Raw genomic sequence first — 115343 nt, forward strand, 5'->3', positions numbered from 1 at the left:
AACAACTCCTCGCGGCTCACCCTTAAAACAGCCTTCTTTTTTTCTTCAGGAGAGGTGTACTTGTCTTCTTTTTTTGTTTCATAGCGAGGTACGGTAGCTTCTACCGGTAGAATTACTGCTTGAAATCCCTCAGCATGTCCGCATGCTTTTTCAAGGTCATCAAGGAATGCTTCCGTTTCTCCAACCGGCAAGAGTACTTTGATGAGACTTCCTGATTCACCAGATGTATCCTTCCAAAAGCCTATGACCGCATCGTTCTCAAGGATCTTTTTAAAGCTCTCTTTTTCCGATTCGGGAAGTATGATTTCAACCAGCCGTAAAGCCATTTTTATATTGTTTAACTTCCTCTAGTTAGAGGAAAATTGTAAATTAAAGATAACAAAAAACTCTTTTACTCTTTCAGAAAACCAACCTGCTTGAATGTCAGTAAAATATGATTCCATAGGAATAGGGTATAATCGTACACGAAGGGCCGACACATATCTATTGAAAAGAATTTACGAAAATTTGAGTCCTGACAGCTCAGGTTTGTACCTCGATATAGGATGTGGTACAGGAAACTATACTCACGGATTGCATCAGGCGGGATTGCGTATGGTCGGTATCGATCCTTCGGAAACGATGTTGAAAATAGCCAGTGTAGCGAATAATGATATCAGCTGGTTGTGGGGTGAGGCAGAAAATACTGGGCTGGAAAATGCCAGTGTTCATGGAGCGGTAGCAACCCTTACCATACATCACTGGCCCAACCTTGAGAGAGGTTTTTCTGAAATAAACAGGGTACTCAGGAAATCTGGCAGAATAGTAATATTTACCTCAACACCTGAGCAAATGGAAGGATATTGGTTAAACCATTATTTCCCTGTTATGATGAAAAGCTCTATAGATCAAATGCCAACCTTGTCCAAGGTTACATCTGCTCTGGAAAGTGCAGGTATCTCTTGGGTAAGTTGTGAGAAGTACAGCGTTAAGCCTGACCTGCAAGACCTGTTTTTGTATTGTGGTAAAGATAACCCTGACCTTTATTTTGATCCGGCTATCAGGCAGGGCATTTCTTCATTTTCTTCATTGGCCAATGCGGTAGAAGTAGAAGCAGGATTGAGACAGTTAAAAGATGATGTGATTTCGGGAAAAGTGAAAGAGGTTATAGAATCATTTGAGAATGATTTAGGAGACTACCTGTTTATTATGGGGCAAAAAAAAGATTAAAACCAAAAAATGAATTTATGGAAAGTGTAAAAGATATAGGTTTAACTAAGGATGTAGGTTATCAATTTGGAAAGAGGAGGACATTCGACTTATCGGTTGAAGATGTGTGGGAGTTTATGTTTTCCAAGGAAGGGTTGAGACTTTGGCTAGGCACTTTATTTGGAGATTTGGAATTAAAACAACCTTTTGAGACCCAAGAAGGTATAAGAGGAGAGTTGCGGGTTATGAAACCCTTTTCTCACATTCGTATGTCGTGGGCTAAAGAAGAATGGGAGAATACCTCAACACTTCAGGTTCGTGTATTAAAAGCTAAATATGGTGCTACTATAGTCTTTCATCAGGAAAAGCTGCAAGATAAAACTCAGAGAAAGGAAATGAAAAACTATTGGGACGAGGTAATGGAAAATATAACAGAAGCATTGAGTTGAAAATTAAGATTAATGATGAAAAAGAAGATTTTAGCCATATCAGGGAGTACCAGAAAGCAGTCTTCAAACGAAGTAATACTGAATATTATTGCTGATTGGTACGCAGATACGCTGGATATTGAGATATATGATGGAATCGGCAAGCTGCCTCATTTTAATCCCGATCAGGCAGGGGAGCATTGTCCTGACGTGGTAAAACAGTTTCAGGATAAGATCCAAAACTCTGATGGAGTGTTAATATGTACGCCGGAGTATGTATTTAGTCTTCCCGGAAGCTTGAAGAATGCTATCGAGTGGAATGTAGCTACTACCGTTTTCTCTGGTAAACCCGTGGCTACTATAGTGGCTTCGGCTTCAGGGGAAAAAGCTTTTGAAGCTTTGAATTTAATCATGACAACCCTTGAGTCTAACCTTCCTGATAGTTGCCGGCTTTTGATCAGAGGAGCCAGAGGGAAAGTAAAAGATGGACAGATCGCAGATAAAGATACAGAAGACCAGATCAAGGCGCTGATGGATTCGCTGGCAGATGTTATGGAAGCTAATGAACCGGTGTCGGTGGAGAAAGTCTAGCAGATATACGGTTTTCAAAACTATAATGAATGAAGAGCAGGACCAGGACCTTATCCTTTGTGTTGGCCTATGTACTGCTGGTAATGGTGATGTTTCTGTTGCCGGCTTTCAGTGCCAGTGATTATAGCTTAGTGCAAAACACAACCAGCCAACTGGGTGCTCAGGCCACGCCCAATGCCTGGATCATGAACATTACCTTTGTGGCGCTGGGGCTGTCTTCCATAGTGGCAGGCTGGAAATTTTTAAAAAACTACTGGATTCAACAGATAATACTCGTGGTTTTTGGATTTTCATTGGTGATGGTAGCTATTTACAGGCATGCACCAATTGATATTACGGTCGGTTATGATAATCATCAGCATAGAATACACTCTTTATTTGCATCCATTACAGGTTTTTCATTCACGGTCTTTGCCTTTTCCATGGCATTTGTGTTTAAGCATATGTACGACCGGTGGATAGCTATGTTAGTGGGTATTTTTGCAGTCTTACTTTCCATTTTAATGTTTAGCATTGCTGACTTTGCAGGCATATGGCAGCGAATGATCTTCGTTATGTCATTTGGCTGGCTTATTTATATTTTCAGTTCCAAGAGAAAGAAGAAACTGTGACGGAGGCTGACTCTTCAGTTACACCCAGGTTACGGATGTGCCAGTAAAAAGAATCTCTACAATTATCCTGTTTTTCATAAAATATGTTGTTACCTGCTGTTCAATGAAGATTCAAACTCATGATCGATAGGAGTGTAGTTGTTTAGCCGTAATGTAATGTTAGCAAATATTGAATTTAACATATCTATCCATTGTGATTCTTGCAATGTTTTACTTCTCTTCTTACACCATCCGTGCAACATGCTGATAATAACAAAATAAAACTTATTAATCTTGCTATGTGATTTGGAGTTAATTTAATGGCTCTCATGTTTTTTTGCTTTTTATTTCTTAGTACAAAAAGAATGGAGACAGTTGTTAATATGTCTTAATTATTATTTGATTATTAATAAAAATATGAGTTTAAACATCTTGTTTGGATGCGTTTAGAAGGGGGATTCGGAACTTAATTTTGCTAAATGGGCCAGTTGTGGTGGTTAATTTTATTTTGTGCCGGAATTTTAAATTTTTATATTGCACGAATGTTTAATTTATAACCTAAACCTATGAAAAGATTCTTATTAGCTCTGGCGGCAGGGCTTGTTTTATTCACATCGTGCGAAGACGAAAGCCGCGAAATCAGTCAGAAAGACATTCAGGATCAGCAAGTAAATGTTGATATGAGTGATTTTTACACTTACACTTTTGATGAAACAGATGGAAGGTCCGCATTGGGAGGCAAGTCCTGCCATACCATGAAAGTTTTGAATCAGAAGTTGGAAAATGACCCTGGTCTTCACCAAAGAATGTACAACATTGAAAGAAATGTACGTCAGTTTATAGCTGCTAAAAAGCCTGATGGAGCTGGCGGTGGTAATGGCGGCGGCTCTGGCGACGGCGGGTCAGACCCCGTTAATGACGGTCTGGGTACCATCAATATTCCAGTGTATGTACACGTTATTTACAACAGTTCTATCGAGAATATCAGCGATGCGCAGATCAATTCTCAAATGAATGTATTGAATGCTGATTTTAACAAAAGTAATAGCGACCAGAATCTGGTACCTGCTGAGTTTGCAGGTTTAATTGCTAATGTTGATATCAACTTTACTTTAGCTGGTGTTACCAGAAAATCTTCATCAAAAACTTCTTGGGGAACAAGAGATGATATGAAATATGCTTCAAGAGGTGGTGTTGATGCTGTAACTCCTGAAAGCGCTCTTAATATTTGGGTTTGCAATATCGGTGGTGGAATACTAGGATACGCTCAGTTCCCTGGCGGTGATCCTGCTACTGATGGTGTTGTTATCTCTCCTCAGTACTTCGGTACAACTGGTTATGTTTCAGTTCCTTTCGATAAAGGTAGAACCGCTACTCACGAAGTAGGACACTACTTGAACTTACGTCACATCTGGGGAGACGGAAGATGCCGTCAGGATGACTTCGTAGCAGATACTCCAAGCTCTGATGGACCTAACTACGGATGTCCTGCTTACCCTACTGTAAACTGTCAGTCTAATGACATGACAATGAACTACATGGATTATACAAATGATGCATGTATGCAAATGTTCTCAGAAGGCCAAAAGGCTCGTATGAGAGCTATTTTTGCAGCTGGTGGAGCAAGAGAAAGCTTTATACTATAAGCTAACCTATAATGTATTACAAGCCGGTTCAGTACTCTGAACCGGCTTTTTTATTTATCCTCCGTTTTGGGAGGGAATTTTTTTAACGCTTTTTTTATACCCGATCTTATTTCTGCCTGGCTAAGGTCAGGGGTTAGAGCCATCAGGCGCTCCGCATTGGATCTCCATATCATCCGGCCTTTACTTCTGTCAGCAATATCAATAATGAGCGATCCGCGCAAAAAGTAATAATAATTCTCGCCCTCATTGTAAGGGTCCCAAAAGGGAAGGTCTTCCTCATGCACCCAGGCAGCCATCGACGAGTCTTCTTTTAAGATAATATGAAAATCGAGCATTAAATCAGGCCTGTCATCCACCTGCTTAAACCCTTTGTTGGCCATTTCTATGGCTATGGTATTGGCTATGGTTTCTATAGCGGCACTATCAAATAAAAAGTGGGGCCCATCGTACGATGGGCTACAGTCGTTGAGCCAACACCAGGTTTTGTACTGTTCAAAGTCAACCCGGTGGTCATAGCTTGTATGGACTTTTACCTCGGCGCAGGCCAGCATTAACAGGCAGAGGGAAGCAGTTAAGAAGCGCATTTTTATTTTAAAGTTAGGACTTTCTTCTAATACCAGTGTATGATGGTATTTAATTTAGTTTGTGACGATTGTCTGCATTCAGGTCATATCATGGCACCATCAATATATTCGTGTATTTTTAGATATGATTTATTTGACTTAATCCCATAGAATTTATGAAAACTGTATTTCTTTTCATGGCCCTCGTATTTTATTCTCACATATCTGAAGCTCAGCAGCTTCTGGGGCTTTGGGAGATAACCCAAGTAGAAGTGGCCGATAAGGTAATGACGCCTGTTGCCAAATGGACTAACATTAAAGAGGATGGTACATATGAGTCTGGCAACGGATGGCTGCGAAATTCTGAAGGTACATGGTCATACGATGAAAAATCAGCACAGTTGTCGAACACAGAAAATATTGGAGTCCGGGAAAGGTACGATCCGTTTGTGGTGAGTTTTGAGGGAGAAGTAATGGTTTGGAAGCGTAAAGAAGATGGAATGGAGGTAGTGGTAAAACTCAGAAGAATCAGTGAGCTACCCATGTCTACAGCAGATAAGTTGCATGGTTTGTGGGACCTTCAGGAGGCAACTCAGGGAGATGAGGTCATCACCTCAACACTTGATAAGGATAATAAATATTACTTTTTCTTTAGGTGGGACAGGATTTTTGAGCAAAGAACCGAAGAGGGAAACGTGTTGACTGGTTATTGGCATATTAACGGACATAGACCTGAGATAACCTTGCTCAGTCACCAGCCTGACATACAACCAGAAAGCTGGAAGGTAGAGTTTGATCAGGGGCAGATGAAGTTGTCGGGGTTGTCTGAAAGCAATCAGGGGTTGGTTTTGGCATTTAAGAGGCTTCATGAGTTTCCTGATTGACGGGTGATTTAAAAAAAGTTGAGTTGCTTGTAATATAATCGTCAGGGCATGGTACTAACGGGGTAAATGACACAACAACAGCAAAATAATATTTTTGAAGATTGGTTAGCCCGCTACAAAGGGATGTTCTTCAAAGTAGTTCGTGTGTATGCTTTTACACCTGCGGATCAAGATGATCTTTTTCAGGAAATTGCCGTGCAAATTTGGCGATCAGTTCCCAGCTTCAGGGAAGAGTCCAGTGCCGGTACGTGGATCTATCGCATAGCGCTTAACACAGCAATGAAATGGATAAGGAAAGAGCAGAAGCACAGAGAGGGACAGCCATATGAGCACCTGGAGCACCTTTTGACTACTAATGAAAGTCTCGTTGACGATAGACTGGAGTGGTTATATGAGGAGATTGCCCATATGAATGAAGCTGACCGGGCCATAACACTGCTGTTGCTGGATGGGTTCAGCTATAAGGAAATGTCCGATATCCTGGGTATTTCGGAAAACCATATAGGTGTTAAGATCCATCGGATTAAAAAACATCTTATTACTAAATCAAAAAATTATGATCATCATGGAGTTTGAAGAAATGAAACGTATATGGGATACTCAAAATAATGAGCATGTTTATGCTATCAATGAAACTGCACTGCACAAAAAGATTATTGGCAGAAAGAAATACACCAGTGTCTCTGCAGGGCGAGCAGAATTGATCGTTATCTTTTCAAATATTCTGGCCATCGGAATAATGACCGTATCTGGTATTATGAAAGGGGAGGTCAGTGTGTTCACCTACGCATTGGGTGCGGTACTGCTGTTCATAGCTATCTTTATGACTATGAGTAGAATACGCAGAATGAGGTCGCAAGACAAGTTTGAAGCATCTATGCTGGGAGACCTCGAGCATGCCATAGCCAATGCCCGGTATCAGGTGTGGTTTTCACGAATAGCCCGGTTAGGTCTGCTCCCTATCGCTGTTATTACTTTAGTGGCTGTTTGGGATGGGGATACTTCCTGGTGGAAATGGCTTCTCATATTGGCTTTCTTTGCGGTTATGTATTTCTTATCCGGAAAAGAACGTAATTGTACCGTTCGGCAAATGAAGAAACTGGAAGCCCTTAGAGATAATCTGCAAAAGGAGAACTGATTGTAGTCTTGAAAACCTCCGTTAATTAACCTTCGGGGGTTTTTTATTATCTTTGATATATTTATGGTGCAATTACACACTTACATACTGTCAAAAGTAAACTGGTTGCTGTCATTAACCTTGATGGTTACTGCGCTCACCGGAGTTGTGAGTCTTACGGAGCGTTATGATGCACCACAACCTAAAGCCACCTCAGGCTGGGTGGCTGCCAATCATGACCAGTACAGTGCGGGTGTTTCCATATTTAAAGCCAGTCAGCTTTACACTACTGTTTGCTCTGCACCTGTTTTAATAAGCTGTTTTAAAAGCTTCCTGGCTACATACAACCGGGAAATTCTTACAAAAAAGCACTTATATAGTATACCCCCAGCCTTCTTAAAGTTGGCGTATATATTGCCTTTTAAAGCTATTCCTCAAAGCTCCGACGAGGAAGCCCCTTCACTTCGCGGATAATATCCGCCCATTCTCCTTTTTAAAATTTACTTTATACGCGAACGGATGCTGCTGGAAATTTCCACTTCCCAGCTGAGCCTTTCGCAGAGGACTCTGTGTTGTACAAGGCACCCGGTTCATAGCTGTATAGAGTAAGCCCTTTTAAAACGGAGACTACAATTCCTTTTTACGAATTGCCGTTACTGCGGCTTAATTATCATATCATGAAAAAGATCAAGCGAACTTTGAGGCTTATAGCCTTTATACTCTTTGTATTGCTGGCTGCTTTTGGTGCTGGCATAGGCGGTGCCATATTTCCCACTTACCAAAGAAGGGAAGAGCAGCCTGACATCAACATAGAAATGGTTGATAAAAAGAAAAATGAAAATGCTGAGGAGGATTCATTGTACAAGCTTTAGCCAGGCTTACTTTCTCGCAGAGGACTCGGCGTTATGAATAGTAGGTACCTATGGCGCTTAGTGAGAGGTGTAAGTAAAATCGTCCATCTGATAGCCAAAATAATCCATGTTACAGGGGTGGAGATAGCTGCACATTTGCATAGTAAATTTTTAATAACAACTAAAAGAATAAAACAATGCAAAGAATTCCAGCACTTAACCCGGAAACAACAACAGGAAAAACAAAAGAATTATTTAATGCAGTACAAGGTAAGTTGGGAGCAGTCCCCAACCTGATGCGTACTCTAGGCAACTCGGCCGCTGTACTCAATGGCTACCTGTCATTCAGTGGGGCTTTGGGAGAAAGCTCGATTGGAGCTAAACTTGGCGAGCAGATAGCCCTTACCGTTGCCAATGCCAATGGATGTGAGTATTGTAATGCTGCACACAGCTACATTGGAGAGAAGCTTGTAAAGCTTGATGCAGAGACCATAGCTGCTGCTCGTGAAGGAAGGGCCACAGATGCAAAGTCTGAAGCAGCCCTGACATTTGCCCGTACTATTTTGGAGAAGAAAGGCAATGTAAGCGATGAGGATATAGATGAGCTTAAAGATGCAGGTTATAACGATGCTGCAATAGCAGAAATCATTGCACACACGGCATTGAACATCTTCACCAACTATTTCAATAACGCAACCAAAGTAGTGGTAGACTTCCCTGAAGCTGAATTGGTTGAAACTGCCGCAGTGGTTTAAATCTCTTGTCGCAGGTTGAGCATGAGAAAACATCTCCGGAGATCATACTGCTGGTCTTCGGGGTGTTTTTATGTTCCTCCGAAAGATGTCGGTAAAATGACTTTTTAGTAAAAACAGTTTATCATTGAAGACCATTACGGCCGGAAGTACCGTATAATAGCCTATTGATTTAAATACATTTTATGGCTGCAAAATCTGCCTATACCTTAGTTAACCCGCAAAACGGAGACCTGGCATTCAAGATATTTACTTTTGAAGATGCCAGCCACTTTGACCACGTTCAAAGACTGAATTATCTGTCCATGCTATTGATCACTGAAGGCGAAGCCACCTTGAAAGCTGATTTCACCGATTATCGCGTGGAGAAAGATAACCTGCTTTGCTTCTCACCTTATCAGCCATTTATGCTGACTGAAGCCGAAGGGGTCAAGGGAGTTGCCATCAATTTTCACCCTGATTTCTTTTGTATCCATAAACACCATAAAGAAATATCGTGTAGTGGTGTCCTTTTTGGTAATATCTATGAGCCGCCGTATGTGAGCCTGCAATCTGGTGAGCGACAAAGCTTGCTTAGCCTGGTGGACCAGATGAAGGTAGAAATGAAGAATCCTGAGCTGGCTCAATATGACTTGCTGATCTCTTACCTGAAGATATTCCTGATCAATGCCTCTCGTATTAAAGTGGCCCAGCAACCCGAGGAAAAGCGCAGCCTCGAAGAAGGTACTGCACCATACATTATTCAAAGCCTTAAAGATGCTATTGAGGAGCATTTCAGAACCAGACACTCTGCCGGCGACTATGCCGAGTTGCTCAATATCTCAGGTAACGCCCTCGCAAAAGTGGTTAAATCGTACTTCAACAAAACACTCACCGGCCTGATAGCCGAAAGGATTATTATTGAAGCTAAAAGGGAGCTTTACCTCACCTCAAAGGCCATCAAGCAAATAGCCTATGAGCTGGGTTTTAATGATGAGTATTACTTCAGCCGCTTCTTTAAAAATAACGCCAACGTCTCTCCCCAGATATATCGTGATACCGTAGGCTTTGCCAAGGAAGAAGAATACTAACAGGAGTGAATGGGCAATGCCGGGTTTTATTTACGTACACCGAAAAGCGTCCCTTTTCTAAATGAATCAGACAAGGCCGCAGGGATTTCCGCTTCAGCCTGTATTACCTTGGCCTTGGCTTCCTGCACCCGGGCTGTCATTTCCTGCTCCTGAGCCACGGCCATAGCACGCTTTTCTTCAGCTTTGGCTTTAGCAATATTGAGGTCAGCCGCAGCCCTGTCAATTTGCAGCGCAGCACCAATATTCTCACCGATGTCAATATCGGCAATATCTATAGAAAGGATCTCAAAAGCAGTACCACTGTCCAGGCCATTGGCCAATACAGATTTAGAAATGCTTTCCGGGTTTTCCAGTACTTCCAGGTAGTTTTTTGCAGTACCAATGCATGAAATTATACCCTGACCTACCCGGGCTTTAATAGTTTCTTCACCGGCACCACCTACCAGTCGTTGCAGGTTGGTGCGTACCGTAACCCTGGCAATGGCAATCATCTGAATACCATCAATAGAAACACCCGTGATGGCGGGTACTATCACTACATAAGGTGTAACCGATACCTGAACAGCGTGTAATACATCGCGTCCGGCGAGGTCAATGGCAGTAGCCTGTTTAAAAGTGAGGTTTAAGTTTGCCTTGTCAGCTACAATTAGAGCCTTTATAACCGAAGGTAAATTGCCATGAGCCAAATAATGTGTTTCCAGTTGACTGGTAGTGATATTTTGTAAGCCTGCCTTGTTGGCAATAATCATTGAATTAACAATAAGCTTAGGCGGAACCTTCCTGAACCGCATAAAAACGAGATCAACCAGATTGATCCGAACTCCTGAGAAAAGGGCCGTGATCCATAAGTTGATTGGGAAAATGAAAAAGAAGAGCCACAGGCCAAATACAATGGCGGCGACTAAGAGAATGGTGGAAACTGCCATTGCGAAATCTTTGATTTAGAATATCTACGAATGTAAAGGAAGTTTTCCGGCTTTTTTAAAGTTTTGTGGTTTATTATATACCCATGACGGACTCTCTTATGCTGGCAAAATACAGTAGAGGATCAGGCCTGCCAATGCTTTTGTTCATCAGCAGGTCCGCCCTGTTTAATGCCATCCGCTGATGTCCAGTACATTGATGTGGTCAAGAAAATCTCCGCCCAGGTATAAGCTATCACCCCGTTCGTAGACTGATGAAATTTCCCCAATTACTTCCCCGAAAGGATCATGGTGGCTTTTGAGGATGGTTCCGTTTTCATCTACCTGGAGTAAAAGACCAAAAGGCAGCGGTTGCGGCTTTAAAGCCTCGGGTAAGCCCAATACAATCTTTTTAATAAAAGGGTGGGGATGGATGTTGTCCACATCATCGATCCTGCTTGAAGAAAAGGCTAACCAGAAAGTACCATTCTCCCTACGCACAATGTTATTGGCAAACCCGGGAAGGTTACTGGCAATAATCTCCCGTTTCCCTTTCTTACTTCCCTTCAGCCATACTTTGGTCAGGCGGTAAGCGCCCATCTCTACGGCAATAATTGCGCTTTCATCCTGGGTAAGCGAAATGCCATTGATGCCGAGAAAGCCTTTGGATATAGTTTCAACCGTCTTTGTTTCAGGGTCATAACAATAAATGCCACCAACCGGGCGTGCTTCAGCCATAATTTTGACCATAGCCGGTATGGAGAAAGTGTATTCGTGAGAGGTTACGGAAAAGTAGATCTTGCCGTTTTTACTGATGTCAATATCATTAGGAATTTTGAAAGGATTATTTTCTACATCATGAGAGGCAAGCAACGCTGTATTTCCCAAAGAGTCTACCGACATGATGCCTTTGCCTATAGCCGCAACGATGAGCTGGCCATCGGGTGCGAAGTGAATGGCCCCGACCCATGCAGGTAGCTTGGCAAACAGCTCCACCTGCCCGGTTTTTACATTGGTTTTTAAGATGGCTCCATCCTTATGAAATTCGCCCTTGCCAGATCGTGCACCACTGTATAAATACCCTGCTTTCCAGGCAAAGTCTTCAGGGCCGAAATATCCGCCAAGCGGAATGGTGGAGGCCGCCATTAAACTGGAATCCCTCATTAGCTTACCTGTAAATGTCGGTTTGGGAGGAGGGTTAAATGACAACGGAGCCGAGTGGCTGTTAAACAACGCACTGGCTATCAAAATAGCTAATACACCCGTTATTATAGCTGTTATTTTTAGTGTGATGATCAAATACTTGTTTCTCATTGCAGTCTGCTCGTTTATTGAAAAATGATTCAGCCACAAATGTGAGGAACACGTATAGGGTAAAAATTACCAAATGATAGGAAAACAAAAGATGTTTTGTCTATGCTTCCGCAGCCAGCTCCCTTCTTATCCGGCTGAGTGACTCCGGGGTTATCCCAAGAAAAGAGGCAATATGCTGAATGGGCGTGCGCTGTACAATACGGGCAGGGTTTGTACTTATAAACTTCAGGTACTTATCCCGGGCTTTGACATTGTGCTGTTTGAGGAACCTCTCCGAAAGACAAAGCAGGTTTTGCTCCATAAACTGTCTGGTTACTGCATTCCACACGGGTATCTGTTCGTACAACTCCTGCATTTTGTCATAACTGACAGAAGCCACAACAGTATCTTCCAGACACTGGATGTAATCGTCTGATCTCACCTGCCTGATAAAACTTACCGGAGAAGTGACAAAGCAGTTGTTTGTAGCCAAAAACGTAGTTACCTCCTTGTCATCCTGCAAATAATACACCCTGACCAGACCATCGATAATAAAGTAAAAACGCTTACTGATTTGCCCGCCTGTAAGCAAATGACCATGCTTAGCGATCTCCTGAAATTTAAATTGCTCCACTATGGTATCCAGTTCCTCTTTTTTTAAAGGGAGCATGGAAGAGATACCTTGCTTTAATGCGTTTTTGTACTGCGTTATCATGACTATTGCTTTAGGGCGGTTCAAATTTAAGGGAAGAGGCCGGGATTAAAAGCAGTACGTTTTTTTGTGCCAGCAAGTCTGTACAGTATGGTTCCCCAGATCGAGGGGATTCCTGATATTTTCAATGAATTCAGCAATAAGATGTCTTTTGGTAAAGAAAATTCAGGAATGACGAGGTTGGGTCAGGTCGGATGGCGCTGTTTTAGAAACTACTTACCTGAGAATAACCCACGTCATTCCAAAATTTTCGCAGAGCAGCGGAGAAAATATTTGGAATCCCCAACTGAAGGGCACCTCCTGAGCTTACCATGATTTACCTCAAAATTTCATGACTTTTTACTGAAAAATACCCAAGGTTGGGTATTGACTCGAATGTGGGGGTAAGCTAGATTTGGAAGGTTACAGATGTTGGGAATTAGCTTGAAAGTATTATTAATTGCGTGCATTCAAAGTAGTATTAGAAGGTATAAAAGAAATGATAATGATACTGTTGTGATAACTTTATCCAAAATAATTGAGATCGTCAAAAATATTAATTCAAATGGATTTGGAAATTCATAGTCGTATATTTGGAAATCACTAAAGAGCAATAAATTTCTTAATAATGGCTGCGGCAGATCAAATAAAAAGTTTAATTAAATCATTTGGAGATGGTGATGAAGACCGCTTTTTTGCTTCTGCTATGCAAATTGCTGCTTCTGAAGCACGAAAAGGTCATACAACATTTGCTCAGGAATTGAAGTCACTGATTGAAAAGGCGCGAAAAAATCGTTCTCTTTCTTTTCTTGATCGAAGCAAGACAATTCCAATCAATCAATCAAAACGAGATCTTCATGAATTGATTGAAATCTTTCAGCCGAAAATCAAGCTAAAGGATATGGTTCTTGCTTCATCAGTAAAAGAAGCTTTGTTGAAATTGGTTAATGAGCAGCAGAAATTGGAGATACTTCGGCAACATAATCTTATGCCAAGAAGGAAACTTTTACTGCAAGGTCCTCCTGGGTGTGGAAAAACAATGACTGCACAAGCAATTGCAGGAGAATTGGGGATTCCTGTTTTTATTGTTCGGTTGGATGGTTTAATTTCCAAATTTATGGGTGAATCAATTGCGAAGTTACGATTGATATTTGATGCAATGCCTGATCATAGAGGTGTATATTTGTTTGATGAATTTGATTCAATTGGTTCGCATAGAAACCAGGGACAAGATGTTGGCGAAATTAAACGTGTCTTAAATAGCTTCTTGATTAACATTGAAAAAGATCAAAGTAATAGCATCATTATTGCTGCCACAAATATGGTGGAGGCTTTGGATCAGGCTTTATTCAGAAGATTTGATGATATCATTAACTATCCCTTACCAAGCAAAAGTGAAATCATTGACACCATAAAGAAGAATCTTTTCGGATTCAAATTTGATGAGCGAATTAATTACCAAGTGCTAGCTAAAGAAGCGGAGGGTCTGAATTATTCTGATATTGTTAGAGCCTGTGAGGAAACTATTAAGGAGATGATTCTTCAAGGAGATAATAAGCTTAAAAAATCAGAATTAGTTTATGCCATTAAAAAACGTAATTCATAATGGCAGATAATTTCGATAAGCCTCACATAGGGAGAATCGAAGAATATGCTTCCGGTCAACAATATAAGTATCCTACTAAAATACAAGTAGATTTCCCGATTAGTCAGCGTAATCGTGCAGAACATGGGAATAGAATACTAAGAAGGCTTCAAGCGGTGCGTCGGCGTTTACAATTAGTCAAGCATACCGAACTTCCGGGAAATATTATTCGAGATGATGCGATTTATGTGACTTTTATCTCAGAATGGGGTTATCCATTGAAATTTGACCAGCTACATCAAAATACAGATCGACCGTCTTATCAAATAATTAATATTAAACAGGAAGAACATCCTGATCAGGAGAATCAATATCGCTATAGTGTTGCTCTAATGTTAACAAAGGGGGGTGTCAGTCATTTTATCAAGAAAGCTGAACAGTACTTGACTGAAAACACTAAAGACCGTGAGGGGAATATAACCGACACTCCAAAATCTAATCCTCTTATTGCAAACATTGCAAATATCAAATTAGCAACACTTGAAGCTTTTTGGTCTGATGATCCTGAGATCCCTTTTCCTAATGAAAGTGAAATAGTCTGGTGGGAAGTTTGGTTTAGGAAGACTAATAATGACAATGAAAGAATTACTAAAGTTGTAAACAATCTCGAGCAGCTAGATGCACTGATTGGTCGGTCGCAATTAGATTTTCCTGAACATTTTGTGCGATTGGTAAAGGCTTCTGCTAGTCAGCTTTCAGAATCTTTGATGCTGCTTGATAACCTTGCCGAGTTACGACATCCTCAGGAATTATCTGATTTTATTACTCAAGATGGTGTTTTAATTTTGGATAAAGAACAATGGTTAAGAGATCTTTCAGGAAGAACGGAAAATCGTTTCAATGAAAACTCTGTTCTTGTTTGTTTACTGGATAGTGGGGTAACTAACCAACATACTCTGATTAACCCATCATTACCTGATGAAAGGTTATATACATGGATAGAAGATTGGGGGAAGTATGATAGTGAACGGGGTGGTGGACATGGTACTGGAATGGCTGGTCTGGCACTATATGGAGATTTAACTCAGGTTTTCGCGAATAGTGACATTATTCAACTATACCATGGGCTTGAATCTTTTAAGATTTATAATCCGCAATCTCCTAATGACCCAGAAATATATGGTGCAATCTATGAATATGCCTGTGTTACTCCAATAGTAGACAGACCAAACCACTCCAGAGTTTTTTGCTTGTCAGTAACTAATAAGGATTTCGGATTCAAAGGTAGGCCTTCATCAAGTTCTGCTTCTATTGATAAGATTGCATTTGGGAATATTCTTAACCCCAAAGAGCCACAGTTAATCTTAGTAAGTGGGGGTAACGTGAAAATTGAAAACTCAGAAGAATTTCCAAATAAGAACTTTTATGAGTCTGTGCAGGATCCGGCGCAAGCATACAACGCTCTAACTGTTGGAAGTTATACACGTAAAGACCGAATTGATACCCAAAAATGGCCCGGATGGAACCCTTTGGCAGTTAATGGTGAAATGGCGCCTTCCAATTCAACTTCTGGAACTTGGGAGACACAGTGGCCAAATAAGCCAGACATTGTGATGGAGGGAGGGAATTTGGCATATAAGGAAAATGAAGTTGATTATAACGATACACTTCAATTATTAACTACACATAAGGATCACCGAATAAATATCTTTCAAACATTTGGAGATACAAGTGCATCAGTTGCCCTAGCATCAAAAATGGCTGCCGAATTAAAAACCGAATATCCTGATTATTGGCCGGAAACAATTAGAGGATTAATGGTTCATTCTGCAACGTGGACAGATGCTATGTTACAAAATTATAATTTGAATCTGGAAACAGATAGAAGAGCTCTTTTGAGGTCTGTGGGTTATGGTGTTCCTATATTGGAACGTGCTAAGAATAGTGCAAATAACTCGCTTACTCTTGTCTCACAGCGTTCCATTCAACCTTATAGGTTAGAAAAATCCCAGCCACGATACAATGAATATCATTTGTATGAACTCCCTTGGCCAGTAGATGTTCTGAGAGACGAAATTGGAGATAGTGATGTGACAATAAAAGTCACTTTATCTTACTATATAGAACCTAATCCAGGTAATCGTCAATATGCTTCTAATTTCCGGTATCATTCTCATGAACTGGACTTTAGACTTATTAAACCTTTAGAGTCACTTAATGAATTTAAAAGGAGAATATCGGCTGCATCTTCTGGGACAGATGAAAATGATGATGATACAGTTGATACATCTTCAGAATTATGGACTTTGAGGGAGCGTATAAGGAGTAAAGGGTCAATAAAAAAGGACTTCATAACAACTTCCGGAGTGGAATTGTCAAGAAGAAACATTTTGGCAGTTTATCCTAAAAATGGCTGGTATAGGACAAGGAAACAACTAGGAAGAGTAGCCTCGATAGTTCGGTATAGTCTTATTATCACAATAGAAACCTCCGAACTGGAAGTTGACCTCTATTCACCGGTATTTAATATGGTTCAAGCAGTTGTGCCAATTGGTTCAGTGTGATAATAATTGCTGTATATTTATATAATTTGTGATCCTTAGTTTTCGATTTGAGCAGATTCCAGTTGGTGCGACGGTTTCTCCAGTTAGATAGTTATTATACTCATCAAAATTGTCAGGAGCTGCCAAATCCGACAGCTCCAAACTAAACTTAATTCTTTACCAACCCCTCAAGCCCTTCCCATAAAATCTTAAGATTGAAAAGAGCCAATTTTTCAGTGGTATCAAGGGGCAAGTCTGTATGATACAAGGCAAAGTCATGCACCATTTTTAGAGAATCGATTAGTTCCTCTATTCCCATGAATTTGATGTTAGCCATGAATTCAACTTCTGATGAATTCAGAGGCTTGAAATCTACTGGATGATTGGCAGGATTTTCATTAAAATAAACTGATTGACCATTTGAGTGTAGCATAATAAAATGGGTTAATAAATTGAACAAAAAGAGGGCAGGTCACTGCTACACTCATCAAAGCGGTGCTTCGATAGGTCTCGGGACTTCCACCCGCATGCCTGCCCAGGATCTTTGGTTTAAACCGAATTTGTGGTATTTGCACCATGTTATAATTTGATGAATGTAGCACTACAAATATACGGAAGTGAATTAAAAGCTGTATGCTTTTTTATGCTTGCGAGTCTTTGCGGTATGGTTCCCTGGATCGAGGGGATTCCTGATATTTTCAATCAAAGCAGTAATAAGGTGTTCTTTAGTTTAAGAAAATTCAGGAATGACGAGGTTGGGGCAGGCCGGATGGTGATGTTTTAGAAACTACTCACCGGAGAACACCCGACGTCATTCCAAAATTTTCGCAGAGCGGCGGAGAAAATATTTGGAATCCCCAATTTAGGAGAGCTGGCTATAGCATGACTGGTGCGGAGGCTTCTCCAGTTACATGGGCATAATGCTCATCAAAATTGTCAGGAGTTGCCAATCCCGACAGCTCCATCCCAAAATTTTAATCCTTCACCAATCCCTCAAGCCCTTCCCATAAAATCTTAAGGTTAAAAAGAGCCAATTTTTCAGTGGTATCAAGGGGTAAGTCTGTATGATACAGAGCAAAGTCATGAACCATTTTTAAAGAATCGATTAATTCTTCTATTCCCATGAATTTGATGTTAGCCATGAATTCAACTTCTGATGAATTCAGAGGCTTGAAGTCTACCGGATGATTGCTTGAGTTTTCGCCTCTAAAATAGGCTGTCGGACCATTTGAAGTTCGCATAATATAATGGTTTGAGTGAATAAAAAGAGGAGAGGTCACTGCGAACTTCATCAAAGCGGTGCTTTGAATAGGTCTCGGGACTTCCACCCGTATGCCTCTCCAGGATTTTTGGTTTAAACCGAATTTGTGGGGTTAGCACCATGTTATAATTTGATAAAGTTCGCGCTGTAAATATACGGAAATGAATTAAAAGCTGTATGCTTTTTATGCTTGCGAGTCTTTGCGGTATGGTGCCCCGGATCGAGGAGATTCCTGATATTTTCAATCAATGTGGTAATGAAATCACTTTTGGCAAAGAAAATTCAGGAATGACGAGGTTGGGTCAGGTCTGAGGTGCTGTTTTAGAAAACTGCTTACCAGAGAATAACCCACGTCATTCCAAAATTTTCGCAGAGTAGCGGAGAAAATATTTGGAATCCCCTGCTTAAGAGCACCTAATAGAGCTGGTTCCCCTTGTCCACGTATTTGGTACATCGATAACAGGAAGTTTCTTTCTTCAAAATTGCGTGGCATTAAGACATTTTCGAACTAATTTCTAAAATAATCAGTATCTTAGAATATGGTGACAGATAAACATAGGGATAAATTAATTGAGAAGATCAAGTCAATTGATGACAGAAATATAATTGACGAAATTTATAGACTTCTTAAGGTTGATTTTGATGATACCATTTACGAAACCAATAATGAACAAAAGGCTCGAATAGCTAAAGGTGTTCAGCAAATTGAAAATGGAGAAAGCGTTAGATCAGAAGACGTTTTCAAAAAAATGCGTAAATGGCAAAACAAGTAATCTGGTCATCTCAAGCCGAACAAGAATTTGCTAATATTTTAGAGTACTGGACTAACAAGAATAGATCAACAACATTTAGTAATAAGTTAATTGATTTATTTGAGGAGGCCACTGAGTTAATTTCCATTTATCCAGAAATTGGACAATTGACAGATATAGAGAATGTGCGACATAAACTAGTACGTGATTATTTAATATTTTATCGTATTGACAGTGACGCTATCAATATATTGACAGTTTGGAACCCGAGACAAAACCCAAATAAATTAAAGCTTTAGTGGGGATGCCCGTTCATTAATCTGGTAATTGCTGGTAAAGCGCCCCGGATCAAGAAACTTCCTGACTACTTACTCAGGAAGAGGCGCGTCATTCCAGAACGCAATGTAGCAGAGATCTGGAATCCCTAATTTCAGATCGTTGCATTATTCCCCAAGTTCAAGGGTAGGGAGCGGTCCTTATACCACTCGGGAATACCTCCATCATAATTGAAACTCTCTTATTTAGGGTAGCTGTGGTAGTGCAGGTGCTATGGCTATGGTCTGTCCTTTCAAAATTAATGTTGAATCTATTTCTGAAATTATTATTTGATATATCAAGTAATTTGATATTTTTGTTTGATATATCAAATAAATATGAAATTCAAGACTCCAACCTCAACGGTTCTTTATTCTATTGAAGAAACCATTAAAGCCTACCGCAGATTAAGCCAGAAAAACATCTCTGAGGTCATCCCGGATATTACTGTTGACCAGGCTTTAATATTGATTGTTATCAATCAGAATGATAAAACTCAGTCTGAAATAGCGGATTTGGTATTTAAGGATTATGCATCGATGACAAGAATAGTCAACCTGATGGTTTCAAAAGACTACCTGGATAAAACGGTTGATGCTGAGGATAAGCGAAAAACGAAACTGACAATTACTGAAAAAGGAAAGCGGGTTATCAAAAAGCTAAAACCCATGATCACCAAAAACAGAGAAACGGCGCTGGCAGGTGTATCAGAAGAAGAAATGCTTCAGCTATTTAACATACTACAGAAAATAACTAAAAACTGTCAATCAAACACTCATTAAATGAAACAACTAACTTTTTTATTTGTCCTAATAGCAACAACAACATTGGCTCAGGAAAAGACCTATTATAGCCAAGTAATGGATACAGTGGTAGATAAAACCATAAATTACTATATCCTCCCTGATGTAGCGAAACAGCTTAAAAATGAATTGTCGGGTATAGCAAATAATGCCTTTGATGGTCTTTCCAAAGAGCAGTTTGCCGATACAGTTACCTCAATACTTAGGGTGCAAGGTGATGATAAGCACTTTACGCTTTTGTACAGGCCAAACTTTTTAAAGCAAGCGACCTCCAAAGAAGAGCAGCAAGCGAAATTTAATGAGATCAACAGGCGATGGAATTATGGGTTTGAATCGGTTAGAAGGCTTCCCGGCAATGTGGGCTATATCAGCTATTCCGGTTTTGCGGAGTCCAATTCTTCTAATGAAACGTTAGCTGCTGCTATGAATTTTGTGGCCAATACCAACTCTTTGATCCTTGACCTTAGGGATAACCGTGGTGGTGACGAAACGATGCTGCTCCTTTTTTGCAGTTATTTCTTTGATAAGGAAATTACACTGAGTAAAAAATATAGCCGGTATGACAACAAAACGATTATTAACAAAACCCAGTCTGACGTGACGGGGCAAAAATACACTGGAAAGCCTGTTTATATTTTAACCAGTAAAAGCTCCTTTTCTGCTGCAGAAGCGATCAGCTATCACCTGAAACATAATGGAATAGCCACAATAATTGGAGAAACCACGGCAGGGGCTGCCAATCCGGTAGACATGTTTATCATCAATGACGAATTCCTGTTTTTTGTTCCGGTTGGTGAGATCACCGATTTAACAACACAAAAAAATTGGGAGCACACCGGGGTTAAACCCCACTTTAACATATCAGCCGACAAAGCTTTAGAGAAGGCTCAAGTTGTAGCGCTAGAGCATATTTTGAAAGAAAAAATAGTGACAGAGCTATCTGAAGAAGAATTAGCCAAAGAGATAGACGGTCTGAAAGAAAAATTAGAATTGTAAAACCCCATTCAATCAAAAAATGAAAAACGTACTTGTATTACTTGTTATCATCATTGCCTTTTCTTGTAAGCCTGAAAATGAGACACTCAGGGAAGATCCTAACGTAACCAAAATCGCTAATTATTTAGACTCGTTGGAGGGTTTTAGCGGTAATGTGTTAATTGCCAAAGATGATAGCATTTTGTTTGAAAAAGCTTACGGATACGCTCATTTAGGTCATCAGGTCAAAAATAATGTGGATACAAGATTTTCTTATGCATCTATTGGTAAGTCTTTTACTGCGGTGGCCATATTGCAATTGGCGCAAGCCGGGAAATTATCGTTGAGTGACCCGATCGGTAAGTTTTTTCCTGATTACCCTAATGCGTTGGCGAGAGATTCTGTCACCATAGAACTGTTGCTGACTCATAGAAGTGGGTTGCCTAACTACTTCAATTCGGAAAAATTTCTAAATGCATCAAAGGATCAATTCAGAACCCTGGAAAGTCTGTCGCCTTTATATGAAAATGAGCCTATGGAGTCGAAGCCAAATGAGCAGTTTGCCTATAGAAATACAAACTATGTTTTGTTAGGTCGAATCATAGAGGAGGTTTCGAAAATGCCGTATAAACAGTTTGTTGAAGAGAATATCTTTTCAGTAGCCCAAATGAAACATACGGGTAATTATGATACGGACCACAATATTGATAATGCTGCGGAAAATTATACGCTATCAGGCGTATACCCCAACAAGCTTCAAAAGACTGTTCTTATGAGTGCCGTTAAAGGCAGCCCTGCCGGAGGTGGTTATTCTACTTTAGGCGACCTGTTTAGATTTGCCACAGCGTTTAAAAATAATCAGTTGCTAAACGAAGAGTATACTACTATGATGAAGGCGGAGCCCTCAAAAGGTTGGTATGGCTACGGAATGCAGTTTGCCGGAGCAGCAGGCTCAGGTATTTATGGGCATAGTGGGGGGCATTTTGGAGTAGGCGCTGAGTGGCGCATTTTTGGAAAACAAAATTATACTGTTATCCTCCTGACCAATCAGGACCTTGATCAGGGATTTCTGGATGCCCGATTTTTTATAGAAAAGACCATTTCCGGCTCTACCCCCAAGCTGGATAGCTATTTCTTTACCAAAGAAGTGGTGAATGCCTGTTTAGATAGTGGTATCGAGCATGCCGAAAAGCTTATTGCGGATTCTGAAATTGAATTGTCAGAAATAGACCTTAATGCAAAAGGGTATGAAATGATTAAAAGAGGCCTATACAAAGAGGCAATAGACATTTTCAAACTCGAAGTTTTGGCATTTCCGAACTCTTATGATGCTTACGATTCTTTTGGTGAAGCGTATATGATGAACGGTGATACCGAAGAGGCCATTGCCATGTATAAGAAAAGCTTAGCGTTAAACCCTAAGAATGACAATGCGAAGGAAAAAATAAAGGAATTGCAGGAGAGTTAATCAGGGTAAATGAGATTCTGATATTTTTATCAATGCAGTAGGAATTTCATCAAAGAAAATATTCAGAATCCCCAACTTAGAGCATTAGCTGAGCTGATGATGCTACCCCTTGTCGTTTGTTAAATAACGTTATATTAGAAGCGCAAAAGATATGTAGCAGATAAAAGATGAAGAAAAAGATTATATACATAGACATGGATGATGTTATTTGTGATTTTATCCAAGCTTATAATAAAGAGAGAGAAGAAAAGCCTCATATCAAATACCCTCAAAGCCAGGAGGGCTTCTTTTTAAACCTTCAACCCATACCTCAAAGCATTGAAGTGATCAATAAATTGAGGTCATTAGATTTTTTTGATGTTTATATATTAACCGCACCCTCGGTAAAAAATCCGTTATGCTACACCGAAAAGCGACTATGGATTGAAAGAAATTTTGACCTTGAAATGGCTGAGAAGTTGATTATTTCTCCGAATAAAGGTCTTAATAAAGGGGATTACCTTATCGATGACAATATCCACGGCAAAGGGCAGGAACATTTTGAAGGTGAGATAATTCATTTTGGAAATGAGAAAGTTAAAAGCTGGAGTGACGTTTGGAGTTTTTTCAGTGCCAGGTATGGTATAGGTGAAACGTTGGCGGGGCAGTAGTCTTTTGGTGAGAGTTAACCTGAAAATAACTACGTCATTCCGGAATTTTCGCAGAGCAACGGAGAAAATATTCGGAACCCCCAACTTAAGAGTACTACCTAAACGGATGATTATATGATATATACCTGCGTACTAATTCTCCCTTGAGGGAGATGCCGCAGGCAGAGGGTGTTTCTATCTGTAATTGTGAGATTCGTGATACTTTCTTTAAATACAGCAATGAAACCACTTTTGATTAAGGAAATTCAGGAATGGTACATTGATTGGTTTGTCTCTTAGTCAATTTAAATGTTGGCATTAATTATTCCCGAACTTTCTCTTCCAGGTAATTCGCCATTCCAGTAGCTAAAAATTCTATTAAGGGCATATCCGATTTACTAGTTTCGCATTCTACAATTCGACTGATATATTCAAACCTATCCTCGTCTGAGGTTATTTTAACAAAAATAGGTGGACAATCATTTTTCATTAAAATTGTTCCCATGATAATTCTGCAAACCCTACCGTTTCCGTCAGCAAAAGGATGTATTTCATTAAGAAATTTATTATGAAAATATACCAGGGCAGTAATTAAATGACTGTCATCTTTAGAATTATCAATAGCTTCAAATTTTGTTCTGAATATTTCTAGATATGAAGCCATCACAATATCCAAATTGTAATGAGGAACATATTCTTTATTAGGGAAAAATGGTTCTCTGTAGCCAATAGTTGGTACGTTACGAAAATTACCGACCAAATGCGGTTTAAAATCCACTTCCCATGACAATTCACTATTCATTAGATCTCTATGGATTGCCTTAATTGAATCTTCCGTCAATTCAAATTCTTCATACCTGTTGATAACGGACAATAAAACTTCTTTATGGTTGGATACATCTAATAAACTCTTCATTTTTCCCTTCTTGACCAATTGGTCATTCAAGAATTTTATAGTATCACCGTATTGTAATTTTTCATCTTCTATTCTGGCAGAATAAAATGAATAATCATTAACAAGATTGTTTTTGAAATCATCAGACCAATCAGGTCTTGGAAATTTATCTTGAAATAATTTTAGGGCTGAGTTAAACCGTTTGAGACATTCGGAGAGCATTAATATTATTCGTTATATGTTAGGAATACATAACGAATCCACTCTTTGATGTCGTGAGGATAGACAAAAAGAGAATTGTTTTCTTTAACTAAAGTTTTTCCAAAGAAGAACTTATCAAAATCTGATTTAAATGAATTAGGAATCTTATCAACAGGAACCAAATCTTTGGAAAAAGACAGTTCCTTTAATATCGATATATCTGTTCTACTTATTAACACTATTCCTAATCCTTAATTATCACAAAAGTAATGATAAGTTATGAATTCTAAATAAGAATAAAAACTTATCCTGATCGTGAAAAATAGCTTGTTTTGTATTAAACAAAATTTAACAGGCTTTCAATAACGCTAGTTATATATGAAAAGTTTGTGGGAATGGCACTGAATTTTTTTGAAACAAACAACCCTACGGCACCGCCTTCCTCGGAATGGCAGCAGGCAACCTGCTCAGCATCTCGTTATTTAGCAATTGTGTAGTATCCGTAAATGAGCTTACGTTGATCACGTTATTCTTTTGCCTGCCCACCAGTACTACCTCATCACCGATCTTTACATCCGGAATGTGGGAGATATTGACCATAAACAGGTTCATGTTGATCAGGCCTACAATGGGGGCTTTTTTGCCTTTGATCAGTACCTGTCCGCGATTAGATAAAGCCCTGGGGTATCCGTTGGAGTAGCCAAGAGGGAGTACGGCAATTCTGATATCCTGCACAGCTTGAAAAGCAGTGCCGTAACCTACAAATTCACCTGCTTTTACTGTTCTAAGATCCATGACGTCTGTTTTCCAGGTAATGATCCTTCTGAGACCATTCTCAGTCGTTTTATTTGTTTGTTGCAAATGCAGGTATCTGATGTCAGGGCTTGGCCAGAACCCATATTGGGCCACACCGACCCTGACCATGTCAAAGCGGGTTTCTTCAAAAGCCAGAGCAGCTGCTGAGCTGGCTATATGCCTGAGATGAGGCATATAATCCATGGCTTTACACTCTTCAAGAAAGGCTTTGTAGCGCTCGATCTGAGTGTCTATTTTAAATTTATTAGCTAACGTTTCTGCGCCTCCTAAATGCGTGCAAAGTCCTTCAAACTGTATGAACTCCTGATTATCTTTTAAGAATTTTAATGCATTAGAAAAGTCTTCCGCATTAAGCCCTGTCCGGTTGGCCCCGGTTTCTACTTCCAGGTGAACGATAGCCTTTTTGTTGAGGTCTTTAACCGCCTCTATTACGCTTTCGAGGCGTTCATAATTGAATACATAAAATTCAATCCCATGCTCAATGGCCCATGGGATGTCTTCTTTATACAGGATACCCATGATCATGATCCGTGTATCTTTGGAGCAAACCTCCAGTACCTCTTCAGCTTCAAACGATGAAGCTACGGAGAAGTGGTTGATGCCACATTTTTCTGCCATAGGTACAAACTCATGAATACCATGGCCATAGGCATTGGCTTTTACTACTGAGGAGATGATAACATTTTTGCCAACCTTCTTCCTGATAAAATTAAAGTTGGTTTTTAAAGCCGATTGGCTCAGGTTGATACGTGATGAATGTCTTACCATTGTTTTTTTAATTCGCTCCATATATAAGATTTTCCCCAGCTCCCCCGCGCAAGTTTTTCTACTTTTTCAATTTCTTCGTTGGGTACACTGTCGAGGTGAGCCATGGTCTCAAGGCTGTTGAAGTGGAAAGCATAAACACGGGCTGCAAACTGTTGGAAGGGTAGCGAAGACACACCGTGCTTTTCTCCATGTCCGTAAACAGAGGGTTTAATGCCCTGACCCCAGTCCTGACGCCCTTCGTTATTAGGGTTGAGAAAGTATGCCCGCATGACACCGTCATCATCTTTGCCCACATGCAGTAAAGATACCGCGTGGAAGCCGATCATGGCACCAGCCCTTGAAGTAACAAAAATTCCCAGCGGATTAGGGTAGACAATCTCCCTGCCTCCATTATACTCCGGGTGAAGGGCAGCATAAAAGAGCCTGACGAAGCCTTTGAAATCCTGAATAGCGTTTGTCAGATAACTATAAGCAGAAGCAAAGCCGATTTGTATCCAATGCCCGTAAAGTGCAGGGTTTACCCATTTGTGAGGGTCCTCACCTCTGCCAGAAGCCAATCGCATCATTTCATTATAGATCTTGTCGAGATGAGGAACCAGCACTGCCGATACCGCGTCAAGGTTATAGTCGAGCTTATCTACCAGGCCTTTGGTCAGTTTGTTAGATTCAAGGTCTATATTTTCAAACCTTAAAATGAGGTTGTTTTGAGCCGCCACCGTGATGATCATATTAATAAGCTTGGCCGGTGAATGCTGGCTCCACATGCTTATGCCTCTTGCTGACTGACAGGTAGAGTTATTACCCTGCCCAATCCCCAGAGGTTGCCCCAGAACCCTCAAAGTTGCCGCTAGCAGGTATTGTTTGGCGGTCACCGTTTTTCGTGGCTTGGTTTGGCATTTTAATATTCTTTTTTCAACCTGTGAGTTAATGCTGATCATACGCAGGTTGTTCAGACTTGCCTTGACAGCATTTCTGGAAAGCAGACTTTTTTCCAGAACACGTGCCAGACCATAAATGCATTGGAAGCTATCAATACTGACTACTTCGCCAATCAGTTTGATGACCAGCTCTTTGTGTTTACTCCATTCTGCCTGCCCTCTTTTGTTTAACAAAAGAGCTTTAGGAATCAGGTCTGGCTGTACTTCTGTCAAGTGTAGCAGCATAGCGCTGGTAAACGGTGTTACCAGTCCCGTTGCCCTCATGGGGGCGGCCAGTTTTTCGGCTTCTTCAAGCAATTCCAAATCATTCAACTGCTTTAGAGCTTCGGCGTAGCCTTCTGGATCAGCATGCTGTCTGGAAAGTGACGTAGGCGAGTTTACAGCATGAACATAGTAGAGCAATTGTTTATCAGCCTCATCCTCGGGGTTAAGCTCCATTTTACAGCTAACCATATGGATGATCTCCCGGGCTTTACGTGTTACCACTGGTCGCTGCTCGCAGATCAACTGTATTTCCTCAGACAGTTTATCTTTGATGCCTTGCAAGCCGGTTTCCTTTACTAGAAAGCTGAACAGGTTATAAACCCGCTTGACCTCCTGCGGATTCATAATGGTCCGCGTTTCTTCGGTTAGCTCCTGAAAGGCAAATTCCAGGTTGTGAACCAATACCTCTTCGAGATATGCGCCTGCATCCTCCTTGGATATTTCAGGCTCAGTATCAGCTTTACTGTGAGCAAGCATGCGCAGCTCACTCATTATTTCGTAAGTAGCCGTTGGGCTACCTGCTGTAAGGGTGCCCTTTACCAGTACTGGAGCGAGCTTTTCCGGGTCGTGCCATGCAGTATCTGCGAAAAAGCCGGCAGACTCTATTTCCAGACTTTTATTATACAGATGCTTTAGCCCCTCCCGGGTCTTGCTCAGTATATCTATCTGGCTGATGAGCTTTTGAGCTTTCTCTTTTTTTGTAAGCTCACTGGCTGATTTAAATTCTTCAAAACACTCATTAAAATTATCGTATCCTCTTTTCAGCGTTGTGGTCATATATTAATAAAAGCTCCTTTAAACGTAGAAATCTACGTTTTCATAATGTTGTAATAATTCAGTCATCCTGTCCGGGTCCTCGCCTTTAAAATTAACTGTGCCGAAATGGTTTCCAAAACCTTCGCGTGAGTTGATCTTTTGTGTTGATAATGGAGGCACCAGCGTATGGTTCAGAAAATAGGGTTCCTCATTCAGTTCATCCGGTATTTCAAGCTTTTCGATTATATTTTTGTGAGGGTAGATCATCACATTTCCAAAGTGGTTTTTGGGTTCAAATTCTTGAGATGGAAATAGCGCATTCACTTCTTCATCTGTTAAAGAAGGGTCATGACACATAACAAATGCTGCTAATGCATCAAACTCATAGGCTTTGGAAGCTAATTCCAGGATGTGTCCGCCAGGGATTCTACAAGCCACTTCTCCGAAGCCCAGTTCATCATTTTCTGTTAAGAACCATTCAGGGTGTATCATGCCATATTCAATGCCAAATATATCAACGAGTTGCTGCACTTTCTCGTGGATCAATGGACGTTTGGAGGCAAGGTAATGTCCTTCTGGCACAAAATTGGAGTAGCCTAATTTTACATATTCCGTGATATTGAGGAATCTGACCTTTCCTCCATGTACAAAAGCTTCACACGAAAACTCTCTTCCTGACAGGTGGCTTTCGGCCAGGCAAGGGAAGTCGCTGTCTTCCACTTTCTCATCAATGTCTTTAAATGAGCGCAAAAGGCGGTGGCCTACGGTACCTGCTGAAGCAAACGGTTTGATGTGAACCCAGCTATCAGCTTCATTGGCTACCTGCAAGTTGGCCTCATTAAGCCTTTTCATAAATTGCTTAACCTGCTCGCGGTTATATACTTCTTCAAACAGCCCTACTCGAAGACCTCCAATGAGTGCTTTACGCTTCATCATAGCCTTGTTTCGGAATAAAAAAGCACGGTTAAGCACGCGTGGATCATCGCGATAAATGGAGTTAAGGGCTCCTGCCCATTCTACTGTTTCTTCAAACAGAGGAACAGCAACATCTACATTATAAGGTTTGAGTTTTTCAGCAAGGTCAAGCGAGTTGGAAGTGTCACTCCACTCGTCAAACGTGTAGGCCACGAAAGGAATGTTGTTTTCCTTTGCGTAGGGCTCAAAATCGCTAAAAGATACTACTACAAATGGTTTGTTGAGTTTTTGCATGCTTTCAATGACGGGTAAACTCCAACCCATTAGAGCAAAACATTGCGCCATAATTACTTGGGGTTTATTTTACAAATGTTGAACACCGTTACGGTGCTGTGAATTAGATATTTATTCAGATGAGAGCTATATATTTAGCTCTCCATTGGACGTTTGGCGTCTGCCAATTGTATCATGTTAACGTTAATCTAGCGGTTTTGTTTATGAAATTCCACAGTTTTTGGAGATAAGCGTGAGAGTCGGTGAGTAGTTTTCTGTGTAATAGTGGTTGGTATGTGGTTTCGGGTTGACGCGGAGTCCTTATAAATCAGGAGATTGATTCGTTGCACCTCTTGGCAAAGGTGGTGCTAATCAAAGTTTCCCGCTGAAAACAATTCAAATCTTTTACCTTTACATGCTCAACAAAACATGGAAGAAAAACTTAACCTCCTTCGCATACACATCGAGAAAATGGCTAAGCTTACTGATGATGAGTGGGCGTATGTGTCTTCTCACTTCAAGTACAGAGCTTTCAAAAAGCATCAATACCTTGTTCAGATTGGGCAGCCTGTGCCCTCGGAGTTTTGGATCGTCAAAGGTCTGGTGAAGTCATTTGCAGTGGATAGCGATGGCAAAGAGCATATCCTTCAGTTTGGCATGGAAGACTATTGGGTGAGTGATTATAATGCTTATCAAAATAAAGTTAGTGCCACGCTACATGTCGATTGTATTGAGAACTCTGAGTTTTTCAGTATTAGTATTGATGATAAGGAAAAACTGTGTCGTGAGATCAAAGCAATGGCTAACTTTTCTCGCCTGAAAACTACTCACGGTTTTATTGCCCTACAACAGAGGGTAATGTCGCACCTGATCAGCAGTGCAGAGGAGCGCTATAATAGCCTTCTTTCCAATCAGCCGGGATTGGTACAGCGTGTGCCGAAAAAGCTGTTAGCTTCCTACCTGGGGGTTAGCCGGGAAACTTTGAGCCGGTTCTGATACTACTCCGTTGGAGTGATATTCATCACATCATAATAGTGACTTACTTCCTTGTGGAACATTCCTTCCTTGCAGACTTTTGCCTTGAACTAAATCTATAAAACCAAAAGAAAATGAAGAGAGTATTAAATGCAATTTTATTGGTGTTGGCAGCCGTTGTATTAGGGCATGCACAAAAAGTATCTGGAGATATAAAAGGTACACCAAGGGTATTGATGGTACTTAGTAGTCATGGAGAACTTGGAAATACCGGCAAGGAAACTGGTTTTTATCTGAGTGAGGCCACCCATGCTTATGAAGTATTTAAAGATAGGGGGTTTGTTATTGATGTGGTAAGTCCTGAAGGTGGAAAGGCACCCGTAGATGGTTTTGATCTGAAAGATTCTGTCAATAAAAAATTCTGGAACGATAAGGAGTTTAGACACAAAGTAGAAAATACGCTTACTCCAGATGAGGTTAAGGCTGGTGACTATGATGCTATTTATTATGCTGGCGGTCATGGAACCATGTGGGATTTTCCTGAAAATGAGAAATTAGCTCAAATAGCTGCTGACATTTATGAAAACAATGGTGTGGTGAGTGCAGTGTGTCATGGTCCGATAGCTTTAGTCAATATTAAGCTTTCTAATGGTGAGTATCTTGTTCATGGAAAAACTGTTAGTGTATTTACTAATGAAGAAGAAAGTGCTATACAGCTTACAGAGGTGGTTCCTTATTTGTTGGAGGAGAAAATGAAGGAGCGAGGTGTGACTGTTGAGAAAGCCGGTATGTGGCAGGAAAAAGTGTCTGTTGACAACAGGTTGGTGACCGGTCAGAACCCAGCATCTGCTCATAAAGTAGCTGCTGAGGTAGTACAGTTGGTGAACAGTGTGCGGTAACTGGTAATCCGTGAGCCGGGTTTGGTGTCGTTTCCGGTAAACTAGGAGTCTCTGATGTTTGGTAGTCAGTAACTTAGTGGATAGGTATTCGGCAAAAAACAAGTGCAGTTCACTGCGATAAGAGAGGAGCATCCTGTACTTCTAAAACGGGGAGATTGCTTCGTTGTGCCTCATAGCAAAGCCGACGTTAGTCAAAAAAATCAAACTGTAAACTGTTGATATTCAGTTATTAAAGTAATTTAAAGAATAAAAAATAATCTTTTGTTAAGTTTTGATCTATTAAAACATAAAATTACTTTAATATAAATTACGATCTATTCCTTTAAATTCGCTTTAGTTATTGAAAAATTTTTAACCAATTAAAACCAACTAAAACGATGAAGAAATTATCTGTTTACCTGGTATGTGCTTTTGCATTTTACTTTACTGCATGTGAGGATACCAACGATGCCAACCCTCAACCAGAGGTGAAAACCGAAAATGAGGAGGTATCCAAGGGAGATGCCAGTAGCAGGGTGGCCCAAAATTCTGCTGTACCTCAGGAAGTGGTAGATCTTGCAAAAAATGTATACGGCAGCAATACATTACCAGCTTTAACTGTAGCGTTTACCTATTCCAGAGGTGACTCTAATATTAATCTTGAAGATGGGTGGTCATTTTATGTATATGATACTCCTGAAAGCGGATGTGTTTTAGGAAATGGTGACGGACGCTATTATCCAGGTTATCTGATCACCGAAGAGGGCTTTGCTTTTGTTGAAGCAGAGGACATGTGTGGCTATGGAACTTATAATGTAGATAATAGACAAGGTGGCTGGTTTGACTATGTGTGTGGTCCTTCTGGTTTCAGTTTTGACTACAATGGTGAGCCTGTTTTTGTACTGGTGAGATTATGGTGTGAGTAAAACCTAAGCTACTCAGTGGCAAATAGTGCCCATGACTGACCCGTCATGGGCACTATTTTTTAGTTATTTTTGGCCTAAAATATAGAGATTCAATGATAACCGATATAGATCATAATTTTGGGCTTCATGCATGCACCATACCCGCGAGTTCAGAGGCTATGAAGGTAAACCGTATGAACTGTTTGAGCTATGTGGATAGCGGGCTGTCATGTGATACATTTAACATTATCCATCTTTTCGATGGAAACAAATTTGTAGAAAAAGAGCTTTTGGACGCTGTTGACTATTTCAGGCAACAGAACCTTGACTTTTGCCTGTGGGTAAGTAAGAAGAATTTAACTACGGAGGTAAAAGCCTGCTTTGAAAAACTGGGGCTGAGTGTTCAGGGCGAAGAAGTTGGTATGGCTCTGGACCTTGAAAACTATGAGCCCGTTACAAAGGGCGAACACAACAATATATTAGAAGTAAATAGAGAGGAGTATTTGAGCCAGTATGCAGGGGTAATAGCCAGAAACTGGACTCCCGCTGATGAGAATGTGATGAAATATTACGAAACAACAGCTGCTCAGTATCTTGATAAGAGTAGAGGGATCGTTTTTTTTCTTTACCAGCAAGATGGACTGCCGGTGGCAGGAGTGGAGTTGTTCCCTACTGATGATAAGACGATAGGTCTATATGGTCTGGCTACTCTGGAAGCTTATAGAGGGAAGGGTATTGGCTTTGCTTTAATGACTAACGCACTTAATATGGCTAAATCATCGGGCTTCAAGCAAGTGATATTGCAAGCTTCCGAAGATGGTATAGGCATATATAAAAGACTTGGCTTTCAGGAATTGACTAATTATTTTGAATATTCATAATCTGTGGTAAATGAAAAAAGTGCTATTTCTGGTATTAGCCCTAACAGGGCATTTGGCTTTGGCTCGTGATGTAGATACGCTTGTGGTCATGAGCAACTCAATGCATAAGGAGGTGAAGAACGTTGTTATTACACCGGCCGACTATAGTCAAACAGAAAAGCCTTACCCTGTGGTGTATATACTCCATGGCGCTACAGATGATTACCGATTTTGGCCCGAGTATGTTCCTGAAGTGCATGAGTTTGCCGATAGGTACCGGATGATCCTCGTATTTCCGGACGGGGCTAAAACGAGTTGGTATTTTGATAGTCCCATAGACAGTACGTTTAAATACGAAACCTATGTATCAAAGGAGTTGGTGAACAGCGTAGACCAAAACTATAATACCATAGAAAATAGAACCGGACGGGCTATAACAGGCTTGAGTATGGGCGGGCATGGTGCTTTTTATTTGGCTTTTAGGCATCCTGATATTTGGGGTGCGGCTGGCAGTACCAGTGGAGGAATGGATTTCAGGCCCTTTCCTGATCGATGGGATATTGCCAAAAGACTCGGATCCTTTGATCAGTATCCTGAAAACTGGGAAAGAAATACCGTTATCAATATGGTGCCACTCATTGATAAGAGTAGTTTGACATTGATCTTTGATTGTGGGACGGATGACTTTTTCTATGAGGGAAATAAGGCTCTGCACGAAAAGCTTCTGAATAGAAATATCCCTCATACTTATATAGAAAATCCGGGAGGCCACGCATTAGACTACTGGCTGAAGTCCATCAAATACCACATGATCTTCTTTGAGGATTATTTTGCTGAATCTAAATAAGTTATCTGAAATGCACCATACTAACATTAGACCCTACAAAGACACTGATAAAGAGGAACTGATCAAACTGATGAGACTCAACACACCGCAGTATTTTGATCCTTCGGAGGAAAGTGAATTTGCCAGTTATCTGGAGAATGAGCTGGAAAGTTACTATGTAGTGGAAGAAAATGGTGAAATAGTTGGCTGTGGAGGTATCAATTATTTTCCTGATGAACATACAGCTCGGATTTCATGGGATATGATTCACCCTGAATCGCAAGGTAAGGGAATCGGTAAAAAGCTTGCCCTGTTTAGAATTGATGAGATTAAAAGGAATGAGAATATAAAGAAGATCGTGGTACGGACCACTCAACTGGTTTATCCGTTCTATCAAAAGGCAGGGTTTGCATTGGAGAAAACGGAGAAGGATTTTTGGGCTCCAGGCTATGACCTTTACCAAATGAAAATAGAACTGAATTAACCAAACGCTTAAAAATTTTGACCATGGCATAGATGCTAATTTGTTGAGGTCGAGGCTTGAAAGTAAAGACATACCTTGCTTTCTCTTTGATGACAATAGGGTGTAACTAAATCCACTATACAATATCCCTCTGGGGCACTAAGCTTAAAATAAGAGAGAGTGATGTGCAAAAAGCACTACAAATTATTGGGGGGGTAGAGGCGAACTCATTTACTGATATGGATGATCAACAGGTACGATGCCCCAACTGCGACTTCACCGAGTTCTATTCAGGTTTCAAATGCAAGAGAGGTTTGAAGGGCATTTTGATAGCTATAATTTCTCTACTACTTTTTGTATTCCCATTTTACTATAAGGCGGTATATAATGCAGGCCATGAGGTGCTGATTTTCAAACAAAAATGAAGTGGTGAAAGGGTGCAGGCCTGATCTATTGCCTTGACCATACCACTAGCCAAGGCCGTTTTATAGAGAATATTTATCGAGATCTTTAGACTATCTCCATCAATCTTTTTAGATTGATCCCCTAAACGCAAGGCCATTATGGATGTACTTGGTATTGATATCGGAGGCTCCGGAATAAAAGGGGCAATCGTAGACACAAAGCAGGGAAAGCTTATTTCTGAGCGGTTTCGCGTTGATACACCTCAGCCAGCCACCCCTGAAGCCATTGCTGAAGTGATCAGACAGATCAGAGATCACTTCAACTGGCAGGATGACATTGGGTGTGCTTTCCCCTCAGTAGTAATTGAAGGAAGAGCCAAGTACAGTTCTAATTTGGATCCGGCTTGGAAAGGTGTGCAGATTGATGACTTGTTTAGCGAGTATTGCGAAGATCTCAGGTTTGAAATTATCAATGATGCTGATGCTGCCGGTATAGCAGAAATGCGATTTGGAGCTGGCAGGCATAAGTCTGGATTGGTTGTGATCATAACCGTAGGTACAGGTCTTGGTAGTGGTGTGTTTTATGATGGGCAACTTATCCCCAATACTGAGCTGGGAAGAATGTTGGGAAATGATGGTAAACCCGTGGAGCAGTATGCTGCTGACTCAGCCAGAAAGAGAGAAGAGCTGGAGTTTGATGAGTGGGGTAAACGGTTTGATTTCTTTTTAAAGTATGTGGACCGGATACTTTCACCTGATTACCTGATTATTGGAGGTGGAGCAAGCAAGAAGATCCATAAGTTTAGAAAACAACTCAAGATAAAAGTATCATACGCCGTATCCGAAAAACTCAACAATGCGGGTATCATTGGTGCTGCTGTCAATGCCGCTGAGCATCATAAATAATGTTTTCCTCGTTCTTTTTGGTAGCTTTAGTGAGTTATTAATAAAAACATCATACCATGCCTCATTTTGTAATTGACTGTTCAGAAAGTGTCATCATGCGGAAAACACCTGAAGAGATTATGAAAGCTGTATTTGAAACGGCAGAGTCGACGAAGCTATTCAAAACAGTAGATATAAAAGTCAGGATCAACCCTTTTAAGTATTACAATACAGCTAATACCCAGGACGATTTTTTGCACATATTTGCTAATATCATGGAGGGACGTAATATAGAACAGAAGAGTGATCTTTCGAAAAGAATTGTGGGTAAGTTGAAGGAGATGTTTCCTGAGGTGCCTGTTATCTCTATGAATATTCGAGACTTTGAAAAGGCGAGTTATTGCAATAAATCGATGGTTTGAATAGGGCTTATTACAGACCAGGAAAATGACACTTGTGCTAACATGATAATATGAATATAGAAGAATATAGAAACCGCTGCTTAGCCAAACCCGGAGTAACAGAGTCATTTCCATTTCCTTCTATCCCTGATTGTTTGGTTTTCAAGGTATGTGGTAAAATGTTTACGGCAACTGATGTAAATACCTTCGCCAGCATTTCTGTAAAGTGTGATCCTGAAAAAGTAGATGAACTGAGGGCGACATATCCTGCTGTGGCAGAACCTTCATATATGAGTAAGCGACATTGGAACCTTATTATGATGGATGGCACTATACCAGACCATTTGCTATTTCAGTGGATAGATGATTCTTACCAACTGGTAGTGGCAAAACTAACGGCAAAGGCGCGTAATTCCCTGGTTTAATCTGTTGATTCAGTCATGAGTATTATTGATGACCGGCTTCCGATATGGGTTGCACTCTCTGAGTTCTATCTGGATACGGAGCTTCAGGAGCAGGATTATCATTTTATTTACAAGCAGATGAAGGACTCTGGAAAGTCTATAAAGGAGCTAAAAGAAATAGATAAGTATGAGGTATTTCCTGCCTTGCAGTCCAACCTGAACAGTGTAATAGGAGAGTGGGCAGGTTTTGATGAGCAGTGGCTGGAAAAAGTATGTACCGATAATTACAGAAAACGGAAAAATCCCATATTCAGGTTAGTAGTAAGCATACGAAACAAGCAGTATTACTGGATGAGGAGGGAACACTGGAAGGTTATCGAGTCGATGTTTTTGGAGGGATCACCAGTTGATCAGTCGTAGTATTTATCATACTTTTCCTATTTTTAGTTTATTCTTATTAAATATCAATTTAATCTATACTGTCATGAAAGTCGATAAGTTTACAAAAGTAGTATTAACAGTGATAGCTGTTAACCTGTCCATCCTGACTCTTAAGGAGTTGAGTGTAATCCCAGAGGCCCGGGCCGATGAGTTAAAAGAACCAGTGGAATTGGTAGAAACACAAAAATATGGTTTGGTGCCTGTCAATGAAGATGGTTCCATCACAGTCAGGTTAGGTGATCGGGTTGATGTTAACCTGGTAGATATCAATACGTCTGATAAACTGAATATACACCTTAAGTCTTCTGATTCGTACTCTTTGAGAAATGCGGGACCATTGGAAGTGAGAACAGACTGATCCTGAAAGAGCAGAACCGGATGATCTTAGCTTTTGATACTTATTACAGGGGAGATAGTGCCAAAACCGTTGCAGTTGCTTTTGAGCATTGGGGTGCCCAGGAACCTTCCAAAATATATCATGAATTTATCAAGGGAGTGAAGGAATATGAGCCTGGGCAATTTTATAAGCGAGAGCTTCCCTGTATCTTAAGTTTATTTCAAAAGATTGATATAAAGCAGTTAGAAGCCATAGTAGTGGATGGATATGTAGTGCTTAATGATTCCGGTAAACCAGGGTTGGGAGGTCACTTGTACGAAAGGCTGGATGGTGAATTCCCGGTTATAGGAGTGGCAAAGTCCAATTTCGCAAAGCTACAAACCAACAAAATGGAGGTTTGCAGAGGGAAAAGTCTTAATCCGCTATATATCACCAGCAAAGGAATAGCACTAATAAAAGCGGCAGACCATATAAGAGGCATGCACGGAGATTTTCGAATGCCTGCTTTACTGAAAGTACTGGATCAGGAAACCAGAAAGGAATAAAAGGTAGTCTTCTTGCTGGTAATTAATTGCCATTATAGGACTTTCCCAGAAGATGTATTCTGAATGGTCCGGCGACACCTTTCAGGCTTATTTCTGCTGTAGGCTGACCTGTAGGAGGGTCGTTTAGCATCTCAAACGCAGAGGCTGAGATAATGAGGCTATTGTTCAACTCTTTAGTAGCAGCTTCCAGTCTGGCAGCAATATTTACTGGGTAGCCCATCACAATCAGGTGGTCTTTTCCGTTCAGGTGGATGGTGCCGGTAGCCACTCTGCCAGCGTGAAGACCTATTCCTACATCTATACGGTGGTTGAGTTTTTTTATAAATACATTTTCATTAAGCCCTTCAAGACTTTCCAGAATTGCTTTCCCTGCCTTTATGGCTGATGCTACAGCACTTTTTACGGGACGGTCAAAGCCAAAAGCGGCATAAAACCCATCACCGGAGGTCTCTATAATCTGTCCGTGGTTGGAGCGAATGATCGTTTGAAAGGTAGAGAATAATTTTCTTATAATATAGATCACGTCATGTGCCATGTGTTTCTCTACAAGTGGAGTGAAATTGCGGATGTCCAGAAAGAACAATGCCATTTCCCGTTCTTCTTCCTTGTCCTGAGTCCACAGGTCTCTTTGGTAGGTGTCTTGTGCTGATGACCTATGACTCTTTTTTAATCTTCTTTTAAAGTCAAGCTGTAACGATTGTGAGATGCTGGGGGTAAATAAACTTAGTTGTTTCATCACTTGGTTAGTTTAGTTTTAGAGCGCTGATTTCCTGTTTTTATAAAAGTATGGAGCATTGGTGACAGCCCTATGTCAGCAGAATAATGGATGGTTTAATCTTTTTGAAGGTTTTGCATGGAAAGCACGTTTTAAACCAATAGACTCAGGTAGGCAGGTAAATCACTAGCACTAGCTATACCGGAATACACATTTCACGGCTAGTTTTGTCTCTTATTTAAAATCATTTTAAATAACACCTGAACCTGACCAAGACGACATGACTACGGCAGTGATAGCTGACACTCAGCCTTTATATAGAGATGGATTAAAACTACTTTTACGGAATAGGAGAAACGTAAAAGTAGTTTCAGAAGCTGAAAACAGTGAGGAACTAAGCAAAGCTGTAACTCAGTATCAGCCGCAACTGGTTATGCTGGATTATGATCTTCCCGGGCATTTTAGTGTTGACGACATAGGTATGATCCGTAAAAACTCTCCAGAGAGTAGAATTATTATCGTTTCTTCAGATCCTTGTAAAAGCAACATTAACCGTGTTTTGGAGTCAGGTGTAGAGAGTTACATTACCAAGGAGTGCAATAAGGAGCAAGTACTGCGAGCGATCGAGACTGTAGCACGAGGTGAGAAGTTTTTTTGCCATAAGGTGCTCGAAGTTTTGCTGGAAAAGAGAGTGAACCCAGTAGCCGCTTTGGCTGGCATTGCCCCAGAGCTTACGGAAAGGGAAATGGAGGTGACTAGGTATATAGGGACGGGAAAGAAGCCATTCGAAATAGCTGATGAATTTTCCATCAGCATACATACAGTGCGTACCCACCTGAAAAACATCATGAAAAAGCTCAATCTCAAATCTACCAGTGATCTGGTTTTGTATGCGATCAATAACCGGATAGTATGAGTTGGTGGTGCGTTCTCTGTAGGGGACAGACCTGAGGAGTAGCTATGGTTTTCCTCCTCCTGATGTTCTGTCGCCCAACAGAAGTATCCTTCTACCCTTCCTTTATGGTCTGTCCCTGACAGAACAGTTACCCTATTATGGATTGAAGAAATAGCATTGACGAGTCAAACCGGTTTTTCTCATCTACTCAATGTTAGGTATATGAATACCAAATATTTAGTATCCCTACCTACTCAATAAAATACCCATAAAATACGCCATTTGCGGGATTGACCGCCCTTTGAATTGCCAATACATTTGCAGCATGAGTTTCTTATTTAGAATTATTCTAATTAAGAAAAGCATAAATGCTTTATCCTTAGAACATTAGCTAAAACCAACTATAAATCAATGTCTTGCCATGAATTTTGAAAAAAACAATACTACCCTGTTGGACCAGGTCATAAGAAGTACGAGTAATAAGTACTTCTTTAATGACCTGCCGGAAAATAAATTTTTGTATCAAAAAAGTATTCATGAAGCGGCCAATGCCGTGGTGAACCACCTGGAATCACGCGATACGCCGTTTACCGGTGTTTCCGTGGAGGCTATTGCAGAAAAATTTGAAAAGATATTTCTCGATAACGAATCAAGTCTCACACTGAATGAAACCCTTGAAGAACTTAAGGAGCTATACCTCAACGACGCGGTTAACTTCCATCATAACAAATATGTAGCGCATCTCAATTGCCCTGTGCTTACACCGGCACTTGCAGCGGAGGTAATCATTAGTGCCATTAATACGTCCATGGATACCTGGGATCAAAGCATCGGGGGTACATTTATTGAACTCAAGCTTATCAACTGGACGCTGGATCATATGGGGTACCCGGCCGATGCTGATGGTATCTTTACCAGTGGCGGTACCCAGTCTAATCTGATGGGACTTTTGCTGGCCAGAGATCAGTTCATTAAGACCAACTATTCTATTGACCCGAAAATGCAGGGATTGCCTGCTGAAGCGTCAAAATTCAGAATATTTTGCTCCGATGTAAGCCATTTTAGCCTGAAGAAAAATGCCAGCCTTCTGGGGTTGGGGCAGAATGCTATCGTTCCGGTTGCAGTTGATAATCATTTCCGGATGGACATGTCAGCCCTGGAGCAGGCGATTGAGATTGAAAAGGCCAAGGGTAATATTCCTATTGCAGTAGTAGGTACGGCAGGTACCACCGATATGGGTGCTATTGATCCATTAACCGAAATCGCAGCAATGGCTCAACAGTATGGTTTGTGGTTTCATGTTGACGCGGCTTATGGAGGAGGGCTGCTGCTGAGTGACAAACACAAGCACAAGCTGAAAGGCCTGGAATTGTCTGATTCTGCTACCATAGATTATCACAAGACCTACTTCCAGCCTGTAAGCTCCAGTGCGTTTTTCATGAGGCATAAAAAGTACATCGATCATATCAAGTACCACGCTGACTACCTGAACTCCAAGGAGCAGGAAGATGAAGGCATCCCGAATATGGTAAAAAAGTCTATTCAAACCACCCGTCGTTTTGATGCGCTAAAACTCTGGCTGACACTGCGTGTGATGGGACGAAGACGCCTGGGGCAGTACATAGACGATATTATTCAGCTGGCGCAGGATACGGCTATGCTACTCAGAACTTCGGGAGACTTTGAAGTGCTCAACCAGCCGGGGATCAGTGCTATACTTTTCCGTTACCAGCCTTTTCAGAAGGGGCAGGCTCTCAGTGAAGAGCAGTTGTCCAGGCTCAACGCTTACATCCGAAAGGCCATGTTCAATGAAGGAGAGGCGGTGATAGCCAGTACTAAGGTCAATGGCTCGGTCTATCTGAAGTTTACGCTACTTAACCCACTTACCTCTGTGCAGGATATGGAGGAGATCATACACATTATTAAAAAACACGGACAGGAATTTTTTAGAAATAACTAATCATGACAACAACAAAAACATACGATTTTGCCGCTATTGGTGTAGGGCCTTTTAATCTGGGGTTGGCTTGCCTTACAGAGCCTATTGCAGATCTGGACGGAATATTTCTTGATAAGAGAGACTCTTTCAACTGGCACCCGGGGATGTTGCTGGAGAGTACCACTTTACAGATCCCTTTTATGGCTGATCTGGTGACTCTGGCTGACCCTACAAACCCTTATAGCTTTCTTAACTATATTAAAGAGCAGGGTAGGATATACTCGTTTTACATCAGGGAAAACTTTCTCTTGCTCAGGAATGAATACAATCAGTATTGCCAATGGGTAATAGAGAAGCTTTCGAACATTGTGTTTAATACCGATGTTCAGCAGATCACTTATGATGAGCAAGGGAAGTGCTACAAGGTACAAACCCTATGTACCCAAACAGGGGAGTTTAAAACCTTTAATGCAAGAAAACTTGTTTTGGGCACGGGCACTGTGCCTTATATTCCTTCATGTTGCAGTGATCTGATGGGTAAGGCCATTCATTCGGCATCTTATTTAACCCATAAAAAGAAGTTACAGAGCAAAAAGTCCATTACCATTCTTGGAAGCGGACAAAGCGCAGCCGAGATTTTCTATGATCTGCTTCAGGAGATTGATATTCATGGGTATGAACTGAATTGGGTTACCCGGTCTCCGCGCTTCTTCCCGTTGGAGTATAGCAAGCTTACCCTCGAAATGACCTCCCCTGACTATGTAGACTATTTTCATGGATTACCGGCGGGGCATAGAGACAAACTGGTAAAGGATCAGCAAAACCTGTATAAAGGAATTAACATTGATCTGATTGGTGATATCTATGATCTGCTTTATACCAAGCGCCTCACACATGACATCAAAGTTGGTTTGAGAACAAATTCAGAACTTAAGCGGGCCTCTTTTGAGGAATCAACCGGTAGTTTTGAGCTTGAAATCCACCAGCATGAGATCAACAAATACTATCGTCATAATACAGAAGGTCTGGTGCTGGCTACCGGATATACCTACCGCACACCAACGTTTATTGAAGGTATCCGCGACCGGATAAATTGGGATGCCAAAGGAAGGTATGATGTGCACCGTGATTATAGCATTGATAAGCATAATAATGAGATATATGTGCAAAACGCAGAGTTGCATACACATGGTTTTGTAACCCCTGACCTGGGTATGGCCTGCTATCGCAATTCACACATTATCAAATCGCTGACAGGCAAAGACCACTATCCTATAGAGCAACGTATCGCTTTTCAGCAGTTTGGTGTCGGAGAAGAGGAGGAGTTGAGAATCGCTGAACCAGAACTAGCAAATCAGCCATGATGAATCTCAGGTTCTTTCTTATATCCATGACTTTACTGGCTGTAATCAGCGATGCCATGCTCATGCCATTTTATCCTCAGTTTTTTGAGGAAACATTTGGTATGAGTAACCCGCAGCATGTGGGTTATTATATAGCCGCTACTTGTTTTACAGTGATGTTTGCCTTTCCGTTTTGGGCTTATGTAGCCAAACGTATACCGGAGCTTAACCTTCTGGTTTGGACACAATTGATGGCAGGGCTGCTTTGCATTTACTGTTTCTGTACGCGCAGCCTTACAGAGTTCTGGATAGTTTCTTTGTCGATGATTGTATTCAAAGGGAGTTATCTGCTTATCTACCCCTATGTAATGAGTCTGGAAAAGAAAGGTAATTATTCAGGCACTATTGGGCTTCTATCTGTGATCGTCCATTTCGGAAGTATCCTGGGAGCTATTCTAGGGGGGTATGTGGTGGACCTTTACAATCCTCGCAACCTGTTCCTGATCATGGCCATAGGTGATTTTGTGCAGATGGCTGTGAGTTTCTTTCTGATCAAAAGCAAAAAGTTTGATACCCGTCGTACTCATGAAGAGGAGTCAGTAGCAGATTCAACATTTGTTCCTCACGGATTTATCTTCAAGTTGGGGATGATCACGCTAGTTTTTTACTTCAGTGCCTTTCTCATCCGGCCGTTTTTTTCGCTCTACTGGGAGTCCATATCGGCGTATGATTCGGAAATGGTTTCAGGCTTCGTATACGCTATTCCGGGAGTAGTGGCACTTTTTGCACTTTGGCTTAGTAGGAGAGAAAAACAGGCGGATAATGGCTATAAAGGAATAGTTTCAGCCATGCTGTTAGGGCTTGTCGGGCTGTTTCTGCAATCTGCACCAGGTGATTTGGTCGTGTTCTTAGGAAGGTTCGTTTATGGATGGGCCATGTACCACGCGGTGGTGAAATATGATGTGCTATTATTTGAGCTAAGCACGCCAAAATCATATGCCACTGACTACAGCAAAATACACTTTTTTCAGAACCTGGGGGTTTTGATCGCATCGTTCTCTGCGGGCATACTGGTGGATCTTTATGGTTTGCAGATGCCATTTTTTGTGGCAGCGGCCGGCTTTGTGGTTACTCTACTGGCATATTACTTCAGCTTTAGATCAAAAATATCCCTGGTGCAAACGTCCACCTGATATTAAAATAGAAACAATGAAAACAGTACAAGAAAGACCCGATGTGGCCAGTGACAGGGAGATCATCTTCTCCCGTGAAATGGGGAGCATTGGATTAGTGACACTTTCCCCTTTGAATCTGGAAGAAGATTCTCCTCTGATCCATGACTGGGTTAACCGTGACTATGCAAAATACTGGATGATGCAAGATACCAGCCTTGAAGATGTGAGAAAGGAGTATCAAAGGTTGCTGGGCTATTCAGATATTTTTATTGGGACCGTCAATGGGAAGCCTTCATTTCTGATGGAGAAGTACAAAGCTGCCGATGAGATCATCGGGAAGTATTATAATATAGCGCCAGGAGACTATGGTATGCATATACTGGTGGCTCCGGCAGAGCAGCCTATACAGAATTTTACCTGGTATGTATTCAGGTTTATCATGACATTCTTATTCAGTGATGACAGGGTAGAACGTGTTGTTGTTGAACCTGATATCCGGAATAAAAAGATCCATGGACTAAACAGGCGGGCTGGGTTTGAGTATGAGAGTACAATCAAACTGCCCCATAAAACTGCTTGTCTGGCATTCTGCAATCGCGAGCAGTTCAGGCAGGCCATTAAAAACCAACCTTAAATTTTAAAATTACACCAAAATGAAAAATATAGATTTCTCACCTGAATTGGCTGTTAGCCATCTGAATGGAGAGGTGTGGGAGAAAGTGAACAGGCTACACATTAAAAAGGCGATATGTGAATTTGCCCATGAGCTTTTAATCTCCCCTGAATTGCAATATAAAGAGGGAGAAACAGGACACTATGTACTGCGGACCGATCACGGTGCTGTGGAGTACAGATTTGAAGCGAGAAAATTACATTTGGACCATTGGTCTATTGATGAAGAGTCCATTCGGAAGTTTGATAACGGAGATGAGGTCTCTCTTGATTCACTAAAATTTGTGACGGAATTTAGAGAGAGCCTTGGTATTCCGGTTGAAATGCTGCCAACCTATATGGAAGAAATTACCAGTACCCTGTATGGAGCAGCCTTTATGCATACCAAAGAACAATTGAATGCTGTTGAATTGGTGGAGGCGGGCTATCAGGATATAGAACATGCCATGATGGCCGGGCACCCCTGCTTTGTAGCAAATAACGGACGTATCGGTTTTGACGCCTCTGACTATAGGGCTTTTGCTCCTGAAGCCTGTGCCCCGGTGAAACTGATATGGGTTGCAGGGCACAAAAGCAGGGCGACTTATGCGGGAATAGAAAAGTTGCCTTATGAAACACTGATGGCCCAGGAACTTGGCAGGGAAACGGTTGATAAATTCAATGCCATCCTCGATGAGAAGGGGCTGGATAAGTCGGAATACTATTTTATCCCCGTTCATCCCTGGCAATGGTTTAACAAGCTTGCTCATATCTTCGCAACAGATATCGCAGACGGGAAATTAGTATGCCTGGGATATGCCTCTGATGAATACCTGGCGCAGCAGTCTATAAGAACGTTTTACAACATCTCTGATCCAGAGAAACACTATACAAAGACAGCGCTTTCCATCCTCAATATGGGTTTTATGCGCGGCTTGTCACCATATTATATGAGCAGTACGCCGGCCATTATGGAATGGATTACCGAGTTGCTGGGAGATGATGCTTATCTCCGGCAAAAAGGCTTTACAATGCTGGGAGAGGTAGCTTCAATAGGTTATCGAAATCACTACTATGAAGAGCTGGGCAGAAGCCTGGCCTATAACAAAATGCTATCGGCCCTCTGGCGAGAGAGCCCTGCCACTGTACTTCAGCCAGGTCAGAAGTTGATGACCATGGCGGCACTGCTTCATATAGATGTCAATGGAAATGCCCTGGTGCCTGAATTGATCAGAGCTAGTGGTTTGGAGGCAGATGCCTGGCTGGCTCAATACATAGACTGCTACATGAGTCCTCTATTACATTGCTTCTATGCATATGACATGGTGTTTATGCCTCATGGAGAAAATCTCATATTGATCCTCGAGAATAATGTACCTGTGAAGGTTATTATGAAGGACATTACGGAAGAGGTTGCTATCCTGAGCCCAGATGTAGCCTTGCCGGAAAAAGTAAAAAGACTATACGCCTCTACCCCTGATGATATCAGGTTGCTGTCTATTTTTACAGATGTATTTGACTGCTTCTTCAGATTTCTATCAGCTATCCTTGTAGAGCAGGCACAATATGACGAGGAAAGGTTTTGGAAGTTAGTGGCACAGTGTATCCAAAACTACCAGGACGCACACCCTGATTTAAGCGATAAGTTTGAGCAGTATGATCTGTTTGCGCCTGAATTTACACGCTCTTGTCTAAACCGTTTACAGTTGAGGAATAACCAGCAAATGGTAGATCTCGCTAACCCAAGCAACAACTTGCAGTTTTTTGGTACACTTAAAAACCCAGTGGCAGCTTATCAACCGGTGAGGACTGAAGTGGTGTGATTGACATGAGTATTCTGTCGGGAACAGAATACGGGTTGGCGTATCATGAGGCCAAAGGGGCTGGAGTTCTGTAAAGGGGACAGAGCATGGCCCCATGAACGCCAATCAAATTTTAATATGATCCAAGAGAGCAGGTCCATGTCCATTGACCTGCTCATATTTTATTATCCAACCTTAACAACTATTGAAATGCAAACAAATACAAAAAGAATACTTGCCATTGACTTTGCTCGCGGGCTCAGTGTTGTGCTGATGATACTCGTTCATACCATGTTGGTTTATGGAGACTCTGCTACCAGGCATGAGTCTGCTTTGGGGCAGGTGGTGAATATATTAGGACAGGGAGCGCCGATGTTTTTAGTGTCTATGGGACTTTCATTTGTTTTCTCCAGAAAGCAAAGCTTCAAAGGGTCACTTAAGCGGGGCTTACTGATTCTCCTTGCCGGTTACAGTATGAACTTTTTAAAGTTTATCGTACCTACATTGTTCTTTGGCGGGCTTCCGGTGCCTTTTGTTGAAGCCTATGGGATGACTTATGGAGAGCCTTCCAACATGGTTTTTTTCTTTTTGCTCGGCGACATCCTTCAGCTAGCCGGTCTGACCCTGATTTTGATGGCATTTATTGTACGCTTTTCCAAAAGTAAGTATGTTCCGTTAGTGCTTGCTCTGTTTATAGTGCTTGTTTCCAGTGAACTAAGAGGCTACAGGCCGGGCATTGTTGGTGTAGACTATATCTGCGACTTGCTCTGGGGAGCGACGTATCAGGTATATTTTCCCGTATTTCCATGGAGCGCATTCATACTGATAGGTCTGTTTTTTGGATTGTGGTTTAGGGAGAAAGGTTCCGATCAGGGATTCCTTTTTAAATCTATGCTTGTGGTAGGGATAGGGTTGTTGGTGGCAGGTGTTTTACTAAGCTTTTATGATTTTGATTATCACTTCGGTGATTATTACCATCTTGGACCCGGAGGATCTTTGGGGTTGATGGGACTCAATTTAATAGTGCTTTGGGCAGTGAACCTTCTGACTAGTAGTGTAAAACCCAATCACGCTTTTGGGTTTTTATATTACTGTAGCCGGAATGTAACTTCCTTGTATATCACCCAATGGGTATTAATTAACTGGGGAATGTCCGTCTTTGGCTTTTGGGAGCATCAGGAATTGGATGTGTTGTTACTGATGTTACTGTTTCTGGTACTTTCCTTAGGTGTGGTGTATATAAAAAGCAACTATGGGGTACTTTTTAGGCTTCAAAAGAGTGCCAGGAGGGTAAGTGAAAGCACATGATCTGAAAAGGTGGCCTGAAATTAATATTGGATACTAGTAATTTAGGGGAGGAAATTCAGTTTTCAGTAAAAAGAAAATAGCGGGATCAGGCCGTAGGCCTGATCTATGTTTTATAACCTAAATCTAACGTCCGCTATTTTTCTAACGACCACTTATGTTGGTTGGAACACGGGTATATAATCAAGTAACTTCAACGTTAATGAAGGTTACCTCAGTTATTATTAAACCAACCTACGAAAAAATCTGCTAAAATCCACGTTTCAGGTATGGTAAGTGGATATGGTATTTGGAATAAATCTAAACACTACAGTGTTAATCGCTATATATGAGCTTTTTATCACTAGTAGTCATTTATATCAATAAACTTGTTATTGGCAGAATGAGAGGATTATTGAAACCATTGTCAATGATGGGAGAGGTATTTTTCAGTTTTGTCATGTTGATAAGACAATTTATCTTTAGTGGTTTAATGCTAATTGATGCAAATGATCCACCTGCTTTATTCCAGTTTCAACGAAAAGTTCGCTGCAGAAAAGTATAACAGCTATCTTAACTTGTTGCCTCGTGCCATGGTACAACGTATTGGCAGGTACCGCCGCTGGCAGGATGCACATGCTGGCTTGATTGGGAAGCTGCTTTTAATAGAAGGGTTAAAGAAGTATGGAGGGAATCATCTTTTGCTTAATGATATCAAATATTCTGAATATGACAGGCCGTATTTGGATGAGGTAGAATTCAATATTTCACATTCAGGAAACTATGTGCTTTGCGCTATTAGCAACGATAAGCTGAGAATAGGAGTGGATGTAGAGGAGGTGAAGCCAATTGACTTTGATGATTTCGATCGCCAGTTTACCGAAGCAGAATGGCAGGTAATAAAGTCAGAACCCGATCCTTTGAAAGGGTTCTTCAAAATGTGGACGAAGAAAGAGGCCATAGTAAAAGCTGATGGCAAGGGGTTGAGCATACCCTTAAATGAGATCATTATCAATGGCCACACGGCAACTGTTGGGGATGACCTATGGTATCTGGAAAATGTTGATTTGGATCGGCATCATATAGTACATCTGGCTTGTGACCGTAATGTACCAGAAGGGATTGATCTTGAACAACTCAGTTTCTAAGGCTAAAAACTGATCGATCTTTCCATTTCCAAGTATTGCATGACAGTAGTTGCTATGGTGAAGAAAAAATATATGGCTCCTACGATATAAACTATAATTTGCTTGGTTTTATTTTTAACTACATAGCCTAGGGCTGTTATAGTTGCAGCTGTAATAATCTGTGTAAAAAGGGAGGCGAAAATATAGTATGTTTGAATGTCGCTCCCTGTTAATTTTATCAGGAATGGAATTCCCAGCCAGATAATTTTAGAAGCTAAAAACCACCCTACTACAATCAGCAGGATATTATCTGCTGTGTTGTTATGTTCGGTGAGCGCAACATTATCTGTATTTTCTTGAAGCTGTTTTGGAGCAGGACCATACTCATTTTCCTGAGGATGCCCTTCCGTTAACAATAAAATTAAAAGCCATATGCCTCCAACAATTGGAATCAGACTGATCAGGACCATCCAGCCATTTTTGCCCACATCGTGTAGTCTGCGAACTGCTACAGCGAGTCCTGGAACAAATAGAGCCAGGGCGTAGAAAAGGTAAATAGGTCCGTAACCGATGCCATCAAACGCCAGACCGGTTAGGTGATCTAGTAGTATGGCTACAGCGACAAAAAGAAGGTTGAATAAAGTGAAAAACCAATACTCCTTACGCCTTGCACGTCCTTGAAAATCAGCATATTTTTGTAGAGCAACCAAATACCAGTTCATATTGAATTAGTTAATTATGGCCACTGGGGGATGACCCGTTGAAGATTGAAAGATGGCAAATCTAGGAATTTTTATGAATTAATCAACTGGCGTCAAATGAATTACAGTTTAAATTCAACCAACCTTAATGGGATTAGGATCTGATATGATTTCTGCAATCTTGTCCCAAAGTTTAACCCGGTGCTTAAGTGCTTGTCTGGCGGTTTCCAAAGTTTCATCCCAATTGCCCTGATCATCTTTACAAAGTGCAGTGATCATTTGCAGTGACAGTGGCCCGTGTTCGTCTCCATCTAGCTCGATATGCCTGTTGAGATAATAGATGAGTTTGTTATATGATTTGCTCTCATCCTCTTTTTGGGCATGGTTTACAATTTCTATAAACATATCAGGAATAAGATCTTCCCTGCCAAAAGTAAAAGCAGAAGCAATTAAATGAGGTTTCCCTGTTGCAATAATATTGAAGGTAAAGGCCATAAAATCGGCTACAACCTTGTCGAGATTCGTTTTTTCAGTGGCCTGTTTTACAGTTGCTCCTTCGTTGATCAATTGAATAAATGAGTTGATTTGAGAAGTATTAGCCTCAACCTGATCCATGGCATCCAAGTACATTTCAAAATGACTTTTAGGCTCTCCATCTTCATTGATGTCGCTCTCTTCGCCTAGTACAATTTCATTAACAAACCTTGTAATGGCAGTGTTTGCAGCTGGTGTCCATGGAATGTGGGTGCAGGTTAGTTTTACTTGCAGTGCCTTTAGCAGAGACATGAAATCCCACACGGCAAAGACATGATATTCCATGAAAATCTGTATATCCCGGATAGATGATAGACGGGTATATAATTTATGATTTGTTAGACTTTCTCTTAAATCATGAAGTCCTTTTTCTATCAGATCAGTTCCTTGCATAAGGCGTGTATAATTTACTATTTATGTAAAAGCCTGCAAAGGTATCGTCTGTAATGTTATTTTCCTTTTTTTAACTTAACCAATTGATTATCAAATTTGATTTTTATTTGATCTCCCATACATTTTCCCCACTGAGCAGTTTATCAAGATCGCTATTGCCTTTTTTCTTGTGCTCCTCTATTTGCTCGGTAAGCAGGTCTTCATAAGTAGGTCTTTCACTTTGATAAAAAACACCAAATGGCCTTGGTAATGGTCCTTGGTTCATGTCATATTCAAAGAAACTGGAAAGGATCGAGGCCTTGATCTTATCCTGAGGGTTGTGTATCCAACACTCATCAGCTGAATTTTCTTCTAGGGAAACAACTATAGGTTTGAAGCCATCAAGTTTAATGCCTTTTGTTTCCTTGGCAAAGGTCAATGGTTTCCCCTCTTCCAAGAATAAGGTATGCTCATCTTTGGAGGCCTTATTGGTGAAAAGATCAAAAGCTCCGTCATTGAATACATTGCAGTTTTGATATATGTCTATAAAGCTGGCGCCTTTATGCTGGTGGGCAGCCAGTAATATATCTCTCAGGTGTTTCGGATCACGATCCATGGAACGGGCTACAAATGTGCCTTCTGCCCCCAAAGCCAAAGCAATGGGATTGAAAGGATGATCAACAGAACCGTAAGGTGTTGATTTAGTAACTTTTCCTTTCGGCGAAGTAGGGGAGTACTGACCTTTTGTAAGCCCATATATCTCATTGTTGAATAGCAGTACATTAACATTGAAATTTCTCCTGAGCAAATGGATAAAGTGATTACCTCCAATAGATAAGGCGTCTCCGTCTCCGGTGATGATCCAGACATCAAGGTCGGGCCGCGCAGCTTTAAGGCCACTAGCTATGGCGGTGGCCCTGCCGTGTATGCTGTGCATGCCGTAGGTATTCATGTAGTATGGGTACCTCGAAGCACAGCCTATACCTGAAATAAATACAGTTTTTTCTCTAGGAATCCCAAGAGTTGGCAACACAGTTTGAACTTGTTTGAGAATAGAGTAATCACCACATCCGGGGCACCAGCGTACGTCCTGATCTGTGGCATAGTCTTTTGCGGTTAGCGGGTTGCCATTTCCGCCAGTATTAAGCACTTGTACTGACATGATCTTGATGTTTTAATATGGCTTGCTTTATTTCTTCAACACTAAAAGGAATACCTTTTGTTTTATTAACCGAAATGGTATCTATCAGGTAACGCTCACGGATCAGCTTGGAGAGCTGTCCTCGGTTCATTTCTGGTATCATTACCCGGTTAAAGCTTTTCAGCAAACTTCCCAGGTTTTTGGGAAGCGGGCTAATATACCTTAAATGAATGTGTGCTACCGAAACTCCTTCGGCTATCAAATCTTTCACTGCTCGTTCAATAGAACCGAAAGTTGACCCCCAACCCAATACCAGTAGATCTGCGCCTTCATCACCCCTATGAATGATCTGGTCTGGTAAATCAAAGGCAATGTCATTGATTTTTTTCTCTCGGATCCTGATCATTTCCTGATGATTTTCCGGGTTGTAGGATACATTACCTGTTCGTAATTCTTTTTCTAACCCACCTAGCCGATGCTCAAATCCTTTGGAGCCAGGTACGGCCCAAGGTCTTACTTCATGCTCATCGCGCTCATAAGGGAGAAATTTATCATTGAGGAAATCGTTTTTGTCAGGTCTCCGAGCGGTGATTGTTTTCAGATCTTTGGAAGAAGGAAATTTCCAGGGTTCTGCTCCATTGGCAATGTATCCGTCGGATAGTACCGTTACGGGTGTCATATGCTCTATAGCTATCTTACAGGCTTCATAAATGGTGTCGAAGCAGTCTTTTGGAGATGAAGCTGCCAGCACGGGCATAGGAGCCTCTCCATTTCTGCCGTATAGAACCTGTAATAAATCTGCCTGCTCAGTTTTGGTAGGCAAGCCTGTAGAGGGTCCCCCACGTTGTACACTGACAATGACCAAAGGTAGCTCCAGCATAACAGCCAATCCCATAGCTTCGGCTTTAAGTGCTACTCCGGGGCCAGAAGATCCGGTTATGGCAAGTGAACCGCCGAAAGAAGCTCCAATAGCTGCACATATCGCAGCTATTTCATCCTCTGCCTGGAAAGTTTTTACCCCAAAGCTTTTGTGTTTTGAAAGCTCGTGCAAAATATCCGAAGCCGGAGTAATGGGGTAGCTGGCATACATGAGGTCAAAATTGTTGTGGCTTGCTGCTGCTACCATGCCCAGAGCGGTGGCCTGGTTGCCACTGATATTTCTGTATTTACCTTTTTGCAAAGGAGCTGGCTTAACCTCATAGCGGGAGGTAAAAGTTTCGCTGGTCTCACCATAGTTGTAGCCAGTTTTTAAAGCTTTGATATTGGCATCCGCTAATTCTGATTTGGACTTGAATTTCTCACTGATGAACTTTATAGTATTGTCCGGGCTTTGGCTAAACATCCAGTAGATGAAGCCAAGTACAAACATGTTTTTGCAGCGGTCTATTTCCTTTACAGTGAGTCCCGAATCTTTCAGAGCTTCTTTGGTGAGCTTTGAAATGTCAACAGAGTGGACTTCGTAGTTGTCAAGTGAATTATTGGTAAGCGGATTTTCTTCGTCAATGTATTTGGCTAGTTTAAGGTTTTTACTGTCAAATCCACTGGAGTTTGCGATGATTACACCTCCTTGTCTGAGATTTTGGAGGTTAACTTTTAATGCAGCAGCATTCATAACTACGAGCACATCATACTGGTCTCCCGGAGTAAATACTTCTACACTGCCAAATTTGAGCTGAAATCCTGAAACGCCCGCTTCAGTGCCAATGGGGGCTCTGATCTCTGCCGGAAAATTTGGAAATGTACTGATGTCATTGCCAAATAACTCTACTGTTTCTGTGAACTGCCCTCCGGTAAACTGAATACCGTCACCAGAATCGCCTGCGAAAAGAATAACTACTTCTTCTTTTGACCGGTTTATATTAATTTCTTTCATGACGTTAGGGGTTATGTCATCACGAGTATTAATTTACAAAAAGAAAAGCAGAGGAACAGGGGAAATTTGTCATAAATAATGGGTGATCTTTATCATAGCTGATTATCAGGGATAAAATTTTGCGCCAAAAATAATAATGCCAGCAATAGCTGCGGCTATGGCAATAAGCAACACAGCCCCGGCAGCAATATCTTTGGCTTTACCAACTTTTGGATGCAGTTCAGGGTGGAGAATGTCTATTAATTTTTCAAGGCTGGTATTAAAAGCTTCAGCCATGAGTACCAGCCCGATCATGATGATAATAACCAGCCATTCGGTCGTAGTTACTTGCAGATAAAACCCCAAGGTTATAGCCACCATGGCTGCCAACAAGTGATAGCGGAAATTATTCTCCTCTTTAACCAGAAATTTAATCCCCTGAAAAGCATACTTGAAGCTTTTCAGGTTCTTTTTGATGCTATTTGTGAGTCCTCTCATAGGATGTGATGCTTTTGAGCATGTAGTAAGCTATGAATAATAGTGCTGAAAAACCAATGGTCATTTTGATGGCCTGTGGATTACTCAATTGAATAAACACATCATGTATTAAGTTAAAAGGGTTAATGAAGAGATCCCAACTATTCCACCTTTGAACCCTGCCCAGATAAATACCAAAACCAGTTAGTATAAGACTTGTTATGATAATCAGCCACGTTTTAATAAAGCTAAAATAACGCTCCAATACTTTGTGTACCACATGAAGAGAGTATAATCCCACAATTAGTCCGGTAAATGCACATGAGAAAAGTAGTAAGGTATCAGACCAGATTGAAGGGTTAAACCTTGTGTTAAGGTGTACGAGATCAGTGATAATATATGGTGAGTTAGGGAAAAACAGCAGCCATAAGCAAAACATACCTATTGATTTCCATTTTCTAAGTTGTTTTACTTGTAGCCTGTATGTCCAGATCTTGGCAAAAAATAAAGGTACCCAGGCCAGGAAGAGATTCCAGGCCAGGAAGAAATAGGTGATATTGGACGATCGTATGTAACTGGCCACGATAAGCAAGATGCAAAATATAGAAAGCTGGGTTAGCGCCATTAAAGGATGATTTATTGACGATAGTTTGTTTATTATGGTTTTCATAGGTGAATTCATTTTTTCGTTAAACTTGATTTTGATTGAATTGTGTTTTGAAGAAAATTTGAACAGCTGGATTCCAATTCTTCCATTGTAGCACAGGTAATGTTGATCATACTATATTGGTGATGCTTAGTGAGCGTATTCCACCTCCATTCCCATTGGTTGCTGGTTATGGAGCTGTCGCTCTGGAACCACCAGGCAGAATATAGTTTGTCACCACCTTTGATTAGTTCAGCAAGGTGAACTTTACGATTGCCTATATTTTTGTAATTTATCTTCTTGAAGGAATAGCCGCTGCCCTGCCAGCAAATCAAAGGGTTGTGATCTGCTTTGTATGGTGCTACAGGAGGCTTAATGTAAATCAGGGCCTTATCATTGCTAAACTTAGCTACATGGTTATCCAATATGGTATAGGTATAGCCAGGTAGATGTATAAGGGAGTTTTGATTTTGCTGCTCACCTTGCCGGTTTTGCCATAAGGAACTCAGATAGAGTATAAGTATCAAAGAAAATTTAGCGGTAGCATACCTGTATTTTTTTTGCTGGTTATTACTTTGGTTTTCATGTTTGCGCTTTTTCCACCACAGGGAGATCCAGTAAAAGGGGAGCAGCACACACAATATGAAGATGAGTAAGCCGAAAATATCATGGAGCCAGCTTTCCGGCATTATTTTAAATATTATTAAAGTAGTGGCCCTACCAATATTAGAAAGGAAGTTTAACACCAGCAATAAGATCATAAATAAGGCTATAGACCGGAAACTCAGCTTGTGATATGTCCTCTCTAAACCAGCCAGAATGATCAGACCAAAAAGGAAGGAGTAGCCAAGCATATATAACCCCATGCAAGCTTTATCAACCAAAAATTCAGTACCATTAAAAGTGATAAGATTTCCGGAGAGCTCTATGTCCATGCCCACCGCCTGAAGCATTACTGCTATTATTTTTGAAATTTGCATGCGCAAGGGAAATGATATCAGGCTTGAGAAATATTTAAAAAGCGGAGATAATAGCAGCAAATGGAAAAGACTAATTAAGCTAAGTTTGCCGGCATACATTTCAATAGTCAGCAGTATGAAAAATATCATGCTACAGTAAGCACCAAATGTGCTTTTTAAAATAATGGACAAAAGAACTATTCCCAGGGTTGGCCAAAAGAAGCGGTGAGTTCTTGTGTTTGTGGGTGCCCTGAACGTAATCGGTAGAGTTAAAATGCCAATCCAGGTAAATGTGTCTATGATTAAGTATCCCGGGTTGACTATAATAAACAGACCAACAGCCAGCAAACTAAACAGGATGACTTTGGCGTAGGGATTATTTAAGGCTTCAATTCTTACCATTTGGATGAGATCAAATTAACTTTCTTAAACCATACAAAGGTCAGGAAGAAAATCAAGGTTATAATAATAGCCCATTCATGAGGTTCAGGAACTGCTCCAGATGACTTAATGCTTGCATTTTCAAGCGAGTCTTTATTTTCATCGATGTTGAATCTTTCGTAGTCTTTCAGCGTCTCTAAAACTATAAGGCTTGAAATAGGAGTTACAATATTCGCTGTAGAGGCTGTATTAATTAATTCCTCTTCTAAGAAATCGTTTCTAAAGTAATTGCGACCTATGCCTTGCATCACTTTATTGTATGCGAAAAGCCTTAGCAGGTGATCTGGTGCCTCTGAGCTGACTTTTACATCGCTTTCAGATCGGATCTGTACTTGCGCCGTAGGGATAGATACAACATCATTCTTTTGGCTGTAAGCAGAGAACGTTGAAGTTTCAATGGTCTGCTGCAATTCAGAGAGAGTGCCTCCATAATAATCCAGTATCTGGAACTCATCAAGAGATTTAATGTAACTACTGGCTTGTTTTGACAGATCAAAGACCTTAATCCTTTTGTCAGTTTTAGTGAATGATTCAAAAAGATGTTGCTTGAATGCTGAGTCATTGAGGTCACTCAAATTAGGAGTAAGAATATTACCTTTAGTAATAACAAGGGCATTACCAATATCCTTTATTTTATGAAAGGGGAATAGTGAAAAGTTAGGTTTAGCAAGTTTTGTAAGATCAGAAGAGGTGTTAATTCTCACTAATTGACCATTAGCGTTACAAGCATACAGGTTGGTCCCTTTTGTCATGTTGAATATTTCTTCTAATTCGGTATCTGTCCATTGTTTGTTAAGGTCAATATAAATAGAACCTGCTTTGAATGGCTTTGTGTTAGCTTCAAGAGGTTCTATGCGATATGACTTACCATTGAACAAAAAAGGCTTATCTGCTAGAGCTTCAGCTGTCAGAGAAATGGTCCAGTGAGGTTTATACCTGCCTTGCCAGGAAAGGAGTCCATTGTCCTCCTCAAAATCCAACGAGGCGGACTCAATAGATGAAAGAGCGTCTTCGCCAAGTATATTAATGGAGGCGTTAGATTTACTGAAATCAGGGCCTTTAAACGTGATGGACTCATAATGTAAAAGTCCATTTTCAAATTTAAGAGGTGATGTAATTCCAATTTTGAATTGCCTCTCCTCATCAGGGGTACATGGAAATACCCGTACCCTGATTTTATTTCCTTCCATCCAGTAAACGACTGATGGATCCCGCATTTCTCTACCAACGATAGTGTTGTAGGCATTCTCTGCCTTAGATTTTGTGGTAAGTCTTGCTTTGGCCTCTTCTCCTTCTATCCACAACGAAAGGGAAGATACGACGCTCTGTTCAGGTATTTGAAAAGTATAAATTGCCTCCTCCTGGCTAAACCACCGTGAACGGTTCCTGAATTGATCATTGTGAATGCGTAAAATAAGTTCTGAATAGGCAAGGCGATAGGCAGGAAAAAACTGAACGTTGGTGATAACATCACTGGTCTGGAGGTTAAGCCCAGACCAAAATCGGTCTGTACTCTGGTGACGAGAATCATAGGCATAGTCCAATATCTTTAACCTGATGTCCTCTGATAATTTTGGTTTGCCGTTGAAAAATGTTGCTATTGTTACCAGAGGGTCATGAGTGCTCTGTCCTTCAAATCTCAATGATCCACCATCCCAAAAGAAGTTTGTTCCATCATAACATTCCTGATAGATCATACCACTTTTTAAATATCTCTCCGTTACAAAATTGAGATCCATTTGCTGTGCTATTGAAACCCAGGCGGGCATCTCTCGCTGTTCATTCTCATAAGTAGGTTTGTGTATGTCACGATGACTTTTTTGTGTTAGGCTGTCTATTGCAGCCCATTCCAGAGAAAAAGTCAGACAAATTCCAATAATAATGACTATGGAGGAGAGAATAGAAAACTTTGCCAAACGGGAATCGGAGAGGTTGTATATTAAAATGAGCATGCATATGACAAAGCTCAGAGGAACGAAAACATGTAGAGAAATACCAAAAAATAAGGAAGCGATTACACCAATACCATATAAGGGGGTAATAATCAAAGTTTGGTAAATATTGAATATTAGTGACGCTGTAAAAATAAATAATAGGACATTTTTGAGAAGCTGACTCTTGGTTGGTTTTAGTACATGGAGCAGGAGAGCCAAGGTTTCAATGCAAAGAAAGCAAGTGAGCCATGCTGAAGATTCATTAAACACATACATGGTTCTATTTAGACTATAGGCACTTAAGTTGAACAGAAGCAGGAGAATAATGTGATAGTTGCGAACAACGCAGCCAAAGGGGGTAAAGAACTTACCTTTAAGGTTAGTCATTAGGTAGATCAGGTATAAAGCGGCTATGGCATATTGAATAAAGAATGCACCTGAAAATATATCTTCTGTTTTTATCCCTATCGTGCTTACAAAGATTATAGATGATGTAAGAAATAAGATTATACCTGCTCGTAAACCTTTATCTTCTTTTAAAGTTTGAATAGCTTCTCTCATATGCGTTATTTTAAAAGTACTTTGTTTTTCAAAGTAATTGCTTCTTAAAAATGTCAGATCGCAGAAACCTGACATGGATTCAAAAAGAACTTTGAATTACAAAGTAAATGAACGGGAACAATAACAAAAAGGTTTTTTTCTTTTTTATTGAAGGGTCTACATGTGAAAATTGAAAAAGCGTGTTTATTTTACATCCACACTATAAAACGTCCCTCTGTTCTCCTTCTGCTCCATGGAGTGTTTTACGATAAGGTAAGCAACATTGATCATATTGCGTAATTCGCATAGCTGTGGAGACAGGGTGGTTGTTTTGTAGAGCTTTTCAGTTTCTTCATAGATTACATGGAGCCTGTTGAGGGCACGTTCTAAACGTTCATTGGAACGTACTATGCCTACATAGTTGCTCATGATATTCTTTACTTCCGTGCGGTTATGGTTGATCAGCACCCATTCGCGAGGTTTTGTAGTGCCTTCGGCCTGCCATTCTGGGATATTGTCCTGGAAATTGATATTGTCAATTTTGTCAGCAACATCTTCAAAACAACGGTGAGCAAATACCAGGGCTTCGAGCAGAGAGTTAGAGGCTAATCGGTTGGCACCGTGTAGTCCGGTGCAGGCTACTTCTCCGCAACAATAAAGATTTTCAATATTTGTATTGCCATGTGCATTCGTTTTTACACCGCCACAAAGGTAGTGCGCCGCTGGGGCAACGGGTATCATATCTTTGGCCACATCGATGCCTGATTCAAGGCACTTTTGGTAGATGTTAGGGAAATGCTTTTTAAACTCTTGAATATCCAGGTGGCGGCAATCCAGGTAAGCACATTCTTCCCCTCGGGTTTTCATTTCTGTATCAATGGCCCTTGCTACTATATCTCTTGAGGCTAAAGAACCGCGTTCATCGTACTTTTCCATGAAGGATTCTCCCTCTTTGGTTTTAAGTACAGCGCCAAATCCTCTCACAGCTTCTGATATTAAGAAGGCGGTATCGCCAGCGTGCCCATATAATGCGGTGGGGTGAAACTGTATAAACTGCATATGTTCCATAGTAGCTTTTGCACGATATGCCATGGCTATTCCATCTCCTGTGGCTACTTCCGGGTTGGTGGTGATCTTGTAGGTTTGACCTATGCCACCAGAGGCTAGTACAGTAGTTTTTGCTACATACGTCTCTATTTTATGTGTTTTTAGATCCATCACATAGGCTCCAAAACACTTGATATCGGTACTCTTTTTCGTAACCTCTATGCCTAAATGGTGTTGGGTGATCAGGTCTACAGCAAAACGATACTCTAAAATCTCAACATTTTTAAAGGATCGCGCTTTATCCAGTAGTGTGCTTTGGATTTTAAAGCCCGTTACATCCTTGTAATGTAATATGCGGCGGGCCGAGTGGGCACCTTCCATACCCAGGTGGTAGTTACCATCTGCATCACGGTCAAACTCAGTACCCAGGTCAATGATTTCCTGTAGGCGAGCCGGACCTTCTTCCACTACCAGATCTACTGTGGCCTTATTACACAATCCATCACCAGCTTTTAGGGTATCTTCCTTGTGTTTTTCGAAGTTGTCGTTTAGAAAGTCCATTACCACTGCTATGCCACCTTGAGCATATCGGGTATTACTTTCGCTCACAATTGACTTGGTAACGATAGTGATCTTCTTTTCCGGGAAACGACTGGCTGTTTTTACAGCGAAGCTAAGTCCGGCAAGGCCGGAACCAATAATTAAAAAATCGGTTTTGTGCATTTTGTTAAGATAACTCCAGCATTCTTTCTATTGGGCGTAAAGCTTTAATACGAATATCCTCAGGCAGAATGATCTCTGGCTGTTCATACTCCATACATAAGTAAAGCTTCTGAAGTGTATTCATTTTCATGTAGCCACATTCGCTACATGCACACTTGTTTTCTTCATAGGCTGGTGCAGCAATGATCTTTTTATGTGGAATCTCCTTGCTCATTTGGTGCAAGATACCTGCTTCAGTAGCTACGATGAACTCTTCTGCCGGATCATTTTTAACATAATCTATCAATTTGGCTGTAGATCCGATAAATGTAGCTACTTTCAGGATGTGACTTTCAGACTCGGGGTGAGCAATTATTTTAGCATTTGGATGCTTTTGATGTGCTGCCAGAAGCTTGTCGATACTAAATGCTTCGTGTACCATGCAAGCACCACTCCATAGTAACATATCGCGACCAGTCTCTTTGATCAGGTATTTGCCAAGGTTAACATCTGGAGCGAAAATAATAGGTTGATCTTTTGGGATTGAGTTAATGATTTTAACTGCATTAGAACTGGTGCAAACAATATCACTGAGGGCTTTAATCTCAGCTGAGCAGTTTACATAGGTTACTACTACATGGTCTGGGTGTTGTTTTACAAAGGCTCCGAACTCTTCGGGTGTACATGAGTCTGCCAAAGAACAACCTGCTTTGAGATCGGGGAGAAGAACTTTCTTCTCAGGGCTAAGCACTTTTGCGGTTTCGGCCATGAAGTGAACTCCCGCAAATACTATAATGTCAGCGTCAGTTTCTGCAGCTTGTTGAGCTAACCCCAAACTGTCTCCAACAAAGTCAGCGATATCCTGTATTTCAGGAAACTGATAATAGTGCGCCAGGATTACCGCATTTTTCTCCTCCCGAAGCCTGTTGATCTCATTAACAAAATCTGTATCCGGCTTTACAGGCAGGTCAAGAAATCCTTTATTCTCCAATTGCTTTTTCGCAGTCTCTTGTTGCTCTAATGTTATCATAACAATGAAAAAATTAAAATGGGTCTATTTTCTTTGTTCAGGTTGAAGCTCAAACAATATTATTCGTACAATCATCAGTAAAAACTTTAAAGAATTTTATGATCTCGTTCATGAATTCTATTGTTGGTATATGCAGGTTAAATGAACGTATTGTGAGCCTGTTTGGTCTGGTTTTATGGTTATCACATAAAATTTGGGTAAAGATAGGAGATTAAATGAAACAGCGTATTTAACATGCAAAGAATTTGTGATTCTACTTAGGCTGGAGTGTGCCAGGAGTGTCAAATTAAAAATAAAGTAGTGATAGCAGGTTATGGGTATGGTTACTAAAAGTAAAAGGCGGCTTACCTCTTTCGGTAAGCCGCCTTTTACTTTTCTCTGAGGTCAGCATTTATTTTGCGTAGGAGACAGATCGCATTTCCCTGATCACTGTCACTTTGATCTGACCGGGGTATTGCATGTCTTTTTCTATTTTTTGTGAGATGTCAAATGATAGTTGACCTGCTCTTTCATCACTAACATTTTCTGCATCTACCATTACACGCAATTCTCTACCAGCCTGTATTGCATAGCATTTGTGGACGCCATCAAAGCTAAGGGCTAGTTGTTCTAGTTCTTTAAGTCGTTTGATGTAGCTTTCCATTACCTCACGACGAGCCCCCGGCCTTGCACCGGAGATAGCATCACAAGCCTGAATGATAGGAGAGATCATGGAAGTCATTTCAATTTCGTCATGGTGAGCACCAATAGCATTACAGACTACGGGGTGCTCCTTGTATTTTTGGGCTAGCTCCATACCGATGATGGCGTGAGGCTTTTCTGGCTCATCAGGCCACACTTTACCTATATCGTGTAACAAGCCCGCGCGTTTGGCTTGCTTGGGACTAAGGCCTAGCTCTGATGCCATTGTAGCGCATAAATTGGCTACTTCACGGGAGTGCTGAAGCAGGTTCTGTCCGTAAGAGGATCTAAACCTCATTCGTCCTACCATTTTGATCAGTTCAGGGTGTAAGCCATGGATTCCAAGATCTATTACGGTTCTTTCACCTATTTCAATGATCTCTTCTTCAATATTCTTTTTTGTCTTAGCTACAATCTCTTCGATCCTTGCAGGGTGTATTCTGCCGTCAACCACAAGGCGGTGTAAAGAAAGTCGTGCAATTTCTCTGCGCACCGGATCAAAGCCAGATATAATGATGGCCTCTGGTGTGTCGTCTACAATGATCTCTACTCCGGTTGCGGCTTCAAGTGCTCTAATGTTTCTGCCCTCTCTACCAATGATCTTGCCTTTGATATCATCACTTTCGATGTTAAATACAGAAACACAGTTTTCAATGGCGTGTTCGGTAGCAGTTCTCTGAATAGTTTCGAGAACGATCTTTTTTGCATCTTTGGTAGCAGAAAGCTTGGCTTCTTCCAGAATATCCTTAATAAAAGATGATGCACGAGTTTGTGCTTCATCTTTTAGAGATTCTACCAATTGTTCGCGGGCTTCTTCTGCTGTAAGATTCGATATTTTTTCAAGAATGGATACTTTCTGCTGATTGAACTTGTTAAGCTCAGCTTTTTTCTTGTTTACTACTTCAAGCTGGGTAGAGAGGTTTTCTTTTAGTTCATCCAGTTCGGTCTCTTTTCTCTTTACTTGCTCAAATTCTTTTGAAAGGTGTTGCTCCCTTTGCTTCAGCTTATTCTCATTGGAGATAATCTGGTTTTTCTTTCGGGAGGCATCTTCTTCGAACTCTGCTTTGAGTTTTAGGAATTTCTCTTTAGCCTCCAATATTTTGTCCTTTTTGATGTTTTCGGCTGAAAGCTCAGCTTCTCGGATAATACTTTTAGCTTTTTCTTCGAGCTCCTTTTCTTTTCCTTCGTTGACCTTGCTCATTAAGGCCCGTCCTATTACGATACCAATACCAAGGCCTATAACACCTGCTAGTATTAAATAGATTGAATCTGCCATTACTCTTTTTAGTTTAAAAGATTTAAATGAGCTGTTAGGCAGGTTTTGTGGAATAGGCTTTATTGTATTTCTGAAATACCTTTGCCCAATATATTACTAACTCCCCACGTAGGGGATAATGATCCCTTAATTCCTGAGCTAACACTCATGATTAAAAGATGCAGCAAAAGGTGATCAGAACCGGGGTTTTGCCTTATAAGGCTTGATTGATAATGCTATTTAAATGATTGATTTTTTCAAGCACACTTTCATCTGTGTCATATTGCTTTTCATCCAACTCCATTTTATCAACTAAGCAATCAAAAGCTACCATAGCTAGAAGATCTTGTTTATCGTCTATCCCAAATCTTTCTCTGTAAGATTTTATCCTTTCATTAATCTGCCTGCCTGCACTTCTCACCCTTGCTTCGTCCTCAGCCTTCACCTTCATAGGGTATTCTCTGTCAGCAATTTTTATTCTTATAGAAAGTTCGTCCATATGGAGCGGTATTATTTACTTAAGTGCGCTATACACTTATCAATCTCCTTTATATAATCGTCAATTTTCCTCTTCAGTTCAGAAGTATTGCCTTCTCCTGTATCTATTTCGTTTACAATCTTACTAATTTTAATCTTATTTTGAAAGCTACTGATTTGCTCCTCCTTGCTCTTCACTAAACTTCTAAGTTCGTCGTTTTCACTTTTTAGCTGAGAGACCTCCATTTTGAGGGTTTTGTGCTCCCCAACCAGAAGATTTATTTTGCGCTCCAACGACAACAAGTTAGCTTTTAGCTGTTCTTTGTTCATAGTTACTTCCTGATTATTGCACCAAGGTCGCTTTCAAAAGAAGACATTAATTTAGTCATTGTTTTGTCGATAACCTTATCGGTTAAGGTCTTTTCTTTATCCTGAAGGATGAAGCTTATGGCATAAGCTTTCTTATCTTTATCAATATTCTCTCCTTCATAAACGTCAAACACATTGATAGAACGTAAAAAGCGTTGCCCATTGTTTTGAGCAATTTTTCGGATTTCTTCGAAGTTTACTTTTTTGTCAATAACCAATGAAAGGTCTCTCCTCACTTCAGGGAATTTAGACACTTCTTCATATACTATATTATTATTTGTCTTCTTCAAAAGCAAGTCCCAATCGATATCTGCATAAAATATTTCTTGCTTAAGCCCTGTTTTCTTCGTTAAAGCTGCATTTACTTTTCCCATTTTCACGAGTTCTTTGTCGGTGAGAAGCATTTTCAGACCATAATCAAAGGGGAAATCGTGAGTGACATCATTTTTTAATTCTTTGCTAAGTAACCTGCTGACCACAAGGTTTACAATATGTGAAAGGTCATGAAAAGCTACTTTTCTCGTTTTGTTGATCCAGTTTTCATTTTCAATGTGTCCTGTCATATAAATGGCAAGCCTATTGTTTTCTATATAGTCACCTTCCTTAATTGAGTAAGTTTTTCCAAATTCAAAAAGGCGCAGGTTGGTTTGCCTTCTATTGATGTTATGCAAAGCAACCTCAAGGCCTGAATACAACATGCTTTGCCTCATTACACCCAAGTCTTCGCTCAGTTTGTTGAGTATAACTACGCTATGCTTCTCATCCAGGTCAGCAGCTTGCTCCGCATATGACGGTTTGGTGAGCGAATTAGTCATAACTTCGTAAAAGCCGTTGCTCACCAATAGTTCTGTAATTGACTTTTGAGTTTTGTTCCTGTCTTTAGCAGGAAAGTCTGCGAGATAATCACTCTTTACAAATTCAGGTAGCTCTACGTTATTGAAACCATAAATTCTCAATATTTCTTCGATAACGTCAGCCTCTCTTTGTACGTCAACACGATATGGTGGAACTGAAGCTATGAATGACTCATCTGACTCCTTTTGAATTTTTATATCGAGTAGGTTAAGAACCTCAAATACCCTGTCTTTTTCAATATGTTTTCCGATGAGCCTGTCAATATTTTTGAACTTAACAGGGACTTCGAAGTTTTTGATTTTTTCTGGGTAAAGGTCTATAATTTCTGAACTGATCGACCCTCCAGCTAATTCTTTTATCAGTGTAGCAGCTCTTTTTAGTGCATAAACTGTTATTTCCGGGTCGGTACCTCTTTCGTACCGGAATGAAGCATCAGTTTTGAGTTGGTGATGTTGTGCTGTTTTTCGTACGTAATCTGGTGAGAAGTAGGCGCTTTCGAGGAATACGTTCCTGGTGCTATCCTTAACTCCTGATTTTGTGCCTCCAAACACACCTGCGATACACATGCCTTCACTTTCTCCATTGCAGATCATTAGGTCAGTACTAAGTAGCTTTCTTTCCTTTTCGTCGAGTGTAGTGAAAGTGGTTTCCTGAGGTAATGTTTTTACTATTACTTTTTTACCCTTAACCTCATCCGCATCAAAAGCATGAAGAGGTTGACCTATTTCATGAAGCACAAAATTCGTGGCATCAACTACATTGTTAATAGGGGTAATACCAATTGCTTCTAATCTTTGCTTTAACCAGGAGGGAGACTCTTCTACCTGCACTCCACTAATGGTTATACCTGAGTAGCGAGGGCAGGCTTCAGTATTTTCGACGATGACCTCAATGGTATTGTCGGTGTTGTCAATTTTGAAATCATCCACCTTTGGCCAAAGAACTGCCGTGTTTAAGGCAGCTTTTAAGTCTCTGGCGACTCCAATATGAGAAGCTGCATCGGCCCTGTTGGGAGTCAAGCCTATTTCTATAACAATATCGTCAGTAAGATTGAAGTACTTCGCAGCAGGTGTTCCATTTGGAAGATCTGTATCAAGTACCATGATACCATCGTGGCTTTTTCCAAGTCCAATTTCATCTTCAGCGCAAATCATACCTTCGGATACTTCTCCTCTGATTTTAGCTTTTTTTATTTTAAAAGACTCATGCCCTTCAGGGTAAAGTGTAGCGCCAACCGTAGCCACAACTACTTTCTGACCTTGTGCTACATTTGGAGCTCCACAAACAATTGGAGAAGGGTTGTCGCCGCCTATATCAACAGTAGTAACGGATAGCTTATCGGCATTGGGATGCTTTGTGCAGGTTAGTACTTCGCCAATAACCAAGCCCTTTAAGCCACCTTTTACCTGTTCGAAATTTTCCAGCCCCTCCACTTCTAATCCGGTGTCTGTTAATAGTTTGCTGATTTCCTCAGGTGACTGATTTATGTTTACATAATCTTTAAGCCAGTTTAAAGATATCTTCATATGTATTTCTTTATTTTTTATCCTACATGCAGCGAGTTACTCCCTGTTACTCTTAGCTTTTTCTTACTGAAAGGGCAAAATTAAACATTTCCTGCTTTTAAGGATGGTGAAAGCCAACTTTTTGCAATGTGCTGTTTATGAACCTCTGAAGTGTCTGTTAGATTGTGTTATACCATACTTTACCATATCAGTATCATTGAGCTAGTGGTCATAATTCTTTTCACCAGCCAAAATAGCTACATCCAGAAGGTTTTCCCGAGGAGGTAATGGACAGCTATATTCACTGCTGTATGCGCAGTAAGGGTTATATGCCATGTTAAAGTCAAGCAAAATACTGTTGCCGCTATCATGTGATATGTCCAGGTATCTTCCAGCTCCATAGGTCTCATCGGCACTGGTGGCGTCTCCGAAAGCCAAGAAAAGCAGGTTTTCCTGGACATTTTCCAAAATGAGTAGTTTTTGTTGCTGACCATCAAGGGTGAATGTGGCATAGCCGTATTCCAAATACTCTTGCTGCTGATTGTCGCTAGTTGCTAGTTTGCGGATTTTTTTATCTTCTATAGGGTCAAATCGTGCTTTTATTTTGTACCTAAGGTCAGGCTCAAAGTATGTTAATCCCTTGTATTCAACACTATTTTGACTAAATGGAGATTCACTGTTGTTTCGCATGAAACTATCCTGCTCTTCTCTCTCTTGCAGGATTTTTTTATGGTATTCTTCGGGAGACTCTTCACCTTGTAAGGTGTAAATGATAATTGTCAGAATAATAATAAAAGCGCTGCCGTAAATGATCTTATTTCTGCTCATAATCTAAAGCATATTTTCGTCTGCAAAGCTAAAGTAGCTATTATCAGTGAAAATGAGATGATCCAGAACTGGGATTTCTAGTAAATCTCCGGCAGTTTTCATTTTTCTTGTAAGGTTTATGTCTGCCTTACTAGGTTTTAGATTTCCGGAAGGATGATTGTGAATCAATATGATGGAACAGGCAAGCTCCTCCAGTGCAGATTTGAATATGATTTTTGGGTCGGCCACTGTTCCTGCTACTCCACCACTGCTTATGAGTTGCTTTTTAATTACAGTATTGCTTCTGTTGAGCAAAAGGGTCCAGAATTCTTCGTGCTTCATATCTAGCAGTTCCGCCTTGATAACCTCGTATACGTCTTCTGAGCAGGTTATCTTAGGCTTTTTGATGCTTTGGGAGTCTTTCCTTCGACGGCCAAGCTCCATGGCGCTGACTATACTAATGGCTTTGGCTTCACCAATACCTTTGAACTTCATCAATTCCTTAACGGATAGCTTGGCAAGGTTGTTTAAGTCATTTCCTATGTGATTGAGTATTGCCTTGGCTACGTCGACAGCACTCATGGAAGGGGTGCCTGAGCCTATGAGAATTCCTATGAGTTCTGCATCTGACAGTGCGGATTTACTTTTTAAAAGCAGTTTTTCTCTGGGACGGTCTTCTTCTGCCCAGCTTTTTATGTTTAAATATTCTTTGGTCTTGCTCATCACTGGAAATTAATAAAAGCGAAGAAGAATTATTTTTAAGTCAAGGGCTACAAAATAGTTCTTCAAGCTAAAATTAATGGAGAAATACCCTGGCATAATGGGGATGGCAAGGGGCTGATTTATCAGGCTTTGAGATGCTGAGGATGCATCTTTTTAATTACATATAATAAAAAAGCCTTACTCTTAAAAGTAAGGCCTTTAAGATTTTAAAGTCTTATTTATAGGCTGTTTACCAACTTAGTCAATTTAGACTTGTTATTGGCAGCTTTATTTCTGTGTATAATGTTCTTCTTTGCTAGTTTATCTAGCATCGACGTTACTGTTTTCAGTAATTCCTGCGCCTCTGCTTTATCAGTAGTATTTCTCAGTCTCTTTACAAAAGTTCTTGTTGTTTTGTGCTGATACTTGTTTCTTAATCTTTTGGCATTATTAGATCTTATTCTCTTTAACGCTGATTTGTGATTTGCCATATCTGATATTTATTCGACTTCTCTTTAATTTGGTCTGCAAAGGTAATGCTAAATCTTATATTTGCAAAACCTAAATTATGAATATTTTCTTCCGCAAATGTATTTAACTTTAATCAAATACTAATTACTTCATTTTGAAAAAAATTGTTCTGTCCATTCTGGGACTTGTTTTAGTCTTTTCTACGGCTGCGTCTATTTGGGGGTTTTATGCACATCAGCAGATTAACAGGATAGCTGTTTTTACTCTGCCTATTGAAATGATTGGTTTTTATAAGCATCATATTCAGTACATTACGGAAAATGCTGTTAATCCGGACAAGCGAAGATATGCGGTGGAAGGTGAGGCGCCACGTCATTTTATTGATATAGATGTATACGGTGACAGTGCTATATACAAAATGCCAAGATATTGGAAAGATGCTGTTGAGAAATATACAGAGGATACTCTTGTTGTTTATGGAGTAGTGCCATGGCATGTTAATCAGATGAGGTATAGACTTACAGATGCGATGAGGATTGGCGATGTCAAAGCCATTTTGGTGCTTTCATCTGATTTGGGGCATTATATTGCCGATGCCAATGTCCCCTTACATACTACAAAGAACTATAATGGACAATTGACAGGACAGCACGGTATCCATGGGTTATGGGAGTCGAGATTACCGGAGTTGTTTTCTGCTAAATATGACTTCTTTGTGGGTAAAGCCAGGTATATTGATAACCCTCAATTGGAAATATGGCAGGGGGCAGTGCGGGCGCATGAAGCACTGGATTCTGTGCTATACTTCGAAAAGGAGCTGACTCGAATCATAGAAAGCGATAAAAAATATGCTTTTGAGACCAGGGGTAGGAATACGGTGCAGGTATACTCTCGTGATTTTTCAAAAAAGTATCATGAAATGCTCAATGGCATGGTAGAGCGGCAAATGCGGAGGGCCATAGAAATGGTAGGTAGTTTTTGGTATACCTGCTGGATAGATGCAGGGCAGCCTGACCTGGATAAGTTCAGAAGTTTTCAGTTTAGTGATGAAGAGCTTAAGAAACGAAAAATTGAGCTTGAGGAATGGAAAAAGAAGAAGATTGAGTCAAGACAGCACGAAAATAATTAACTCCCGTAGGTATATTAATGTACCTACGGGAGTTAATTGCTTCATTTTTCTTCTAAAGGATAATAAACTTCAGTGATCCATTGGGCTGTGTCACTGACCTTTTCTGGATCAGTTATATAAACTTCGTAAGGGTATCCGGCTATTTTCAGGTCCTTATTTTTTATATACTTACTTACCTTTTCATGGGCGAGGTGCAATTTGTCATAGTTTCCTTTATGTGTTGCTTTGACCGCTTTGCCTCCTGGTGTCTCTCCAATTGTTATGGACTCGTGTTCTATGATTGTGCCCTTCGGTACAGGAAGACCACAGATTATCACCATATTGTTTTCATCAAATGATTTGTAAACTGCCAGTGGAGCACCCGACATTTTAAGGCTGGAGGTTTCTGCCTCCTGCATAAGTTGTTCATACAAAGTTCCCATAGTTGAGCTTATGGCCTCCATATTAGATGGGGCCAAGGAGGCTTCCAGGCCTATATACGTTACGGGTTTCACATCTACAACTGAAACCATTATGTCTTCAGTCTCTGTTGGTTTTGATTCTATATAGGTTTTAAGGCTGGATAATCCTTGTTCATAATCAGGACCCAACATGGTTTCCAAATCAAAGAATATTCCAAAAACCGGAGCTATGCCATGCAATTCTTCCTCGTAAGTCCAGGTTACCTTTGAGGTACCATCTCCAACATCTTCAATAATAAGACGGGCATTAGGTTCTCCTGGGTAGTCGCCAAATGCCATCCTGCTATTTACCATTTTATTTTCTTCATTCTCAACAATCCACATTGAGCCGCTGCCAACTTCTTTGTGTTCACTTACCCAACTCATTTTGGTGCCAATGCCTGTTTCAGGCCCATCATAATTATACTTCGTATTCGGGTCTTTGGTGAACCATGGAGACCATTTGTTGAAATTTTTATAACTATTAAGTTCATTATATATCGCTGCGGGGCTTTCATTGATTACTATTGAACGTTCTAAATAATATTTGTCTGGCCCAGACAAGTATAATATTATACCGATCAGAATAAGTATACCCATTAGTACGCCTATAACTTTTAATGCTTTCATAGTTGTGTTGGTTTAGTATGTTATAGAAGTAATTTAGGAAAAAGGTCAGAAAAATAAACCATGTTGGGTTCTACTTTCAGATGAATTGGTTTTTTAGTAAATTGATATACCATCAAAACTCAACCTGTTATGGAATCCAAATCATCAGCAAAGCTCCATATTTCTGAGAAGTATGGGCTGTTAATTGCGTTAGGGCTGATTGTTTTCTTTTTCGTTATGAGGCTCTTTGGCTTGTTGTATGTGGTTGAATTACGAGTAATGAATATCGCTATAATGGTTGCCGGTATTCTTACGGCAATCAAAACACTTAAGAGAAAATCGCCTGAAGAATTCACCTATTTTAAGGGTATGGGTACAGGTGTACTGACTGGTATAATCGGTTCTATTTTATTCGGGCTGTTCGTATTTTTTTATGTATCCTTTGTTGATACCGATCTAATGTTAAACATTGTAGAAAACGAGCCTATGGGGAGGTTTATGAATCCATACATAGTTTCGGTGATAATCGTAGTGGAAGGGATCGCCTCTGCGTTGTTGGTTTCTTTTGTTACTATGAATTATATGGATCCAACCAAGCTTGAGTGAGAAGATGAAATAAACTTTAGTTGCTCATTCCAAATAGCAGGGCAATTTACATTAGCTTTGCATCTATGAATTATTTATCAGTAGACAAACTTTCGAAATCCTATGGAGCGAGAGTACTTTTTAAGAACATTTCATTTGGTATAGATCAAGGACAAAAGGTTGCCTTGGTAGGGGTGAATGGTAGTGGAAAATCTACGCTGTTAAAAATATTGGCAGGGTTAGATGCTCCGGATACGGGAGAGGTTGTTTTGGCGAACGACATTAAGCTAACTTACTTAGGACAGCAGCCTGATTTTGAGTTTACTCAAACAGTTCTTGAAGCGGTTCTTGATAGTACAGATGAGTTGCCTCTATTGGTGAAGCAATATGAAGAATGTCTTCTGAAGAGTGAGACTAACCCCGATGCAGCTGATAAGATTACTTCGCTTATCTCAAGAATGGATGAGTTGGATGCCTGGAACTATGAAGGGCAGGTGAAGGAAATATTGGGGAAACTTGGTATATCTGATTACCAACAGAAAGTTGGGCAGCTATCCGGAGGGCAGAAGAAGCGGGTTGGTCTGGCCAAAACGCTGATTGAAAAACCGGACCTGGTTATTCTGGATGAGCCTACAAACCACCTTGACCTTGATGCTATTGAGTGGTTGGAAGAGTACCTTTCTCAAAGTCAGATGGCGATCATTATGGTGACGCATGACAGGTACTTTCTGGAAAGTGTAACTAATGAAATCATAGAGCTGGATCAAAATCAGATTTTCAAGTATTCTGGTAATTATTCTTATTTTCTTGAAAAAAAATCAGAAAGAGAAGAACTGCAACTTAGTGAAAAAGAGAAAGCTAAAAACCTATATAACAAGGAACTGGAATGGATTAGGAGACAGCCAAAGGCTAGAGGCACCAAGGCTAAGTACAGAATAGATGCCTTTAAGGATGTTAAAGAAAAGGCGCACCAAAACTTTGAAAATCAAAAACTGGAGCTTGATGTGAAGACAAGGAGGCAGGGAGGCAAGGTACTGGAGATGGAAGCTATATCCAAAGGCTTTGGAGAAAAGCAGCTTTTTGAAAATTTCAGTTATACCTTTAAGAAAGGAGAGAGACTTGGTATAGTAGGTAAAAATGGTACAGGTAAATCTACATTTCTTAATATACTAACAGGGCAGACAAAACCGGATGCAGGTGAAGTCTCAAAAGGAGAGACAACGGTTATGGGGTACTACCAGCAAAAGGAACCGGAATTTAAGCCTGGTATGAAGGTTATTGAGGTAGTACAGGAAATAGCTGAAGTGATTACCTTATCTGATGGTAAAACAGTAAGTGCTTCCAAGTTCTTGACATTGTTTAACTTTTCGCCGCCTGCTCAGCATGATTATGTAGATAATCTTAGTGGTGGAGAGAAAAGAAGATTGCAGTTACTTTGTGTATTGGTCAAAAATCCAAACTTCCTGATTCTGGATGAGCCAACCAATGATCTTGATCTGATTACCTTGAGAACACTTGAGGATTTTTTGAGCCAGTTTCAAGGGTGTCTGGTAATCGTTTCTCACGATAGGTATTTCATGGATCGCCTGGTAGAGCACCTGTTTGTATTTGATGAGGGAAGGGAGATAAAAGATTTTACGGGCAACTATACTGTTTATAGAGAGTGGCTAAAGGAGCAAGAGGTTTCAAAACCGGAATCTAAAAAAGAAGAGTCCCCAAAAAATGAGAAGGTGAAAGATGATAGCAAGCGCAAAATGACGTATAAGGAAAAGCGTGAGTTTGAATCTCTTGAAGGAGAACTAGAAGAGTTATCAGGTAAGAAAAAGGAGTTGTTGGGCATGATAAACTCTGGAGAGCAAGACCATACTAAGCTTATGGAATGGGGTGAAGAGCTAAAGAAAATTGAGGAAGCCATTGATGCAAAAGAGCTACGATGGCTAGAACTATCAGAAATGGAGTAACTATAACCACTTTATTTCAATTACCTTCTCAGGTGAGGCCACTGTTGAGAATTTAGCATTGTCTGCTTTCTGTACTACTAGCTTGTTTCTTTTGGGGTTAGCTATTTCTTGTGATATAACCTGTGTTCTATCCTTTTTATGAAATATAACCGTATTCATACCAGTAATATCAAGTTCAATAGAGTTTGATGAGGTGGATACTTCTTCATGAGACTGTATTACTTTCTGTTGATTGAGGATGTGTAGTATTTTTCTTGCATCAGGCACGCCATACCCCAGATAATTGTTAGGGTAGGGATACAAATGAGAAGCTCTTTTGATGGTTTCTATAACTTCTTTGTTGTTCAAACCTGGGTATTTTTGGATGACTAAGGCTATTAATCCGGTAATCACAGGAGCGGAGAAGGAGGTGCCACGACCGGAGAAACAGGCGATTTCCGGTTTTACATATGGTAAACCCTCAGGGCCAACTGAACTGTACCTTTGCCTTTTCCAATGTAGAAAGCCAGTGGCTCCCACGGCAAGAATGCCTTCAGCATCAGCAGGGATAGAGATTACACCAAAGTCATTTCCCCCATCATTACCAGCTGCGATCACCAAAATCATATTCTTTTCCCTTGCTGCGATGGTTGCAGCTTGTGTAATAGCAGATGATCCATCAATGTCTTCTGGGAGGTAGTTTTCCTTCGGATTGTCATATCCTGTGGAGTAACCTAATGATGAGTTGATTAGTCTTACGCCCTGATCATGCATCCATTCTAAAGCTGCGATCCAATAGTCCTCTTCTCCTCTGTATTCTTTATCCCCTTGATCAGTTCTGGCAAGGTAATACGTTGATTTAGTAGCTAATCCGTAATATTTATTAGATGCTTTGCCGTGCCCGCCTATCAGTTTCCAAACTTTGGTGCCATGATCATCATCATACTTTCTTGTACCAATGAAAGGGTTTTGAACATTTTCTTCAATAAAATTATGATATGAAGAAGAACTAAAGTTCTTGGATAGGCCAGATAGGGTCTCTTCTTTATCGGCATCTAGAAAGCCTCCATCTATTATCCCAATTTTTACGCCTTGCCCATGTAATCCCAGTTTAATTAATGTATCTGCGTTGAGTTGCTGCAGGGCGTAAACCTGGTCTGCTTCAGTGCCGGAAAAGTGGGAGTGAACTTTTAGCTGGGTGTTGACAGCCTGAATTTTGTCTACAAAGTCGAGGCTTTGGAGTAAGGGTATTTGATGGTTTTCTGTTATTATGCTTACCGCGTTTAGCCATTTTGACTGGTGAATGATATGGAAATCAAGGGAATAGAGGCTGTCGAGATAATTTTTATTGAGGGGATGGTCATAAAAATCTGTTTCGGAAGGAGCTATTGTGGTCATTTTGTCTTTAAAATATATCCAGTATTTTTGTTGAGCCCCTGCTTCGAGCACCAAAAGCAGTATAAGAATTATGTGAAGGTGGAATTTCCTCATTAAAATAAAACTACGTTTTTTTAGGTTTAAAGTAAAGGTTCAATAAACCATTGTTGTTAAGAGGAAATCTCGAAATGAAATGTGAAATTCAGGTATCTCTAATACTTACTCAGGTAGGGTGAGAAAATCAGGGTGAAAAATGAAGTAAATTCCACGTAACAATTAAAAACAGACTACCCATGAAATATACTCCTTTAGGAAAAGAGCTTTATATAGAAAATAGGAAAAGGTTGGTGAATGAAATGAGGACGAATGCTATTGCAATTTTTAACTCTAATGATATCATGCCTACCAATGCTGATGGGACCATGCCGTTTAGGCAAAATAATGACCTGTATTATTTGTCAGGTATCGATCAGGAAGAGAGTATATTAATTTTATGCCCGGATTTTCACGACAAAAGGCTTCGTGAAATCCTTTTTCTGAAGGAAACCAATGAAAATATAGCCATTTGGGAGGGACACAAATACACTAAGGAGGAGGCTGCAGAAACCTCTGGGGTAGAGAGAATATTTTGGCTGTCTCAATTTGAAGGGGTGTTTAATACACTAATGGCTGAAGTAGAACATGTATACTTGAATACCAATGAGCACATAAGAGCTGATGCAGCTGTTGAAACAAGGGATGCACGCTTCGGGAATTGGTGTCGGGGTAAATACCCTTTACACAAATATGAACGGTCTGCTCCTATTATGCACAAACTAAGGGCAATAAAGTCTGAGAAGGAGATTGAAGCGATGCAAGTGGCATGTGATATCACTGAAAAAGGATTCAGGCGTGTGCTCCAGTTTGTAAAGCCTGGAGTAATGGAGTATGAAGTAGAAGCTGAATATATCCATGAGTTTGTGAGGAACCGTTCACGTGGATTTGCTTATATCCCCATTGTTGCTTCTGGTTTTAATGCTTGCGTGCTACACTATATTGAGAATAGTAAAGAGTGCAAGGCTGGGGATGTTCTTTTGATGGATGTGGGTGCTGAGTATGCTAACTATAATGCTGATATGACCCGTGCCATTCCTGTAAGCGGTAAGTTTACCAAACGACAAAAGGACGTTTACAATGCTGTGCTTCGTGTAAAAAGAGAAGCCATGAAAATGCTTAAGCCCGGAAATGTTATTCCGGAATACCAGAAAGAGGTAGGCAAGATTATGGAAAGTGAATTGCTAGGACTTAAGCTTTTGGATAAAGCTGATATCAAAAAGCAAAGTCCTGATAACCCGGCGTACAAGAAGTATTTTATGCATGGTACTTCACACCATATAGGGCTAGATGTGCATGATGTTGGTAACATTTATAGAGAAATGCAGCCGGGGATGGTTTTTACAGTTGAGCCAGGTATATACATTAGGGAAGAAAACCTTGGTATAAGACTTGAAAATGATGTTGTCATTACTGAAGATGGACTAAATGATCTGATGGGGAATATCCCAATTGAGGCTGAAGAGATTGAAGATCTGATGAATAGCTAAATGCATCTGATATTCAATTCTAAAATAGTACATTTGAATACATAAATCTGACCGTTCAGGTAATAGAGAAGTGTAAATTGAGTATTTATGGCTAGATTTCGATTAGGTCATAAAACTCAATTTATCATGTTAAAAAATCTTTTTAAGATAGCCATCAGAAATATTCTGAAGGAAAAGGGCTATAGTATTATTAATATTCTCGGCCTGGCTATAGGCATCATGTGCAGTATGTTCCTTGGACTTTACATCATGGATGAACTTAGTTATGACAGGTACCATGATAATGCTGACAACATCTACCGAGTAGTTTCTAATATCAAAGAGCCTGATAACTCATTCACATGGGCCATTGCCCAAATACCAATGGCTGATGAGTTAAGAGACAATTATCCTGACGTAGTAAATGCGGTGCGCTTTTTTGGTTTGGGGAGAAATCTGTACAAATATGAGGACAAGTCGTTTTATGAAGAGGATATTTTCCTTGCTGATTCAACTGTATTTGAGATGTTCTCCTACCAGTTTATTGCGGGAGACTCTGAAACTGCATTAGATGAACCTTATTCAATAGTAGTTACAGAAAGCATGGCCATTAAGTACTTTGGGACTATTGACTGCCTTAATTTGTTGCTGACAGATCAGGATAATGATCAGTTAAAAGTTACAGGCGTAATTAAAGGTGTTCCTGCTAACTCACATTTCAGGTTTGATGCACTTATTTCGCGTAATTCTGAACCGGATTATCAGGGGAGTTGGGGTAATTTTGGCGTCTTTACCTATATACAACTGCCTGGAAGCTATCAACCTGCAAATTTTAAAGGCAGCTTAGATAAAGTAGTTAAAGATCATGTAGATCCCATATTTGAGCAGTTTAAAATTAGTATCAACTACGAGCTGCAAAGAATTACTGATATACACTTATATTCAAAAATTCAGGATGAGGCTGAGGAGGGGGGTGATATTTCTTATATCTATATTTTTGCCGCGGTAGCAGTTTTTATGCTGGTTATAGCCAGTATTAACTATATGAACCTTGCTACTGCACGGTCAACACAGCGAGCTAAAGAGGTAGGGGTAAGAAAGGTCATGGGAGCAGGAAAAGGGCAGTTGGTTAGTCAGTTTATGATAGAGTCGTTGGTGATGAGTTTTGTGGCTCTGGTGATGAGCATGCTTCTGATTTATATTTTTCTTCCTGCTTTTAATAACCTTGCAAATAAACAAATTGAGATCACTTACCTCTTTCAAAGTCAGGTACTACTGATACTTGTTGGCGTGACATTCATTATAGGCATCATTGGAGGAAGTTATCCAGCCTTTTATCTGTCAAGATTTAATCCGGTTAATGTTTTAAAAGGCAAACTGTCGACAAAAGGAGGTAATGCCATACTAAGGAAAACACTTGTGGTACTGCAGTTCAGTATTTCCATATTTATGCTTATTTCAACACTTGTAGTCTTTGATCAGCTTAAGTTTTTAATGAACAAAGACCTGGGGTTTGATAAGGAACAGGTGTTAAGGTTTGAAATGCCTGATGATCAGATGCAGGCTGGGTATAACGGTTTTCGTCAAAAACTTCTAACTAACCCCAATATTATTAATGTAGCATCGTCATCGTCTACACCCGGAAATAATGTTAATAAGGTTATTTTTAATGTAGAAACAGAAGAAGGGGAGATGAATGAGCGTGGAATAGACTTTTTTGTGGCAGATTTTGATTTTATAGAAGCTATGCAGATGTCTATTGTAGAAGGTAGAAATTTTTCGAGAGATATACTGTCAGATACCTCTTTGGCGGTGCTTGTGAATGAGTCAATGGTTGATAGAATGGGGTGGACTGAACCTTTAGGTAAAAAATTTGATATCCCTCAAAGAGGAGGTGAGGTGGTGACTAAAAAAGTTGTAGGTGTTGTGAAGGATTATCATCAGAACTCTTTATATGATGAAATAGAGCCCTTAATGATTATGTACGGTGAGGGAAATTACTATGGATATGTTAAGCTTCAAACATCGAATATATCTAAAACTGTGAATGAGATTGAAGCTATTTGGGGACAAACTTTTATTAACAAACCTTTTGAATATAACTTTCTTGATCAGGATTTTGCTTCGCAATACACATCTGATAAAAGAAGAGGCGATATTTTTACCATATTTTCTTCGTTGACTATTGCCATAGCCTGTCTCGGTTTGCTTGGACTTACAGCTTACACGACGGAGAGGAGAACCAAGGAAATTGGCATCAGAAAAGTGATTGGTGCAAGTGTGAAAAGTATTGTAGCCTTGCTTTCAAAAGAATTTGTAGTACTGGTTTTGATCGCTACTGTTATTGCTTTTCCTATAGCCTGGTATTTTATGGATACTTGGTTGCAAGCTTTTGCATACCGTATTGAACTTAGGAAAGAAGTACCAACTTTTGTGCTTTCAGCAGGAATAGCACTTTTAATCATTGTATTTACAATGAGCTATCATACAATCAGAGCGGCAATTTCAAACCCTGTTAATGCACTAAAAGACGAGTAAACGTGAATAATAATCTTCGTTGTTGAGGAAAGCTTCCTCAACAACGAAGGTTTATTTACGCATTAGCCTCTTGGGATAAATCAGGTATTTGTTTTACAGTATTAAAACCCCTCCAGTTATGCCTGTCCAATATCATCTTCTGATATTTTGTTAGTACCTTCCTGAACAAAATTGTTGTTTTTACATGTTTCCCTGCAAACCTTAATATACAAGGCTATTGAGGAATATGTTATCATTAAAATAGTTGCGAACATTGTTTTTCTTATATTAGTTTAATAATAGTAAATCGAACTAAGTACCAGAGAAAATGAAGCATAGCGATATATTAAATTCTGATAAAGCACCAGAGCCAGTAGGTTTGTATCCTCATGCTCGAAAAGTGGGAAATTTACTTTTCCTATCCGGTGTGGGGCCTAGAAAGAAAGGAAGTAAAGAAATTCCAGGGGTAACGCTGGATCAGCATGGTAATATAACAGCTTACGATATTGAAGCGCAATGTCATTCTGTTTTTGAAAATGTAAGGCATGTATTAGAGGCGTCAGGGTCAAGTTGGGATAAGCTTATAGATGTTACTGTTTTTTTGACGAATATGAAGAATGATTTTAAAAAATATAATGAAATATATGCCCAGTATTTCGAAGAAAACCAACCTTGTAGAACCACGGTTGAGGTTAATGCCTTACCCACTCCTATTGCCATAGAGCTTAAATGCATAGCGTTAGCTGAATAAGATGAAGTGTCTTAAATAATGTTATTGAATTTAAAAGCTGGATTTTTATTAATTGTTATATTTTGTGCTTTTGATAGGCTTTCCGCAAATGGGCATGATGGTCTTGATTCATTGTTAAGTGTGTGGAGGAAAGCGCAGGCGAATCGTGAGTACGTCCATGATACCAATACAACCCATTTGTTAAATAATATTTCGCGTAGCTATTTATATGACAACCCGGATAGTGCACAGTATTTTGCCCGGTCGGCTTATAAGTTAGCTGTTGACCAGGGGTTGAAGTCTGGAAAGGCTTGGGCTCTCAATAATCTGGGCTCATCCTACTATGTTAAAGGCTCCTATGATAAAGCCCTTGAGGCTTATTTGAAGTCCTTGAAATCCTTTGAGGAGATTGGTAATTATAATAGGGTACTTTGGGCAAATAATAATTTGGGGTTGATTTATATCGCTCAGGGACAGTACGATGCTGCCATCCGGGAATATCAAAAGATAGTTCAAGGGAAGGCTGTAAAAACGGATAGTTTGTTGCTGGCAACTGGTTATTTTAATCTAGGGCTGGTCTTTGATCATAAAAATGATTCCAAACGGGCTGTTAATTATTTGGAAGAATGCATTGATATAAGCCAAAGGAATGGTTTTGATAGGATGGAGGTTATGGCAACTAATCTGCTTGGAGAGATTTACCTGCATGCCAATGATTATAATATGGCTAAGGAACATTATAGTAGGGCGTTGAATGCCAGTTATGAGGATAACTGGGAAAATTGCTTTGCACATGCTGGTCTGGCCAATGTTAATTATCAGCTTGGACTATATGATAAGGCAATTAGCCACGGACTTAAAAGTCTAGAATATGCAAAGAAAATGAAGGCTAAATGGGATGCTCAGAAAGTATTGAAGGTGCTCTCTGAAACTTACGCAGCACAAAATGATTATGAACAAGCCTATAAGTATCATATACTTTTTAAGCAATATAGTGATAGCCTCAAGTCGGTGGATAGTGAAAAAAGGATCAATGAACTTTATTTGCAGCAGAAGGAAGATGAAAATCTTCAACTATTGAAGGAAAATGAGGTGAATAAGCAGGTTATTAAAAGTAACAAATTACTCAATTTTTTTGTGGGGTTTGTAGCTCTGTTTATGATCGTGCTGGCCTACCTCATATTTAGAAGTAACCGTTTAAAATCAAAACTGAATGAAGAGCTGCGTAAAAAAAATGTTAATATCGACCTTCAACGGCGGCAAATATCGGATCAAAATGAGATACTGGAGAAGATAATCTCCGATAAGGATAAATTACTTTCTATAATCGGGCATGACTTGAGAAGTCCATTAGCTTCGATAATGAGTACCTTGGAAGTAGTAAGGATGGGCGTACTTACCGCGGAGCAACAAGAGGATGTGTTTAAAGGACTGCACAATAAGGTTATTATGGTTTCGCATATGATGGATAACCTGCTGAGTTGGGCTGTTAGTCAACAAATGGGAATGGTTGTAGATTTTGATAAGGTAAATGTACCGGCAACGGTTGACCAAGTGTTAGCGGTTGCCAATTTTTTAGCAAAAGACAAAGGTGTTATTATTGAGCATAAAGCCGAGTCAGTCTATGCTAATGCTGATGTTAATCACGTACGAGTCATTGTTCAGAATATCATTGGTAATGCTATTAAATTCACCTACAAAGGTGGGAAAGTACGAATTTTCTACTCATTCAGTGAAGATTATATCATAATTCATGTCAAGGACTCTGGTCTTGGGATGAGTAAAACAAAACTTGATAGGCTTTTTAATCAGGTAGGCAAAGGGGTGTCTGCCATGGGAACTAATAATGAAAAGGGTACAGGAATGGGATTAATGCTTGTTGGACAATTTATTAGGGAAAATTATGGACGAGTTGAGATAGAAAGTGAGGAAGGGAAAGGTACAGAATTTAAGGTTTACCTTAAGAAGTACTCAAAAAAGGGTCTTGAAGTAGAATCAAATTAAAAGCCATACAATCATTTTGTAAGGCTCTTAAGTTCTTATTTAGAAAGGATGATCAGACGGAGAAACTCTCTCCGCACCCACAAGTTCTGGTGGCGTTGGGGTTAATAAATTGAAACCCTTTACCATTAAGTCCATCAGAGAAGTCTAGTGTTGTTCCCAGTAAGTATAAGAGGCTTTTTTTGTCTACCAGTATTTTCACACCTTTATCTTCAAAAACTTCATCAGAAGGCTCTATTTGAGCATCAAATTTAAGATCATACATCAACCCTGAGCATCCTCCACCTTGTACCAGTACCCTGATGTTGTGGTCAGTTGATTTCCCTTCTTTTTTTCGAAGTTCTATTATTCTATCTTTTGCTTTTTCAGTTACATTAATCATACTATGCTAATTTAAGCTACAGGATTCAAAACAACACTGAATACCGTAATGGTATTAGAGTCACGCCCGTAGTAGAATTTATCTAAAGCGTCATATACGCTGCTAGCTCTAAAATACGAAGTATTAAGTTCTTTGTTACCTTTTGCATTCCATTGTATGGTATAAGAACTCTCTTTTTCTTTGTAGTGCTCTACGTAATCGAGCATCTTGTTCAAAGCATCAACTTTATCAAACCCTATGACCGAATGAAAAAGAAATGATTGACTGTGTCTCGGATTTATAGTTATGAGGTCAAGTTTTACTTTGCCATCAGTATTACTATATTCAAACATCAGATCATTGTCACTTAGGCCAAGGTAGCTTTTTATTTCCTTCTGTATTCTCGCTGCTTCTACATGAATATCGCTGGAAGTATCCATTATATAGAATTAAGTTCTGTTACTTTAGAATAAATTTAAATTAAAACTTTCCTAAAAGTCAAAAAGTTTCAACTTTTGAGCAAAGTTAGTCAAATGACAGACAAAAACTAAATAATGAAATATGCTAAAAGTTGAACATATAGGAATAGCCGTAAAAGACCTGGAGTCTTCAAATATGTTGTTTCAAACACTATTTAATAGTAGACATTATAAGATTGAAAGTGTGGATTCCGAACACGTAAATACGTCATTTTTTAAGATTGGAGAAACTAAGATCGAGTTGCTTGAAGCCACTGATCCTGATTCAGCTATCGCTAAGTTTATAGAAAAACGAGGTGAAGGTATACATCATATAGCTTATGAAGTAGCTGACATTCATTCCGAAATGGAACGATTGTCAAGAGAAGGATTCACCTTGCTGAATGATAAACCTAAAAAGGGTGCAGATAACAAACTTGTTTGTTTCCTGCACCCTAAGAGTACCAATGGTGTTCTTATCGAATTATGTCAGGAAATTACTTCTGACGTTTAAAGCTCTTGAAGGTTTTTGGTTCGGTTTTTCCATACTGGATAGAATTGTAGTGCTTTAACTTTTTCTTGCCTACCCTGGTTTTGTACTGGGGTCTGGGCCCACAAGCAGATAAAAGTATAATGCCAACTACCAAAAAACTTACAAATTTCATTATAGCTTTCATACCAATGTTTTAATAGCGTCGCTTTATATATTAATATAATGGGTATAGCGGTTTGTAACCGGCTTTGTTACTTATAATAAGATTACGCGTACCTTTGCGCGACGAAATGCATATAGTGCCGATGAAATTAGCATAACAAGTATTATGGAAAATAGAAGAACAGAAATAAGCGATTTGGGTGAGTTTGGACTAATAGATAGGATAAGCCAAAATTTCACCTCTTTAAATAAGGAAACGCAACTAGGAATAGGGGATGATGCAGCAGTACTTAATAGCCTTGGTGGATGTACTGTCGTTACTACTGATATGTTACTGGAGGGTGTTCATTTTGACCTGTCCTTCACTCCTTTGCAACATCTAGGATATAAAGCAGTGGCGGTCAATATTTCGGATGTTGCAGCGATGAATGCTATCCCAAAACATATTACAGTCAACTTAGGGTTGAGTAACAGGTTTTCAGTGGAGGCTGTAGATGAATTTTATAAAGGGGTTAAGGCAGCTTGTGAGGATTATAATGTAGATCTTATAGGAGGCGATACTACATCTTCAATAAGTGGACTGATAATTTCTGTTACAGCTATGGGTATAGTTGGTCAGGATAAAGTTGTCAAAAGATCAGGAGCAAAGGATAAAGATGTGATATGTGTGACTGGAGATCTGGGTGCAGCTTTTATTGGTCTTCAGGTTTTAGAGCGTGAGAAACAAGTGTTTATAGCTAACCCCGATATGCAGCCACAGTTGGATAAATATGATTATATTGTGCAACGACAATTAAAGCCTGCAGCAAGGACAGGAGTAATACACGAGTTTGCTGAATTAAATATAGTGCCCTCGTCCATGATTGATGTTTCAGATGGGCTGGCGTCGGAATTACTTCATCTTAGTAAGCAATCTGGTGTGGGGATGAGAATATACGAAGATAAACTACCTATTGATAAGCAGACTTATGATACAGCTGTTGAGTTGGGGCTTGACCCTACAACAGCAGCTCTGAATGGAGGGGAGGACTATGAGCTTCTTTTTACAGTGTCAATGGAAGATATGGAGAAGCTCAAGAAGCACTCCGATATTCATTTCATTGGTTATGTTCAAAGTTCTGATAAAGGCAATATAATGGCTACCAAAGGTGGTAATGAGGTGGAAGTAACCGCTCAGGGATGGAGTCACTTTAAAAAGAAATAAAACCCTTTTTAAATAATGGTTGAGCCTTGGAAAGGCTCAACTTATTTTAAAGCTCATTAGTCCTCAGGGTAAGGAATAAATAAAAAATTGGTGAAGTCGTTGTCTACAACAAACAAACAACAAAACTCATCAGGATCTTTGTAAGCTTTTTTAAAATCGTCAATACTATCCTTACTCACAATTTCCCGCTGAACAAACTCGTCTAAATACGAGGCATTGTAATTCCAGTTTACAGCCAGTTCTTCTTTGCCAATTAGCAACTGACCTATGGGCAGGTCTATTTTTGAAATTGGGAAAATGGGGTAATCAGAAAACTTTCTTTTCCTGATTTGATAGGATGCTTCCTTGAGTGTGTCCGCCACTACTACAAAGTCTTCGGAGATCTGTCCCAAATATTTACCGTTTAATTCAGGATCGTTATCCATAAAGAAGTTATTTTTTTAGATTTAACAATATGTAATGTTACAAACTTTTTTCTGCACAGGCTAGAGTTTAGTTACAGCGAAGTTTATTTATTAACCTAAGTCAAAACCAATTTCTCAAGATGAATAAATGTATCATTTTTTTATTTGTCCTTATCTTTCCTGGGGCTCTTTGTGCTCAAAATTCTGAAAAGCAATTGATAGAATCTCATGCCAGGCGAAAAGCGTTAGAAGAAGAGTCTATATTGAAAAACTATGCTGCCAGGAATGTAGGGCCGGTAGTGCAAGGAGGACGGATTGTGGATATTGCTGTAAACGAAGGTAACCCAAAGGAATATTATGTGGCATATGCTTCCGGTGGTGTATTTAAAACAACTAACAGAGGAATAACTTTCTCACCTGTTTTTGATGGTCAGGATGCTCTTGGTATTGGAGATATGGCATTAGCTCCTTCTGACAATAATATATTGTACGTAGGTACAGGCGAAAACAATAGTAGCAGATCAAGTTATGCAGGTTCCGGAATATACAAGACCACCGATGGAGGGAAAACATGGAAACACTTGGGGCTGAGTGATACCCAGCATATAGGAAAGGTTGTGGTTCATCCTCAAAACTCAGATGTTGTGTGGGTAGCCTCTGTAGGGGCACTTTATACCCACAATCAAGACCGTGGAGTTTATAAAAGTACTGATGGGGGAAAGACCTGGAGTAAAACGTTATATGTCAATGACAGTACAGGGGTCATTGACCTGGTAATTAATCCGGCTAACCCCGAACAGCTGTGGGCCAGTGCTTGGGAAAGGACCCGAAAAGCCTGGGATTTTAAAGGTAGTGGCTCAGGGTCAGGAATTTACCGCTCTGATGATGGAGGGGAGACATGGAGAAAGACGATGGACGGATTTCCTGAAGGCGAAATGGTGGGGAGGATTGGACTAAACGTTAGTGTTTCCAGTCCTAATATTATTTATGCTTTTTTGGATAATCAGGCTACAGTTAAGAAAGAAAAAAAGAGGAAGGATGAGGGAAAACTTGAATTGGCAGATTTTAGAGGCATGAAGATACAGGACCTTCTTAATCTGAATAATGAGAAGTTAAATAAGTTTTTGAAAAAAAACCGTTTCCCGGAAAAATACAATGCTGAGCTTGTAAAAAAGGAAATCAGACAAGGTAAATATAAACCACTGGCTATAGCCGAATACTTTGGGGATGCCAATAATGCATTGTTTAATACGTCAACGGTTGGAGCAGAGCTCTACCGTTCCGATGACTATGGCGATACATGGAAGAAGATGAATAGCTATGATCTTGAGGGGGTTTACTTCACTTATGGTTACTACTTTGGAGAGGTTCGGGTAGCTCCTGACGATCCTCATCAGGTTTATATCTTTGGAGTTCCCTTACTAAAATCTAATGACGGAGGGGTTACGTACGCCAGACTTGATACTATTGGAGATGTTCATGTAGACCATCAGGCGCTTTGGATCAATCCCAAAGATTCGCAGCACCTTTTACTAGGAAATGATGGAGGGCTTTATGAGAGTTATGATGAAGGAGCAAACTGGAGGCATATCAACAACATGCCGGTTGGACAGTTTTATACTGTAAATGTAGACATGGAGTATCCGTATAACGTATATGGAGGACTCCAGGATAACGGCACTTTGGTAGGGGCATCGAATTCTGTACCGAATAGGACAAAGCATTGGGAACAACTTTTTGGAGGTGATGGGATGTTTGTTTCTCCTGATCCAAGAGATAATAACTTAGTATATACTGGTTTTCAGTTTGGTAATTACTATAGAGTAAACCGCAGAGAGAATGATTTTACAAAAATTACCCCCCAGCACAATATAGGGGAAGATGTGTTAAGGTTTAACTGGCGAACTCCTTTACTTCTGAGCAAGCATAACCCGGACATTATTTACATAGCTGCGCAAAGACTCTATAGAAGCCTGGATAAAGGAGATCATTGGGAGTCTATAAGCCCTGATCTTACCGAAAATAAACCTCAGGGGAATGTTCCATTTTCAACTATTTCAACGGTCTCCGAATCGCCAATTAAGTTTGGGCTGATATATGTGGGTACAGATGATGGAAATATTCATGTAAGCAAGAGTTCGGGAGGAGAGTGGACAAAGATATCAGATGGTTTGCCAAAAGGAAAATGGGTAGCTAGCGTTTTTGCATCTCCACATGATGAAGGTGAGGTTTATGTCACTTTAAACGGTTACCGAGAGGATGACTTTAAAACCTACATCTTTATGAGTACAGACTATGGTAAAAGTTGGGAATCATTAAAGTCAAACTTACCTGAGGTTGTAGTTAATGATTTAATTCAGGATCCTGTTAATCCAGACTTGTTGTACCTTGGTACTGACCATGGTACATATGTCAGCTTTGATAAAGGAAGTTCATGGGTGATATTAGGCCAGATACCCAATGTTGCGGCTTATGACTTGGTGGTTCACCCTAGAGAAAATGAGCTTGTGGTGGGTACGCACGGAAGAAGTATTTATATTGTTGATGTCAAACCATTTCAGCAGGTGGCAGGAAATGTTGATGTACCTGTAAAAGTTTTTTCGGTTGATACATATAAGTATTCTGAAAAATGGGGAAAGAAACAGTATCCCTATCTGAAGTCTTTTGAGCCTCAAGTGAGTATTCAATACTATATAGGACAAATTGCTCAAAATGTTAGAGTAGAGATTTATAATGAAAATAGCGATCTGGTTAGGGTAATTGAAGATCAGGGCTTTGTGGGATTTCACAGCGTGATGTGGGATGTGAAAACATCTTCCTATGGAAAGAGCAAAAAGAGGGGGGAGCAGAAATGGAACTATGCTACTAAGGGGATATATACAATAAAAGTTATCAGTGGATCAGAGAGTGATGAGATCAATCTGGAAATAAAATAAGTAAAATCTCAGGCATTAGGAGTTTCTTTTTAGTGTCTGAGCTCAAAGTTTACTTGTGTTTTAACCAATCTTTGGCAAATGCCTGAACGTCAGGGAAAAAAACTTTGAATTCACCCTCAAATTCATCGTAGTGATGTTTCAGGTCATTTACTGCCTCATCCATTTTAGATTTAAAAGTGGTTCTTCTAGCCATACCTGAAAGTGCGTCATGAATGCCATTTGTGTTGGCATAGTTTAATAACCAGTTATGCTTAATCATGTAAGGAAGCATATGTTTTACTCCCTTAGGAAGTTGGTTTTCATAAGACTGTATGAGCTCATATATATATTGAGCATAATCCGTCAAAGGCGAATTATGAAAGTCGGTCCAATTGACAGCGAGAAAATGATCGTAAAATATGTCGACAATTACTGCTGCATAATGTCGGTACTTCCCCCAAAGTCTCTTTTTGCTTCTTAGTACTACTTTATGGTGATCAGTATATTCATCTATATTTCTATGTAGAAGAATGCCAAGCTGAATATCTTTGCTATAGACCTCATAAGATTTGCCCTTTACAAAATCGCCAATAAAATTTCCTACGATTATTTCTTCATTATTGCCTGATAAGTATAAATGTGCAAGAAAATTCATAGTAACTTTATTAATGTGGGAGTTTACACTTTAGGAAGACTGAATCAGGTTTTGAGTCAGGTAATCAAAGTGATATTAAATATATAACAGAATATAGCTGGGCAATGTGCCGCATAATACGTAATTTATAATAAACGAACACCTATTGGGTTGATTAATTAAAATCAAATATATTTAATGTCTCATTTTAAAATTAATAGAAATGAAGGATAATCCACATTTAAACATCCTGGTACAACTGGCCAAGGTAGATGGAGAAACCGATGACGCCGAACTTGATCTTATACGTCAGATTGGAATATCCAGTAATGTTAGTCCCGAAGATATTGATTCTATTATCAGTCAGACTGCGGCAGAAGATACCATTCCCTCTTTAGTACATCTTACCAAGGAAGAAAAAATAGAATTGATGGCTAATCTCGTTTTGGTAATGAAAATAGATGGAAGGGTTCACAAAGAAGAAATGAAGTTTTGTCTTAAAGTTCTCAGGAAGCTAGGGTATGATGAAGATGCTCTTTTTGAGCTGGTATCAACAACACTTGTTGACCCCGAAATGGAAATTACTAAAGAAGATATTCAAAGACGAGCGGAAAGATACCTGAATAACTAATTCTAACTGAATTGATGTACCATGATGTCTATGGACAAGCGTTGTCCGATTACTTCAATAATGGCTTAAGTTCTCCTTTGATACTAAACAACGACTATGGTGATCCTGAAGAGATGCCCGTGGAGGTTTTTTTTAGAGGCGAGAATGATCTTACTGATCTTGAACAATTTGCTTTACACCTCTGCAGAGGTAAAACACTAGATGTTGGGGCTGGAGTTGGTGTACACAGTCTGATTTTGCAGCCGGAGCTAGATGTTACGGCAATTGAATTGTCAAGTGTTGCTTGCGATATCATGCTAAAAAGAGGGGTGAAGAAAGTGATCAGCCAGAGTATTTTTGAATGGCAAACTAATGAAAAATATGATACTCTGCTTTTACTTATGAATGGTACAGGTATTTCCGGTTTAAAAAATAACTTTAAGTTTTTTTTAGGTAAACTGAAAGGACTGTTATCTGATAATGGGCAGATCATTATTGATTCAAGCGATATCTCGTATTTGTATGATAAAGGAATGACTGCTGATAAATATTTTGGAGAGGTTTCGTATCAGTACAAATATAAAGATAAGCATGGACAATGGTTTCCCTGGTTATATCTCGATCAAACCACATTAATCCAAATAGCTATGGAGTCTGGCTTTGATGTCCAAATTGTGTATCAGGGAGAGGATGATGATTATCTCGCTGTATTAAAGCTTTTTTCATAATAGATCTTATCTTATATTGGTAATCTCATATCCAATTGTTAAAGCCACATGCAAAAGATATTTTTAGTCTCATTATTGTTCTTTGTAGGAGTAGCCCTTAATCTTCACGCACAAAAAACGTTCATACATTGCGGTCAGCTCATAGACGGGAAAAGTGATGAAGTCATGAGAGAAATGACCATAATTGTAGAGGGGGATAAAATTATAAAGGTTGAAAAAGGGTATGCTAAGGCAACAGAACAGGATAAAGTTATTAATCTTAAAAGCAAGACTGTTCTTCCCGGGTTAATGGACATGCATGTTCATATTGAGGGAGAAACCAGTAGAGATAATTATATCAAGAGGTTTACCTTGAATGAGGCTGATATAGCTTTTAACTCAACTGTTTATGCCAACCGTACTCTGATGGCAGGCTTTACTACCGTTCGAGACCTTGGAGGTAGCGGTGTAAATACGGCATTAAGAAATGCCATAAATGCAGGTAAGGTTAAGGGACCAAGGGTATTTTCTGCTGGGAAGTCTATAGCAACTACAGGAGGGCATGCAGACCCAACGAACGGATACAAACATGATCTGATGGGAGATCCAGGGCCGACCCAAGGAGTAATCAATGGAAAAGATGAGGCCAGAAAAGCAGTGAGACAGCAATATAAAAATGGTGCTGATGTTATTAAAATAACTGCAACAGGAGGTGTTCTAAGCGTTGCTAAAGATGGTTCGGGGCCTCAATTCAAAATGGATGAGCTGGAAGCTATTGTTGAGACCGCGAGAGAATATGGAATGATTACAGCGGCACATGCTCATGGCGCCGAAGGCATGAAAAGAGCTGTGGAGGCGGGTATAACATCTATTGAGCATGGAACCATGATGACTCCTGATGTAATGGATCTGATGAAGCAAAAAGGTACTTATTATGTGCCAACCATTTCGGCAGGTAAATTTGTTGCAGAACAGGCAAAAGTTGAAGGGTATTACCCTGCTTTGGTCGTGCCAAAAGCCCTGGCAATTGGACCGCAAATACAAAAGACTTTTGCTGAAGCATACAAACGAGGCGTTAAGATCGCATTTGGAACGGATGCAGGTGTGTTCCCTCATGGTGAAAACGGTAAAGAGTTTGGGTATATGGTAGAAGCAGGTATGTCACCAATGGAAGCTATAAAATCTGCTACCAGCGTGGCAGCTCAAATGCTCAAGGCTGATGACCTTGGATCTGTTGAAGTCGGCAAAAAAGCGGATATAGTAGCGGTTAATGATAATCCGTTGGAGAATATTCATACGATGGAAAATGTTACTTTCGTTATGAAGGGAGGGGAGGTTTATAAGTCTGAATAAATATTACTAAAGACCCTATAAGGAAATCATTCTAATTGGAGCAAGGGTTAATTGTCGTTGAGGAAATTCTTTTGCTTGTATTTATAGGTTAGATATGAAAGTACATCCCCGAAGGTATTGATGCCAACCATAACCTCTTCTGGTACCTGGCGACCGTTTAGCCTAGCTAATAAAAGCCCGTAGATACCATTTAAGCAGGCTTGAACTTCTTCTTTAATGATCCCATTGGAAAAGCTTATGCTTTCATCAATGTGAGGTTTTGCAGCAGAATATATCTTTTTGAAACTCTCATCTGATTTTTTAAGATCATTCATTATCTTGGATAATTGTGCAACATAATTTTGGACCTCATCTAAGTGTCCCTTTTCTTCTATCCCCTCAATTTTCATTTTTTCCATTATATCCTCATACCATTTGCTTATTTCCTCTTTGTTGCCATCTTCAGTTGGTATATGCTTTATTACATATTTTTTTATCTGCTCCATATCAAAGTCATAGACCCTGATCAAATCCTCTGTTTGGTACATATGAATAATGTATTCGGATATGTTGTTTCTTTTTTTATTTTCTGCAATATTCATGGATAGTAGGGGATAAATAATTAGTATTCTGCAATGTTAATTAAGTAGTAATAATTATCTACTTTTGCACTTTAAAATCAGGTGCTAAAATCTCTATGCGTAATATAATGAGCTGTTTCCTTTTGAGCAATTCATTAAAAGTATAAGCCTGATTGCCAGTTCAATATTTTTAAAATAACCTTGGATTGGAGTGTGAGATTGAGATTAAAGCACTAAGTGAAGAATCTTTTAGGAGAGGATAAATAGATGGATAATATAAGGAATTTTTGCATTATAGCTCATATAGATCACGGTAAGAGTACTTTGGCTGACAGGTTACTTCAGTCCACTGGTACGGTAGCTGACCGTGATATGCAAGACCAATTGTTGGATAACATGGATCTGGAGCGTGAACGTGGTATTACTATTAAAAGTCATGCCATACAGATGGATTATCATTTTGAAGGAAAAGACTATGTACTTAATCTTATAGATACCCCGGGACACGTGGATTTCTCTTATGAGGTGTCACGGTCCATTGCTGCTTGTGAGGGAGCTTTACTGATTGTTGATGCAGCCCAAGGTATCGAAGCACAGACCATTTCTAACTTATACCTTGCTCTTGAGCATGACCTTGAGATTATACCAGTACTTAATAAAATTGACCTTCCTAGTGCAATGCCAGAAGAGGTTACTGATGAAATTGTGAATCTGATCGGATGCGATCCCGCAGATGTCATCAGAGCAAGTGCCAAGGAAGGTGTTGGTATAAGTGAGATATTAGAGGCAGTAGTCAAGAGAATCCCAGCTCCGGAAGGAGATATTAATAAGCCCCTAAAGGCTATGATCTTTGATTCGGTATTTAATCCGTTTCGTGGCATCGAAGTTTATTTCAGGGTTTTTGACGGCACTATTAATAAGGGCGATAAAGTTAAATTCGTACATACCGGCAAAACATATGAAGCTGATGAAATCGGAGTGTTGAAATTAAAACAGCAACCGAAGCAGAGTATTAGTGCAGGAAATGTAGGTTATATTATTTCCGGTATCAAAGTAGCTAAAGAAGTTAAAGTGGGAGATACCATTACCCATGTAGATAATCCATGTGAGGCGGTTAAGGGGTTTGAGAACGTTAAACCTATGGTTTTTGCAGGTATTTATCCTGTAGATACCAGCGAGTTTGAAGAGTTGAGAGCTGCTATGGAGAAGCTTCAGTTAAATGATGCCTCACTGGTGTGGGAACCGGAGACATCCGCTGCCTTGGGATTTGGTTTCAGGTGTGGTTTTTTAGGGATGCTTCATATGGAGATTGTTCAGGAACGCCTGGAGCGTGAGTTTGATATGACGGTAATCACCACGGTTCCGTCGGTACAGTTCAATGCAGTGAAAACAGATGGTTCTATTAGGAAAATAAATGCACCTTCGGAGATGCCAGAACCTAATACCATCTCGCATATAGAGGAACCTTATATTCGTGCTCAGATTATAACAAAGGCAGAGTTTATAGGTAATATTATTGGTCTGTGTATGGATAAAAGGGGAATTATTAAAAATCAGGTATACCTTACTGCCGAACGAGTGGAACTTACATTTGAATTACCACTTTCTGAGATCGTATTTGATTTCTTTGACAAGCTCAAAACCCTTTCTAAGGGATATGCTTCCCTGGATTATGAACTTATTGGTTTCAGGCAATCGACAATGGTTAAGCTTGATATTGTGCTGAATGGTGAGAAGGTTGATGCTTTGTCGGCTATTGTTCATAGGGATAAAGCGTACGAATGGGGTAAGCGGTTATGTGAAAAACTTAAGGAACTAATACCGCGTCAAATGTTTGAAATTGCTGTTCAAGCTTCAATTGGTACTAAAATTATAGCCAGGGAAACAGTAAAAGCTATGCGTAAGAACGTACTAGCTAAATGTTATGGAGGTGACATAACTCGTAAGAGAAAACTTTTAGAAAAGCAGAAAAAAGGCAAAAAACGTATGCGTCAGGTAGGTAATGTTGAAATACCTCAAGAGGCGTTTATGGCAGTACTTAAACTTGATTGATAGTCATGGCAGATTCTTACATTATACTAGATGGGAAAAAGATAGCCAATGAAATTAAGGATGAAATAGCATCAGAGGTTAAATCCATAGTTTCTGTAGGAGGCAAAACACCACACCTTGCTGCCATACTTGTGGGCGACGATGGGGCTAGCCAGACATATGTTAATAATAAGATCAAGGCCTGTACAAGAGTTGGTTTTGAATATACCTTATTGAATTTTCCTGCAACTATTAGCGAGGCCAAGTTAATTTCAGAAATTGAGAGAATCAATAATGATGACGATATAGATGGGTTAATCGTTCAATTACCGCTTCCTGCTCATGTTTCCTCCGCAAAAGTAACAGAATGCATCCGTCCTGAGAAGGATGTTGACGGTTTTACAAACCTTAATTATGGACGGATTACTTCGAATAACCCTGGGTTAATGCCAGCTACACCATATGGTATACTTGAGCTTTTAAAAAGGTACAATATAGATATTAAAGGGCGGCACTGTGTAATGGTTGGGAATAGTAGGACTGTAGGTGCGCCTATGAGCATTATAATGTCCTACCATGAATATGCCACGGTTACAGTTTGTCATATTCATACACAAAAGCTGGAAGAGTTTACGCGTCAGGCGGATATTCTAATTGTTGCTACGGGGAAACCGGGCCTTATTAAAGGTGATATGGTAAAAGAAGGAGTAGTGGTAGTAGATGTAGGTATTACTCGAATTGAAACTGATGAAAATGAGCGAGGCTACTATTTAAAGGGAGATGTGGAGTTTGGTCAAGTTGCACCAAAAGCAAGTTACATTACGCCGGTACCAGGGGGCGTAGGGCCTATGACCATAGCTTCATTGCTGCTAAACACCTTAAAAGCTACAAGAAACGGAGCTGCACATTCAGCATAAGTTAGAATTTCTTATTGGCTTTTCTCGTTACAGATTCATATGTTTAAGGAACGTTAAAGCTGTTATGAGAATAATTATCATTGTACTCCTGTCTATAGTTCCACTTTTAACTGTTGCACAAAACAAACTAAGCACCAGGTCAAAAAAAGCAGCCGAATATTACTACCAAGCAGATAACTATCGGGTACGTGGACAGTACACAATGGCAATCCAGTTGCTTGAACAGGCTATTAATAAAGATGACAAATTTCATGAAGCCTATTTTAGATTAGGGATTATCTTTAAGGCCAAGGGGGAATTAGATAGCGCAGAGCGGTTATTGCTGAACGCGGATGAACTTAGTGGTAAGTCAGGGGCTGGGCAAGCATTTGAGTTAGGTGATTTATATCTATTAAAGGCAGATTATCAAAAGGCTATAGAGTATATCGATAGATACTTAAGTACCGGACCGAGGAATAGCCGAAGACTCGCAGACGCGAATAAGATAAAAAAAAATGCTCAATTTGCACTTGATAATATAGAGTTTGCTTCAGAGTTTAACCCGAGACCACTAAGTGATACGGTCAATGCTTTTCCTATGCAATATTTTCCTATTGTTACTGTTGATCAAAAGGCCATTATTTTTACTCGTCGTTTAGGAACTACTATGAATCATGATGAAGACCTAGTGATAAGTAGAAGGAATTCAGAGGGGCAGTGGGGGCCTCCAGAGTCTTTATCGGATAATATTAATTCAGAGTGGAACGAAGGAACCTGTACATTATCTGCTGATGGAAGAGTATTAATTTTCACATCATGTTATGGTAGAAGGGGATATGGTAGTTGTGATTTGTATATCAGTAAGAAGACAGGTGATGAATGGTCTACACCTGTTAACTTAGGGGGTAAGGTGAATTCGTCAGCGTGGGAGTCGCAACCGTCTTTATCTTCAGATGGGCGCATATTATATTTCATTTCCAATAGGGGAGGAGGTATAGGCGGTAGAGATATTTGGGTGTCGTATTTGGATGAAAAAGACCAGTGGTCTAGTCCTACTAATTTAGGGAGTTCTATAAACACTCCAAATGATGAAGTGTCACCTTTTATTCATCCTAATAATGTGACGTTATATTTTGCTTCAAATGGGTTGACAGGTTTTGGTGGTTTTGATATATTTTATACGGAAAGGAAAGGTACTAATTGGTCTGAACCCAAAAATATAGGCTACCCTATTAATACAAGCGCAGATCAGGTTTCTCTGTTTATAACTTCAGATGGTGAAAAGGGGTATTACTCCCATGAAGTAACCGATGACTCTAGTCAAAAAGGTAAACTGTATGAGTTTACAGTACCTGGGAATGCAAAAGTTAAATACAGAACATCATACGTGTCAGGGCATGTTTTTGACGCAAAGACAAAGCAGCCTATTAAAGCCGGGATTGAGCTTTATGATCTTAAAAATGAATCCAGGGAAGGTTTTGTTTATTCAGATTCCGTTACCGGAGAGTACCTTATGGTTTTGACGGAGGGTTCTGATTATGCATTATATGTGAATAAATCGGGCTATTTATTTGAAAGCTTGTCATTTGGGTATGAAATGAATGAGGATTTAAAACCTGTTGTGCTAAATATTTATTTGAATCCAATATCTGAGGGGGCAAAGGCTGTCTTAAACAATATCTTTTTTGATGTGGATAGTTACGCATTAAAGGATAAATCCAGAACTGAATTAAATAAACTCATAAGTTTTTTAAAAGCCAACACTGATACCCATGTTGAAATCGGAGGCCATACAGATAATACAGGAAGTGTTGAATATAACCTTGACCTGTCACTGAAAAGAGCCAAATCGGTCTATGAGTTTTTGATTGAAAGGGGTGTTAGTAAATCCCGTCTTAGCTATAAAGGCTACGGTCAATCGGCGCCTGCATTTTCTAATGATTCAGACCTTCACCGACAGATGAATAGAAGAATTGAGTTTCAGGTTATTAAGTAATATCCCCCGTTTTGGGGTATGTATTCTATTTGCTTCAAAACAATCTGTCGTTAATACTCTAAATTGCAGCAAAATATTGATAAAAAATTTTACCCTAACCAAATTTTATATTATGTTTGGATGTGATATATTTTAAAATTTTAACCTAAACAAAACAATATGAAGAAGTTTTTACTACTTGGTTTCATGTTGATGCTTACATTCGCATTTAGTGAATCGTGGGCTCAAGAACGTACCGTATCCGGTAAGGTTACGTCCATTGACGATGGCACGGCACTACCCGGAGTTAACGTTGTGCTGAAAGGTACGACTACGGGTACCGTCACCGATATCGACGGTAACTATAAACTTTCGGTGCCGTCTGGGGAGGGAACTTTAGTATTCTCTTTCATTGGATTGGCTACAGAGGAAATAGCGATTGGTACCCGTTCCATAATCGATGTGCAAATGTCTCAGGATGTTACACAACTATCTGAAGTTGTGGTTACTGCCGTAGGAATAGAGAGGCAAGCTAAGGCACTGGGGTATGGTGTTGAGAATGTAAAAGGTGAATCTGTTCAACAAGTTTCTGAACCAGATCCTTTAAGAGCTTTGCAAGGTAAAGTTGCAGGTGTGAACATTTCAGGTTCTAGTGGAGCTCCTGGTAGTGCTACCAGGATTACAATTCGTGGTAATTCATCTCTTTTAGGTAATAATCAGCCGTTATTTGTTGTTGATGGTATACCAATGAATAATAATACTAATGCTAGTTCGAATCAACTTACTGGGGGTGGTGCTTATGGTAGCCGTATTCAAGACTTAGACCCTAACAACATTGAATCTATGAACGTGTTGAAGGGTGCAGCAGCAGCAGCTTTATATGGAACAAGGGCTGCTAATGGTGTGGTTGTCATTACTACAAAGTCAGGGTCTGCAAAAGCTTCTAAGAAGGGGCTTGAAATTTCTTATAGCACTTCTTACGCCATAGAAAAAGTAGCGAATTTACCTGACTATCAAAATACATATGGTACAGGAACAAACTTTGCCTATAGTCAGGTAAATGGTTCTTGGGGAGCACCTTTCATTGGAGCAAAATCATATGCAACCTTGGATAGTATTTCACATTGGTATAATGGTGTTATCGGTTTTGAAGAGTTTTGGGGGACAAATGTTCCTTATCGTGCTTACCCTGATAACGTTAAGGATTTCTTTCAAACAGGAAGTCTTTTTGAAAACTCAGTGAGTGTTTCTGCTGGTAATGAAAAAGCAGCTCTAACGGCTGTATTATCACGAACAAATCATGATGGTATTGTTCCAGAAGCCAGTTTTGACAGAACAAGTGTTAGTATTGGTGGGCAAGCACAACTAGATAATGGTTTTAATATTGGTGCTAATTTGAGATATACTAATTCTGTTCAACATTCATTTCAGGGTGGTGCCAATAACGCTATAGGTAATGGTTCTGCTTTTGCAAGAACACTTTATCTAGGGCGTAACTGGGATTTACATGGTCAGCCTTACCAAAATCCATTGAATAATTCAAGTCAATTTTTCGTGGCTACTTCTCAGGCGGATAACCCGTTATGGTCTGTAAAAAATGCAGGTATTGATTCAAATACAGATAACTTTGGTGCTGCATTTAATATTGGTTATGACATTAAAGATTGGCTTAATGTCTCATATAAAATTGGTCTTAACGGTTACACCCAAAGACAAAGTGAATATTTTAGAGCAGGTTCAAGGGGTGCAGGTGGTTCAGGGCAGATCTTGGATTATGATGTTAGATTTCAGGAAGTGGAGTCTAATTTTATTGTTTCCGTTACAAAAGATATCAATGAGGATATTAGTTTTAGAGGTTTAGTTGGCCACAATGTTAATCAGCGAGTGACAGATGCACAGGCATTCACAGGTACTGGTTATGTTGCGTTTGATATAGATGATATTGATAATACTAATGCAGTAGTTCCTTCAGGAGGAGATTTTGAAAAAAGAAGGTTATATGGTGTTTTTGGTGATGTGACTTTTGGCTACAAAGATTATGTGTTTTTGAACTTAACAGGGCGTAATGATTGGAGTTCTACTTTGCCTAAGGATAATAGGAGTTTTTTCTACCCAGCGGCAAGTTTATCCTTTCTTATAACAGATGCACTTGATATCAATTCAAATATTTTGAGTTTTGCTAAAATAAGGGCATCATACGCTGAAGTGGGATCGGATACTAATCCGTACCAAATAGTGCCGGTTTATTTAACTAATGCTAATGGTATTAATGCTACGGGAGCAACAGCTATGCCTTTTGTAGGAACAGCAGGCGCAACTCTTTCAAATATAGCAAGGGATCCAGGCTTAAAACCAGAGAATACACAAGAAGTCGAAGTGGGGCTTAATACGCAATTATTTAAGAATAAGGTTGGTATTGATGTTTCTGTGTATGAGCGCAATAGCGTGGATCAAATTGTTCCTCTGGCAATTCCTTCAGAAACTGGCTTTACCTCATTCTATACTAACATTGGTAAAGTGAGTAATAGAGGTATTGAATTAGGCTTAGACCTAACCCCGGTTTCTTTAGATAATGGCTTCACTTGGAATTTATATGGTACATTTACTCATAATAGAAATGTTGTTGAGGAGTTAACAGAAGGTACGGATGAAGTTGTTCTGAGAAATACATTTACAGGTTCTATTCAGGCTGTTCATATAGTTGGTCAGGAGTATGGTTTGTTGAGGGGGTCAAGGGCTGCTCGCGACGATGAAGGTAATTTGTTGATTGATCCTACAAACGGCCAGTTGATAACGGATTTAACTCCCGGAATAATTGGTAACCCAAACCCCGATTTCATTGTGGGACTTACCAATACATTTAGATGGAAGGGAATTACATTATCTGCAGTAATTGATTGGAGGCAAGGAGGGGATTTGTATTCAGTGACAAATCTATCTATGCTAGGAAGAGGTGTAACTGCTGATACTGAGGATAGGGAGGTTAACAAAATTATTCCTGGTGTATATGGAAACCCACAAACAGGGGAACCATTGCGAGACGAGGGGGGGAATAAAATCCCTAACCAAACTATGATAGAGGTTAACTCACTATATTTCGGCAATACTTTTGCGATTAATGGTTTGGAAGAATTTTCAGTGTGGGATGCTACTGTTATTAGGTTAAGAGAAGTAACCTTATCTTATCAGTTTCCTAAAGCTTTGTTAAATAAAACGCCTTTTGGTTCTGCATCAATAGGTTTTACAGGTAGAAACCTTTGGTTTAATGCACCTAATTTCCCCGAAGCCTCAAATTTTGATCCTGAAGTTAGCACATTCGGAGCTTCTAATGCTCAAGGCTTTGAGTTTACAGCCCAACCCTCGACTAGGAGATACGGAGTTAAGTTAAGCGTAACCTTTTAAAGAAAATTCTAATGAAAAAACATAGATATATATATGGATTAATGACAGTGTTTCTTTCAGCATTGTTGTTGATGGGATGTGAAAAAGATTTTTTGGATATTAATGAGGATCCAAATAACCCGACAAGTGTCCCCGTTAGTCAGTTGCTTTCTTCTGCTCAAGTGAACATGGCGGAATGCTTTGGGAATGGTACGGATGGCCTTAGCGGTCATGCCGGAACTGTTATGCATCATTTTGTCCAAAGAGGAGCGATAAATGATTATGGTTTGACCGGAGGAGATTTTCCTATTGTAGTTTCATGGACAAGTTTATATGCAGGAGCATTGACTGATTTGAATATTGTTATCGAGCAAGGGACTGTAGAGGAAAAATGGGCAAATGTTGGAGTTGCTCAGATATTGAAAGCTTATATTTTGTCAACTATGGTTGATGTTTGGGGAGATATACCTTTTTCAGAGGCTAATCTAGGTTCTGAAAATATTGCACCTGCTTATGATGATGGTGCTTCCGTTTACGCGTCATTATTTCCAATGATAGATGAAGGTATTGCAAACGTTAACAAAGGAGGATCTCCTAATGGTGATTTGTTCTCTACCGATTGGATTCAGGTAGCTAATAGTCTAAAGTTGAAGCTCTATAATAATATCAGGTTGGTTCAGAATGTGACCGCTGATGTGAATAGCTTGATTACAGCTGACGGTTTTCTGGCTAATGATGGAAGCAATGATTTGGAGTTGGATTATGGTTCTTCATTTGCTCCCGAAAATAGAAACCCTGGTTATGTGCAAGAGTGGTCGGCAGGAGGAGCTTTCTTCTATATCGACCCTTATTTCTTTGAAATAATGCGAGGTCAAGATAGTTTTGGACACGGAGGGATAGATTTTGGCATACAGGACCCTAGAATACCTTATTATTTCTTTAACCAATTACCTTCTAGCTCAACGGATGGGGATGCTGAAAACCCTTGTGCGTACTGCCCTTCGGATGCAGGAACTTCGTTTCTATCTATTTACTCATACTCCTTTAATATTGATCCTAATGAAGGTTTTGATCAAGGTAGAAGCCAGACGGTTGCTGGGTTATACCCGTTAGGAGGTAGATATGACGATGGAGAGGGGGGAATAGCTTCTAATGCCTCAACTTTATTAGAAGGTCAGGTAAGTGGAAATCCAACAATTCCTCACCGATTGCTTAATTATTATGAGGTTCTTTTTATAAGGGCTGAATTGGCTGAAGCTGGTGTAAGTACGGTAGATCAAGATGCTAGAACTCTGCTTGGTATGGCAATTGATGCTTCATTTGCAAAAGTAAATGAGTATGCTGCAATTGCAGGAGCTCCTGCAATTTCGAATGCTGATAGGGATGCTTACAGAGTGGCGGTATTGGCTGCATATGATGCAGGAGACGGAATGGAGGTTATAATGACTCAAAAGTGGATTGCTAGTTATGGTAATTCGTTAGTGTCTTATGCTGATTACAGGAGAACAGGTTTTCCTAGGTTACACAATGGTAATACTGACGCTTTATCTGTTACAGTGCAAACACGAGATTTTCCTGTTTCTTTCCCGTATGATACAGATAATTTGGCATTAAACCCCAATGCCCCTTCACAAAGGATTATTGCGTTAGATAAAGTTTTCTGGGATAATTAAAATCAAAGAGATGAATAAATTATATAAAATAATATTAGGATTGCTATTCGTTACAGTCTTTTTTGGCTGTGAAGACGAAGATGCTCAACGTATACCGGATTTTGAAGAGGGAGTGAATGTAAGGTTTACATTTCCTGACCCTGCATTAACCTTATTTAATTTTGATGATTTGACTACTGCAAAAATTCGCTATAATGTCTATTCTGAATCGTTGGACAATATAACTAGCGTTTCTCTTCAATACCAATATTATGATAGTGAAGAGGACTCTACTTATACTAAACGAGAAATTAGATCTTATACTCCGGCGAGTTTTGGTGACGGACAGATTATCGGTGAAGAGATTACGGCGTCCGAATTGGTATCAAATTTAGGCCTTACACTAGATTCTTTAAGTGGTGGAGATCAGTTTCTCTTCTTTAACTATATTACCGATATCAAAGGTAGAGTGTATCCAGATACAGTTTTTACTTATGATGATACAGATTATCTAAATGTGACACCCAATGTCTTGAATGCGTCTGCTACAACAAGTTTTACTACCTCCTTTTCTGCATTGGTAGGTTGTCCCGTAGTTGCTCCATTTACTGGAACGTACGAGCTGGTGCCAGTTTCTGGTCAAGCGGATCCATTTAATCAAGATGATTATATATTCTCTCCAGGTGACGTAACCGTTACTTCAACCGGTCCAATATTTAGAACTTTCAATTTTAAATATTATTCCGGAGCAACTTATGATTTTGAAGTAACTTTTAATTTCACATTGCTATGTGGAAATACAGTTGTCCCTACTACGTTTACAGGTATTGGCTGTGGAGGTGGAATAACTTTTGGATGGGAAGGGCTTGGGACTTCTACTTTTGATCCAAATGATGACAGTGAGTTACTCATAGAGATTAATGAAAATTTATCTTCAGCCTGTGGGATTCCTGGGCCAGAACCTTTGACATTCAAATTGGTTAAGAAGTAATTTTAACGAAAGAATTTTCTTTCCAAATTAGATAAGATATGAAAAAATTATATAATTATTTGTTGATAGGTGTGTTTGCCATTCTGGTAATTTCCTGTGTGGACGATTTTGAAGATGCAAACCCACCTAGATTATTAGATGCTCCAGAACTGACGGGTACCCAAAGTGCTGATACTGTTTCTGGTGGGGATGAGGTTAGTTTTACATTAGTGGTTTCTGATGCTCCTGCGGGTATCGATTCTGTAAGTGTTGCAGGTCCTGATGATGCGCCTATTTTTACTAGCAATGTGGCAGGTCTCCTAGGTCAGACTAAGGGAACGGTAGAAGTAAAATATACAGTTCCTTATACTGTAGTGGGGGGATTCGAGGTGACAGTTTCAGTATGGGATAGTCAAACTGATAGTAAAGGTAAGGATGCCAGTAAGAGGTTTGATGAGACTTTTGGCTTAGTAGCTAAGTATGCTTTTGATGCCCCAACATTTTCAGTATCTACTAATGACGCGGCACTTGATCATAATGATTCAACTAAAGTTACTATCAATATTACAAGTGCTCCGGCTGGAATAGGGCAAGTACTAGCTTTTTCGAGTTTGGGAACTATCACTCTTTCTGAAGAAGATATAGTGGCTGCTGAAGGAAACGAAAGCGGTATTATTACGGGTATGCTTTATGCTCCTGAAAAGGAGGTAGGTACGGCTACGATTTCTGTGAGTGTAATTGATAAGCTTCAGAAAAGAGAGTCTAAGGGGAGTAGTACAGTGGATATTAACTATGTTTGTACTGCTCCAGATTTTAGCATAACTAATGTTAGTGATGTTAATACTACCTTAAACGGCTCAGTGGATTTTGATCTAGAAATTAACTCAATTACAACGTGTGGAATTGATACAATTACATTGGAATTGATTGATGATACAGGAGCAGAATTAGGTGAATTAACCTACTCTAATGATAAATTAGACTCTCTAATTGCGGGTACTCTTGTCTCAATGCCGGTGGTGTATGATGCTCCTGCAAATGAGAGGGGAGTTGTCGATGTTGTTATAACCGTTATTGATGAGGATTATCATGCGTCCGAGGAAAAACTTCAAATAACTATTATTGGTTGTTCAGCACCCGATATTTCAGGTACGTATGATGCCGTTAGTTCAGGAACCTCAACTGACGGATGCCCTGCGAATAACCCGCTTGCTGGTTTTGTCGGAACTGTTACGCTTTCGGCTGCAGGAAGTGGTAACTATACTATTGATGATGCTTTTTCAGGTGTGTATATAGAATGGTATGGTTCATGTTATGGATATACTTTTAAAACACCTGCAACGATTAATTTCTGTACTCAAGCTCAGGGGCTGTCTTTAGTTACATTTACGGATGCATTTGATGCTACAGTAAGTGATACAGGCTCATCCTATGATGCAGGTACAGGTGTCATAACATATAGCTGGGAGAACTCTTTTGGAGATGTTGCGACTACCGTACTAACGCCGCAGTAGATACGTTACATGTAGAAAACTATGCGGGTTTGTATAGTTCTTACAGATCAACCTGTAAAAAATGAATGATATAAGTTTTTAAGTAAATAAAACAGCAGTAAGTATCGCCTTACTGCTGTTTTATTTTTATTGGGTTTAATGGTTATCCGGTTTTGTTTGTGCATTTGAAAAGGTGTATATATCTGATACGAAAGAGATGTGACCTTTTGTAGTTATAACATTCAATAGCTTCCTTAAACAGTTCTTTCATGGGATATGTATTGTATCCTTGTTTTCCTCAAAAGTTATATCTGCTACGATACTTGTTCTGGGGTGGTAAAACTCATCTGTTCGATCAAGATGTTATGTTTTCTATATTGATAATGGAGCTAGTTGTAATATTATAGTATAGGCATTGTGGACTTGCAATAAAAAAACGGACAAATATTTGAACACATTCTTCATATTTTGTATTGTTTAAATAGGGATGTTTTCTTTTTTCTGTTATATCAGATTTCGATAAAATCAAATAATGCTGTCTTAGCCTGTTGGATACTTATAAAAACAGCATGTTTGACCATCTCTGTATTAAGTGTTTTGCTAAAATTATCTGCTATAGCGTTACCCCAGTAGTTGCCTTTACGACTCATGCTCTGTATTACTGAAAGTTTCTTCAGTTCATCAGCAATTCTATATGAGGCATATTGGGTGCGCTGGTCAGAGTGAAATATTAAACTATGGTTAACAGGTCTGATAAGAATAGCATTCTTTATGCTGTCATTACTTATCTGATGCCCATTTTTGTGCTGGCAGGTTGGCCTGAAATCTAGACTTAAATTTTCACCTACTAGTAAATCTACTTGGGAGACTTTGTAGTAGTCCCCTGTTATACTTCTGATCTTAAGCCTTGCTATTCTGGGGTGTAAGACTTTCCAGCCTCTCTTCTGTTATTTTAGGACTAGTCAAACCTTAATAGCCAAGAGAAAATTAAGTATCAAGATAGTGCTTCACATATTCCTCAACCCCTTCTTCCAAATCATGGAATTTTTTTGAATACCCGATGCCCCTTAGCTTATCCATATTTGCTTCTGTGAAGTACTGGTATTTATCCCTTATATCTTCGGGTGTATCAATGAAGCTGATGTTCTCCTCTTTATTCATTGCTTTAAACACGGCTTTGGTTAAATCGAGGAAGGTGCGTGCTTTTCCACTGCCAAGGTTGTAAATACCCGAATCTTTTCGGTGGTGCATAAGCCAGTAGCATACATCAACGACATCTTTTACATAAATAAAATCACGCATCTGATGACCATCTTTGTATTCAGGGTTGTGAGAACGGAACAATTTCATTGTACCAGTATCTCTAATTTGGTTATAGGCATGCCAGACAACAGAAGCCATTCTTCCTTTGTGGTATTCATTCGGTCCATACACGTTAAAGAATTTTAATCCTGCCCAATAGAATGGTTTTTCATCTTGACTTAGTGCCCAAACATCGAAATCTTGTTTTGACTGACCGTATGGGTTGAGAGGTTCAAGATTCTGAATTAGTCCTTCATCGTCGTTATAGCCATATTCACCCAAGCCATAGGTAGCTGCAGAAGATGCGTAAACGAACGGTATCTGGTATTTAATACACTGTAACCATAGGTCTTTTGTATATTGAGTGTTTAGTTTGCTAAGAAGCCCTTTGTCAAAAAGTGCAGTATCAGTTTTTGCCCCTATGTGAAAAACAAATTCGACTTCTTCATAATTAACATCCAGCCATTGGTGAAATATATCTCTATCTACTTTTTCAAGTATTTTTAGATCTTCAATATTTTTGTTTTTGGTAGGGTTATCAAATTTGTCTACAGCTATTATATTGTTAAAATTTTCAGTATTCAACTTTTCAATAAGCTGGCTTCCGATAAAACCAACGGCTCCGGTAACTACGATCATATCAATTAATTTTTGGCAAATTAACCTAATGATTTCTATATAACGAAGTAGTACCCTCAAAATCTGATCTCTTTCGTATATTTGCATGAGATTTTAATGAGCTGAGAATGGTTTTTTTAAGTAGACAAGAGCACTTTAATGCAGCGCATAAGCTGTATAATCCTAACTGGTCAGAGGAGAAGAATATTGAGGTGTTTGGTCCTTGTGCCAATGCAAATTGGCATGGTCATAATTTCGAAATGATTGTAACAGTGAAAGGAGAGCCAGATCCGGATACAGGTTTTGTAGTTGATCTTAAGAAGCTTAGTATTTTAATCAAGAAAGAAATAGTGGATAAAGTAGATCACAAAAACCTAAATCTGGATGTAGATTTTATGAAAGGAAAAATGGCGAGTACTGAAAATCTTGTTATAGAATTTTGGAAAATTTTAACAAATAAGCTGCCTACAATTACGTCTTCGGCACAGTTGCATTGCATCAAGCTTTATGAAACCCCCAGAAACTATGTTGAATACTACGGTTAGCCCTTATTCATGAAGTATTTTATTATAGCCGGAGAAAGGTCAGGGGATTTACATGCAGGTAATTTGGTTAAAGCATTAAAGGATTACGATAAAGAAGCTATTGTAAAAGGGTTTGGAGGTGATTATATGGCCTCTGAGGGTGCTGATATATTGGTACATTACCGTGAGTTGGCATTTATGGGGTTTTTGGAGGTGATCAAAAACCTTGGAACAATTAAGAAGTATCTTAAACGCTGTAAAAGTGAGATAGATCAATTTAACCCTGATGTTGTAATACTTGTAGATTACGCTGGGTTTAATTTGAAGATAGCCAAGTATGTTAAACAAAAGGGAATCCCCGTACATTATTATATTTCTCCCAAAGTATGGGCTTGGAATCAAAAGCGAGCCTTAAAGATCAAAAAAAGGGTAGACCATATGTATGTGATCATGCCTTTTGAGCAGCAATTCTATAAGAAGTACGATTGGCATGTTGACTATGTGGGAAACCCTGTGTTGGATGCGGTTAATGATCATCACGTAGATTCAAGTCATGTTTGTTTAGGAGGTGATTATGTAGCTATCTTACCCGGTAGCCGTCAACAGGAGTTGCAAAATGTTTTACCGGTTATTGCCCAGTTGATAAAGAAATTTCCAGATCAAAAGTTTGCTGTAGCCGCAGTTGATAATTTACCGGATAACCTTTATGAGACGGTTAAAGATAATAAAAACATAGAGCTGGTATATGGGTATACGTATGACCTTTTGGCTCATGCAAGGGCGGCAATAGTCACATCAGGAACCGCTACTTTGGAAACAGCGATGTGGGAGGTGCCTCAGATAGTAATTTACAAAACCAGTAGCATTTCCTATAAAATAGCTAAACTGTTGATTAGAGTACCGTTTATTTCTCTTGTTAACCTGATAGCAGGCAAGGAGGTTGTAAAGGAACTTATACAAGATGAGCTTAACCTGAAAAACTTATCTTCGGAATTAAGTAGAATTTTGGAAGATCAGGGGTATAGAAATAATATGCTAAATGAATATCGTACTATTAAACAGCGATTGGATATTGGGAGAGCTTCGGATAATGCAGCGAAACTTATTGTAGGGTATCTTGATAAGTAATAATTGTATAGAAGGTTATAAAAAGAGGCCGTCTCAAAAGTCATTTTGGGACGGCTTTCTTTTTTGTCAGATTTTAAATTTTTTAGGGTTGATTTTTTTCAATTTTCAAGGGGGCAATAAAATCCCAACGTTATGCAGCCACTTTGGCCAGATTGTGTGCCAGAGCGATTAACCCCATCTCAATCTCTACCTTGGCAAGTCCCCTGAGCATAAACCTTTTGAAGCCCTTGTTTTGCTTGATGTTACCAAACACGGCCTCTACGTCGCAGGGGCGTTGTTTTCGGTGTTTTATGCCTTCTGTTGATAATAACCTTGCTTTGGCATGGTCTTTAAATTTATTGAGCCGATGGTTTATACTTATGGTCCGGTTGCCTTTTTGGTCATGACAAGCACCCCTTAAAGGACAGCTATGACAGTTTTTAGCCTGATAAAGTGCATAACTTTGTGGATAACCATTGCTCGTTGTTCGATTTTTGGTTCCTATCCGTTGCATAGGCTGCCCTATGGGACAATAGTAGGTATCTTGCTCCTGGTTATGATGTAACCTTCTGATATCCTTTATGTTATCAAATTTTGANACTTTCTGATATCCTTTATGTTATCAAATTTTGACCTATCTTGTTTCTGCTCTTTATGAAAATAGTTGTATTTGATGTAACCAGTTATTCCTTCTGTTTCAGTATACTCATAGTTCTCTTCACTTCCATAGCCAGCATCAGCAGTAATGGATTGGGGAAGTTGGTTATACAGTTTTTTAAATTCATTAAAATGAGGAATGAAAGTGGTGGTGTCATTTGGTTTTTGATGTATGGAGTAGTGGGTGATGATTTGCTGGTTAGTACTGATCTGTAAGTTATAGCCCGGCTTGAGCTGCCCATTTTGCATATGGTCTTCTTTCATCCTCATAAAGGTCGCATCAGTATCGGTCTTCGAATAACTGTTGCGTTCACCTAATATAGCCTGTTTTTGGGCATACTCGGCTAGTTTGGCCGGCCAGTGCCTGCGGGCATAATTTATCTTTTGCTTTACTTTCTTGCTGACAGGTTTGTCTTGTAAGGCCGTATCGATCTTCTCTATGGTTTGGGCTACTTGTTCCGGGTCAATAGCAGTAAAATCAGGCATTTGCTGGTCCAACTCCTCTTTGGCCACCTGCTGGGTATAGGCCCAAAGTTCCTCGAGCTGTTTAGCCATCTTCTCTTTGTTGGTTTTGATGGCATTGCCCCATACAAAGGTGTACTTGTTTGCATTGGCTTCTATCTTTGTACCATCGGTATATACTTCTTTCAAATCCACATACCCTGATTCGCCCAACAGGAAGACCACCTGGCTAAAAACTTCCTTAAGTACATTTTTGAGCCGGTCACTGCGAAAACGGTTGATCGTGTTATGGTCCGGTTTGCCCATACCGGCCAGCCACATAAAGTGGATATTTTCTTTCAAGGCATTTTCCAGCTTGCGGGAAGAATAAATATTGGAAAGATAGCCATACACCAAAATTTTAAGCAACATTTTTGGATGGTAGCTGGAAGTGCCCCCGCCCTTATACTTGCTCATAATAGGCTGAATATCAATACGCTCAATCACCTGATGAACCACTTTTACAGGATGGTTCTCATCGATCATCTCCTCTAAAGATGGCGGTAAGAGCATTAACTGGTTGGTATTGTAGTCTTTAAATACTACCTTTTCTGAAGTTGTGTTCACAACCTCAAATTAATATTTTGAGGAACAACTAAAAAGGCTGGCGATATAATTTCGCCAGCCTTTCTTTTGAGAGACTTTTGAGACAGCCTCTTTTTATAACCTTTGATAGAGTCTATGCAACCTTCAACTTGCTATATTTTGACTTGCTGAACTTTTCTTCGGCGTAAGACCTACTTATGGTCAGCTTGTTCACTTTGTCATCAGATGGCAATTCAAACATAGCATCATTAACAATAGCTTCACATATTGACCTCAGGCCTCTTGCTCCTAATTTATATTCAAGTGCTTTTTCAACAATAAAGTCAAGCGCCCCGTCCTTAAACTCTACTGTAATATCTTCCATTTCAAATAGCTTCTTGTATTGCTTTATAAGCGCATTTTTGGGCTCAGTAAGTATTTTTCTCAAAGCTTCTTTGTCTAATGGGTTTAAGTATGTCAGTACAGGCATTCTACCGATAAGTTCCGGAATCAGACCAAAACTTTTTAAATCCTGAGCGGTAACGTATTGAAGTAGATTGTCATTCTCCACATCAAGAGGCTTGATTGCATCCTCAGATGAAGCAAACCCCATAGGACGAGTGTTGATTCTCTTTGCAATATTTCTGGAAATACCATCAAAAGCACCACCGCAGATAAAAAGTATATTTTCAGTGTTAACAGAGATCATTTTCTGATCAGGGTGCTTACGTCCGCCTTGAGGAGGAACGTTTACTGTAGTGCCCTCTAAAAGCTTTAAGAGGGCTTGTTGCACCCCTTCTCCACTTACGTCACGAGTTATTGATGGGTTGTCAGATTTTCTGGCTATTTTATCAAGCTCATCAATGTATACTATTCCTCTTTCGGCGGCTTCCGTGTCATAATCTGCAGCCTGAAGTAATCTGGTAAGTATACTTTCTACATCCTCACCGACATAACCCGCTTCTGTAAGTACAGTTGCATCTGCAATACAAAAGGGTACCTGTAAAATCCTTGCCAGAGTTCTTGCCAGGTATGTCTTTCCAGTTCCAGTTTCTCCAACCATTACAATGTTTGATTTTTCAATTGTAATGTCATCCTCAGACTTCTTTTGCATTAGTCTTTTGTAGTGGTTGTAAACAGCTACCGAGATTACTTTTTTGGCTTCATCTTGCCCGATTACAAATTCGTCAAGAAACTTCTTCATCTCTTTTGGCTTCACCAGGTTAAAACTTGGTGTGCCATCTCCACTCGTGTTTGATTTTTTCTCTTCTGAAAGGATTTGATTTGCTTGTGTAATACATTTATCACAAATGTGTGCATGTATTCCGGAGATCATAAGATCAACGTCCTTTTTATTCCTTCCACAAAAAGAGCAAGTTACTTCTGCCATTATATTACTTTTTTCTAATCAGGACCTCATCAATAAGACCATAGTCTTTGGCCTCTTGAGCTCTCATCCAATAGTCTCTATCCGAATCCTGTTCTATTTTTTCATATTTCTGACCAGTATGCTTTGCTAAAATTTCATACAGATCTTTTCTTAATTCCTGCATTTGCTTTAAGGTAATTTCCATGTCTCTGGATTGTCCCTGCATACCACCGCTAGGTTGGTGGATCATAATTCTCGAATGCGGTAGAGCAGCTCTCTTACCTTTATCTCCTGAAGCCATTAATACTGCGGCCATTGACGCTGCCATGCCCGTACAGATAGTTGCAACCTCAGGGTTAACATACTGCATTGTGTCATAAATACCCAATCCAGCATATACAGAACCTCCCGGACTATTAATATACATAATAATATCCTTTTTAGGGTCGCTTGATTCAAGGAAAAGTAGTTGGGCTGTGATAATATTTGCGATCTGATCATCAACACCCATTCCTAAAAATATGATCCGGTCTGAAATTAACCGGGTAAACACGTCAATAGCACGGAAATTTCCAGGACGCTCTTCGATAACATACTGTGTCATGTTCTGAACAGCTTTTGAGTAGTCGTCGAATGCAGTGCCGCTAATGCCCTGGCCTTTTACTGCAAATTTTCGGAATTCTTCTTTATTTAACATTTTAGTAAATTTTCTTATTCTTTTAAGTATTACTTTGCACTCAATTATAACAAGAAATTACAAGAATTGTCTATTAATATAAAAAAAAGCCCAAGTGACCCAGGGCTTTCATTTAACTGTCAAAATGTTGGATTAGTTCGCTACAATTTTCTTAAATTCTTCAACGTCAACCTTCTTGTCGTTAAGTGTAATTTGTTCTTTTAGGAACGCGAGAATCTTTTCATCTCTTACTTCTCCAAATACTTTCATATAATTCTGGCCGTTCTCACCTTTTAAGTAATTGTCAGCGAAAGAATCAAGATGATCTTTTAATTGCTCGGCAGCACCAGGACCACCCAACTGTTGAAGGATCATGGACTTAGCTTTGTCTACTACCTCGACATTTTCGACCTTGATTTCATTGTCTTCTGCGATTTTGTTTTTGATCAAATCCCATTTTAATGATTTAACATATTGGTCAAACTCTCTGTCTACATCTTCTTTGGTTACTTTGCCCTCGTTTGACCTTAAAAGCCAGTCTTTCAGGAAGGCTTCAGGGATATCAATTTTAGTTTTATCTACAAAATGATCTTTTATGCTTTGCTCCAGATAGTACTCTGTTTCTCTTTTGTAATTACCTTCTACAGTTTCTTTTACTTTCTGAGTAAATTCATCTTCACTCTTTACAGCATCTTTTCCGAATACCTTATCAAAAAGTTCCTGGTTCAATTCTGCAGGTTCTGCTCTGTTAATATTCTTAACGGTTAACTGGAATTTTCCCTTCAGATCTTTAGCTTCATCATGGCCAACATTAAGTAGGTGTGAAAGAGTGTGATGGTCTTTCACAGTTTTTTCTATGTCAAACTCAATTACTTCACCAGGTTTAACTCCTGTGAACATTTTATGAGCTTTTTTGTCCAGATCTTCCCAGCTAAGAAGCCCTTCATTAGAAATGTCACCATCTAGTTGTTTGAATTCTCCATAGAATGCATCCCCTGCTTCACTTACTTCAGGGTTGCTTGTAGAACCGAACTGTTTTTTTACATTGTCAAGAGTCTCGTTTAGTGTTTTCTTGTCAATCTCTATCGTATAAGAATTTACCTTCTGTTTTTTTGAAAGGTCGTAAGAAAATTTATCAACCATGCCAATGGCATAGTTAAATTCAAAATCTTTTTGATTGTCCCAATCAATTTTAGCAGCGTCTTCAAGGTCGGGGAGGGGTTCTCCTATCAGTTGAATATCTTCTTTCTTAATGTAGTCAGAAAGAGACTTGGAAAGAATGTTATTGATTTCCTCAACAACAATAGATTTGCCGTACATTTTCTTCACCAAACCTGGAGGAACTTTACCAGGTCGGAAGCCCTTAATATTTGCTTTTTTAGCGTATTGCTTTACTTTTTCTTCTACATTAGGTTGATAATCACTTTCCTTTAATGTAACTTTAATAGAGGCTTCCGTTGAGCTTTTTTTGTCTAATGTGATGTCCAAAGCTGTTAATTTTAATAGTGAGTAATATATAAAAACCCTCAATCACGAATTCGAAAACTTATCGGGACCGAGGGTTGTTTTTAGTGCGGATGGAGGGACTCGAACCCCCATGCCCGGAGGCGCTAGATCCTAAGTCTAGTGCGTCTACCAATTTCGCCACATCCGCTTGTTGTAAAATGGAGTGCAAATATAAAAATTATTTTTTATACTGCAAATGTTTTTTCAATAGATTTTAAGAATTTATTTTTGAGAGAGATTTTTTAATATGATTGCAATAGATGTTGAGGAAGAAAATAAGGAAATAGTTCGAAAATACAGGCAGTTATTAAGGCGAGCTAAACCATTTCTAAAAGAAGGCGATTCCCGGTTAATAAGAAAGGCATTTAATACGTCCATGGAGGCACATCATGGAATGAGACGAAAGTCTGGAGAGCCTTATATATTTCACCCGTTAGCTGTAGCAAAAATTTGCGTTGACGAGATTGGGTTGGGGACAACTTCAATTGTAGCGGCATTGCTACACGATGTTGTTGAAGATACTGAGTGGACGATTCCTGATATAGAAAGGGATTTCGGAAAGAAGATAGCGAGAATTATTGATGGGTTAACTAAAATTTCAGGTGTGTTTGAGCATGGGAGCTCTCAGCAGGCAGAAAATTTTCGAAAAATGCTGTTGACACTTTCCGAGGATGTGCGAGTTATTCTGGTTAAACTGGCCGACAGACTTCATAATATGCGTACTCTTGATAGTATGCCCGTTAATAAGCAATATAAAATAGCTTCGGAAACAATATTCCTGTATGCACCTTTGGCTCATAGACTGGGGTTATATGCCATTAAATCTGAGATGGAAGATCTGTATTTAAGGTATACAGAAAATGAGGTCTATGCTGAAATTGTTAAAAAAGTAGATATAACTAAAGATGTTAGGAACAGGTTTATCAAAAGCTTCATTCGGCCACTGCAAAAAGAATTGAATGAGCATGGGTTCGATTATATAATTAAGGGTAGGCCAAAGTCGATATACTCTATTTGGAATAAAATGAAGAAGCAGAATATTCCGGTAGAGGAGGTGTACGACCTGTTTGCGATTAGAATAATAGTGGATACTTCATTGGAAAATGAGAAGGCCATGTGTTGGTTAGTGTATTCCATTGTTACGGATTATTATAAGCCAAACCCGGATCGATTGCGCGATTGGATTAGCACACCAAAGGCCAATGGGTATGAGTCACTTCATACAACTGTAATGGCAAAGAATGGTCAGTGGGTGGAAGTGCAGATTCGCTCTAAACGAATGGATGAAATTGCAGAAAAGGGATACGCAGCTCACTGGAAATATAAAGACAATATTAATAGTCATGAGTCTGGCCTAGAGCAATGGATAAGTAAGGTTCGAGATATGTTGGAGCAAAATGATTCTAGTGCACTGGAATTTGTTGATGACTTTAGGGGGAACCTTTTCCATGAAGAAGTTTTTGCTTTTACTCCCAAAGGAGATCTTAAAACACTTCCTCATGGAGCTACAGCTCTTGACTTCGCATTTGATATACACACAGAGGTGGGGGCAAGGTGTATTGGAGCGAAGGTTAACCAAAAACTGGTGCCTATTAATTATACTTTGAAAAATGGAGATCAGGTAGAGATCCTTACATCCAGTAAGCAGAAGCCTAATGAAGACTGGTTGCGGTTTGTTGTATCCTCTAAGGCTAAGGCGAAGATTAAGGATGAATTGAAGGAGGGGAAAAAGTTTATCGCAGAAGAGGGAAGGGAAATAGCGCTTAGAAAACTCAAACAATTAAAAATAGAACCAACAAATGAAACATTTGATAGGCTCAGAGCCTATTTTAATGTTAACACACAATTTGATCTATTCTTTAAAGTTGGACAAGGATTAATTGATACGAAAGATTTAAAGGGCTTTAAAGACTTCAAGCCAGCAACTCCAATTAAAAGTCGGCCAAGTACTAATATTTCAGATGCTAAAAGTTTTGAAAAAGAAATAGTAAAACTGAAATCTAACGACATTCTTCTAATCGGAGAAGATATGGATGTTGTTGATTATAAACTTTCTAAATGTTGCAATCCTATCCCGGGAGACAATGTTTTTGGGTATGTTACTGTAAATGAAGGTATCAAAATACATCGGACAACCTGTCCTAATGCTCCTGAGTTATTAGCAAACCATGGACACCGAGTGGTTAAAGCAAAATGGGCATCTCAACACGAATCATCCTTCCTTTCAGGTCTAAAAATTATCGGAACTGACAGGGTAGGCTTGATTAATGATGTTACTTCAATTATCTCTGATGAATTAAAAGTAAATATGAGATCAATGTCTATTGATACGGATTCAGGAATATTTGAAGGGGAAATAATGCTATATGTTAATGATACAAGGCACCTCGATTTATTGATTACAAAGCTTGAAAAAGTAGAGGGGGTCGTAAAAGTTTCTCGCTTTGATTACAATGAGTAACCTATTCAGCGACCAAACTCTTTTTTGTTGAAAGAAATTATATATTTGCATTCCCATAGAGTAATCAAGTAAATGGCACTTAACGAGAAAGTTTACGAGGAAGTAAAGAAAATTTTCACTGCATACCTGGAGAATAAGGGGCTGAGAAAAACACCGGAGCGATATGCCATATTAGAAGAGATATATTCCCGTGATGGACATTTTGATGTTGAGTCCCTTTACATCAGTATGAAAAACAAAAACTACAGAGTTAGTAGAGCAACTGTTTATAACACACTTGACTTACTGGTGGAATGTGATTTGGTTAGCAAACATCAGTTTGGTCGAAACCTAGCTCAGTATGAAAAGTCTTATGGGTATAAGCAACATGATCACCTGATCTGTACCGAATGCCACAAAGTGGTAGAGTTTTGCGATCCACGGATTCATAATATTCAAACCATGGTAGGGGAGTTACTGAATTTTGAGATCCTACATCACTCGTTAAATCTATATGGTATATGCGGAGATTGTCGCATTAAACTACAAAACCGAAAATCAGAATGAAATTTAAGCATCAGTTAAAGAACGATGTGCTTATTTTGAGCATGCAAGGGGATTTGATAGGTGAGGATAGCGGTTTGGATATTGTCGCTATGATCAATGATCAGATTCAAAAAGGTATTAAGCTATGTGTTATTGATATATCCGGTTTACGTTATATCAACAGTAGTGGAATAGGGGTTTTAATAACCATACTTACCAAATTCAGAAACAAAGGAGGAGAGGTTTGCTTACTAAGCCCTTCAGATAATGTTCAGAAACTATTAATCATTACCAAATTAAATGCAATATTCAATATCGCAGATAGCGAAGAAGAAGCATTTGAAATATTGAAAAACGCCTGATTTTTATGCAAAGTAAAGTGGATGTTTTATTAGGACTCCAGTGGGGAGATGAAGGAAAAGGGAAAATTGTTGATTTTCTTGCGCCAAAATATAATGTGGTTGCCCGATTTCAGGGAGGTCCTAATGCAGGTCATACTCTGGAGTTTGATGGGATTAAACATGTTCTCCACCAGATACCATCAGGTATTTTTAGAAATGATATCATAAATATTATAGGGAATGGAGTTGTGCTTGACCCAGTAATTTTTAAAAAAGAGGTTGAAGCCCTTGATAAATATAGCATTGATGTTAGGGCTAACTTATTTGTCTCAAAAAAGACGCAATTAATTCTTCCTACACATCGCCTTTTAGATGCAGCATATGAAGAGGCCAAGGGTAAAAAGAAAATTGGCTCCACATTAAAAGGAATTGGTCCAACATATCAGGATAAAGTTGCTCGCCAAGGATTGAGAGTGGGTGATATACTTTCAGAGAATTTTAAGAAAAAGTATAGTAAGTTGGTTGAGAGGCATCTGGAGATACTTTCGCACTATGATACAGAATATAACCTCAAGGCGGTTGAAGAAGAGTTTTTTGGTGCGATTG

Annotated in this window: 108 protein-coding genes, 1 tRNA gene and 1 pseudogene (2 of these 110 running past the window's edge); 68 read left to right on the top strand and 42 right to left on the bottom strand. The window is 39.7% G+C overall.

The window, feature by feature from the left end:
- A protein-coding gene (locus JMN32_RS15770) for a TIGR00341 family protein (protein WP_202857315.1) crosses the window boundary here: on the bottom strand, positions 1 to 326 show its 5' portion. It extends 676 nt beyond the left edge of the window; only the first 326 of its 1002 coding nucleotides appear in the window; its start codon is at positions 324 to 326; its stop codon lies off the left edge, out of view.
- 94 nt (positions 327 to 420) lie between these two features.
- On the opposite strand from JMN32_RS15770, the gene JMN32_RS15775 reads away from it, so the two are divergent.
- The 5 genes from JMN32_RS15775 to JMN32_RS15795 all read left to right on the top strand — a co-directional run bounded on the left by JMN32_RS15775 (position 421) and on the right by JMN32_RS15795 (position 4443).
- Complete coding sequence (locus tag JMN32_RS15775; protein ID WP_202857316.1) at positions 421 to 1209, top strand: class I SAM-dependent methyltransferase; 789 nt, start codon at positions 421 to 423, stop codon at positions 1207 to 1209.
- A gap of 17 nt (positions 1210 to 1226) precedes the next feature.
- Positions 1227 to 1637, top strand: a complete 411-nt coding sequence (locus JMN32_RS15780; RefSeq protein ID WP_202857317.1) for an SRPBCC domain-containing protein — start codon at positions 1227 to 1229, stop codon at positions 1635 to 1637.
- Between the two features lie 12 nt (positions 1638 to 1649).
- On the top strand, positions 1650 to 2207 hold the full coding sequence (locus JMN32_RS15785) for an NADPH-dependent FMN reductase (protein ID WP_202857318.1): 558 nt from the start codon (positions 1650 to 1652) through the stop codon (positions 2205 to 2207).
- A gap of 29 nt (positions 2208 to 2236) precedes the next feature.
- Positions 2237 to 2818 (top strand): DUF998 domain-containing protein, encoded by a 582-nt coding sequence (locus JMN32_RS15790; protein ID WP_202857319.1) that lies wholly within the window; start codon positions 2237 to 2239, stop codon positions 2816 to 2818.
- Positions 2819 to 3363: 545 nt separating this feature from the next.
- Complete coding sequence (locus tag JMN32_RS15795; protein ID WP_202857320.1) at positions 3364 to 4443, top strand: zinc metalloprotease; 1080 nt, start codon at positions 3364 to 3366, stop codon at positions 4441 to 4443.
- Positions 4444 to 4493: 50 nt separating this feature from the next.
- On the opposite strand, the gene JMN32_RS15800 is transcribed toward JMN32_RS15795, so the two are convergent.
- The gene (locus tag JMN32_RS15800) at positions 4494 to 5027 is read right to left on the bottom strand and encodes a DUF4136 domain-containing protein (RefSeq protein WP_202857321.1); all 534 of its coding nucleotides are present in this window, start codon (positions 5025 to 5027) and stop codon (positions 4494 to 4496) included.
- Positions 5028 to 5182: 155 nt separating this feature from the next.
- Between JMN32_RS15800 and JMN32_RS15805 the strand changes: the two genes are divergently transcribed.
- The 7 genes from JMN32_RS15805 (at position 5183) to JMN32_RS15835 (ending at position 9680) form a co-directional block, all read left to right on the top strand.
- Positions 5183 to 5890 (top strand): hypothetical protein, encoded by a 708-nt coding sequence (locus tag JMN32_RS15805; RefSeq protein ID WP_202857322.1) that lies wholly within the window; start codon positions 5183 to 5185, stop codon positions 5888 to 5890.
- Between the two features lie 66 nt (positions 5891 to 5956).
- Positions 5957 to 6466 (top strand): RNA polymerase sigma factor, encoded by a 510-nt coding sequence (locus tag JMN32_RS15810; RefSeq protein ID WP_202857323.1) that lies wholly within the window; start codon positions 5957 to 5959, stop codon positions 6464 to 6466.
- Positions 6447 to 7028 carry a hypothetical protein gene (locus JMN32_RS15815; RefSeq protein ID WP_202857324.1) on the top strand — a complete coding sequence of 194 codons (582 nt, stop codon included), beginning with the start codon at positions 6447 to 6449 and terminating at the stop codon, positions 7026 to 7028. Before JMN32_RS15810 ends, JMN32_RS15815 begins: the two co-directional genes overlap by 20 nt.
- Before the next feature lie 123 nt (positions 7029 to 7151).
- Positions 7152 to 7481 carry a hypothetical protein gene (locus tag JMN32_RS15820; protein WP_202857325.1) on the top strand — a complete coding sequence of 110 codons (330 nt, stop codon included), beginning with the start codon at positions 7152 to 7154 and terminating at the stop codon, positions 7479 to 7481.
- A 203-nt stretch (positions 7482 to 7684) separates the two neighbouring features.
- Complete coding sequence (locus JMN32_RS15825; protein WP_202857326.1) at positions 7685 to 7879, top strand: hypothetical protein; 195 nt, start codon at positions 7685 to 7687, stop codon at positions 7877 to 7879.
- 176 nt (positions 7880 to 8055) lie between these two features.
- Positions 8056 to 8613, top strand: coding sequence for a carboxymuconolactone decarboxylase family protein (locus JMN32_RS15830; protein ID WP_202857327.1), 558 nt, complete (start codon positions 8056 to 8058; stop codon positions 8611 to 8613).
- A gap of 182 nt (positions 8614 to 8795) precedes the next feature.
- Positions 8796 to 9680 (top strand): helix-turn-helix domain-containing protein, encoded by an 885-nt coding sequence (locus tag JMN32_RS15835; RefSeq protein WP_202857328.1) that lies wholly within the window; start codon positions 8796 to 8798, stop codon positions 9678 to 9680.
- A gap of 26 nt (positions 9681 to 9706) precedes the next feature.
- Here the strand turns inward: JMN32_RS15835 and floA are convergent, their stop codons facing one another.
- The 3 genes from floA to JMN32_RS15850 all read right to left on the bottom strand — a co-directional run bounded on the left by floA (position 9707) and on the right by JMN32_RS15850 (position 12590).
- The gene (gene floA / locus JMN32_RS15840) at positions 9707 to 10606 is read right to left on the bottom strand and encodes a flotillin-like protein FloA (protein ID WP_202857329.1); all 900 of its coding nucleotides are present in this window, start codon (positions 10604 to 10606) and stop codon (positions 9707 to 9709) included.
- 165 nt (positions 10607 to 10771) lie between these two features.
- Positions 10772 to 11896, bottom strand: coding sequence for an SMP-30/gluconolactonase/LRE family protein (locus tag JMN32_RS15845; RefSeq protein ID WP_202857330.1), 1125 nt, complete (start codon positions 11894 to 11896; stop codon positions 10772 to 10774).
- A 100-nt stretch (positions 11897 to 11996) separates the two neighbouring features.
- A complete protein-coding gene (locus tag JMN32_RS15850) occupies positions 11997 to 12590 on the bottom strand; it encodes a Crp/Fnr family transcriptional regulator (protein ID WP_202857331.1) in 594 nt (197 codons plus the stop codon).
- A 604-nt stretch (positions 12591 to 13194) separates the two neighbouring features.
- On the opposite strand from JMN32_RS15850, the gene JMN32_RS15855 reads away from it, so the two are divergent.
- On the top strand, positions 13195 to 14172 hold the full coding sequence (locus tag JMN32_RS15855; protein ID WP_202857332.1) for an AAA family ATPase: 978 nt from the start codon (positions 13195 to 13197) through the stop codon (positions 14170 to 14172).
- Positions 14172 to 16715, top strand: coding sequence for a S8 family peptidase (locus JMN32_RS15860; RefSeq protein WP_202857333.1), 2544 nt, complete (start codon positions 14172 to 14174; stop codon positions 16713 to 16715). Before JMN32_RS15855 ends, JMN32_RS15860 begins: the two co-directional genes overlap by 1 nt.
- Positions 16716 to 16863: 148 nt before the next feature.
- On the opposite strand, the gene JMN32_RS15865 is transcribed toward JMN32_RS15860, so the two are convergent.
- Positions 16864 to 17127 (bottom strand): hypothetical protein, encoded by a 264-nt coding sequence (locus JMN32_RS15865; RefSeq protein ID WP_202857334.1) that lies wholly within the window; start codon positions 17125 to 17127, stop codon positions 16864 to 16866.
- Between the two features lie 156 nt (positions 17128 to 17283).
- Between JMN32_RS15865 and JMN32_RS15870 the strand changes: the two genes are divergently transcribed.
- Complete coding sequence (locus tag JMN32_RS15870) at positions 17284 to 17478, top strand: hypothetical protein (protein WP_202857335.1); 195 nt, start codon at positions 17284 to 17286, stop codon at positions 17476 to 17478.
- A gap of 190 nt (positions 17479 to 17668) precedes the next feature.
- On the opposite strand, the gene JMN32_RS15875 is transcribed toward JMN32_RS15870, so the two are convergent.
- Positions 17669 to 17935 carry a hypothetical protein gene (locus JMN32_RS15875; protein WP_202857336.1) on the bottom strand — a complete coding sequence of 89 codons (267 nt, stop codon included), beginning with the start codon at positions 17933 to 17935 and terminating at the stop codon, positions 17669 to 17671.
- A 559-nt stretch (positions 17936 to 18494) separates the two neighbouring features.
- On the opposite strand from JMN32_RS15875, the gene JMN32_RS15880 reads away from it, so the two are divergent.
- The 6 genes from JMN32_RS15880 to JMN32_RS15905 all read left to right on the top strand — a co-directional run bounded on the left by JMN32_RS15880 (position 18495) and on the right by JMN32_RS15905 (position 22918).
- On the top strand, positions 18495 to 18728 hold the full coding sequence (locus JMN32_RS15880) for a hypothetical protein (RefSeq protein ID WP_202857337.1): 234 nt from the start codon (positions 18495 to 18497) through the stop codon (positions 18726 to 18728).
- Complete coding sequence (locus JMN32_RS15885) at positions 18713 to 19006, top strand: type II toxin-antitoxin system RelE/ParE family toxin (protein ID WP_202857338.1); 294 nt, start codon at positions 18713 to 18715, stop codon at positions 19004 to 19006. The genes JMN32_RS15880 and JMN32_RS15885 overlap by 16 nt, the downstream gene beginning before the upstream one ends.
- A gap of 354 nt (positions 19007 to 19360) precedes the next feature.
- Positions 19361 to 19804, top strand: coding sequence for a MarR family winged helix-turn-helix transcriptional regulator (locus JMN32_RS15890; RefSeq protein ID WP_202857339.1), 444 nt, complete (start codon positions 19361 to 19363; stop codon positions 19802 to 19804).
- Positions 19805 to 20821, top strand: coding sequence for a S41 family peptidase (locus tag JMN32_RS15895; RefSeq protein ID WP_202857340.1), 1017 nt, complete (start codon positions 19805 to 19807; stop codon positions 20819 to 20821).
- 19 nt (positions 20822 to 20840) lie between these two features.
- Positions 20841 to 22268: a serine hydrolase gene (locus tag JMN32_RS15900; protein ID WP_202857341.1), complete on the top strand. Its 1428-nt coding sequence runs from the start codon at positions 20841 to 20843 to the stop codon at positions 22266 to 22268.
- Positions 22269 to 22435: 167 nt separating this feature from the next.
- Complete coding sequence (locus tag JMN32_RS15905; RefSeq protein ID WP_202857342.1) at positions 22436 to 22918, top strand: 5' nucleotidase, NT5C type; 483 nt, start codon at positions 22436 to 22438, stop codon at positions 22916 to 22918.
- A 301-nt stretch (positions 22919 to 23219) separates the two neighbouring features.
- On the opposite strand, the gene JMN32_RS15910 is transcribed toward JMN32_RS15905, so the two are convergent.
- The 4 genes from JMN32_RS15910 to JMN32_RS15930 form a co-directional block, all read right to left on the bottom strand.
- Positions 23220 to 24014, bottom strand: a complete 795-nt coding sequence (locus JMN32_RS15910; RefSeq protein WP_202857343.1) for a Fic family protein — start codon at positions 24012 to 24014, stop codon at positions 23220 to 23222.
- A 405-nt stretch (positions 24015 to 24419) separates the two neighbouring features.
- The gene (alr, locus tag JMN32_RS15920) at positions 24420 to 25598 is read right to left on the bottom strand and encodes an alanine racemase (RefSeq protein WP_238354504.1); all 1179 of its coding nucleotides are present in this window, start codon (positions 25596 to 25598) and stop codon (positions 24420 to 24422) included.
- The gene (locus JMN32_RS15925; protein WP_202857344.1) at positions 25571 to 27556 is read right to left on the bottom strand and encodes a hypothetical protein; all 1986 of its coding nucleotides are present in this window, start codon (positions 27554 to 27556) and stop codon (positions 25571 to 25573) included. Before JMN32_RS15925 ends, alr begins: the two co-directional genes overlap by 28 nt.
- An 18-nt stretch (positions 27557 to 27574) precedes the next feature.
- Positions 27575 to 28795, bottom strand: coding sequence for an ATP-grasp domain-containing protein (locus JMN32_RS15930; RefSeq protein ID WP_202857345.1), 1221 nt, complete (start codon positions 28793 to 28795; stop codon positions 27575 to 27577).
- Positions 28796 to 29152: 357 nt separating this feature from the next.
- On the opposite strand from JMN32_RS15930, the gene JMN32_RS15935 reads away from it, so the two are divergent.
- From JMN32_RS15935 to JMN32_RS15995, 13 genes are all read left to right on the top strand, one after another.
- Positions 29153 to 29719, top strand: coding sequence for a Crp/Fnr family transcriptional regulator (locus JMN32_RS15935; RefSeq protein WP_202857346.1), 567 nt, complete (start codon positions 29153 to 29155; stop codon positions 29717 to 29719).
- A gap of 113 nt (positions 29720 to 29832) precedes the next feature.
- Positions 29833 to 30597, top strand: a complete 765-nt coding sequence (locus JMN32_RS15940) for a type 1 glutamine amidotransferase domain-containing protein (RefSeq protein WP_202857347.1) — start codon at positions 29833 to 29835, stop codon at positions 30595 to 30597.
- A 377-nt stretch (positions 30598 to 30974) separates the two neighbouring features.
- Complete coding sequence (locus tag JMN32_RS15945) at positions 30975 to 31502, top strand: hypothetical protein (RefSeq protein WP_202857348.1); 528 nt, start codon at positions 30975 to 30977, stop codon at positions 31500 to 31502.
- A 92-nt stretch (positions 31503 to 31594) separates the two neighbouring features.
- Positions 31595 to 32362 carry a GNAT family N-acetyltransferase gene (locus JMN32_RS15950; RefSeq protein WP_238354505.1) on the top strand — a complete coding sequence of 256 codons (768 nt, stop codon included), beginning with the start codon at positions 31595 to 31597 and terminating at the stop codon, positions 32360 to 32362.
- Positions 32363 to 32372: 10 nt separating this feature from the next.
- Positions 32373 to 33188 carry an alpha/beta hydrolase gene (locus tag JMN32_RS15955; RefSeq protein WP_202857349.1) on the top strand — a complete coding sequence of 272 codons (816 nt, stop codon included), beginning with the start codon at positions 32373 to 32375 and terminating at the stop codon, positions 33186 to 33188.
- A gap of 10 nt (positions 33189 to 33198) precedes the next feature.
- The gene (locus JMN32_RS15960; RefSeq protein WP_202857350.1) at positions 33199 to 33651 is read left to right on the top strand and encodes a GNAT family N-acetyltransferase; all 453 of its coding nucleotides are present in this window, start codon (positions 33199 to 33201) and stop codon (positions 33649 to 33651) included.
- Positions 33652 to 33815: 164 nt separating this feature from the next.
- Positions 33816 to 34055, top strand: a complete 240-nt coding sequence (locus tag JMN32_RS15965; RefSeq protein ID WP_202857351.1) for a hypothetical protein — start codon at positions 33816 to 33818, stop codon at positions 34053 to 34055.
- A 138-nt stretch (positions 34056 to 34193) separates the two neighbouring features.
- Positions 34194 to 34940, top strand: coding sequence for a polyphosphate--glucose phosphotransferase (ppgK, locus tag JMN32_RS15970; RefSeq protein WP_202857352.1), 747 nt, complete (start codon positions 34194 to 34196; stop codon positions 34938 to 34940).
- A gap of 56 nt (positions 34941 to 34996) precedes the next feature.
- The gene (locus JMN32_RS15975) at positions 34997 to 35341 is read left to right on the top strand and encodes a 5-carboxymethyl-2-hydroxymuconate Delta-isomerase (RefSeq protein ID WP_202857353.1); all 345 of its coding nucleotides are present in this window, start codon (positions 34997 to 34999) and stop codon (positions 35339 to 35341) included.
- A 50-nt stretch (positions 35342 to 35391) separates the two neighbouring features.
- Positions 35392 to 35745, top strand: a complete 354-nt coding sequence (locus JMN32_RS15980) for an MmcQ/YjbR family DNA-binding protein (protein WP_202857354.1) — start codon at positions 35392 to 35394, stop codon at positions 35743 to 35745.
- A 15-nt stretch (positions 35746 to 35760) separates the two neighbouring features.
- On the top strand, positions 35761 to 36144 hold the full coding sequence (locus JMN32_RS15985) for a DUF7079 family protein (protein ID WP_202857355.1): 384 nt from the start codon (positions 35761 to 35763) through the stop codon (positions 36142 to 36144).
- 64 nt (positions 36145 to 36208) lie between these two features.
- Complete coding sequence (locus JMN32_RS15990; protein ID WP_202857356.1) at positions 36209 to 36523, top strand: hypothetical protein; 315 nt, start codon at positions 36209 to 36211, stop codon at positions 36521 to 36523.
- Positions 36524 to 36543: 20 nt separating this feature from the next.
- Positions 36544 to 37047 carry an endonuclease V gene (locus JMN32_RS15995; RefSeq protein WP_202857357.1) on the top strand — a complete coding sequence of 168 codons (504 nt, stop codon included), beginning with the start codon at positions 36544 to 36546 and terminating at the stop codon, positions 37045 to 37047.
- Positions 37048 to 37069: 22 nt separating this feature from the next.
- Here JMN32_RS15995 and JMN32_RS16000 read toward each other — a convergent pair whose 3' ends face one another.
- The gene (locus JMN32_RS16000; RefSeq protein ID WP_202857358.1) at positions 37070 to 37783 is read right to left on the bottom strand and encodes an adenylate/guanylate cyclase domain-containing protein; all 714 of its coding nucleotides are present in this window, start codon (positions 37781 to 37783) and stop codon (positions 37070 to 37072) included.
- 259 nt (positions 37784 to 38042) lie between these two features.
- On the opposite strand from JMN32_RS16000, the gene JMN32_RS16005 reads away from it, so the two are divergent.
- The 8 genes from JMN32_RS16005 to JMN32_RS16040 all read left to right on the top strand — a co-directional run bounded on the left by JMN32_RS16005 (position 38043) and on the right by JMN32_RS16040 (position 47999).
- On the top strand, positions 38043 to 38678 hold the full coding sequence (locus JMN32_RS16005; protein ID WP_202857359.1) for a response regulator: 636 nt from the start codon (positions 38043 to 38045) through the stop codon (positions 38676 to 38678).
- 400 nt (positions 38679 to 39078) lie between these two features.
- Positions 39079 to 40617, top strand: coding sequence for a pyridoxal phosphate-dependent decarboxylase family protein (locus JMN32_RS16010; RefSeq protein WP_202857360.1), 1539 nt, complete (start codon positions 39079 to 39081; stop codon positions 40615 to 40617).
- Positions 40618 to 40619: 2 nt separating this feature from the next.
- A complete protein-coding gene (locus JMN32_RS16015; RefSeq protein ID WP_202857361.1) occupies positions 40620 to 41960 on the top strand; it encodes a lysine N(6)-hydroxylase/L-ornithine N(5)-oxygenase family protein in 1341 nt (446 codons plus the stop codon).
- Positions 41957 to 43132: an MFS transporter gene (locus tag JMN32_RS16020; RefSeq protein ID WP_202857362.1), complete on the top strand. Its 1176-nt coding sequence runs from the start codon at positions 41957 to 41959 to the stop codon at positions 43130 to 43132. Before JMN32_RS16015 ends, JMN32_RS16020 begins: the two co-directional genes overlap by 4 nt.
- A gap of 16 nt (positions 43133 to 43148) precedes the next feature.
- Positions 43149 to 43748, top strand: a complete 600-nt coding sequence (locus tag JMN32_RS16025; RefSeq protein ID WP_202857363.1) for a GNAT family N-acetyltransferase — start codon at positions 43149 to 43151, stop codon at positions 43746 to 43748.
- 19 nt (positions 43749 to 43767) lie between these two features.
- A complete protein-coding gene (locus tag JMN32_RS16030; RefSeq protein WP_202857364.1) occupies positions 43768 to 45588 on the top strand; it encodes an IucA/IucC family protein in 1821 nt (606 codons plus the stop codon).
- A gap of 189 nt (positions 45589 to 45777) precedes the next feature.
- The gene (locus JMN32_RS16035; protein ID WP_202857365.1) at positions 45778 to 46875 is read left to right on the top strand and encodes a heparan-alpha-glucosaminide N-acetyltransferase domain-containing protein; all 1098 of its coding nucleotides are present in this window, start codon (positions 45778 to 45780) and stop codon (positions 46873 to 46875) included.
- Between the two features lie 485 nt (positions 46876 to 47360).
- A complete protein-coding gene (locus JMN32_RS16040) occupies positions 47361 to 47999 on the top strand; it encodes a 4'-phosphopantetheinyl transferase family protein (RefSeq protein ID WP_202857366.1) in 639 nt (212 codons plus the stop codon).
- Positions 48000 to 48001: 2 nt separating this feature from the next.
- Here the strand turns inward: JMN32_RS16040 and JMN32_RS16045 are convergent, their stop codons facing one another.
- From JMN32_RS16045 to rpsT, 17 genes are all read right to left on the bottom strand, one after another.
- Positions 48002 to 48700, bottom strand: a complete 699-nt coding sequence (locus tag JMN32_RS16045; protein ID WP_202857367.1) for a DUF805 domain-containing protein — start codon at positions 48698 to 48700, stop codon at positions 48002 to 48004.
- Between the two features lie 114 nt (positions 48701 to 48814).
- Positions 48815 to 49606, bottom strand: coding sequence for a DUF3050 domain-containing protein (locus JMN32_RS16050; RefSeq protein WP_202857368.1), 792 nt, complete (start codon positions 49604 to 49606; stop codon positions 48815 to 48817).
- Positions 49607 to 49709: 103 nt separating this feature from the next.
- Entirely contained in the window at positions 49710 to 50747 is a 1038-nt protein-coding gene (locus JMN32_RS16055; RefSeq protein WP_202857369.1) for a 2-oxoacid:ferredoxin oxidoreductase subunit beta, read from the bottom strand.
- Complete coding sequence (locus JMN32_RS16060; RefSeq protein ID WP_202857370.1) at positions 50728 to 52599, bottom strand: 2-oxoacid:acceptor oxidoreductase subunit alpha; 1872 nt, start codon at positions 52597 to 52599, stop codon at positions 50728 to 50730. The genes JMN32_RS16055 and JMN32_RS16060 overlap by 20 nt, the downstream gene beginning before the upstream one ends.
- A gap of 105 nt (positions 52600 to 52704) precedes the next feature.
- Positions 52705 to 53076, bottom strand: coding sequence for a diacylglycerol kinase family protein (locus JMN32_RS16065; RefSeq protein WP_202857371.1), 372 nt, complete (start codon positions 53074 to 53076; stop codon positions 52705 to 52707).
- The gene (locus JMN32_RS16070; RefSeq protein ID WP_202857372.1) at positions 53057 to 53725 is read right to left on the bottom strand and encodes a DUF1361 domain-containing protein; all 669 of its coding nucleotides are present in this window, start codon (positions 53723 to 53725) and stop codon (positions 53057 to 53059) included. The genes JMN32_RS16065 and JMN32_RS16070 overlap by 20 nt, the downstream gene beginning before the upstream one ends.
- 8 nt (positions 53726 to 53733) lie before the next feature.
- A complete protein-coding gene (gene xrtN / locus JMN32_RS16075; RefSeq protein WP_202857373.1) occupies positions 53734 to 55062 on the bottom strand; it encodes an exosortase N in 1329 nt (442 codons plus the stop codon).
- A complete protein-coding gene (locus JMN32_RS16080) occupies positions 55056 to 57596 on the bottom strand; it encodes an XrtN system VIT domain-containing protein (protein WP_202857374.1) in 2541 nt (846 codons plus the stop codon). The genes xrtN and JMN32_RS16080 overlap by 7 nt, the downstream gene beginning before the upstream one ends.
- Before the next feature lie 183 nt (positions 57597 to 57779).
- Entirely contained in the window at positions 57780 to 59345 is a 1566-nt protein-coding gene (gene nadB, locus JMN32_RS16085; protein ID WP_202857375.1) for an L-aspartate oxidase, read from the bottom strand.
- Positions 59346 to 59349: 4 nt separating this feature from the next.
- The gene (gene nadA, locus JMN32_RS16090) at positions 59350 to 60354 is read right to left on the bottom strand and encodes a quinolinate synthase NadA (RefSeq protein WP_202857376.1); all 1005 of its coding nucleotides are present in this window, start codon (positions 60352 to 60354) and stop codon (positions 59350 to 59352) included.
- A 391-nt stretch (positions 60355 to 60745) separates the two neighbouring features.
- Positions 60746 to 62311: a ribonuclease Y gene (gene rny / locus JMN32_RS16095; RefSeq protein WP_202857377.1), complete on the bottom strand. Its 1566-nt coding sequence runs from the start codon at positions 62309 to 62311 to the stop codon at positions 60746 to 60748.
- A 193-nt stretch (positions 62312 to 62504) separates the two neighbouring features.
- Positions 62505 to 62789: a cell division protein ZapA gene (locus JMN32_RS16100; protein ID WP_202857378.1), complete on the bottom strand. Its 285-nt coding sequence runs from the start codon at positions 62787 to 62789 to the stop codon at positions 62505 to 62507.
- Between the two features lie 11 nt (positions 62790 to 62800).
- Positions 62801 to 63097: a hypothetical protein gene (locus tag JMN32_RS16105; RefSeq protein ID WP_202857379.1), complete on the bottom strand. Its 297-nt coding sequence runs from the start codon at positions 63095 to 63097 to the stop codon at positions 62801 to 62803.
- Between the two features lie 2 nt (positions 63098 to 63099).
- Positions 63100 to 65517: a phenylalanine--tRNA ligase subunit beta gene (gene pheT / locus JMN32_RS16110; protein ID WP_202857380.1), complete on the bottom strand. Its 2418-nt coding sequence runs from the start codon at positions 65515 to 65517 to the stop codon at positions 63100 to 63102.
- Between the two features lie 201 nt (positions 65518 to 65718).
- On the bottom strand, positions 65719 to 66324 hold the full coding sequence (locus JMN32_RS16115) for a DUF1684 domain-containing protein (RefSeq protein WP_202857381.1): 606 nt from the start codon (positions 66322 to 66324) through the stop codon (positions 65719 to 65721).
- A 3-nt stretch (positions 66325 to 66327) separates the two neighbouring features.
- The gene (radC, locus tag JMN32_RS16120) at positions 66328 to 67026 is read right to left on the bottom strand and encodes a RadC family protein (RefSeq protein WP_202857382.1); all 699 of its coding nucleotides are present in this window, start codon (positions 67024 to 67026) and stop codon (positions 66328 to 66330) included.
- Positions 67027 to 67244: 218 nt separating this feature from the next.
- Positions 67245 to 67496: a 30S ribosomal protein S20 gene (rpsT, locus tag JMN32_RS16125; protein ID WP_202857383.1), complete on the bottom strand. Its 252-nt coding sequence runs from the start codon at positions 67494 to 67496 to the stop codon at positions 67245 to 67247.
- Positions 67497 to 67630: 134 nt separating this feature from the next.
- Here rpsT and JMN32_RS16130 point away from each other — a divergent pair, with 134 nt between their 5' ends.
- Complete coding sequence (locus JMN32_RS16130) at positions 67631 to 68605, top strand: zinc dependent phospholipase C family protein (protein ID WP_238354506.1); 975 nt, start codon at positions 67631 to 67633, stop codon at positions 68603 to 68605.
- A gap of 41 nt (positions 68606 to 68646) precedes the next feature.
- Here the strand turns inward: JMN32_RS16130 and JMN32_RS16135 are convergent, their stop codons facing one another.
- Entirely contained in the window at positions 68647 to 69675 is a 1029-nt protein-coding gene (locus JMN32_RS16135; protein WP_202857384.1) for an SRPBCC family protein, read from the bottom strand.
- Positions 69676 to 69804: 129 nt separating this feature from the next.
- Here JMN32_RS16135 and JMN32_RS16140 point away from each other — a divergent pair, with 129 nt between their 5' ends.
- The gene (locus JMN32_RS16140) at positions 69805 to 70260 is read left to right on the top strand and encodes a DUF4199 domain-containing protein (RefSeq protein WP_202857385.1); all 456 of its coding nucleotides are present in this window, start codon (positions 69805 to 69807) and stop codon (positions 70258 to 70260) included.
- Between the two features lie 65 nt (positions 70261 to 70325).
- Positions 70326 to 72200 carry an ABC-F family ATP-binding cassette domain-containing protein gene (locus tag JMN32_RS16145; RefSeq protein ID WP_202857386.1) on the top strand — a complete coding sequence of 625 codons (1875 nt, stop codon included), beginning with the start codon at positions 70326 to 70328 and terminating at the stop codon, positions 72198 to 72200.
- On the opposite strand, the gene JMN32_RS16150 is transcribed toward JMN32_RS16145, so the two are convergent.
- Entirely contained in the window at positions 72201 to 73670 is a 1470-nt protein-coding gene (locus tag JMN32_RS16150; RefSeq protein WP_202857387.1) for a S8 family serine peptidase, read from the bottom strand.
- A 179-nt stretch (positions 73671 to 73849) separates the two neighbouring features.
- Here JMN32_RS16150 and JMN32_RS16155 point away from each other — a divergent pair, with 179 nt between their 5' ends.
- The 4 genes from JMN32_RS16155 (at position 73850) to JMN32_RS16170 (ending at position 80369) form a co-directional block, all read left to right on the top strand.
- Positions 73850 to 75139 carry an aminopeptidase P N-terminal domain-containing protein gene (locus JMN32_RS16155; protein ID WP_202857388.1) on the top strand — a complete coding sequence of 430 codons (1290 nt, stop codon included), beginning with the start codon at positions 73850 to 73852 and terminating at the stop codon, positions 75137 to 75139.
- Positions 75140 to 75265: 126 nt separating this feature from the next.
- A complete protein-coding gene (locus JMN32_RS16160; protein ID WP_202857389.1) occupies positions 75266 to 77656 on the top strand; it encodes an ABC transporter permease in 2391 nt (796 codons plus the stop codon).
- A gap of 307 nt (positions 77657 to 77963) precedes the next feature.
- The gene (locus tag JMN32_RS16165) at positions 77964 to 78386 is read left to right on the top strand and encodes a RidA family protein (RefSeq protein ID WP_202857390.1); all 423 of its coding nucleotides are present in this window, start codon (positions 77964 to 77966) and stop codon (positions 78384 to 78386) included.
- 24 nt (positions 78387 to 78410) lie between these two features.
- Positions 78411 to 80369 carry a tetratricopeptide repeat-containing sensor histidine kinase gene (locus JMN32_RS16170; RefSeq protein WP_238354507.1) on the top strand — a complete coding sequence of 653 codons (1959 nt, stop codon included), beginning with the start codon at positions 78411 to 78413 and terminating at the stop codon, positions 80367 to 80369.
- A gap of 52 nt (positions 80370 to 80421) precedes the next feature.
- On the opposite strand, the gene JMN32_RS16175 is transcribed toward JMN32_RS16170, so the two are convergent.
- Together JMN32_RS16175 and JMN32_RS16180 are read right to left on the bottom strand one after the other, a co-directional pair.
- A complete protein-coding gene (locus tag JMN32_RS16175; RefSeq protein ID WP_202857392.1) occupies positions 80422 to 80748 on the bottom strand; it encodes a HesB/IscA family protein in 327 nt (108 codons plus the stop codon).
- 11 nt (positions 80749 to 80759) lie between these two features.
- The gene (locus JMN32_RS16180; protein ID WP_202857393.1) at positions 80760 to 81167 is read right to left on the bottom strand and encodes a hypothetical protein; all 408 of its coding nucleotides are present in this window, start codon (positions 81165 to 81167) and stop codon (positions 80760 to 80762) included.
- 121 nt (positions 81168 to 81288) lie between these two features.
- Here JMN32_RS16180 and mce point away from each other — a divergent pair, with 121 nt between their 5' ends.
- On the top strand, positions 81289 to 81699 hold the full coding sequence (mce, locus tag JMN32_RS16185; protein WP_202857394.1) for a methylmalonyl-CoA epimerase: 411 nt from the start codon (positions 81289 to 81291) through the stop codon (positions 81697 to 81699).
- Between the two features lie 307 nt (positions 81700 to 82006).
- Positions 82007 to 83044 carry a thiamine-phosphate kinase gene (thiL, locus tag JMN32_RS16190; RefSeq protein ID WP_202857395.1) on the top strand — a complete coding sequence of 346 codons (1038 nt, stop codon included), beginning with the start codon at positions 82007 to 82009 and terminating at the stop codon, positions 83042 to 83044.
- Positions 83045 to 83100: 56 nt separating this feature from the next.
- Here thiL and JMN32_RS16195 read toward each other — a convergent pair whose 3' ends face one another.
- Positions 83101 to 83469, bottom strand: coding sequence for a hypothetical protein (locus tag JMN32_RS16195; RefSeq protein WP_202857396.1), 369 nt, complete (start codon positions 83467 to 83469; stop codon positions 83101 to 83103).
- Positions 83470 to 83588: 119 nt separating this feature from the next.
- On the opposite strand from JMN32_RS16195, the gene JMN32_RS16200 reads away from it, so the two are divergent.
- The gene (locus JMN32_RS16200; protein WP_202857397.1) at positions 83589 to 86384 is read left to right on the top strand and encodes a VPS10 domain-containing protein; all 2796 of its coding nucleotides are present in this window, start codon (positions 83589 to 83591) and stop codon (positions 86382 to 86384) included.
- A 49-nt stretch (positions 86385 to 86433) separates the two neighbouring features.
- Here the strand turns inward: JMN32_RS16200 and JMN32_RS16205 are convergent, their stop codons facing one another.
- A complete protein-coding gene (locus JMN32_RS16205; RefSeq protein WP_202857398.1) occupies positions 86434 to 87018 on the bottom strand; it encodes an acyl carrier protein phosphodiesterase in 585 nt (194 codons plus the stop codon).
- A gap of 202 nt (positions 87019 to 87220) precedes the next feature.
- Between JMN32_RS16205 and JMN32_RS16210 the strand changes: the two genes are divergently transcribed.
- The 3 genes from JMN32_RS16210 to JMN32_RS16220 are packed head-to-tail and all read left to right on the top strand — an operon-like array spanning position 87221 to position 89667.
- Positions 87221 to 87628 (top strand): tellurite resistance TerB family protein, encoded by a 408-nt coding sequence (locus JMN32_RS16210; RefSeq protein WP_202857399.1) that lies wholly within the window; start codon positions 87221 to 87223, stop codon positions 87626 to 87628.
- 14 nt (positions 87629 to 87642) lie between these two features.
- On the top strand, positions 87643 to 88335 hold the full coding sequence (locus JMN32_RS16215) for a methyltransferase domain-containing protein (protein WP_202857400.1): 693 nt from the start codon (positions 87643 to 87645) through the stop codon (positions 88333 to 88335).
- 48 nt (positions 88336 to 88383) lie between these two features.
- A complete protein-coding gene (locus JMN32_RS16220) occupies positions 88384 to 89667 on the top strand; it encodes an amidohydrolase family protein (protein ID WP_202857401.1) in 1284 nt (427 codons plus the stop codon).
- Positions 89668 to 89714: 47 nt separating this feature from the next.
- Here JMN32_RS16220 and JMN32_RS16225 read toward each other — a convergent pair whose 3' ends face one another.
- Complete coding sequence (locus tag JMN32_RS16225; protein WP_202857402.1) at positions 89715 to 90248, bottom strand: DUF4924 family protein; 534 nt, start codon at positions 90246 to 90248, stop codon at positions 89715 to 89717.
- Positions 90249 to 90494: 246 nt separating this feature from the next.
- On the opposite strand from JMN32_RS16225, the gene lepA reads away from it, so the two are divergent.
- The 7 genes from lepA (at position 90495) to JMN32_RS16260 (ending at position 102646) form a co-directional block, all read left to right on the top strand.
- Positions 90495 to 92279, top strand: coding sequence for a translation elongation factor 4 (gene lepA / locus JMN32_RS16230; RefSeq protein WP_202857403.1), 1785 nt, complete (start codon positions 90495 to 90497; stop codon positions 92277 to 92279).
- A gap of 5 nt (positions 92280 to 92284) precedes the next feature.
- Positions 92285 to 93175 carry a bifunctional 5,10-methylenetetrahydrofolate dehydrogenase/5,10-methenyltetrahydrofolate cyclohydrolase gene (locus JMN32_RS16235; RefSeq protein WP_202857404.1) on the top strand — a complete coding sequence of 297 codons (891 nt, stop codon included), beginning with the start codon at positions 92285 to 92287 and terminating at the stop codon, positions 93173 to 93175.
- 64 nt (positions 93176 to 93239) lie between these two features.
- Positions 93240 to 95150 carry an OmpA family protein gene (locus JMN32_RS16240; RefSeq protein ID WP_202857405.1) on the top strand — a complete coding sequence of 637 codons (1911 nt, stop codon included), beginning with the start codon at positions 93240 to 93242 and terminating at the stop codon, positions 95148 to 95150.
- Between the two features lie 159 nt (positions 95151 to 95309).
- Entirely contained in the window at positions 95310 to 98531 is a 3222-nt protein-coding gene (locus tag JMN32_RS16245; protein ID WP_202857406.1) for a SusC/RagA family TonB-linked outer membrane protein, read from the top strand.
- Positions 98532 to 98542: 11 nt separating this feature from the next.
- Positions 98543 to 100183 carry a SusD/RagB family nutrient-binding outer membrane lipoprotein gene (locus tag JMN32_RS16250; protein WP_202857407.1) on the top strand — a complete coding sequence of 547 codons (1641 nt, stop codon included), beginning with the start codon at positions 98543 to 98545 and terminating at the stop codon, positions 100181 to 100183.
- A gap of 40 nt (positions 100184 to 100223) precedes the next feature.
- Positions 100224 to 101153, top strand: coding sequence for a hypothetical protein (locus tag JMN32_RS16255; RefSeq protein WP_202857408.1), 930 nt, complete (start codon positions 100224 to 100226; stop codon positions 101151 to 101153).
- Between the two features lie 38 nt (positions 101154 to 101191).
- On the top strand, positions 101192 to 102646 hold the full coding sequence (locus tag JMN32_RS16260; protein WP_202857409.1) for a hypothetical protein: 1455 nt from the start codon (positions 101192 to 101194) through the stop codon (positions 102644 to 102646).
- Between the two features lie 966 nt (positions 102647 to 103612).
- Here JMN32_RS16260 and rfaD read toward each other — a convergent pair.
- On the bottom strand, positions 103613 to 104566 hold the full coding sequence (rfaD, locus tag JMN32_RS16265) for an ADP-glyceromanno-heptose 6-epimerase (RefSeq protein ID WP_202857410.1): 954 nt from the start codon (positions 104564 to 104566) through the stop codon (positions 103613 to 103615).
- 107 nt (positions 104567 to 104673) lie between these two features.
- On the opposite strand from rfaD, the gene JMN32_RS16270 reads away from it, so the two are divergent.
- The gene (locus JMN32_RS16270) at positions 104674 to 105090 is read left to right on the top strand and encodes a 6-pyruvoyl trahydropterin synthase family protein (RefSeq protein ID WP_202857411.1); all 417 of its coding nucleotides are present in this window, start codon (positions 104674 to 104676) and stop codon (positions 105088 to 105090) included.
- Between the two features lie 9 nt (positions 105091 to 105099).
- The gene (gene lpxB, locus JMN32_RS16275) at positions 105100 to 106197 is read left to right on the top strand and encodes a lipid-A-disaccharide synthase (protein WP_202857412.1); all 1098 of its coding nucleotides are present in this window, start codon (positions 105100 to 105102) and stop codon (positions 106195 to 106197) included.
- A gap of 130 nt (positions 106198 to 106327) precedes the next feature.
- On the opposite strand, the pseudogene JMN32_RS16280 reads toward lpxB, so the two are convergent.
- The 5 genes and pseudogenes from JMN32_RS16280 to JMN32_RS16300 all read right to left on the bottom strand — a co-directional run bounded on the left by JMN32_RS16280 (position 106328) and on the right by JMN32_RS16300 (position 111558).
- Positions 106328 to 107847: pseudogene (locus JMN32_RS16280) on the bottom strand (IS1182 family transposase).
- Between the two features lie 166 nt (positions 107848 to 108013).
- Positions 108014 to 109249 carry an ATP-dependent Clp protease ATP-binding subunit ClpX gene (gene clpX, locus JMN32_RS16285; RefSeq protein WP_202857413.1) on the bottom strand — a complete coding sequence of 412 codons (1236 nt, stop codon included), beginning with the start codon at positions 109247 to 109249 and terminating at the stop codon, positions 108014 to 108016.
- A 4-nt stretch (positions 109250 to 109253) separates the two neighbouring features.
- Positions 109254 to 109925 (bottom strand): ClpP family protease, encoded by a 672-nt coding sequence (locus JMN32_RS16290; RefSeq protein WP_317191787.1) that lies wholly within the window; start codon positions 109923 to 109925, stop codon positions 109254 to 109256.
- 132 nt (positions 109926 to 110057) lie between these two features.
- Positions 110058 to 111392, bottom strand: a complete 1335-nt coding sequence (gene tig / locus JMN32_RS16295; RefSeq protein WP_238354508.1) for a trigger factor — start codon at positions 111390 to 111392, stop codon at positions 110058 to 110060.
- A gap of 84 nt (positions 111393 to 111476) precedes the next feature.
- Positions 111477 to 111558 (bottom strand) — tRNA-Leu (locus JMN32_RS16300).
- Between the two features lie 99 nt (positions 111559 to 111657).
- On the opposite strand from JMN32_RS16300, the gene JMN32_RS16305 reads away from it, so the two are divergent.
- From JMN32_RS16305 to JMN32_RS16320, 4 genes are all read left to right on the top strand, one after another.
- On the top strand, positions 111658 to 113871 hold the full coding sequence (locus JMN32_RS16305) for a RelA/SpoT family protein (protein WP_202857415.1): 2214 nt from the start codon (positions 111658 to 111660) through the stop codon (positions 113869 to 113871).
- A gap of 72 nt (positions 113872 to 113943) precedes the next feature.
- On the top strand, positions 113944 to 114417 hold the full coding sequence (locus JMN32_RS16310) for a Fur family transcriptional regulator (protein WP_202857416.1): 474 nt from the start codon (positions 113944 to 113946) through the stop codon (positions 114415 to 114417).
- Positions 114414 to 114758 carry an STAS domain-containing protein gene (locus JMN32_RS16315; RefSeq protein ID WP_202857417.1) on the top strand — a complete coding sequence of 115 codons (345 nt, stop codon included), beginning with the start codon at positions 114414 to 114416 and terminating at the stop codon, positions 114756 to 114758. Before JMN32_RS16310 ends, JMN32_RS16315 begins: the two co-directional genes overlap by 4 nt.
- A 5-nt stretch (positions 114759 to 114763) precedes the next feature.
- Positions 114764 to 115343 carry the start of an adenylosuccinate synthase gene (locus JMN32_RS16320; protein ID WP_202857418.1) on the top strand. It continues 710 nt past the right edge of the window, so the window shows 580 of its 1290 coding nt (coding positions 1-580); its start codon is at positions 114764 to 114766; the stop codon falls past the right edge of the window.

This window comes from Fulvivirga marina (assembly GCF_016775155.1).
GTDB classification, from domain to species: domain Bacteria; phylum Bacteroidota; class Bacteroidia; order Cytophagales; family Cyclobacteriaceae; genus Fulvivirga; species Fulvivirga marina.

What these genes read in the sequence shown, in the direction of transcription:
- JMN32_RS15825 (WP_202857326.1), top strand. Translation starts at nt 7,685, where the DNA reads ATGAAAAAGATCAAGCGAACTTTGAGGCTTATAGCCTTTATACTCTTT.
- JMN32_RS16195 (WP_202857396.1), bottom strand. Translation starts at nt 83,469, where the DNA reads ATGGATAACGATCCTGAATTAAACGGTAAATATTTGGGACAGATCTCC.
- JMN32_RS15790 (WP_202857319.1), top strand. Translation starts at nt 2,237, where the DNA reads ATGAAGAGCAGGACCAGGACCTTATCCTTTGTGTTGGCCTATGTACTG.
- JMN32_RS15795 (WP_202857320.1), top strand. Translation starts at nt 3,364, where the DNA reads ATGAAAAGATTCTTATTAGCTCTGGCGGCAGGGCTTGTTTTATTCACA.
- JMN32_RS15950 (WP_238354505.1), top strand. Translation starts at nt 31,595, where the DNA reads ATGATAACCGATATAGATCATAATTTTGGGCTTCATGCATGCACCATA.
- JMN32_RS15815 (WP_202857324.1), top strand. Translation starts at nt 6,447, where the DNA reads ATGATCATCATGGAGTTTGAAGAAATGAAACGTATATGGGATACTCAA.
- xrtN (WP_202857373.1), bottom strand. Translation starts at nt 55,062, where the DNA reads ATGGTAAGAATTGAAGCCTTAAATAATCCCTACGCCAAAGTCATCCTG.
- nadA (WP_202857376.1), bottom strand. Translation starts at nt 60,354, where the DNA reads ATGATAACATTAGAGCAACAAGAGACTGCGAAAAAGCAATTGGAGAAT.
- JMN32_RS16225 (WP_202857402.1), bottom strand. Translation starts at nt 90,248, where the DNA reads ATGAATATTGCAGAAAATAAAAAAAGAAACAACATATCCGAATACATT.
- JMN32_RS15895 (WP_202857340.1), top strand. Translation starts at nt 19,805, where the DNA reads ATGAAACAACTAACTTTTTTATTTGTCCTAATAGCAACAACAACATTG.
- JMN32_RS16140 (WP_202857385.1), top strand. Translation starts at nt 69,805, where the DNA reads ATGGAATCCAAATCATCAGCAAAGCTCCATATTTCTGAGAAGTATGGG.
- rfaD (WP_202857410.1), bottom strand. Translation starts at nt 104,566, where the DNA reads ATGATCGTAGTTACCGGAGCCGTTGGTTTTATCGGAAGCCAGCTTATT.
- JMN32_RS16155 (WP_202857388.1), top strand. Translation starts at nt 73,850, where the DNA reads ATGAAATATACTCCTTTAGGAAAAGAGCTTTATATAGAAAATAGGAAA.
- JMN32_RS16175 (WP_202857392.1), bottom strand. Translation starts at nt 80,748, where the DNA reads ATGATTAATGTAACTGAAAAAGCAAAAGATAGAATAATAGAACTTCGA.
- JMN32_RS16055 (WP_202857369.1), bottom strand. Translation starts at nt 50,747, where the DNA reads ATGTCAGTACAAGTGCTTAATACTGGCGGAAATGGCAACCCGCTAACC.
- JMN32_RS16045 (WP_202857367.1), bottom strand. Translation starts at nt 48,700, where the DNA reads ATGAACTGGTATTTGGTTGCTCTACAAAAATATGCTGATTTTCAAGGA.
- JMN32_RS15810 (WP_202857323.1), top strand. Translation starts at nt 5,957, where the DNA reads ATGACACAACAACAGCAAAATAATATTTTTGAAGATTGGTTAGCCCGC.
- JMN32_RS15845 (WP_202857330.1), bottom strand. Translation starts at nt 11,896, where the DNA reads ATGAGAAACAAGTATTTGATCATCACACTAAAAATAACAGCTATAATA.
- clpX (WP_202857413.1), bottom strand. Translation starts at nt 109,249, where the DNA reads ATGGCAGAAGTAACTTGCTCTTTTTGTGGAAGGAATAAAAAGGACGTT.
- JMN32_RS15940 (WP_202857347.1), top strand. Translation starts at nt 29,833, where the DNA reads ATGAAGAGAGTATTAAATGCAATTTTATTGGTGTTGGCAGCCGTTGTA.
- JMN32_RS15990 (WP_202857356.1), top strand. Translation starts at nt 36,209, where the DNA reads ATGAAAGTCGATAAGTTTACAAAAGTAGTATTAACAGTGATAGCTGTT.
- JMN32_RS16035 (WP_202857365.1), top strand. Translation starts at nt 45,778, where the DNA reads ATGCAAACAAATACAAAAAGAATACTTGCCATTGACTTTGCTCGCGGG.
- JMN32_RS15980 (WP_202857354.1), top strand. Translation starts at nt 35,392, where the DNA reads ATGAATATAGAAGAATATAGAAACCGCTGCTTAGCCAAACCCGGAGTA.
- JMN32_RS15820 (WP_202857325.1), top strand. Translation starts at nt 7,152, where the DNA reads ATGGTTACTGCGCTCACCGGAGTTGTGAGTCTTACGGAGCGTTATGAT.
- JMN32_RS16160 (WP_202857389.1), top strand. Translation starts at nt 75,266, where the DNA reads ATGTTAAAAAATCTTTTTAAGATAGCCATCAGAAATATTCTGAAGGAA.
- JMN32_RS15865 (WP_202857334.1), bottom strand. Translation starts at nt 17,127, where the DNA reads ATGCTACACTCAAATGGTCAATCAGTTTATTTTAATGAAAATCCTGCC.
- JMN32_RS15960 (WP_202857350.1), top strand. Translation starts at nt 33,199, where the DNA reads ATGCACCATACTAACATTAGACCCTACAAAGACACTGATAAAGAGGAA.
- JMN32_RS16240 (WP_202857405.1), top strand. Translation starts at nt 93,240, where the DNA reads ATGAGAATAATTATCATTGTACTCCTGTCTATAGTTCCACTTTTAACT.
- JMN32_RS15945 (WP_202857348.1), top strand. Translation starts at nt 30,975, where the DNA reads ATGAAGAAATTATCTGTTTACCTGGTATGTGCTTTTGCATTTTACTTT.
- JMN32_RS15885 (WP_202857338.1), top strand. Translation starts at nt 18,713, where the DNA reads ATGGCAAAACAAGTAATCTGGTCATCTCAAGCCGAACAAGAATTTGCT.
- JMN32_RS16025 (WP_202857363.1), top strand. Translation starts at nt 43,149, where the DNA reads ATGAAAACAGTACAAGAAAGACCCGATGTGGCCAGTGACAGGGAGATC.
- JMN32_RS15800 (WP_202857321.1), bottom strand. Translation starts at nt 5,027, where the DNA reads ATGCGCTTCTTAACTGCTTCCCTCTGCCTGTTAATGCTGGCCTGCGCC.
- JMN32_RS16210 (WP_202857399.1), top strand. Translation starts at nt 87,221, where the DNA reads ATGAAGGATAATCCACATTTAAACATCCTGGTACAACTGGCCAAGGTA.
- JMN32_RS16070 (WP_202857372.1), bottom strand. Translation starts at nt 53,725, where the DNA reads ATGAAAACCATAATAAACAAACTATCGTCAATAAATCATCCTTTAATG.
- JMN32_RS15835 (WP_202857328.1), top strand. Translation starts at nt 8,796, where the DNA reads ATGGCTGCAAAATCTGCCTATACCTTAGTTAACCCGCAAAACGGAGAC.
- JMN32_RS16305 (WP_202857415.1), top strand. Translation starts at nt 111,658, where the DNA reads ATGATTGCAATAGATGTTGAGGAAGAAAATAAGGAAATAGTTCGAAAA.
- JMN32_RS16010 (WP_202857360.1), top strand. Translation starts at nt 39,079, where the DNA reads ATGAATTTTGAAAAAAACAATACTACCCTGTTGGACCAGGTCATAAGA.
- JMN32_RS15905 (WP_202857342.1), top strand. Translation starts at nt 22,436, where the DNA reads ATGAAGAAAAAGATTATATACATAGACATGGATGATGTTATTTGTGAT.
- JMN32_RS16235 (WP_202857404.1), top strand. Translation starts at nt 92,285, where the DNA reads ATGGCAGATTCTTACATTATACTAGATGGGAAAAAGATAGCCAATGAA.
- JMN32_RS16180 (WP_202857393.1), bottom strand. Translation starts at nt 81,167, where the DNA reads ATGGATACTTCCAGCGATATTCATGTAGAAGCAGCGAGAATACAGAAG.
- JMN32_RS16150 (WP_202857387.1), bottom strand. Translation starts at nt 73,670, where the DNA reads ATGAGGAAATTCCACCTTCACATAATTCTTATACTGCTTTTGGTGCTC.
- JMN32_RS16030 (WP_202857364.1), top strand. Translation starts at nt 43,768, where the DNA reads ATGAAAAATATAGATTTCTCACCTGAATTGGCTGTTAGCCATCTGAAT.
- JMN32_RS15870 (WP_202857335.1), top strand. Translation starts at nt 17,284, where the DNA reads ATGAATGTAGCACTACAAATATACGGAAGTGAATTAAAAGCTGTATGC.
- JMN32_RS16205 (WP_202857398.1), bottom strand. Translation starts at nt 87,018, where the DNA reads ATGAATTTTCTTGCACATTTATACTTATCAGGCAATAATGAAGAAATA.
- JMN32_RS16015 (WP_202857361.1), top strand. Translation starts at nt 40,620, where the DNA reads ATGACAACAACAAAAACATACGATTTTGCCGCTATTGGTGTAGGGCCT.
- JMN32_RS15955 (WP_202857349.1), top strand. Translation starts at nt 32,373, where the DNA reads ATGAAAAAAGTGCTATTTCTGGTATTAGCCCTAACAGGGCATTTGGCT.
- lepA (WP_202857403.1), top strand. Translation starts at nt 90,495, where the DNA reads ATGGATAATATAAGGAATTTTTGCATTATAGCTCATATAGATCACGGT.
- JMN32_RS16200 (WP_202857397.1), top strand. Translation starts at nt 83,589, where the DNA reads ATGAATAAATGTATCATTTTTTTATTTGTCCTTATCTTTCCTGGGGCT.
- JMN32_RS15900 (WP_202857341.1), top strand. Translation starts at nt 20,841, where the DNA reads ATGAAAAACGTACTTGTATTACTTGTTATCATCATTGCCTTTTCTTGT.
- JMN32_RS16100 (WP_202857378.1), bottom strand. Translation starts at nt 62,789, where the DNA reads ATGGACGAACTTTCTATAAGAATAAAAATTGCTGACAGAGAATACCCT.
- JMN32_RS16020 (WP_202857362.1), top strand. Translation starts at nt 41,957, where the DNA reads ATGATGAATCTCAGGTTCTTTCTTATATCCATGACTTTACTGGCTGTA.
- JMN32_RS16065 (WP_202857371.1), bottom strand. Translation starts at nt 53,076, where the DNA reads ATGAGAGGACTCACAAATAGCATCAAAAAGAACCTGAAAAGCTTCAAG.
- JMN32_RS15875 (WP_202857336.1), bottom strand. Translation starts at nt 17,935, where the DNA reads ATGCGAACTTCAAATGGTCCGACAGCCTATTTTAGAGGCGAAAACTCA.
- JMN32_RS16080 (WP_202857374.1), bottom strand. Translation starts at nt 57,596, where the DNA reads ATGAGAGAAGCTATTCAAACTTTAAAAGAAGATAAAGGTTTACGAGCA.
- JMN32_RS16290 (WP_317191787.1), bottom strand. Translation starts at nt 109,925, where the DNA reads ATGTTAAATAAAGAAGAATTCCGAAAATTTGCAGTAAAAGGCCAGGGC.
- JMN32_RS16215 (WP_202857400.1), top strand. Translation starts at nt 87,643, where the DNA reads ATGTACCATGATGTCTATGGACAAGCGTTGTCCGATTACTTCAATAAT.
- JMN32_RS15830 (WP_202857327.1), top strand. Translation starts at nt 8,056, where the DNA reads ATGCAAAGAATTCCAGCACTTAACCCGGAAACAACAACAGGAAAAACA.
- JMN32_RS16250 (WP_202857407.1), top strand. Translation starts at nt 98,543, where the DNA reads ATGAAAAAACATAGATATATATATGGATTAATGACAGTGTTTCTTTCA.
- radC (WP_202857382.1), bottom strand. Translation starts at nt 67,026, where the DNA reads ATGAGCAAGACCAAAGAATATTTAAACATAAAAAGCTGGGCAGAAGAA.
- lpxB (WP_202857412.1), top strand. Translation starts at nt 105,100, where the DNA reads ATGAAGTATTTTATTATAGCCGGAGAAAGGTCAGGGGATTTACATGCA.
- JMN32_RS15910 (WP_202857343.1), bottom strand. Translation starts at nt 24,014, where the DNA reads ATGCTCTCCGAATGTCTCAAACGGTTTAACTCAGCCCTAAAATTATTT.
- JMN32_RS16040 (WP_202857366.1), top strand. Translation starts at nt 47,361, where the DNA reads ATGATCCACCTGCTTTATTCCAGTTTCAACGAAAAGTTCGCTGCAGAA.
- JMN32_RS15930 (WP_202857345.1), bottom strand. Translation starts at nt 28,795, where the DNA reads ATGGCGCAATGTTTTGCTCTAATGGGTTGGAGTTTACCCGTCATTGAA.
- JMN32_RS16115 (WP_202857381.1), bottom strand. Translation starts at nt 66,324, where the DNA reads ATGAGCAGAAATAAGATCATTTACGGCAGCGCTTTTATTATTATTCTG.
- mce (WP_202857394.1), top strand. Translation starts at nt 81,289, where the DNA reads ATGCTAAAAGTTGAACATATAGGAATAGCCGTAAAAGACCTGGAGTCT.
- JMN32_RS16165 (WP_202857390.1), top strand. Translation starts at nt 77,964, where the DNA reads ATGAAGCATAGCGATATATTAAATTCTGATAAAGCACCAGAGCCAGTA.
- JMN32_RS15805 (WP_202857322.1), top strand. Translation starts at nt 5,183, where the DNA reads ATGAAAACTGTATTTCTTTTCATGGCCCTCGTATTTTATTCTCACATA.
- JMN32_RS15780 (WP_202857317.1), top strand. Translation starts at nt 1,227, where the DNA reads ATGGAAAGTGTAAAAGATATAGGTTTAACTAAGGATGTAGGTTATCAA.
- JMN32_RS16260 (WP_202857409.1), top strand. Translation starts at nt 101,192, where the DNA reads ATGAAAAAATTATATAATTATTTGTTGATAGGTGTGTTTGCCATTCTG.
- JMN32_RS15975 (WP_202857353.1), top strand. Translation starts at nt 34,997, where the DNA reads ATGCCTCATTTTGTAATTGACTGTTCAGAAAGTGTCATCATGCGGAAA.
- rpsT (WP_202857383.1), bottom strand. Translation starts at nt 67,496, where the DNA reads ATGGCAAATCACAAATCAGCGTTAAAGAGAATAAGATCTAATAATGCC.
- JMN32_RS15860 (WP_202857333.1), top strand. Translation starts at nt 14,172, where the DNA reads ATGGCAGATAATTTCGATAAGCCTCACATAGGGAGAATCGAAGAATAT.
- JMN32_RS16220 (WP_202857401.1), top strand. Translation starts at nt 88,384, where the DNA reads ATGCAAAAGATATTTTTAGTCTCATTATTGTTCTTTGTAGGAGTAGCC.
- ppgK (WP_202857352.1), top strand. Translation starts at nt 34,194, where the DNA reads ATGGATGTACTTGGTATTGATATCGGAGGCTCCGGAATAAAAGGGGCA.
- JMN32_RS16050 (WP_202857368.1), bottom strand. Translation starts at nt 49,606, where the DNA reads ATGCAAGGAACTGATCTGATAGAAAAAGGACTTCATGATTTAAGAGAA.
- JMN32_RS15880 (WP_202857337.1), top strand. Translation starts at nt 18,495, where the DNA reads ATGGTGACAGATAAACATAGGGATAAATTAATTGAGAAGATCAAGTCA.
- JMN32_RS16105 (WP_202857379.1), bottom strand. Translation starts at nt 63,097, where the DNA reads ATGAACAAAGAACAGCTAAAAGCTAACTTGTTGTCGTTGGAGCGCAAA.
- JMN32_RS15995 (WP_202857357.1), top strand. Translation starts at nt 36,544, where the DNA reads ATGATCTTAGCTTTTGATACTTATTACAGGGGAGATAGTGCCAAAACC.
- JMN32_RS15890 (WP_202857339.1), top strand. Translation starts at nt 19,361, where the DNA reads ATGAAATTCAAGACTCCAACCTCAACGGTTCTTTATTCTATTGAAGAA.
- floA (WP_202857329.1), bottom strand. Translation starts at nt 10,606, where the DNA reads ATGGCAGTTTCCACCATTCTCTTAGTCGCCGCCATTGTATTTGGCCTG.
- JMN32_RS15855 (WP_202857332.1), top strand. Translation starts at nt 13,195, where the DNA reads ATGGCTGCGGCAGATCAAATAAAAAGTTTAATTAAATCATTTGGAGAT.
- JMN32_RS16005 (WP_202857359.1), top strand. Translation starts at nt 38,043, where the DNA reads ATGACTACGGCAGTGATAGCTGACACTCAGCCTTTATATAGAGATGGA.
- JMN32_RS16060 (WP_202857370.1), bottom strand. Translation starts at nt 52,599, where the DNA reads ATGAAAGAAATTAATATAAACCGGTCAAAAGAAGAAGTAGTTATTCTT.
- JMN32_RS15785 (WP_202857318.1), top strand. Translation starts at nt 1,650, where the DNA reads ATGATGAAAAAGAAGATTTTAGCCATATCAGGGAGTACCAGAAAGCAG.
- pheT (WP_202857380.1), bottom strand. Translation starts at nt 65,517, where the DNA reads ATGAAGATATCTTTAAACTGGCTTAAAGATTATGTAAACATAAATCAG.
- rny (WP_202857377.1), bottom strand. Translation starts at nt 62,311, where the DNA reads ATGGCAGATTCAATCTATTTAATACTAGCAGGTGTTATAGGCCTTGGT.
- alr (WP_238354504.1), bottom strand. Translation starts at nt 25,598, where the DNA reads ATGGAGCGAATTAAAAAAACAATGGTAAGACATTCATCACGTATCAAC.
- nadB (WP_202857375.1), bottom strand. Translation starts at nt 59,345, where the DNA reads ATGCACAAAACCGATTTTTTAATTATTGGTTCCGGCCTTGCCGGACTT.
- JMN32_RS15985 (WP_202857355.1), top strand. Translation starts at nt 35,761, where the DNA reads ATGAGTATTATTGATGACCGGCTTCCGATATGGGTTGCACTCTCTGAG.
- JMN32_RS15925 (WP_202857344.1), bottom strand. Translation starts at nt 27,556, where the DNA reads ATGACCACAACGCTGAAAAGAGGATACGATAATTTTAATGAGTGTTTT.
- JMN32_RS15775 (WP_202857316.1), top strand. Translation starts at nt 421, where the DNA reads ATGTCAGTAAAATATGATTCCATAGGAATAGGGTATAATCGTACACGA.
- JMN32_RS16000 (WP_202857358.1), bottom strand. Translation starts at nt 37,783, where the DNA reads ATGAAACAACTAAGTTTATTTACCCCCAGCATCTCACAATCGTTACAG.
- JMN32_RS16315 (WP_202857417.1), top strand. Translation starts at nt 114,414, where the DNA reads ATGAAATTTAAGCATCAGTTAAAGAACGATGTGCTTATTTTGAGCATG.
- JMN32_RS15935 (WP_202857346.1), top strand. Translation starts at nt 29,153, where the DNA reads ATGGAAGAAAAACTTAACCTCCTTCGCATACACATCGAGAAAATGGCT.
- JMN32_RS16135 (WP_202857384.1), bottom strand. Translation starts at nt 69,675, where the DNA reads ATGAAAGCATTAAAAGTTATAGGCGTACTAATGGGTATACTTATTCTG.
- JMN32_RS15850 (WP_202857331.1), bottom strand. Translation starts at nt 12,590, where the DNA reads ATGATAACGCAGTACAAAAACGCATTAAAGCAAGGTATCTCTTCCATG.
- thiL (WP_202857395.1), top strand. Translation starts at nt 82,007, where the DNA reads ATGGAAAATAGAAGAACAGAAATAAGCGATTTGGGTGAGTTTGGACTA.
- JMN32_RS16310 (WP_202857416.1), top strand. Translation starts at nt 113,944, where the DNA reads ATGGCACTTAACGAGAAAGTTTACGAGGAAGTAAAGAAAATTTTCACT.
- JMN32_RS16245 (WP_202857406.1), top strand. Translation starts at nt 95,310, where the DNA reads ATGAAGAAGTTTTTACTACTTGGTTTCATGTTGATGCTTACATTCGCA.
- JMN32_RS16145 (WP_202857386.1), top strand. Translation starts at nt 70,326, where the DNA reads ATGAATTATTTATCAGTAGACAAACTTTCGAAATCCTATGGAGCGAGA.
- JMN32_RS16270 (WP_202857411.1), top strand. Translation starts at nt 104,674, where the DNA reads ATGGTTTTTTTAAGTAGACAAGAGCACTTTAATGCAGCGCATAAGCTG.